The sequence below is a fragment of the Rhodococcus sp. NPDC060176 genome, assembly GCF_042728675.1.
Lineage (GTDB): Bacteria > Actinomycetota > Actinomycetes > Mycobacteriales > Mycobacteriaceae > Rhodococcus_F.
On the sequence record NZ_JBHWYS010000006.1, the window covers coordinates 26,966 to 142,308 of the forward strand.

94 protein-coding genes and 7 tRNA genes (1 of these 101 cut by a window edge) are annotated in these 115,343 nt (G+C 62.3%); 52 read left to right on the forward strand and 49 right to left on the reverse strand.

What is annotated here, in order from left to right; genetic code table 11:
- Positions 1–237 precede the first annotated feature (237 nt).
- On the forward strand, positions 238–957 hold the full coding sequence (locus ACFWEM_RS24645) for an aspartate/glutamate racemase family protein (protein WP_378537866.1): 720 nt from the start codon (positions 238–240) through the stop codon (positions 955–957).
- A gap of 47 nt (positions 958–1,004) precedes the next feature.
- Here ACFWEM_RS24645 and ACFWEM_RS24650 read toward each other — a convergent pair.
- Both ACFWEM_RS24650 and ACFWEM_RS24655 read right to left on the reverse strand, forming a co-directional pair.
- A tRNA-Leu gene (locus ACFWEM_RS24650) sits at positions 1,005–1,086 on the reverse strand.
- A gap of 73 nt (positions 1,087–1,159) precedes the next feature.
- Positions 1,160–1,876: a hypothetical protein gene (locus tag ACFWEM_RS24655; protein ID WP_378537868.1), complete on the reverse strand. Its 717-nt coding sequence runs from the start codon at positions 1,874–1,876 to the stop codon at positions 1,160–1,162.
- Positions 1,877–2,295: 419 nt separating this feature from the next.
- Here ACFWEM_RS24655 and ACFWEM_RS24660 point away from each other — a divergent pair, with 419 nt between their 5' ends.
- Positions 2,296–11,604, forward strand: coding sequence for a fatty acid synthase subunit beta domain-containing protein (locus tag ACFWEM_RS24660; RefSeq protein ID WP_378537871.1), 9,309 nt, complete (start codon positions 2,296–2,298; stop codon positions 11,602–11,604).
- 10 nt (positions 11,605–11,614) lie between these two features.
- The gene (locus ACFWEM_RS24665; RefSeq protein ID WP_378537874.1) at positions 11,615–12,013 is read left to right on the forward strand and encodes a holo-ACP synthase; all 399 of its coding nucleotides are present in this window, start codon (positions 11,615–11,617) and stop codon (positions 12,011–12,013) included.
- Between the two features lie 58 nt (positions 12,014–12,071).
- Here the strand turns inward: ACFWEM_RS24665 and ACFWEM_RS24670 are convergent, their stop codons facing one another.
- A complete protein-coding gene (locus ACFWEM_RS24670; protein ID WP_378537876.1) occupies positions 12,072–12,773 on the reverse strand; it encodes a TetR/AcrR family transcriptional regulator in 702 nt (233 codons plus the stop codon).
- A gap of 290 nt (positions 12,774–13,063) precedes the next feature.
- Between ACFWEM_RS24670 and ACFWEM_RS24675 the strand changes: the two genes are divergently transcribed.
- A complete protein-coding gene (locus ACFWEM_RS24675) occupies positions 13,064–14,413 on the forward strand; it encodes a dipeptidase (protein WP_378537879.1) in 1,350 nt (449 codons plus the stop codon).
- Here the strand turns inward: ACFWEM_RS24675 and bcp are convergent.
- Entirely contained in the window at positions 14,410–14,883 is a 474-nt protein-coding gene (bcp, locus tag ACFWEM_RS24680) for a thioredoxin-dependent thiol peroxidase (RefSeq protein WP_007733290.1), read from the reverse strand. The genes ACFWEM_RS24675 and bcp overlap by 4 nt on opposite strands.
- A 145-nt stretch (positions 14,884–15,028) precedes the next feature.
- Between bcp and ACFWEM_RS24685 the strand changes: the two genes are divergently transcribed.
- Positions 15,029–15,250 (forward strand): DUF3618 domain-containing protein, encoded by a 222-nt coding sequence (locus ACFWEM_RS24685; protein WP_003945299.1) that lies wholly within the window; start codon positions 15,029–15,031, stop codon positions 15,248–15,250.
- Positions 15,251–15,316: 66 nt separating this feature from the next.
- Here the strand turns inward: ACFWEM_RS24685 and ACFWEM_RS24690 are convergent.
- The 3 genes from ACFWEM_RS24690 to ACFWEM_RS24700 form a co-directional block, all read right to left on the reverse strand.
- A tRNA-Lys gene (locus ACFWEM_RS24690) sits at positions 15,317–15,389 on the reverse strand.
- Between the two features lie 93 nt (positions 15,390–15,482).
- On the reverse strand, positions 15,483–16,913 hold the full coding sequence (locus tag ACFWEM_RS24695; protein WP_378537881.1) for an amidase: 1,431 nt from the start codon (positions 16,911–16,913) through the stop codon (positions 15,483–15,485).
- 111 nt (positions 16,914–17,024) lie between these two features.
- Positions 17,025–17,097: transfer RNA gene (locus ACFWEM_RS24700), tRNA-Lys, on the reverse strand.
- A 368-nt stretch (positions 17,098–17,465) separates the two neighbouring features.
- On the opposite strand from ACFWEM_RS24700, the gene ACFWEM_RS24705 reads away from it, so the two are divergent.
- Positions 17,466–18,635, forward strand: coding sequence for an Ig-like domain-containing protein (locus ACFWEM_RS24705; RefSeq protein ID WP_125052658.1), 1,170 nt, complete (start codon positions 17,466–17,468; stop codon positions 18,633–18,635).
- Positions 18,636–18,972: 337 nt separating this feature from the next.
- Here the strand turns inward: ACFWEM_RS24705 and ACFWEM_RS24710 are convergent.
- Positions 18,973–19,045 (reverse strand) — tRNA-His (locus ACFWEM_RS24710).
- Between the two features lie 84 nt (positions 19,046–19,129).
- On the reverse strand, positions 19,130–19,729 hold the full coding sequence (gene orn / locus ACFWEM_RS24715) for an oligoribonuclease (RefSeq protein WP_024487359.1): 600 nt from the start codon (positions 19,727–19,729) through the stop codon (positions 19,130–19,132).
- Positions 19,730–19,849: 120 nt separating this feature from the next.
- On the opposite strand from orn, the gene ACFWEM_RS24720 reads away from it, so the two are divergent.
- Positions 19,850–21,598, forward strand: coding sequence for a helicase HerA-like domain-containing protein (locus ACFWEM_RS24720; RefSeq protein ID WP_378538531.1), 1,749 nt, complete (start codon positions 19,850–19,852; stop codon positions 21,596–21,598).
- Positions 21,599–21,617: 19 nt separating this feature from the next.
- On the opposite strand, the gene lysA is transcribed toward ACFWEM_RS24720, so the two are convergent.
- The 5 genes from lysA to ACFWEM_RS24745 all read right to left on the reverse strand — a co-directional run bounded on the left by lysA (position 21,618) and on the right by ACFWEM_RS24745 (position 27,183).
- Entirely contained in the window at positions 21,618–22,961 is a 1,344-nt protein-coding gene (lysA, locus tag ACFWEM_RS24725; RefSeq protein ID WP_378537884.1) for a diaminopimelate decarboxylase, read from the reverse strand.
- Between the two features lie 150 nt (positions 22,962–23,111).
- Complete coding sequence (locus ACFWEM_RS24730; RefSeq protein WP_378537886.1) at positions 23,112–23,546, reverse strand: hypothetical protein; 435 nt, start codon at positions 23,544–23,546, stop codon at positions 23,112–23,114.
- 172 nt (positions 23,547–23,718) lie between these two features.
- Complete coding sequence (cmrA, locus tag ACFWEM_RS24735) at positions 23,719–24,522, reverse strand: mycolate reductase (protein ID WP_019749133.1); 804 nt, start codon at positions 24,520–24,522, stop codon at positions 23,719–23,721.
- A gap of 19 nt (positions 24,523–24,541) precedes the next feature.
- The gene (locus tag ACFWEM_RS24740) at positions 24,542–26,572 is read right to left on the reverse strand and encodes an FAD-dependent oxidoreductase (RefSeq protein ID WP_378537889.1); all 2,031 of its coding nucleotides are present in this window, start codon (positions 26,570–26,572) and stop codon (positions 24,542–24,544) included.
- Positions 26,569–27,183, reverse strand: coding sequence for a PadR family transcriptional regulator (locus ACFWEM_RS24745; protein ID WP_378537892.1), 615 nt, complete (start codon positions 27,181–27,183; stop codon positions 26,569–26,571). The genes ACFWEM_RS24740 and ACFWEM_RS24745 overlap by 4 nt, the downstream gene beginning before the upstream one ends.
- 128 nt (positions 27,184–27,311) lie before the next feature.
- Between ACFWEM_RS24745 and ACFWEM_RS24750 the strand changes: the two genes are divergently transcribed.
- On the forward strand, positions 27,312–28,673 hold the full coding sequence (locus tag ACFWEM_RS24750) for an MFS transporter (RefSeq protein ID WP_378537894.1): 1,362 nt from the start codon (positions 27,312–27,314) through the stop codon (positions 28,671–28,673).
- On the opposite strand, the gene ACFWEM_RS24755 is transcribed toward ACFWEM_RS24750, so the two are convergent.
- The 3 genes from ACFWEM_RS24755 to ACFWEM_RS24765 form a co-directional block, all read right to left on the reverse strand.
- Positions 28,663–29,484 carry an acyl-CoA thioesterase gene (locus ACFWEM_RS24755; RefSeq protein ID WP_378537896.1) on the reverse strand — a complete coding sequence of 274 codons (822 nt, stop codon included), beginning with the start codon at positions 29,482–29,484 and terminating at the stop codon, positions 28,663–28,665. The two genes, ACFWEM_RS24750 and ACFWEM_RS24755, sit on opposite strands and share 11 nt — an antisense overlap.
- Before the next feature lie 75 nt (positions 29,485–29,559).
- Positions 29,560–30,399: an alpha/beta fold hydrolase gene (locus ACFWEM_RS24760; RefSeq protein ID WP_378537898.1), complete on the reverse strand. Its 840-nt coding sequence runs from the start codon at positions 30,397–30,399 to the stop codon at positions 29,560–29,562.
- A gap of 35 nt (positions 30,400–30,434) precedes the next feature.
- Entirely contained in the window at positions 30,435–31,130 is a 696-nt protein-coding gene (locus ACFWEM_RS24765) for a TetR family transcriptional regulator (protein ID WP_378449690.1), read from the reverse strand.
- 168 nt (positions 31,131–31,298) lie between these two features.
- Between ACFWEM_RS24765 and ACFWEM_RS24770 the strand changes: the two genes are divergently transcribed.
- From ACFWEM_RS24770 to ACFWEM_RS24780, 3 genes are read left to right on the forward strand one after another with little or no spacing between them, the layout of a single operon-like run.
- Positions 31,299–32,432, forward strand: a complete 1,134-nt coding sequence (locus ACFWEM_RS24770) for a ferredoxin reductase (protein ID WP_378537900.1) — start codon at positions 31,299–31,301, stop codon at positions 32,430–32,432.
- 35 nt (positions 32,433–32,467) lie between these two features.
- Entirely contained in the window at positions 32,468–33,640 is a 1,173-nt protein-coding gene (locus tag ACFWEM_RS24775) for a fatty acid desaturase family protein (protein WP_378537902.1), read from the forward strand.
- A gap of 13 nt (positions 33,641–33,653) precedes the next feature.
- The gene (locus ACFWEM_RS24780) at positions 33,654–33,899 is read left to right on the forward strand and encodes a hypothetical protein (protein ID WP_283304040.1); all 246 of its coding nucleotides are present in this window, start codon (positions 33,654–33,656) and stop codon (positions 33,897–33,899) included.
- A 132-nt stretch (positions 33,900–34,031) separates the two neighbouring features.
- On the opposite strand, the gene ACFWEM_RS24785 is transcribed toward ACFWEM_RS24780, so the two are convergent.
- The 4 genes from ACFWEM_RS24785 to gdhA all read right to left on the reverse strand — a co-directional run bounded on the left by ACFWEM_RS24785 (position 34,032) and on the right by gdhA (position 38,042).
- Complete coding sequence (locus ACFWEM_RS24785; protein WP_003945367.1) at positions 34,032–34,199, reverse strand: hypothetical protein; 168 nt, start codon at positions 34,197–34,199, stop codon at positions 34,032–34,034.
- 243 nt (positions 34,200–34,442) lie between these two features.
- Positions 34,443–34,586 (reverse strand): hypothetical protein, encoded by a 144-nt coding sequence (locus ACFWEM_RS24790; RefSeq protein ID WP_003945326.1) that lies wholly within the window; start codon positions 34,584–34,586, stop codon positions 34,443–34,445.
- 362 nt (positions 34,587–34,948) lie between these two features.
- The gene (locus ACFWEM_RS24795) at positions 34,949–36,208 is read right to left on the reverse strand and encodes a PucR family transcriptional regulator (protein WP_378449693.1); all 1,260 of its coding nucleotides are present in this window, start codon (positions 36,206–36,208) and stop codon (positions 34,949–34,951) included.
- A 490-nt stretch (positions 36,209–36,698) separates the two neighbouring features.
- Complete coding sequence (gene gdhA, locus ACFWEM_RS24800; protein WP_317556274.1) at positions 36,699–38,042, reverse strand: NADP-specific glutamate dehydrogenase; 1,344 nt, start codon at positions 38,040–38,042, stop codon at positions 36,699–36,701.
- 266 nt (positions 38,043–38,308) lie between these two features.
- Here gdhA and ACFWEM_RS24805 point away from each other — a divergent pair, with 266 nt between their 5' ends.
- On the forward strand, positions 38,309–39,643 hold the full coding sequence (locus tag ACFWEM_RS24805; RefSeq protein ID WP_378538534.1) for a DUF4185 domain-containing protein: 1,335 nt from the start codon (positions 38,309–38,311) through the stop codon (positions 39,641–39,643).
- Between the two features lie 85 nt (positions 39,644–39,728).
- Here ACFWEM_RS24805 and ACFWEM_RS24810 read toward each other — a convergent pair whose 3' ends face one another.
- Positions 39,729–41,906: a glutamine synthetase III gene (locus tag ACFWEM_RS24810; protein WP_378537904.1), complete on the reverse strand. Its 2,178-nt coding sequence runs from the start codon at positions 41,904–41,906 to the stop codon at positions 39,729–39,731.
- 210 nt (positions 41,907–42,116) lie between these two features.
- Here ACFWEM_RS24810 and ACFWEM_RS24815 point away from each other — a divergent pair, with 210 nt between their 5' ends.
- Entirely contained in the window at positions 42,117–42,401 is a 285-nt protein-coding gene (locus tag ACFWEM_RS24815) for a putative quinol monooxygenase (RefSeq protein ID WP_378537907.1), read from the forward strand.
- A 15-nt stretch (positions 42,402–42,416) separates the two neighbouring features.
- Here the strand turns inward: ACFWEM_RS24815 and ACFWEM_RS24820 are convergent, their stop codons facing one another.
- Entirely contained in the window at positions 42,417–42,575 is a 159-nt protein-coding gene (locus ACFWEM_RS24820) for a hypothetical protein (RefSeq protein ID WP_378537909.1), read from the reverse strand.
- A 115-nt stretch (positions 42,576–42,690) separates the two neighbouring features.
- Here ACFWEM_RS24820 and ACFWEM_RS24825 point away from each other — a divergent pair, with 115 nt between their 5' ends.
- Positions 42,691–43,227 carry a hypothetical protein gene (locus tag ACFWEM_RS24825; protein WP_378537911.1) on the forward strand — a complete coding sequence of 179 codons (537 nt, stop codon included), beginning with the start codon at positions 42,691–42,693 and terminating at the stop codon, positions 43,225–43,227.
- A 517-nt stretch (positions 43,228–43,744) separates the two neighbouring features.
- Here ACFWEM_RS24825 and ACFWEM_RS24830 read toward each other — a convergent pair.
- The 7 genes from ACFWEM_RS24830 to ACFWEM_RS24860 form a co-directional block, all read right to left on the reverse strand.
- On the reverse strand, positions 43,745–46,180 hold the full coding sequence (locus ACFWEM_RS24830) for an AAA family ATPase (protein WP_378537913.1): 2,436 nt from the start codon (positions 46,178–46,180) through the stop codon (positions 43,745–43,747).
- 174 nt (positions 46,181–46,354) lie between these two features.
- On the reverse strand, positions 46,355–46,570 hold the full coding sequence (locus ACFWEM_RS24835) for a helix-turn-helix domain-containing protein (protein WP_378537916.1): 216 nt from the start codon (positions 46,568–46,570) through the stop codon (positions 46,355–46,357).
- A 174-nt stretch (positions 46,571–46,744) separates the two neighbouring features.
- On the reverse strand, positions 46,745–47,203 hold the full coding sequence (locus tag ACFWEM_RS24840) for a hypothetical protein (protein ID WP_378537918.1): 459 nt from the start codon (positions 47,201–47,203) through the stop codon (positions 46,745–46,747).
- Positions 47,204–47,410: 207 nt separating this feature from the next.
- On the reverse strand, positions 47,411–47,935 hold the full coding sequence (locus ACFWEM_RS24845) for a hypothetical protein (protein ID WP_378537923.1): 525 nt from the start codon (positions 47,933–47,935) through the stop codon (positions 47,411–47,413).
- Positions 47,936–47,977: 42 nt separating this feature from the next.
- Positions 47,978–48,661, reverse strand: a complete 684-nt coding sequence (gene pgeF, locus ACFWEM_RS24850; RefSeq protein ID WP_378537926.1) for a peptidoglycan editing factor PgeF — start codon at positions 48,659–48,661, stop codon at positions 47,978–47,980.
- Between the two features lie 45 nt (positions 48,662–48,706).
- Positions 48,707–49,657 carry a hypothetical protein gene (locus ACFWEM_RS24855; protein ID WP_378537940.1) on the reverse strand — a complete coding sequence of 317 codons (951 nt, stop codon included), beginning with the start codon at positions 49,655–49,657 and terminating at the stop codon, positions 48,707–48,709.
- Between the two features lie 72 nt (positions 49,658–49,729).
- Positions 49,730–49,981: a site-specific integrase gene (locus ACFWEM_RS24860; protein ID WP_378538537.1), complete on the reverse strand. Its 252-nt coding sequence runs from the start codon at positions 49,979–49,981 to the stop codon at positions 49,730–49,732.
- 362 nt (positions 49,982–50,343) lie between these two features.
- Between ACFWEM_RS24860 and ACFWEM_RS24865 the strand changes: the two genes are divergently transcribed.
- Positions 50,344–50,529, forward strand: a complete 186-nt coding sequence (locus ACFWEM_RS24865) for a hypothetical protein (RefSeq protein WP_378537943.1) — start codon at positions 50,344–50,346, stop codon at positions 50,527–50,529.
- A gap of 609 nt (positions 50,530–51,138) precedes the next feature.
- Here the strand turns inward: ACFWEM_RS24865 and ACFWEM_RS24870 are convergent.
- Positions 51,139–51,214 (reverse strand) — tRNA-Arg (locus ACFWEM_RS24870).
- A 97-nt stretch (positions 51,215–51,311) separates the two neighbouring features.
- Between ACFWEM_RS24870 and ACFWEM_RS24875 the strand changes: the two genes are divergently transcribed.
- Complete coding sequence (locus ACFWEM_RS24875) at positions 51,312–53,447, forward strand: cytochrome c oxidase assembly protein (protein ID WP_378537949.1); 2,136 nt, start codon at positions 51,312–51,314, stop codon at positions 53,445–53,447.
- A 182-nt stretch (positions 53,448–53,629) separates the two neighbouring features.
- Positions 53,630–54,052: a single-stranded DNA-binding protein gene (gene ssb, locus ACFWEM_RS24880; protein WP_378537952.1), complete on the forward strand. Its 423-nt coding sequence runs from the start codon at positions 53,630–53,632 to the stop codon at positions 54,050–54,052.
- Positions 54,053–54,056: 4 nt separating this feature from the next.
- Here ssb and ACFWEM_RS24885 read toward each other — a convergent pair whose 3' ends face one another.
- On the reverse strand, positions 54,057–54,518 hold the full coding sequence (locus ACFWEM_RS24885; RefSeq protein WP_378537956.1) for a MarR family winged helix-turn-helix transcriptional regulator: 462 nt from the start codon (positions 54,516–54,518) through the stop codon (positions 54,057–54,059).
- Positions 54,519–54,623: 105 nt separating this feature from the next.
- Here ACFWEM_RS24885 and ACFWEM_RS24890 point away from each other — a divergent pair, with 105 nt between their 5' ends.
- The 7 genes from ACFWEM_RS24890 (at position 54,624) to ACFWEM_RS24920 (ending at position 66,026) form a co-directional block, all read left to right on the forward strand.
- Positions 54,624–56,441, forward strand: a complete 1,818-nt coding sequence (locus ACFWEM_RS24890) for an ABC transporter ATP-binding protein (RefSeq protein WP_378538540.1) — start codon at positions 54,624–54,626, stop codon at positions 56,439–56,441.
- Positions 56,442–56,535: 94 nt separating this feature from the next.
- The gene (locus ACFWEM_RS24895) at positions 56,536–57,714 is read left to right on the forward strand and encodes an acyl-CoA dehydrogenase family protein (RefSeq protein WP_378537959.1); all 1,179 of its coding nucleotides are present in this window, start codon (positions 56,536–56,538) and stop codon (positions 57,712–57,714) included.
- A 166-nt stretch (positions 57,715–57,880) separates the two neighbouring features.
- Positions 57,881–59,560 (forward strand): energy-dependent translational throttle protein EttA, encoded by a 1,680-nt coding sequence (gene ettA, locus ACFWEM_RS24900; protein WP_007730925.1) that lies wholly within the window; start codon positions 57,881–57,883, stop codon positions 59,558–59,560.
- A 4-nt stretch (positions 59,561–59,564) separates the two neighbouring features.
- The gene (locus ACFWEM_RS24905) at positions 59,565–59,984 is read left to right on the forward strand and encodes an acyl-CoA thioesterase (protein WP_378537962.1); all 420 of its coding nucleotides are present in this window, start codon (positions 59,565–59,567) and stop codon (positions 59,982–59,984) included.
- A 99-nt stretch (positions 59,985–60,083) separates the two neighbouring features.
- Positions 60,084–64,931, forward strand: a complete 4,848-nt coding sequence (locus tag ACFWEM_RS24910; RefSeq protein ID WP_378537965.1) for an NAD-glutamate dehydrogenase — start codon at positions 60,084–60,086, stop codon at positions 64,929–64,931.
- Complete coding sequence (locus tag ACFWEM_RS24915; protein WP_003944573.1) at positions 64,928–65,347, forward strand: thioesterase family protein; 420 nt, start codon at positions 64,928–64,930, stop codon at positions 65,345–65,347. The genes ACFWEM_RS24910 and ACFWEM_RS24915 overlap by 4 nt, the downstream gene beginning before the upstream one ends.
- Positions 65,340–66,026: a hypothetical protein gene (locus ACFWEM_RS24920; protein ID WP_378537970.1), complete on the forward strand. Its 687-nt coding sequence runs from the start codon at positions 65,340–65,342 to the stop codon at positions 66,024–66,026. The genes ACFWEM_RS24915 and ACFWEM_RS24920 overlap by 8 nt, the downstream gene beginning before the upstream one ends.
- Before the next feature lie 28 nt (positions 66,027–66,054).
- Here ACFWEM_RS24920 and ACFWEM_RS24925 read toward each other — a convergent pair whose 3' ends face one another.
- A complete protein-coding gene (locus ACFWEM_RS24925) occupies positions 66,055–67,653 on the reverse strand; it encodes a glycoside hydrolase family 13 protein (protein ID WP_378537973.1) in 1,599 nt (532 codons plus the stop codon).
- Between the two features lie 163 nt (positions 67,654–67,816).
- On the opposite strand from ACFWEM_RS24925, the gene ACFWEM_RS24930 reads away from it, so the two are divergent.
- A complete protein-coding gene (locus tag ACFWEM_RS24930) occupies positions 67,817–68,251 on the forward strand; it encodes a cupin domain-containing protein (RefSeq protein ID WP_378537975.1) in 435 nt (144 codons plus the stop codon).
- A 4-nt stretch (positions 68,252–68,255) separates the two neighbouring features.
- Here ACFWEM_RS24930 and ACFWEM_RS24935 read toward each other — a convergent pair whose 3' ends face one another.
- Entirely contained in the window at positions 68,256–68,663 is a 408-nt protein-coding gene (locus ACFWEM_RS24935) for a globin (RefSeq protein WP_378537978.1), read from the reverse strand.
- Between the two features lie 182 nt (positions 68,664–68,845).
- Between ACFWEM_RS24935 and ACFWEM_RS24940 the strand changes: the two genes are divergently transcribed.
- The 3 genes from ACFWEM_RS24940 (at position 68,846) to ACFWEM_RS24950 (ending at position 70,391) form a co-directional block, all read left to right on the forward strand.
- Positions 68,846–69,544 (forward strand): HNH endonuclease, encoded by a 699-nt coding sequence (locus tag ACFWEM_RS24940; RefSeq protein WP_020908239.1) that lies wholly within the window; start codon positions 68,846–68,848, stop codon positions 69,542–69,544.
- A 117-nt stretch (positions 69,545–69,661) separates the two neighbouring features.
- Positions 69,662–69,925 (forward strand): hypothetical protein, encoded by a 264-nt coding sequence (locus tag ACFWEM_RS24945; protein ID WP_007730943.1) that lies wholly within the window; start codon positions 69,662–69,664, stop codon positions 69,923–69,925.
- Entirely contained in the window at positions 69,912–70,391 is a 480-nt protein-coding gene (locus ACFWEM_RS24950) for a DUF5130 domain-containing protein (protein WP_019749092.1), read from the forward strand. The genes ACFWEM_RS24945 and ACFWEM_RS24950 overlap by 14 nt, the downstream gene beginning before the upstream one ends.
- A 68-nt stretch (positions 70,392–70,459) precedes the next feature.
- On the opposite strand, the gene pepN is transcribed toward ACFWEM_RS24950, so the two are convergent.
- Entirely contained in the window at positions 70,460–73,039 is a 2,580-nt protein-coding gene (pepN, locus tag ACFWEM_RS24955) for an aminopeptidase N (RefSeq protein WP_378537984.1), read from the reverse strand.
- Between the two features lie 65 nt (positions 73,040–73,104).
- Entirely contained in the window at positions 73,105–74,340 is a 1,236-nt protein-coding gene (locus ACFWEM_RS24960) for an NAD(P)/FAD-dependent oxidoreductase (RefSeq protein WP_378537988.1), read from the reverse strand.
- A 166-nt stretch (positions 74,341–74,506) separates the two neighbouring features.
- On the opposite strand from ACFWEM_RS24960, the gene ACFWEM_RS24965 reads away from it, so the two are divergent.
- On the forward strand, positions 74,507–75,130 hold the full coding sequence (locus tag ACFWEM_RS24965) for a DsbA family protein (protein ID WP_378537991.1): 624 nt from the start codon (positions 74,507–74,509) through the stop codon (positions 75,128–75,130).
- Here the strand turns inward: ACFWEM_RS24965 and ACFWEM_RS24970 are convergent.
- Positions 75,118–75,996: a M48 family metallopeptidase gene (locus tag ACFWEM_RS24970; protein ID WP_283304110.1), complete on the reverse strand. Its 879-nt coding sequence runs from the start codon at positions 75,994–75,996 to the stop codon at positions 75,118–75,120. The two genes, ACFWEM_RS24965 and ACFWEM_RS24970, sit on opposite strands and share 13 nt — an antisense overlap.
- 100 nt (positions 75,997–76,096) lie before the next feature.
- On the opposite strand from ACFWEM_RS24970, the gene ACFWEM_RS24975 reads away from it, so the two are divergent.
- The gene (locus tag ACFWEM_RS24975; protein ID WP_003944571.1) at positions 76,097–76,570 is read left to right on the forward strand and encodes a ribose-5-phosphate isomerase; all 474 of its coding nucleotides are present in this window, start codon (positions 76,097–76,099) and stop codon (positions 76,568–76,570) included.
- Between the two features lie 15 nt (positions 76,571–76,585).
- Positions 76,586–77,383, forward strand: coding sequence for an Fpg/Nei family DNA glycosylase (locus ACFWEM_RS24980; protein WP_378537996.1), 798 nt, complete (start codon positions 76,586–76,588; stop codon positions 77,381–77,383).
- On the opposite strand, the gene ACFWEM_RS24985 is transcribed toward ACFWEM_RS24980, so the two are convergent.
- Positions 77,380–78,150, reverse strand: coding sequence for a DUF1542 domain-containing protein (locus ACFWEM_RS24985; protein WP_378448038.1), 771 nt, complete (start codon positions 78,148–78,150; stop codon positions 77,380–77,382). The genes ACFWEM_RS24980 and ACFWEM_RS24985 overlap by 4 nt on opposite strands.
- Positions 78,151–78,345: 195 nt before the next feature.
- Positions 78,346–78,419, reverse strand: a tRNA-Gly gene (locus tag ACFWEM_RS24990).
- Between the two features lie 426 nt (positions 78,420–78,845).
- Between ACFWEM_RS24990 and ACFWEM_RS24995 the strand changes: the two genes are divergently transcribed.
- The 5 genes from ACFWEM_RS24995 (at position 78,846) to clpX (ending at position 83,578) form a co-directional block, all read left to right on the forward strand.
- Positions 78,846–78,919 (forward strand) — tRNA-Pro (locus ACFWEM_RS24995).
- A 132-nt stretch (positions 78,920–79,051) separates the two neighbouring features.
- Complete coding sequence (gene tig / locus ACFWEM_RS25000; RefSeq protein ID WP_378538002.1) at positions 79,052–80,425, forward strand: trigger factor; 1,374 nt, start codon at positions 79,052–79,054, stop codon at positions 80,423–80,425.
- A gap of 216 nt (positions 80,426–80,641) precedes the next feature.
- The gene (locus ACFWEM_RS25005) at positions 80,642–81,229 is read left to right on the forward strand and encodes an ATP-dependent Clp protease proteolytic subunit (RefSeq protein ID WP_007730960.1); all 588 of its coding nucleotides are present in this window, start codon (positions 80,642–80,644) and stop codon (positions 81,227–81,229) included.
- A 48-nt stretch (positions 81,230–81,277) separates the two neighbouring features.
- On the forward strand, positions 81,278–81,940 hold the full coding sequence (locus tag ACFWEM_RS25010) for an ATP-dependent Clp protease proteolytic subunit (RefSeq protein ID WP_003944539.1): 663 nt from the start codon (positions 81,278–81,280) through the stop codon (positions 81,938–81,940).
- Positions 81,941–82,297: 357 nt separating this feature from the next.
- Positions 82,298–83,578, forward strand: a complete 1,281-nt coding sequence (gene clpX, locus ACFWEM_RS25015; protein ID WP_003944582.1) for an ATP-dependent Clp protease ATP-binding subunit ClpX — start codon at positions 82,298–82,300, stop codon at positions 83,576–83,578.
- A gap of 84 nt (positions 83,579–83,662) precedes the next feature.
- On the opposite strand, the gene ACFWEM_RS25020 is transcribed toward clpX, so the two are convergent.
- The 3 genes from ACFWEM_RS25020 to ACFWEM_RS25030 all read right to left on the reverse strand — a co-directional run bounded on the left by ACFWEM_RS25020 (position 83,663) and on the right by ACFWEM_RS25030 (position 88,171).
- Positions 83,663–85,000 carry an MFS transporter gene (locus ACFWEM_RS25020; protein WP_230814005.1) on the reverse strand — a complete coding sequence of 446 codons (1,338 nt, stop codon included), beginning with the start codon at positions 84,998–85,000 and terminating at the stop codon, positions 83,663–83,665.
- Positions 85,001–85,202: 202 nt separating this feature from the next.
- Positions 85,203–87,425, reverse strand: coding sequence for a glycoside hydrolase family 3 C-terminal domain-containing protein (locus ACFWEM_RS25025; RefSeq protein ID WP_378538013.1), 2,223 nt, complete (start codon positions 87,423–87,425; stop codon positions 85,203–85,205).
- A gap of 71 nt (positions 87,426–87,496) precedes the next feature.
- Positions 87,497–88,171 (reverse strand): TetR/AcrR family transcriptional regulator, encoded by a 675-nt coding sequence (locus ACFWEM_RS25030; protein WP_378538017.1) that lies wholly within the window; start codon positions 88,169–88,171, stop codon positions 87,497–87,499.
- 126 nt (positions 88,172–88,297) lie between these two features.
- Between ACFWEM_RS25030 and aroQ the strand changes: the two genes are divergently transcribed.
- From aroQ to ACFWEM_RS25045, 3 genes are read left to right on the forward strand one after another with little or no spacing between them, the layout of a single operon-like run.
- Positions 88,298–88,747, forward strand: a complete 450-nt coding sequence (gene aroQ, locus ACFWEM_RS25035) for a type II 3-dehydroquinate dehydratase (RefSeq protein ID WP_378538019.1) — start codon at positions 88,298–88,300, stop codon at positions 88,745–88,747.
- Positions 88,747–89,625, forward strand: a complete 879-nt coding sequence (locus ACFWEM_RS25040; RefSeq protein ID WP_378538022.1) for a shikimate dehydrogenase — start codon at positions 88,747–88,749, stop codon at positions 89,623–89,625. Before aroQ ends, ACFWEM_RS25040 begins: the two co-directional genes overlap by 1 nt.
- Positions 89,622–91,535 carry a TIM barrel protein gene (locus ACFWEM_RS25045; RefSeq protein WP_378538025.1) on the forward strand — a complete coding sequence of 638 codons (1,914 nt, stop codon included), beginning with the start codon at positions 89,622–89,624 and terminating at the stop codon, positions 91,533–91,535. The genes ACFWEM_RS25040 and ACFWEM_RS25045 overlap by 4 nt, the downstream gene beginning before the upstream one ends.
- On the opposite strand, the gene fdhD is transcribed toward ACFWEM_RS25045, so the two are convergent.
- Together fdhD and ACFWEM_RS25055 are read right to left on the reverse strand one after the other, a co-directional pair.
- Entirely contained in the window at positions 91,486–92,355 is an 870-nt protein-coding gene (gene fdhD, locus ACFWEM_RS25050; RefSeq protein ID WP_378538028.1) for a formate dehydrogenase accessory sulfurtransferase FdhD, read from the reverse strand. The genes ACFWEM_RS25045 and fdhD overlap by 50 nt on opposite strands.
- 1 nt (position 92,356) lies before the next feature.
- Entirely contained in the window at positions 92,357–94,666 is a 2,310-nt protein-coding gene (locus ACFWEM_RS25055; protein WP_378538032.1) for an FdhF/YdeP family oxidoreductase, read from the reverse strand.
- 120 nt (positions 94,667–94,786) lie between these two features.
- On the opposite strand from ACFWEM_RS25055, the gene ACFWEM_RS25060 reads away from it, so the two are divergent.
- The 3 genes from ACFWEM_RS25060 (at position 94,787) to ACFWEM_RS25070 (ending at position 98,518) form a co-directional block, all read left to right on the forward strand.
- Positions 94,787–95,794: an iron-siderophore ABC transporter substrate-binding protein gene (locus ACFWEM_RS25060; RefSeq protein ID WP_378538036.1), complete on the forward strand. Its 1,008-nt coding sequence runs from the start codon at positions 94,787–94,789 to the stop codon at positions 95,792–95,794.
- Positions 95,795–95,857: 63 nt separating this feature from the next.
- Positions 95,858–96,472, forward strand: a complete 615-nt coding sequence (locus ACFWEM_RS25065; protein ID WP_378447853.1) for a GNAT family N-acetyltransferase — start codon at positions 95,858–95,860, stop codon at positions 96,470–96,472.
- Positions 96,473–96,484: 12 nt separating this feature from the next.
- Positions 96,485–98,518, forward strand: a complete 2,034-nt coding sequence (locus ACFWEM_RS25070) for a prolyl oligopeptidase family serine peptidase (RefSeq protein WP_378538041.1) — start codon at positions 96,485–96,487, stop codon at positions 98,516–98,518.
- Between the two features lie 73 nt (positions 98,519–98,591).
- Here the strand turns inward: ACFWEM_RS25070 and ACFWEM_RS25075 are convergent, their stop codons facing one another.
- Positions 98,592–99,293 carry a hypothetical protein gene (locus tag ACFWEM_RS25075; RefSeq protein WP_378538044.1) on the reverse strand — a complete coding sequence of 234 codons (702 nt, stop codon included), beginning with the start codon at positions 99,291–99,293 and terminating at the stop codon, positions 98,592–98,594.
- A 174-nt stretch (positions 99,294–99,467) separates the two neighbouring features.
- On the opposite strand from ACFWEM_RS25075, the gene ACFWEM_RS25080 reads away from it, so the two are divergent.
- From ACFWEM_RS25080 to proB, 9 genes are all read left to right on the forward strand, one after another.
- Entirely contained in the window at positions 99,468–102,149 is a 2,682-nt protein-coding gene (locus ACFWEM_RS25080) for a valine--tRNA ligase (protein ID WP_378538051.1), read from the forward strand.
- Entirely contained in the window at positions 102,146–103,585 is a 1,440-nt protein-coding gene (locus ACFWEM_RS25085; RefSeq protein WP_378538054.1) for a bifunctional folylpolyglutamate synthase/dihydrofolate synthase, read from the forward strand. The genes ACFWEM_RS25080 and ACFWEM_RS25085 overlap by 4 nt, the downstream gene beginning before the upstream one ends.
- Complete coding sequence (locus ACFWEM_RS25090) at positions 103,582–104,007, forward strand: DUF4233 domain-containing protein (RefSeq protein ID WP_378538057.1); 426 nt, start codon at positions 103,582–103,584, stop codon at positions 104,005–104,007. Before ACFWEM_RS25085 ends, ACFWEM_RS25090 begins: the two co-directional genes overlap by 4 nt.
- 18 nt (positions 104,008–104,025) lie before the next feature.
- On the forward strand, positions 104,026–104,445 hold the full coding sequence (gene ndk, locus ACFWEM_RS25095) for a nucleoside-diphosphate kinase (protein WP_019749070.1): 420 nt from the start codon (positions 104,026–104,028) through the stop codon (positions 104,443–104,445).
- Positions 104,446–104,873: 428 nt separating this feature from the next.
- Positions 104,874–108,146: a translation initiation factor IF-2 N-terminal domain-containing protein gene (locus tag ACFWEM_RS25100; RefSeq protein ID WP_378538061.1), complete on the forward strand. Its 3,273-nt coding sequence runs from the start codon at positions 104,874–104,876 to the stop codon at positions 108,144–108,146.
- A gap of 319 nt (positions 108,147–108,465) precedes the next feature.
- Complete coding sequence (gene rplU, locus ACFWEM_RS25105) at positions 108,466–108,777, forward strand: 50S ribosomal protein L21 (protein WP_003944533.1); 312 nt, start codon at positions 108,466–108,468, stop codon at positions 108,775–108,777.
- A 42-nt stretch (positions 108,778–108,819) separates the two neighbouring features.
- Positions 108,820–109,089, forward strand: a complete 270-nt coding sequence (gene rpmA, locus ACFWEM_RS25110; RefSeq protein ID WP_003944532.1) for a 50S ribosomal protein L27 — start codon at positions 108,820–108,822, stop codon at positions 109,087–109,089.
- Between the two features lie 231 nt (positions 109,090–109,320).
- Positions 109,321–110,772 (forward strand): GTPase ObgE, encoded by a 1,452-nt coding sequence (gene obgE, locus ACFWEM_RS25115; protein ID WP_003944579.1) that lies wholly within the window; start codon positions 109,321–109,323, stop codon positions 110,770–110,772.
- A 45-nt stretch (positions 110,773–110,817) separates the two neighbouring features.
- Positions 110,818–111,921, forward strand: a complete 1,104-nt coding sequence (gene proB, locus ACFWEM_RS25120) for a glutamate 5-kinase (RefSeq protein ID WP_378538064.1) — start codon at positions 110,818–110,820, stop codon at positions 111,919–111,921.
- Here the strand turns inward: proB and ACFWEM_RS25125 are convergent.
- Positions 111,894–112,751 carry an NAD-dependent protein deacetylase gene (locus ACFWEM_RS25125; RefSeq protein WP_378538067.1) on the reverse strand — a complete coding sequence of 286 codons (858 nt, stop codon included), beginning with the start codon at positions 112,749–112,751 and terminating at the stop codon, positions 111,894–111,896. The genes proB and ACFWEM_RS25125 overlap by 28 nt on opposite strands.
- Before the next feature lie 50 nt (positions 112,752–112,801).
- Between ACFWEM_RS25125 and ACFWEM_RS25130 the strand changes: the two genes are divergently transcribed.
- On the forward strand, positions 112,802–113,323 hold the full coding sequence (locus ACFWEM_RS25130) for a VOC family protein (protein WP_378538070.1): 522 nt from the start codon (positions 112,802–112,804) through the stop codon (positions 113,321–113,323).
- A 44-nt stretch (positions 113,324–113,367) separates the two neighbouring features.
- Here the strand turns inward: ACFWEM_RS25130 and ACFWEM_RS25135 are convergent, their stop codons facing one another.
- The 3 genes in view from ACFWEM_RS25135 to ectB are tightly spaced (at most 15 nt apart) and all read right to left on the reverse strand, a layout consistent with a single transcriptional unit that may run on beyond the window.
- Positions 113,368–114,300: a D-isomer specific 2-hydroxyacid dehydrogenase family protein gene (locus ACFWEM_RS25135; RefSeq protein WP_214881327.1), complete on the reverse strand. Its 933-nt coding sequence runs from the start codon at positions 114,298–114,300 to the stop codon at positions 113,368–113,370.
- A 9-nt stretch (positions 114,301–114,309) separates the two neighbouring features.
- Positions 114,310–114,708: an ectoine synthase gene (locus ACFWEM_RS25140; RefSeq protein WP_378538074.1), complete on the reverse strand. Its 399-nt coding sequence runs from the start codon at positions 114,706–114,708 to the stop codon at positions 114,310–114,312.
- A 15-nt stretch (positions 114,709–114,723) separates the two neighbouring features.
- Positions 114,724–115,343, reverse strand: partial view of a diaminobutyrate--2-oxoglutarate transaminase gene (gene ectB / locus ACFWEM_RS25145; RefSeq protein WP_378538076.1) — the end only. 643 nt of this gene lie beyond the right edge of the window; the window shows 620 of its 1,263 coding nt (coding positions 644–1,263); its start codon lies off the right edge, out of view; its stop codon occupies positions 114,724–114,726.

Consider the following 115,343-nt stretch of genomic DNA (forward strand, 5'->3'; position numbering starts at 1 on the left):
CGTAGAGGCCGTGCCACGGCGTGTCGTAGAGGCCGTGCCACGGCGTGTCGTAGAGGCCGTGCCACGGCGTGTCGTAGAGGCCGTGCCACGGCGTGTCGTAGAGGCCGTGCCACGGCGTGTCGCGGAAGCAGCATGTGCGCTATGCCCATCCTCACCCGCAACGCCAGGCACTGACCACATTCTCCCGGCGGTGATGCATCGATAACCTCGGGCATATCCGACAACAGGGGAGTGTTCATGCACATCAGAGTGATTCGTCCGGTCATCGACACCACACTCACGCCTGCTGTGGCAGCCGAGGTGGAGCACTGGGCAGCGCCCGGTACGACGGTCGACGTCGTTTCGCTGCGCTCGGGTACGGCGAGCATCGAGAGTGAGTACGACGTGGCCCTTGCCGGTCCCGGGATCGTGCAGAGGGTCGAAGAAGCGGCAGTCGACGGCGTGGACGGTGTGTTCATCACATGTTTCGCCGATCCCGGAGTGCATGCCGCCCGCGAGATCATCGACGCACCGGTGGTCGGCGGCTTCGAGCCGTCATTTCTGACAGCGATGAGTCTGGGCGATCGGGTCGGTGTCGTGACCATCTTGCCGAACGTCGTGCCGATGCTCCGATCGCTCACTCGGCGGTACGGGTTGGACAATCGGCTGGGCAGTATTCGAGTCGTGGACCTGCCGGTGCTCGGACTAACCGATCGCGAGGTGCTGATCGATCGACTGGCCGATCAGGCGTCTGCAGCAGTGGAGAACGGCGAGGCCGACTCCGTCGTTCTAGGTTGCACCGGCATGCTCGGTGTTACCGGCGCGGTCCGAGACAGGCTGCATGGCAAAGGGATTCATGTTCCGGTGGTGGATCCGACGGCAGCGGCGATCACGTGGTTGGAGAGCTCGGTCCGTCTGGGGCTGACGCCTAGTCGGACGACGTACATGACTCCACCGGACAAGGATCGAAAGCGCTGAGAACTGGAAGGGCCCCGCCGGATCAGATCCGGCGGGGCCCTTCGTTGTGCGCGAGGGGGGACTTGAACCCCCACGTCCTGAGACACTGGAACCTAAATCCAGCGCGTCTGCCAATTCCGCCACTCGCGCGCGGAATTCAAAGGATACGCGAGTGGAATCGCTCGCGGGAACACCACCCTGGTCGGGATGAGCCCGCCTGCTCTCAGGCCGATTCGCCGAGTGGATCCGCTGCCGCCGGGGTGGTGGTTTTCTTCGACCGGCGCGGTTGCTCAGCCGTCCGTTGATACCGCCACGCAGCGTGGGTGAGTGTCCGAACATCGACGTCGAGGTGTTCCGACACCGCAACAAGCAATTCAGCCGCGTCGGTGCTCGACAACAATTCCTCGCTGCTGCTCGCCTCGGTGGCGAACCGTGCAAGCAGATCTATCGAGGTTGCGGTCAACTTCCCGGACAGGAACACCAGCGTCTCGAAGGTCCTCGGGCCGAGGCCCGGAACGGAGACGACTGCCGAGCGGAGGATTTCGGTGTCCTCGACGTCGGCACTGGACCGGCAACCGGCTTCGACGAGCGCCTTGGCTGCGCGAGCTACACCTTCGGCCTTGGTGGAGTAGTTGCCCGGCACGCGCTGGCGATTGCCGAGAACCGTTGCGAGTTCGTCGCCACGGTCGGTGAAGGCGGCGAGAGCGGACAAGTTGTCGAGATGTTCGCCGGCCTCCACCGACCGGTGCGTGCGCCAACGGTCGACGACAGCGCGGACTCCGGTCCTCGGCGTTCCGTACGCGGCGCGTGACGAGAAGATCGCGTCGAGAAGGGCCGCTTCGGACTCGAGCGGCCAGCCTTGATTCCAGTGCGGCCACGCCTCGCGCGGAAGTTCGGCGCCGATGAATTCGACGGCTCTGACTATGTCTGTGTCTTCCACGATTTCTCCCCCCGAGAAGTTGTCCTGTGTGGACGCGCTGAACGTAGCGAGGGGGTCCGACAGATTGTGGCCGCAAACGCACGGGATCGACCGTCCGTCAAGGAGGTCACGAATTGGTAACAATAAATATGAGGGGTTCCTCAGGTTTCTGAAAATCCCGGTAACAGTCCCAGGCAGGGCGTTCGCGACCTACTCGCGAGTCACTTTCTCGAACTCTCGTGAGGAAGATCACGGCCCTGAAAGTCCAGATTTCGAGGGCGTCGACAAACGTGAGGAAATCCTCATGATTCTGTGTAAACCTTGTCTTGCACGAACGCCCTGACTCCGTCGATTCTCTCGACGAATTCGCGAGCACTTCAGCCGGGCGGCACACCGCAAATCCCACCTCGCCGCAGAGGTGACCAGGAGAGGACGTACGCGTGACGATCGATGACACGACACCTACAGGAAACGGACGCGACTCGAAGGGTGGACGCCGTTTCGGCGTCGATGGGGGACAGTCCCGCACGACCAGCAAAGGTGCCCTCGTCGATTCGCTGAACAACGGCGTTTCCTACGCAATCGCTTTCGGTGGACAGGGCGCTCCCTGGCTCACCTCGCTCGAGGAGCTCAGCCGTGACAACGGCCTGGAACCCGTTCTGACCGATCTGGTCAATGATGCAGCCGCACGCCTTGCACCCGTCGCACAGGATCTCCTCGTGGTTCGCCCGGTCGGATTCGATCCGATCGCGTGGATGCTCGAAGCCGAGATCGTCGACGAAGAAGAAGGTGAGAAGTCGGCGGGACCTTCCGCTGCAGCGCTCACCGCAGCTCCGGTGTCGCTCCCCGGTGTCTTCCTCACGCAGCTTGCGGCGTTGCGTGCCCTCTCCGCTCAGGGTCTGGATGTGGCCGGCAACCCGCCTGCTGCTGTCATCGGCCACTCGCAGGGCCTTCTTGCCACGGCTGCCGTAGCCGCCCAGGGCAACGACGACGGTGAGCTCCTCGCTGTCGCACAACTCGTCGGTGCTGCTGCCAGCTTGGTCGGCCGTCGCCGCGGCGTCATCGCCGGCGCCTCCGCGAAGCCGATGGTCGCGGTCTCGGGCGTCGATCCCGAGCGCCTTGCTGCCATCGTCGCCGAGCTTGCCGAGGGTGTCGCTCCCGAGCGTGCAGCTGTCCTTGCCATCCGCAACGGCCGTCGCCGTGTCGTCCTTGCCGGGCCGCCCGCTCAGTTGGCACGCGTGCAAGAGCGCTGCGAGCAGATCGAAGCCGAAGAAGCCCGCGAGCGTGAGGGCAAGAAGCGCGGCGGTTCCGTCTTCGCTCCGTCCTTCGATCCTCTCGACACCGAAATCGGCTTCCATCACCCCGCGTTGGCCGAGGCCGTCGAACTGGTCGGCAGCTGGGCAACCCGTTGCGGTCTCGACGCGGACCGTGCGCGCGAACTCGCGCAGGGTGTCCTCGTCGATCCGGTCGACTGGGTCGAGGCTGTCGACGGTGCAATTTCCGCCGGCGCCAAGTGGATTCTCGATCTCGGACCCAGCGATCAGCTGACCCGCATGACGTCCTCCTCGCTTCGTGGACAGGGCGTCGGCATCATCGCCGCAGCCACCCGCGGTGGACACCGCAATCTGCTCACTCCCGGTGCTGCGCCTGAGGTCTCACGTTCGTGGTCCGAATTCGCGCCGAAGCCCGTTGCGCTCCCCGGCGGCCGCATCGGCGTCGAGACCGCGTTCACGAAGCTCACCGGTCGTTCGCCGATCCTGCTCGCAGGCATGACGCCGACGACGGTCGACGCCAAGATCGTTGCCGCGGCAGCCAATGCCGGTCACTGGGCCGAGCTCGCCGGTGGCGGACAGGTCACCGAAGAGATCTTCGAAGACCGTGTCGCAGAACTGAAGATGCTGCTCGAGCCGGGCCGCGCGGTCCAGTTCAACTCCCTGTTCCTCGACCCGTACCTGTGGAAGCTGCAGCTCGGTGGCAAGCGCCTCGTGCAGCGTGCCCGTACTGCCGGTGCTCCCATCGACGGCGTCATCGTCACCGCCGGTATCCCGGAACTCGAAGAGGCTGTTGCCCTCATCGACGAGCTGTCCGAGATCGGCATCACCAACATCGCGTTCAAGCCCGGCACCGTGGCGCAGATCCGCTCCGTGATCCGCATTGCCAACGAGGTTCCGAACTTCCCGGTCATCGTCCACATCGAAGGCGGCCGCGCCGGCGGACACCACTCGTGGGAAGACCTCGACGACCTGCTCCTCGACACGTACGCCGAACTGCGCACGCGTCCGAACCTGGTCATCTGCGTCGGCGGCGGCATCGGAACACCCGAGCGCGCAGCCGATTACCTGACCGGACGCTGGTCTGCCGCAGCCGGTTTCCCGGCCATGCCCGTCGACGGCATCCTGGTCGGCACTGCAGCCATGGCGACTCTCGAGGCCACCACCTCTCCCGAGGTCAAGCAGCTTCTCGTCGACACACCCGGTACGCCGGACTGGGTCGGTGCCGGTACTGCCGAAGGCGGAATGGCCTCTGGCCGTAGCCAGCTCGGTGCCGACATCCACGAGATCGACAACGCGGCTTCGCGTACCGGACGCCTCCTCGACGAGGTTGCCGGCGATTCCGAGGCAGTGGCCGAGCGCCGCGACGAGATCATCGCCGCCCTCGACGTCACCGCCAAGCCATACTTCGGCGACGTCGAGACCATGACGTACGCCCAGTGGCTGCGTCGTTACCTCGAGCTGACCGTCGGGATCGACGCCGCCAAGGAATTCGACTGCGGCGCAGATATTCAGGACGCCATCGTCGAGGCGACCTCGAGCCCGTGGCTCGACATCACCTGGCGTGCTCGCTTCGGCGAGATGCTCCAGCGCGCCGAGGCGCGACTGCACCCGGTCGACCGCGGTCCCATCCCCACACTGTTCGGCGATGCCGAGACCCTCGAGCGTCCCGAGGCTGCGATCTGCGCACTGCAGGCGTCGTACCCGGACTACTCGACGACCGTTCTGCATCCCGCAGACGTCTCGTTCTTCATCTCGCTCTGCAAGACACCGGGCAAGCCGGTCAACTTCGTTCCCGTTGTCGACGGTGACGTGCGTCGCTGGTGGCGCAGCGACTCCCTGTGGCAGGCACACGATCCCCGCTACACCGCCGATCAGGTTTGCGTCATCCCCGGCACCGTTGCCGTCGCCGGCATCACCCGTGTCGACGAGCCGGTCGGCGACCTGCTCGATCGTTTCGAGAAGGCCACCTACGACGAATTGGTTGCTGCCGGAACCACTCCGGTTGCACTTGCGAGCCGTCGCCACCAGGATTCCGCACCCGGACTTCTCGACGCCGTCCTCTCGGCTCCTGACCTCCAGTGGGCCGGCCGCCTGACCCAGAACCCCGTCCGTCGTCTCGGCGACCTCGAGGAGTGGAGTGCGGAGTCTGCCGACAAGGCAGTACACGGCACCACCGGGTCCAGCCTGACCGTCGTCGATTCCTCGCACGTGCTGCTCTCGGTTCCGTTGGTGGCGGACAAGTCCGTCGACATCACGATCACCATCCCCGAGTCCGTGATCGACGGCGGCGCTCCGGTTGTCACCGAGGCAGACGCCGAAGGTGCGATGTCCGCGCTGCTGGCAGTTGCTGCCGGACAAGAACTTCCGACAGTCAAGAACGGCAAGGCCCGACTCAACGTCGCGTGGGTTCCCGATCGCATCGCCGATCACGCCGGTGTCACCGGTTCCGGCCTGCCCGCCACGCTCAGTGTCAGCGGCAAGGCTGTTCCGGACGTCGTCGTCGGAGCATGCTGGCCCGCGGTCTTCGCCGTCCTCGGCGCAGCCAAGCTCGACAGTCTTTCCGTCATCGAAGGCATGCTCGACCTGGTCCACCTCGACCACACCGTCGACTTCGTCGGTGAGCTTCCCTCCGAGACAAGCATTCTCGTCGTCAACGCCGAGGTCGCCTCGGTTCTCGACACCGACCTCGGTCGCGTCGTCGAGGTCAAGGTCGAGGTCGGTGCCATGCTCGGCGAGGGCCTCGACGCCCCCGCAGTCGTCACCATGACCGAGCGTTTCGCGATCCGCGGCCGCACCGGTGCCGGAGAACTCGCCGACCCGGCTCGCGCCGGTGGATCGATCAGCGATGCGGCTGTCGACACCTCACGTCGTCGTCGCCGTGACGCGAAGATCCTCGCGCCGGTCAGTATGGGCGCCTTCGCTCAGGTTTCCGGTGACCACAACCCGATTCACACCTCCGACAACGCCGCTCTGCTGGCCGGACTCGGAACCCCGATCGTGCACGGCATGTGGCTCTCCGCCGCAGCGCAGCAGGTTGTCACCGCAGTCGACCCGGCCGAGACCCGCGTTCCGCCGCGCCGCCTGACCGCCTGGACCGCCCGCTTCCTCGGGATGGTTCGCCCCGGTGCCGAGATCGACGTCCGCGTCGACCGTGTCGGTATCGACCAGGGCGCTGAAATCGTCGAGGTAGGCTGCCGCATCGACGGCGAACTGGTCATGGTCGCCACCGGTCGCACCGCCGCACCCAAGACCGTCTACGCCTTCCCCGGCCAGGGCATCCAGCGCCCGGGCATGGGCCTCGACGCCCGCGCCCGCTCCAAGGCCGCGCGCGACGTCTGGGAGCGTGCCGACAAGCACACCCGCAAGGCACTCGGATTCTCGATCCTCGCTGTCGTGCGCGACAACCCGGTGACCGTCAAGGCGCGCGGTGTCGAGCACAAGCATCCCGACGGCGTCCTTCACCTGACGCAGTTCACCCAGGTGGCCATGGCCGTTCTCGGTGTTGCTCAGGTTGCCGAGCTGCGCGAGTCCGGAACCTTCATCGAGGATTCGCTTCTGGCCGGTCACTCGGTCGGTGAGTACAACGCACTCGCCGCTGTTGCCGAGGTCTTCCCGCTCGAAGCACTTCTCGAGGTCGTCTTCCAGCGTGGCTCTGCGATGCACCAGCTCGTTCCCCGTGACGAAGCCGGACGCTCCGACTACCGCATGGCCGCTATTCGCCCGTCGCAGATCGGTGTTTCCGACGACGACGTGCAGGGCTTCGTTGCCGGTGTCGCCGAGGCTTCCGGTGAGTTCCTCGAAATCGTCAACCTGAACCTGCGTGGCAGCCAGTACGCCATCGCCGGTTCGGTAGCCGGTCTCGACGCACTCGAGATCGAAATCGACCGTCGCCGCGCAGAATTCGGTGGCAAGCGGGCATACATCCAGGTCCCCGGCATCGACGTTCCGTTCCACTCCACCGTGCTTCGCGGCGGCGTCGCGGACTTCCGCGTATGCCTGCAGGACTTGCTCCCGCACGACATCGACCCGGACATCCTGATCGGCCGCTACATCCCGAACCTGGTGCCGAAGCCGTTCTCGCTGCGTCGTGACTTCGTTCAGGAAATTGCCGACTTGGTGCCGTCCGAGCCGCTGCAGGAAGTCCTCGCAGACTTCGAGCGCTACGCAACGCGCACTCACGAGTTGTCCCGCATCATCCTGATCGAGTTGCTGGCGTGGCAGTTCGCCAGCCCGGTTCGCTGGATCGAGACGCAGGACCTGCTGTTCGGCGACGAGTCCGAAGGTGGACTCGGGGTCGAGCGCTTCGTCGAGATCGGTCTCGGCGCTGCCCCGACCGTCGCGAACCTGGCGTCGCAGACCCTCAAGCTGCCGGGCCGCTTCGGCTACCCGGTCGAGGTTCTCAACGTCGAGCGTGAAGCTGCGATCGTCTACGGCACCGACGTCGATCCGGCGGTCGATGACGACGACGAGATCGAAGCCCCCGCCGCGCAGGCGGCTCCGGTCGCCGCAGCTGCCGCTCCGGTCGCTGCTGCTCCCGCTGCTCCTTCGGGCGGACCGCGTCCGGACGACCTCACCTTCAAGGCGCCCGATGCCACGAAGGTCCTGATCAGCCTGTGGACCAAGCTCCGTCCCGATCAGGTCGGCCCCGCCGACACGATCGAGGCACTGTGCGACGGCGTCTCCTCGCGTCGTAACCAGCTCTTGGTCGACCTCGGCTCCGAGCTGTCTCTCGGCGCCATCGACGGTGCCGCAGACGCCGACATGGGTTCCTTGGGAGCAACCGTCGACAAGCTCGCCCGTACGTACAAGCCGTTCGGACCGGTGCTCTCCGATTCGATCAACGATCACCTGCGCAAGGTCTTCGGCCCCTCGGGCAAGCGCCCCGGCTACATCGCCGACCGCGTCAAGAAGGTTTGGGAACTGGGCGACGGCTGGGCACACCACGTCACCGCAGCAGTGGCTCTCGGTACCCGTGACGGCGCCAGCATCCGCGGCGGCGACCTCGGTGGCCTGAGCTCCGGCGCACTGGCCGACGCGGCAGCAGTGGACGCAGTCATCGACAGCGCAGTTGCCTCGGTCGGGTCTGCTCGCGGAGTCAGCGTCTCGTTGCCGGCTACCGGCGGCGGAAGCGGCGGAACCGTCGACGCAGCCGCTCTGGGTGAGTTCACCGAGAACATCACCGGTCGCAACGGCGTTCTGGCCTCGGCCGCACGCCTGGTGCTCGAGCAGCTCGGACTGAACGAAGAAACAGCAGTCGCGACGGTCGAGGACACCGAACTGGTCGACCTGGTCTCGGCTGAACTCGGCTCCGACTGGCCGCGTTTGGTTGCTCCGGCATTCGACGCGCAGAAGGCAGTGCTGCTCGACGACCGCTGGGCAAGTGCGCGTGAGGATCTTGCGCGTATCTGGCTGGGCAGTGAGACCCTCTCGGTCGAGAACTTCATCGGAGCCGGTAACACCGTTGCCGCCCAGGCGAAGTGGTGGGCCACCCGTGCAACCGACGAAGGCCGCACGGCGCTCGCCGAGGTCTACACCCGCATCGCTGATGCGGCTACGGCGGCAGAATCCGACGCACCCGAATGGGCAGGCGAGGTCGCAGTCGTGACCGGCGCCAGCAAGGGCTCCATCGCGGCAGCGGTCACAGGCAAGCTCCTTGCCGGTGGCGCAACGGTATTCGTGACCACTTCGCGACTGGACGGTCAGCGTCTCGGCTTCTACCGCGACCTGTACCGCGAGAACGCTCGCGCCGGTGCCGCCCTCTGGGTGGTTCCCGCGAACATGGCGTCGTACACCGACGTCGACGCACTGATCGACTGGATCGGCAACGAGGCCACCGAGAACGCAGGCGGCGCAAAGAAGCTCATCAAGCCCGCCATGACGCCGACGATGCTCTTCCCGTTCGCAGCTCCCCGTGTCGGCGGTGAACTTTCCGACGCCGGCGCTCGCGCCGAAATGGAAATGCGCGTGTTGCTCTGGTCGGTGGAGCGCCTCATCGGCGGTCTGTCGAAGATCGGTTACGACAGCGACGTCGACACGCACCTGCACGTGGTGCTGCCCGGTTCGCCGAACCGCGGAACGTTCGGTGGCGACGGTGCTTACGGTGAGGCCAAGGCTTCGTTGATCGCCGTGGTGAACCGTTGGAAGGCCGAGCGCAACTGGGCCGAGCGGGTCACGTTGGCACACGCCGTCATCGGTTGGGTTCGCGGAACCGGACTCATGGGTCACAACGATCCGATCGTCGACGCGGTCGAAGCAGCGGGCGTCCGCACCTGGTCCACCCAGGAGATGGCGACCCAGCTACTGAAGACGGCAACGCGTGAGTCGCGTCGCGCTGCTGCAGAGGCTCCGCTCGAGGTCGACCTGACCGGCGGACTGTCCGAGGCCAACCTGGATCTGGGTGCTTTGGCCAAGGAAGCTGCCGAGGTTGCCGAGATCGCCGAAGCTGTCGACGAGGCTGTCGACGAGTCCAGCATCCTGGCACTGCCCGCGCCGGCTCGCATCGACGACTCGGTCAAGGCTCCGAGCTGGCCCGAACTGGACGTCACCCCCGCGGACCTCGTGGTCATCGTGGGCGCCGGAGAGCTCGGACCCTACGGTTCCTCGCGTACCCGCTTCGAGATGGAGGTCGACGAGCAGCTCTCTGCCGCAGGCGTTCTCGAATTGGCGTGGAACACCGGACTCATCGTCTGGGAGAACGACCCCAAGCCGGGTTGGTACGACGTCGAATCCGGTGACCTGGTACCCGAGGCGGAAATCGCCGACAAGTACCACGACGCGGTCGTCGAGCGTTGCGGCATCCGTCGCTACGTCGACGAGGGCGCGATGATCGACAACACCGCTCCGCTGCTCACCTCCGTGTTCCTGGACAAGGATCTGAGCTTCGTGGTCGGCAGTGAGGCCGAAGCTCAGGCCTTCGTCGAATCCGATCCGGAGAACACGACGGCGACGGTTTCCGCCGAGTCCGGAGACTGGACGGTCACCCGCCGCGCAGGCACCGAGATCCGCGTCCCGCGCAAGATGAAGCTGACTCGTAGCGTCGGCGGCCAGATCCCGACCAACTTCGACGTCACCAAGTGGGGCATCCCCGCGGACATGGCAGATTCGGTCGACCGCGTCGGTCTCTGGAACATCGTCGCAACGGTGGACGCCTTCCTTACAGGCGGCTTCACCCCGAGCGAACTGCTCCGCTGGGTACACCCGAGCCTGGTTGCCAACACGCAGGGCACCGGCATGGGTGGCATGACCTCCATGAGGAGCCTGTACATCGACACGCTGCTCGGCGAGAACCGCCCGAACGACATCCTGCAGGAAGCGCTGCCGAACGTCATTGCCGCGCACGTCGTTCAGTCGTACGTCGGCGGCTACGGTGCGATGGTCCACCCCGTCGCCGCCTGCGCCACGGCAGCGGTATCCGTCGAAGAAGGCGTCGACAAGATCCGACTCGGCAAGGCACAGTTGGTTGTTGCCGGCGGGTTCGACGATCTGAGCACGGAAGGCATCATCGGCTTCGGCGACATGTCGGCCACTGCGAAGACCGAGGACATGCACGCCAAGGGCATCGAAGATCGCCGCTTCTCGCGTGCAAACGATCGTCGCCGCGGCGGATTCGTCGAGTCGGCCGGTGGCGGAACGATTCTGCTCGCTCGCGGTGACCTGGCACTCGAGATGGGTCTGCCCGTCCTCGGTGTGGTCGCCTGGGCCGGATCGTTCGCCGACGGTGTCCACACCTCGATCCCGGCACCGGGACTCGGAGCACTGGGCGCCGGACGTGGGGGAGCGGATTCACAGCTCGCACTCTCGCTCAACGCTCTCGGAGTGAGCGCCGACGACATCGCCGTGATCTCCAAGCACGACACCTCCACTGCCGCCAACGATCCCAACGAGGCAGAGCTGCACGAGCGCCTCGCCGGGGCATTGGGACGCAGTGAAGGCGCGCCGATGTTCGTGGTCTCGCAGAAGAGCCTGACCGGTCACGCGAAGGGTGGTGCCGCAGCCTTCCAGCTGATCGGACTCTGCCAGGTACTGAGCCAGGGCATCGTCCCGCCGAACCGCAGCCTCGACTGCGTCGACGACAAGATGGCCGAGTTCGAGCACCTCGTGTGGGCACGTCAGCCGCTCAAGTTCGGTGAGCAGCTTCCGCTGCGCGCCGGACTGCTGACCAGCCTCGGCTTCGGTCACGTTTCCGGACTGATCGCAGTCGTGCACCCGCAGGCATTCGTCGAGTCGGTTCCGGCCGACAAGCGCGCGGACTATGTTGCGGCGGCGCAGCAGCGGACGATCGACGGTCAGCGTCGTCTCACCAAGGCGATGTGCGGCGGCGACAGCCTCTACGAGCGTCCGGCGGATCGTCGCCTCGGCGCCGACGGAACGCCGGCCAAGGCCTCGCGTCAGCTCGAAGCGGACATGCTGCTCAGCGAGGACGCACGACTCGGCGCAGATCAGGTGTACCGCTCGAATCTGCCCGGCTGCAAGTAATAATCACGGTATGGGAGTTCTGGGTATCGGCTTCGACCTCGTGACGGTGTCGGAGTTCGCCGAGCAATTGAACAGGCCGGGAACGGCAATGCTCGACAACTTTACACCGGGCGAGCGTCGAGACGCCGCTACCCGGAGCTCCGAACCGGCACGACACTTCGCGGCGCGTTGGGCAGCGAAGGAAGCAGTGATCAAGGCTTGGTCGACGGCTCTCTTCGCCAGCCCGCCGGTGCTGGGGGAGATGATCCACAATCAGATCGAAGTCGTCTCGGACGCCTGGGGTCGCCCCGGCATCCGGCTTCGCGGTGACGTGGCAAAACACCTCACCGGAGTGACGATCCACATCTCACTCACTCACGACGGGGACATGGCCGGCGCTTTCGCGGTCATCGAATCCGAACCGGAGTAACACCACCGGACACGAAAGAGCCGGTCTCCCAAAGGGAGACCGGCTCTTTGCCGTTCGACTAGTCCTTCGTGCGCGATTCCTTCTCGGCAACGAGGAGATACGCGATCATCAGCCTCTTCAGTTCGGCGACAGCGTCGGCATGTGACTGACCGTCCTGAACCGAGAAATTGAGCATCGAATACACTACGTGGACAAGGACTTCCGCCATCATCAGGCGACGATCTCGCCGCGTACGCGGCGTCAACGGTCCCAGCATTTTCGCGACAGTCTCGGCGAACTGCTTCTCGTGAATGACGCCGGTGGCCCGCGTGGACGGTGTCGACTGCATCGCCAGCCAGACCTCGCGGCGCGACGGATCAGACGTCCACAGCCCGGCCATGTGATCGACGAAACTGTTCAGGAACCGCAGCCAGTCGAGCGAGGGCACTTCGCCGCCGAACTGGGCAAGCTCGTGCTGGACTCCGACGAGGTCCTGGCGGTTCAATTCACAGACGATGACGTACTTGTTCGCGAAGAACTGGTAGAGCGTCCCGATCGGGACGTCAGCACGTGCCGCGACTTCTTCACAGGTGAACGATTCGAATCCGACATCGGTGAGGAGTTCACGTGACGCCGCCAGGAGGGCGTCGAATTTACGCTGGCTGCGTTCTTGCGTCGGACGCTTGCGCGGCAGCAGTTCCTGCGGTTCTTCGAGGCTCTGGGGATTTTCCAGTGCAGGGTCGACTCGCCGCCGCGCGCGCTGACGAGTCGTGGGCTGCACATCTTCCAGGCTATCGGTGTTTTCTGTCGAATTTGGGACTTGTGCGTTATCCGGTGTCATCGGCCACCTACTTCGGCGGTCGTGATCGGTCGAAACGCACCGCGCAGGTGCGCGCACACGAGTCCCGATGCTGTAGCCACAACTCGATACTAGGTGACCACCTGTCCAGTAGCCGAAGAGGTTGCTGCGCGGTGTGGCGCACCGGCGATCCTGCCGACTCCTTTCATCTGATTCGGGCAGACTGAGATTCTTCGGGCACACCGAGATTCGACGCCGAGGAGAGGGAGACGATGACGGAAGAACTGCGAACCGCGGTACGTGGACTCATGCCGCGTGCCCGTGAAGATCTGAAAGCACTTGTGGCGATGAAGTCCGTCGCCGATGCACGGCAGTACCCGCCGGAAGAATGCGCAGCCGCGGCACATTGGGTGCTGGAGGCATTCCGTGATCAGGGTTTCGCCGATATCGAGGCGATCGAGACCTCCGACGGTTCGGCCGCGGTCGTCGGGCGTAGACCAGGCCCGGCCGGCGCCCCGACCGTTCTGCTGTACTGCCACTACGACGTTCAGCCGCCCGGAAACGAAGAGCTTTGGGGCTCGCCGCCTTTCACCCTCACCGAGCGCGACGGACGGTGGTACGGACGCGGCGCTTCCGACTGCAAGGGCAACGTCGTCATGCATTTGACGGCGCTGCGAGCGCTTGCCGCTGCCGGTGTGGATCCGAGCGCGCATCTGACGATCGTCGCCGAAGGTTCGGAGGAGATGGGCACCGGCGGTCTCGAGGATCTGGTGCGCGAGCGGCCGGAACTCTTCGCGGCAGACATGATCCTGATCGCCGATACCGGCAACACGGAGGTCGGGGAGCCGACGATCACGACGTCACTACGCGGGATCGCCAACGTGGTGGTCCACGTGTCGACGCTCGAGGGTGAGATTCACTCCGGTGTCTTCGGTGGGCCGGCGCCCGATGCGATCACCGCGCTGGTGCACATTCTGTCGACGTTGCACGACAGCGCCGGAAACACCACCGTCGAAGGCTTGACCAACGACCAAGAATGGGCCGGGGTCGGCTACGACGACGATCAGTTCCGCTCCGATGCTGGAGTACTCGACGGTGTGCAGCTGACGGGTTCCGGTTCGGTCGCCGAGCAGGTGTGGGCTCGTCCGGCATTGACCATTCTGGGTATCGACTGCCCGCCGGTCGTGGGCTCGGCGGCGGCGATCACGCCACGCGCGTCCGCACGCCTGAATCTTCGCGTCCCGCCCGGCACGGATCCGGCGCAGGCACAGGAGTTGTTGACCGACCACCTCCTGGCAGCGGCGCCGTGGGGCGTCCACATCGAGGTCGTACCGGAATCGACGGGATCGCCGTTCTCGTCCTCGACGGAGGGGTCAGGTTTCGCGCAGCTGAAGTCCGCGCTCACCGATGCCTACGGCCGCGAAGTGGGATTTGCCGGACAAGGGGGATCGATACCGCTGTGCAGTGCACTGGCCGAGCAGTTCCCCGACGCGGAGATCGCGTTGATCGGCGTCGAGGAACCGCAGTGCCGCATTCATGCACCTGACGAAAGCGTCGACCCGTCGGAGATCGAGAATCTCGCTTTCGCGGAAGCGCTGTTCTTGGCCAGGTACGGGAGTTAGACCGACAGATCGCGTCGTAGCTTGGCGACGTGGCCGGTGGCTCGGACGTTGTACTGGGCCACCTCGATCTTGCCTTCCTCGTCGACGAGGAACGTCGAGCGGATGACGCCCTGGACGGTCTTGCCGTACATCTTCTTTTCACCGAACGCGCCCCAGGCTTCGAGCGTCGCCTTCTCGGGATCGGAGAGAAGCGGGAAGGTCAGCTCTTCGGTATCGCGGAACTTCGCGAGTTTGGCGGGCTTGTCCGGTGAGATTCCGATGACTTCGAGGCCGGCGCCGTTGAGTTCGGCGAGGCTGTCACGGAAGTCGCAGGCCTGCTTGGTACACCCCGGGGTGCTGGCCGCGGGGTAGAAGTACACGATGACCTTGCGGCCGCGGTAATCGTGGAGCGAAACCTCGTTGCCGTCGGCGTCGGGGAGCGTGAAATCCGGCGCGACGTCGCCGGCGGACAATCTACTGTTCTCGGTCACGGGAATCGAGGTTAGTCGACAAATTGCGCGGCAGGTGGGCGCGAGGGCATTCTGCTCCTCTACGGTAGAGCGAAGTGTCGGCGCGCTGCGTCCGCACAGCAGACCCGCACACAGAGCAGCAGAACACAGACAAGTTGGAGGACACGTGCCCAGGGACACCGAGAGCATCGAGCGCGAGATCGAGAAGGCGCGTAACCAGCTCGCGAGCACACTCGACGAACTGACGGTCCGCACCAACCCGAAGCGGCTGGTCGAGAACACCAAGAAGACGGTGCTCGCCAAGCTCAACGAGCCGGCAGTGAAGTACGCGCTGATCGCAGTCGGTTCAGTGGTGGGACTACTCGTGGTCCGGAAGATCATTCGCTGACCCGAGTTGTCGAAGACAGCACATGAAGAAGGCCCCCACCTGGTGAGGTGGGGGCCTTCTTGCAAGTGCGCCCACAGGGACTCGAACCCCGGACCCAGTGATTAAGAGTCACTTGCTCTACCAACTGAGCTATAGGCGCTCGCTCTTGCGAGACAGAACATTAGCCGACAGGCTCAGGAGTTTGCAAAACGCGTGTTCATCGTGGTGACGATGGTTACATCGCTTCCGGAATTCACGAGTGTGGAGGGTGCGAATCCGGCCAGCGGACGGTGCTTTCCAACTGCTGTGCGACGGCGAGAATCGTCGGTTCACCACCGCTGCGCCCGACCAGTTGGACGCTCAGGGGGAGTCCGCGTTCGGAGAACCCGGCGGGCACAGCGGCCGCCGGGTTGCCGCAGACATTCCAGATCGAACAGTAGGCGGCGATCGGCAACGCCTTACGGACTGCGGACAGAAGGCCTGTTCCTTCGAGCTGTCCGATCGGGCGCGGCAAGGCGGGCGTCGTCGGCATCAGGACCAGGTCGAAGGTGTCGAAGACCTGGTTGACCGTCGCTGCGATTCGCTCACCTTTGCGGTAAGCGAATTTCCCGACGCGCGCGGGAGCGGCTATCCGGCCGATCGACGCGAGTGCTCGTGTGCGCTTCTCGAGTAACGCTGGATGATCGACGCGCAGTGCTTCGTCGCGGACGCCGCCGAGTACCTGCGGGAGAAACGCTGCAGTTGCGTCCGGGTACTCGGGATCGTGCTCTTCGACGTGATGTCCCAACGCGCTCAACATCTCTGCGATCGAATGCGCCGCGGCAACGACCTCCCGGGACGGGCGGACGCCCCGGACCGGACTCCGGGTGGACACTGCAATGCGAAGCGGCCCGGGCGCCGACGCGGCTGACTCGGCAAAGCTGGTGCGGAGCGTTTCGGCTGTGTAGTCGTCGGTCCCGGTGGTACCGGTGATCACGTCGTACACGAGCGCGCTGTCCTCGACGGAACGAGTGAGGGGGCCGAGCGTGCCGAGTCCGCGCCAGAGGTTTCGGTTCGGCGCGGTGCTCACCCGACCGCGCTGCGGTTTGAGTCCGAACAACCCGCAGAACGCCGAAGGCAGTCGGATGGAACCGCCGCCGTCGCCACCGATTGCCGCTGCGACCATGCCTGACGCGACGGCCGACGCAGATCCTCCGCTCGATCCGCCCGTGGATACGCCGGTGTCCCAAGGGTTTCTGGTGTAGCCGTTTGCAGCAGTCTCCGTGAAGGGCCAGATGCCGAACTCGGGCATCGTCGTCTTGCCGACGATCACCGCGCCGGCCTCGCGCAACCGCCGGACGACCTCTGAATCGGCCGATGCGATGCGAGTTGCTGCCGCACCGCCGTACGTCGTCGGCGTTCCGGCGACGTCGTTCTCGTCTTTGATCGCGATCGGAACTCCGTGCAGTGGGCCCAGGCTGTGGCCGTCGGCCTGGCGCTGATCGAGACGTGTCGCTTCGTCGAGCGCTTCGTCTGCGAGAACTCGCACAAAAGCATTGAGCGTCGAATCGAGGCGTTCGATACGGCGAAGTGTGTTCTCGGTGAGCTCGCGGGCCGATATTTCTCCGGACCGGATCAGAGCGGCCTGACCCGCCACACCGGCAAATGCCAGCTCGCTGCCCGGTGTGGTTTCGCGCTCGGTCATCAATCCTCCAGGCCGTGGTTCCGATAACTGTGAAGTCTATTCACCACATCCTGTTCACCACGACACAAAGAAAAATCCCCACCTTCCGAAGAAGGTGGGGACCTTTGCAAGTGCGCCCACAGGGACTCGAACCCCGGACCCAGTGATTAAGAGTCACTTGCTCTACCAACTGAGCTATAGGCGCTCGCTCTTGCGAGACAGAACATTAGCCGAATCGCCGGTTCGGGAGCAAATCGCCAGGTGGAGGCGTCACCGCTGTAGTCCGATCGGAGGAAATCAGCTGAAAGCGGTAACAAAACGGACGGTTCGGAGCGATTGATACTTGAACGTTACTGACGGCGTGGCCTTTCATGACCGTTGGTAACGAGCGCGCCTGGCATCATTGGTGCAGCGCAGTCATACCGCAAGTCCCACTTGCCTTCCGGTAAGTGGGATTCGCATGTGACGCGGAAGTTAGTCGGAGAAATTGTGAAGCGGAGTCGAACGATGAGTCGTCAAAGGTGGGGTCTGTCCGTGCGCGGGGGGAACGGTCGAGCGTCGAAGGGCGCGGCGATGATCGCGGCGTCTCTCGGTGCTCTCGTTCTGATGACCGCGTGCACGTCGGGCGGCAAGGACGTCAGTACCGAAGGGTCGGCGCCGATCGATTCCAATCCGCTCACCGAACTCATCAAGCCGAAGCTCACCTCGACCGCTGCCGACGGCGCTGTCGGCTTCTCGCCGGGCGACCCGGTCAAGATCAACGTCGCTGACGGCGCTCTGTCCGACGTGACGATGGTCAATCAGGACGGCAAGGCAGTTGCCGGCGCGATTGCTGCCGACGGTGCGTCGTGGACCACCACCGAGCCACTCGGCTACAACCGCAAGTACAAAATCGAGGCCCGCGCATTCGGATTGGGTGGCGCAAGTACGACGGTCACGTCCTTCACCACCAGCGCACCCGGCAACGTCACCAAGCCGTATGTCTTGCCCAACGAGGGTGACGTGGTCGGCATCGGTCAGCCCATCGCGGTGCAGTTCGACGAGAACATCCCCGATCGCAAGGCTGCCGAAGCTGCGATCACCGTCACCACGACTCCGGCCGTCGAAGGTGCGTTCTACTGGGTCAACAATCGTGAGGTCCGTTGGCGTCCGGAGAACTACTGGGCACCGGGCACCAAGGTCGACGTGAGCGTCAACGTGTACGGGCGCAATCTCGGCAAGGGAGTCTTCGGGCAGGAAGACGCGAAGAGTTCCTTCACCATCGGTGATGCCGTCATCGCCACGGCGGACGACAACACCAAGCAGGTCACTTTCCAGGTCAACGGTGAGACTGTCATGACCATGCCCACCTCCATGGGCAAGGACAGCACTCCTACCGACAACGGCGTCTACATCATCGGTGACCGCTTCGCGAACATGATCATGGACTCGTCCACGTACGGCGTCCCGGTCACCTCGGCGCAGGGTTACAAGACCCCCGTCGACTGGGCGACCCGAATGTCCTACAGCGGTATCTTCTTCCACTCGGCGCCGTGGTCGGTCGGGCAGCAGGGCTACTCCAACACCAGTCACGGCTGCCTCAACCTGAGCCCGTCCAACGCCAAGTGGGTCTACGACAACACCAAGCGTGGGGACATCGTCGTCGTCAAGAACACCGTCGGCGGCACTCTCTCCGGCACCGACGGCCTCGGTGACTGGAACATCCCCTGGAGCGTCTGGAAGACCGGCAACGCGGACGTCTGAGTTCGTCCCTGAAGCGCTGAACGCCAGAATGCCCCCGACCGTCCGGTTGGGGGCATTCTGCATCTGCACGCCTTTTGCGAGCGAAAGTGCCTCTCGGTCCATCTGAGGCGACCAGAGGTACGTTCGCTCTGCCCGGGCACGGGTTGCTCGGGTGCGCGCGATTTGTCGCGGTCGCCACCCCACCCACTTCGGGTGAACGTATCGCTGCCCCTGTCAGAAAAGGGGAGCGATACGTTCACCCGGCTGTGGAGGGGGAGTTTAGGGATGGGATGGGGTGGGGGCACAAACCAAAAGAACCCCCGAAAATGTCTTTCGACATTCTCGGGGGTTCCGCTTGGGTGAGCGACGGGACTCGAACCCGCGACAGCCAGGATCACAACCTGGTGCTCTACCAACTGAACTACGCCCACCATTGCCTCGGCCACCGGTTTGACCCGGCTGCTTTGACGAAAGAGATACTAGCGCGAAAGTCGGTCAGGATGCCAATCGGCAGGTCAGGCGGGACCCAAGCCCTCTACGACGGCTGCGATCTCCGCGCTCGACGGTCCGGGCGCCGCGACAAATGCAGTGCCGCGGTAGTACTTGAGTTCGCGGATGGATTCCTTGATGTCGGCGAGCGCTCGGTGGGCGAGACCTTTTTCGGGCTGACCGAAGTAGATTCGCGGGTACCAGCGGCGGGAGAGTTCCTTGATGGAGCTGACGTCGATCATCCGGTAGTGCAGGTAGGTGTCCAGCGCCGTCATGTCGCGTGAGATGAACCCGCGGTCGGTGGCGATGGAATTACCTGCCAAGGGCGCCGTACCGGCGACGGGAACGTGTTTGCGGATGTACGCGAGCACTTCTTTCTCCGCCTCGGCGAGGGTGACCGTCGACTTTCGGACCTCTTCGGTCAGTCCCGACTTTGCATGCATCTTCTTCACGACGTCGGGCATGGCAGCCAACGCGTCGTCGTCGGCGTGGATGACGATGTCCACACCTTCGCCCAAGATGTTCAAGTCGCTGTCGGTCACCAGAGCCGCAATCTCGATGAGTTTGTCGGACTCGAGTCGCAGCCCGGTCATTTCACAATCGATCCATACCAATTTGTCCTGCACCAGGAACACAGTAGTGCGCGTGGGCGCGGGATAAGGTCTGCGGTGGAAACTCGGGTGCGTGCAGGACTGCGCTCGGGTGATGACAAGAACTTCGCCGCATTGCAACGAGGAGGGCTTTCGATGACCGTGGATCCGAAGGACGGAGCCGCGCCGCTGACGCCGGCGGAGAAGGCGAAAGCTGCAAAGGCCGCCGCTGCCGAAGCCGCTCGGATTGCCGCTGAAGCTGCGGCAGCTGCTGAGGAAGCGGAGAAGGAAGCTGCTGCCGCTGAGGCCGAAGCATCCGCAGGAGCCACCCCCGACACCCCCGCTGCCGCGACGCCGTCGGGTGCTGCAGCTGAAATCGCGGCGGGCTACTCATCCGAGGGGCGGGCACTCGAGCTCGGCTCGGTGGTGATCGACGGAGTGGCAGATCCCTCCGCGCGGGTGCGGATTCCGTTGGCGACGATCAACCGTCACGGCCTGATCGCCGGTGCGACGGGTACCGGCAAGACCAAGACGCTGCAGGGCATTGCCGAGCAGCTGTCCGCCGCGGGTGTGCCGGTCGTGATGGCCGACGTCAAGGGCGACCTCTCGGGGCTGTCGAAGGCGGGGGAACCAAGCGAAAAGATGAAGGCTCGCGCAGTCGAGACGGGCGACGATTCGTGGACTCCCGCTGGGATGCCGGTCGAGTTCTTGTCGTTGGGTACTGACGGAATCGGTATCCCGGTGCGCGCGACGATCACCAGCTTCGGGCCGATCCTACTCAGTAAAGTGTTGGGCCTCAACGAGACACAGGAATCGACTCTCGGACTGATCTTCCACTGGGCCGACACTCAGGGCCTCGCACTGCTGGACCTCAAGGATCTGCGTTCGGTCATCGCCCACCTGACGAGTACTGAGGGCAAGGCGGATCTGAAGGGTATCGGCGGAGTTTCCTCGGCTACGGCAGGAGTGATTCTGCGCGCGTTGGTCAACCTCGAAGCCGATGGCGGTGACACCTTCTTCGGCGAACCGGAACTCGAAACCGAGGATCTGCTGCGGGTCATCGGCGGTGCCGGTGTGATCACACTGTTCGAACTCGGTGCCCAGGCGGCTCGCCCGGCGATGTTCTCCACCTTCCTGATGTGGGTGCTCGCGGATCTGTTCCAGACGCTGCCGGAAGAGGGAGATCTGGACAAGCCGAAGCTGGTGTTCATCTTCGACGAGGCGCACCTTCTGTTCGCGGACGCGTCGAAGGCCTTCCTGCAGCAGGTCGAACAGACGGTCAAGCTGATTCGCTCGAAGGGCGTCGGCGTGTTCTTCTGCACGCAGCTTCCGACCGATATTCCCAATTCGGTTCTGTCGCAGTTGGGTGCGCGCGTCCAGCACGCTCTGCGTGCGTTCACGCCCGACGACCAGAAGGCACTCAACAAGACTGTCCGCACCTACCCGAAGACCGAGCACTACGACTTGGAGAAGGCGCTGACTTCACTCGGCATCGGTGAAGCCATCGTGACCGTGCTCTCGGAGAAGGGTGCGCCGACGCCGGTGGCCTGGACCAAGATTCGTCCTCCGAGGTCGCTGATGGACACCATCGGCAACGACGCGATCAAGGCGGCTGCGTCGTTGAGTCCCCTCAATCAGAAGTACGGCCAGACGATCGACCGCGAATCGGCGTACGAGAAGTTGACGGCGAAGGTGGCCGGTGCTCCGACGGCGGATCAGTCCCTGGATCTTCCGTCGCTACCCGACCTGCCGCCACCGCCGCCGGCCGAACCGGAGGGCCCCAATATCGCCGAGCAGATCTTGGGCAACTCGGCTGTCAAGAGTTTCCTGCGCTCCGCGGCTTCGGCTGCGGGACGGGAGATTTCGCGAAACATTTTCGGCACCGGTAGTCGCCGCAGGCGCTGAGGCTGAGACGCCCGCGAGGTCAGATACCGACCTCGCGGGCCAGCAGGTCGTTGATCGATTCGCGCCTGATCAACGGCCGCGCAATACCGCCGAGCACAGCGACGACGGGCGGCCGGCCGACGCTGTTGTAGGTGGACGCCATGCTGTGGTGGTAGGCGCCTGTACACGGCACTGCCAGCAGGTCGCCTTCGTGTAGGTCGGCGGGAAGCCTGGCGCCAACGGCGATTTCGTCGCCCGATTCGCAGTGCCGCCCGGCGACCGTGACCTCCTGGAGCGGTGCGCTCGAATGTCGGTTGACCAGTTCGACGTCGTAACGGCTGTCGTACAACGACACCCGCGGATTGTCGCTCATCCCGCCGTCGACGGAAACGAAGGTCCGTCCGCCGCTGATCGACTTGATGTTCTGTACGCGATAGAGCGTGACTCCGGCGCGCGCAGCGATCGCCCGGCCAGGTTCGAGCACGATTTCGGGGCGAGGGAAGCGGTTTCGGGTGCAGGCGTCGTCGAGACTGTCGTCGATGACGTGAGCGAGGCGAGTCAAATCCAGTTGGGCATCTCCCGGTAGGTACGCGATCCCGTGCCCCCCGCCGAGATCGAGTTCGGTGAGGATGATTCGGTGTGTGCGTCGAATGTCGTCCATCTGCGCGATCATCGTCTCGATCGCGGGGCGGAAGTGTTCGGGATCGGTGATCTGGGAGCCGAGATGGCAATGCAGGCCGATGAGTTGCAGGTGCGTCGCGGTGGCGACGACGGACACCGTACGTTCCAGTTCTTCGGAAAATGCTGGTAAACCGAACTTTTGGTCCAAGATGCCAGTGGACACCGCCTTGTGTCCGTGTATGTCGACGCCGGGTGTGACTCTGATCAGCACCTTCTGAGGGCGGGTGCACACCGACGCCAGGCGTACCGCTTCGCTGGGGGAGTCGAGGACAATTCGGCCGACACCGGCGTTGACTGCTGCTCTCAGTTCGGCAACCGATTTGGCGTTGCCGTGCAGGATGATTCGCTTCGGGTCCACGCCCGCGGCCAGAGCAATGGCAAGTTCACCGGCAGAACAGACGTCTACCCCGAGGCCCTCGTCGGAGACCCAGCTGGCCATCGCACGGATCATCAGTGCCTTGCCGGCGTACACGATCTCCGAGTCGGGGAAGATCTCTCGATACGTGCGGCAGCGGTGCCGCACGTCCGCCTCGTCGACAACGTACGTCGGTGTGCCGTACTGGTCCGCGATCTCTTCGAGGGAGACGTCGCCGATGCAGACACGCCCGCTTTGATCGTGGCGAGTGCTGATGGGCCACAACGCAGGATCCATACGAGGTGTCATTGCGCCGCGTAGGGAGGGGAAGATTTCGAGTAGCGTCACGTCGATCTCCTGAAGGTGACCCGCCGTGTTGCGGGCTACTTTCAGATCTACTCCTGACGATCGCCGGTGGGAGGAGTCTTGACGCTTACTTGACGCGCCGTCGAACGAGGTTGACGCGGCTCTGACGGCCTCGGCACTGTGCCCGTGGACTCACTGTGCCCGCCGCTTCCATCCGAGCCAACCGAGCACCACGAGCAAAGCCACCGCGGCGCCTCCGCCGATGACCGTCGATCTGTCGGCGGACACACCAACGGACGGAGTTCCGCCGGCACTCGGGGCGTAACCGGCGCCGTACACGGACTCGACCGCCGCTTGGATGTCGAACCCGGTTTCGGTGGCCGGTCCGCAGCTGTATCCCTCGTGTTCGGCGTCGACGTCGTACGGCGCCGAAACGAACATCAGTTGCTCGGTTCCGAGTACGTAGCTTGTGCCGCAACCGTTCCCGTTCGCGAGTGTCCCCACCGACGTCACCGACGCAAGATCGCCTTTGTAGACGCGGCTGACGTCGAACAGATAGGTGTCCTCGAACCCGTCCGAGGTTTTCTCCGTCGGAGTCCCCAGGAAGACAGTGCTGGAGACGCTCACTGCTTCTTCCGGTGAGGCCGATGACGCGCACGAGCACGCGTTCGCCGTCGCAGGCAGCAGTAAGGGCAACCCTCCGGTCACAAGAAGGATTGCCCCTACCGCCAGTGTTCGTCGCATCGCCATTAACCGACTATATGGTCTGCTATGGCGTGGTCTAAGAAGTTTGCGTGAATCAGCCGCCGAGCTTCTTGTAGAACGTGCCCACGATGGGCGCCACGACGGCGCGGGGGCTGTAGCCGCCGGCGACGGACATCGCCTTGCTCAAGATGCCCGGTACGACGCGCATCTTGTTCTCGGCCAGGCCGTCGAGCGAGACCTTGGCGGTGTACTCGCTCGAGATCCAGAAGAAGTCCGGAACGAGCTTGTCGACGATGGACGCTTCGGCCGGGTCCGGAGTTTCGGTCCGGACAGGGCCCGGGGCGAGGAGGGTCACGTTCACCCCGGTGCCCTTGAGTTCACCACGCAACGATTCCGCGAACGTGTTCACGAACGCCTTCGTGGCGGCGTACGTCGCGTTGTTGGGGATCGGCATGTTGCCGGCCGCGGAACCGACCATCAGGATCGCTCCGGACTTGCGGGCGAGCATGCCGGGCAGCACTGCCAGGGTGAGGTCGTGAACCGCGACGGCGTTGAGCTCGACCTGGTCACGCTCGTACGCCGGGTCCAGCTCGGCGATCGGGCCGAAGGTGGCGATCCCGGCGTTGTTGCACAGGATGCTGATGTCGCGGCCACCGAGCTCCTCGACGAGAACGGCACGCGCCGCGCTGTCGGAGAGGTCCGATGCACGGACTTCCACCTCGACGCCGTGTGCGGCGCGAAGCTTCTCGGCGAGGACCTCCATGACCTCGCCGCGACGGGCGACGAGGATCAGGGAGTGTCCGCGTGATGCCAGATCAGCGGCCAGTGCCTCTCCGATGCCGGAGGAGGCGCCGGTCACGACGGCGCGGGCTGTGGTTGTGGGTGTCGGCAGGCTCACAATCAGTCAGCGTAGCCGGTCAGATCTTCGCGGCCAGTCGTGTGCCCTGTTCGATGGCACGCTTGGCGTCGAGTTCTCCTGCCACATCGGCGCCGCCGATGATGTGGGTCACCACACCCGCGACGGTCAGTTCGTCCACGAGGTCGCGAACCGATTCCTGCCCGGCGCAGATGACGATGGTGTCGACCTCGAGGAGTCGGGGCTTCTCGTGCTTCTCACCGAACGTGATGTGCAGACCGGCGTCATCGATGCGCTCGTAGTTGACGCCCGAGAGTTCGTGCACGCCCTTGTTCTTGAGGGCTGCCCGGTGGACCCAGCCCGTGGTCTTCGCGAGTCCGGCACCGATGCGTCCGGGCTTGCGCTGGAGGAGGTAGACCTCACGTTCGGAGAGTTCCGGTACCGGTGTGGTGAGCGCGCCCGGCGCCATCTCGGGTTCGGTGACGCCCCATTCCTGCTTCCACTCCTTCAGATGAAGGGTGGGGGAGGTCGGATGGGTGAGGAATTCACTGACGTCGACGCCGATGCCGCCGGCACCGATGACGGCGACGGACTTACCGACCGGCTTGCCCTCTCGGACGACCTCGGCGTAAGTCAGCACCTTCGGGTTGTCGATGCCGGGGATCTTGGGAACGCGCGGTGTCACTCCGGTGGCAACCACCACTTCGTCGAAAGAGCCGATGAGATCTGCTGGTGCGACGCGGGTTTCGAGCTTGACGGTCACTCCGGCGACGTCCAGCATGCGCGTGTAGTAGCGAATGGTTTCGGCGAACTCTTCTTTGCCGGGAATGAGTTGTGCGATCCCGAACTGTCCGCCGATCTTGTCCGAAGCCTCGAACAACGTGACCGAATGACCACGCTGAGCAAGATGGAGTGCCGCGGAAAGTCCGGCGGGGCCGGCGCCGACGACGGCGAGGTTCTTGGTCCGCCGAGTGGGGGAGAGGATCAGTGTGGTCTCGCGGCCCGCGCGCGGGTTGAGCAGGCAGGAGACCTGCTTGTGCACAAATGCGTGGTCGAGGCACGCCTGGTTGCAGGCGATGCACGTGTTGATCTCGTCGGAGGCTCCGCGCTCGGCCTTATTCACCCAGTCGGGATCGGCGAGCATCGGCCGGGCCATGGAAATCAATTGTGCGTCACCGCGGTTGAGGATCTCTTCCGCAGTCTCAGGCATGTTGATCCGGTTCGAGGCCGCTACCGGAATGTCGACGTGCTTCTCGAGCTTGCCGGTGATGTCCACGAAGGCTGCTCGGGGAACCGAGGTGACGATGGTGGGCACCCGTGACTCGTGCCACCCGATGTCGGTGTTGATGATCGTGGCGCCGGCAGCTTCGACTTCCTTTGCCAGTGAGACGATTTCATCCCAGGTCTGACCACCCTCGACCAAGTCTGCCATGGACAACCGGAACACGATGATGAAGTTCGGGCCGACAGCCTTGCGTGTGCGTCGCACGATCTCGACAGCAAGGCGTCGACGGTTCTCGGAACTACCGCCCCACTGGTCGGTGCGCTTGTTCGTGCGCCCGCAGAGGAACTGGTTGATGAAGTAGCCCTCACCGCCCATGATTTCGACGCCGTCGTAACCCGCGGACTTGGCCAGGCGCGCGCAGCGAATGTAGTTGCGAATCTGCCAACGCACCCCGCGGCCGGTCAGCTTGCGCGGACGGAACGGGTTGATGGGCGCCTTGATCGACGACGCGGACACACTGAACGGCTGATAGCTGTATCGGCCCGCGTGCAGGATCTGCATAGCGATCTTCCCGCCCGCGTCGTGAACCGCCTTGGTGATCCGGCGGTGACGGCGCGCTTCGACGTGGTTGGTCAGCTTGGCGCCGAACGGCAACAGCCAACCGGTGCGGTTCGGTGCGTACCCGCCGGTGATGATCAGACCCACACCGCCACGTGCGCGTTCGGCGAAGTACTCGGCCAAGCGGTCGGTGTCCTTCGCGCGATCCTCGAGGCCGGTGTGGATTGATCCCATGACGACGCGGTTCTTCAGCGTCGTGAATCCGAGGTCGAGCGGTTCGAGCAGGCGGGGGAACTGTGTATCCGTCATGGCTGGGAAATTCCTTCCGTGGCGTTCTCGCCAGTGGCTACGGAGGCGGGCTCGCCAGCGGCTTCGGTGGCGGGCTCGCCAGTGGGCAATGCGTCCAGAACTTCTTGGCACCAGTCGGTGAAGCCTTCTTCGACGCGGATGCCGCCGCGAAGTACGAGGTACTGATGCAGCGAAGAGCCGGAAAGTGCTGCTGGATTGGGGAAGTCACGCTTCTCGATGAGTCGGTAGACGTCGAGGCGGGCGGCGTGGCCGTCGCGGTGGCGAGCGACTTCGCGTCGTAGAGCGGGAAGATCGGCGTGCGCTGCGGCCCTGATCTTGATGGCCAACTCGTTGCGCAGGTGGTTCGGTTCGGACGGCTCGGCGATCCATCGGGTCAGTTCGGCGCGGCCGGCGTCGCTGACGCGGTACATCTTCTTGTCCGGGCGGCCGTCTTGCGCAATGGCCTCCACCTCCACCCAGCCGGCCTCGTCCATTCGCTTGAGGACTCGGTAGATCTGCTGGTGCGTCGCGCTGTGGAAGAAACCGATCGACTTGTCGAACCGGCGTGTGAGGTCGTATCCCGACGCATCCTGTTCGGAAAGGGAGACGAGCAACGCATGTTCGAGTGCCATGTAAAAAGTATCTATGCACTCAGGTGCGTATGCAACTAAGTGCGTACTAACTCGGGTGCATAGAACGCCCTGTATGTCGACCTCGGAGAGAGGCGCCGAGTCGCCTGCGCACAGTTAGGCTTCGCCGTATGAGCGCCGAGTCCACAAGCACGCAGGCCGAGCCACCCGCAGGCATCGGTGGTGCGGCCACGAAGAGTCAAGTGTTCGCGTGGGGGCTGTGGGATTGGGGATCGGCCGCATTCAACGCCGTGATCCTCACGTTCGTCTTCTCGGTCTATCTCACCGACGCGGTCGGCGACGACCTGCCCGGCACGATTTCGGCAACTACATGGCTCAGTTGGGCTCTCGGAATTGCCGGCTTCTTCATCGCCATACTCGCTCCGATCACCGGACAGCGTTTCGATGCGTCGGGCAAACGCAAACTCTCGCTCGCGATACTTACCGGCATCACCGTGCTCTCGATGGCGGGCCTCTACTTCGTCGAAGACAACTACCGTTACCTATGGCTCGGATTGGTACTGCTCGCAATCGGTTCGGTGATCTTCGAGCTTGCCGGCGTGCCGTACAACGCCATGATGCGGCAGGTGTCGACACCGGAGAATCTGGGTAGAGTCTCCGGCTTCGGCTGGGCTATGGGATATTTCGGCGGAATCGTGCTGCTGTTGCTGTGTTACTTCGGGTTCATCGTCGGCGACGGCGACACTCGGGGATTCCTGGGATTGACCACCGACGGCGGTATGAACATCCGGATGGTGGCACTGCTGGCCGCAGTATGGTTCGCGATTTTTGCGATCCCGGTATTCTTCAAGGTTCCCGAGTTGCCCAGCCCCGCGGTCGATCCGGGCGCGTCGAAGGCCGGATTCCTCGACTCCTATCGGGTGTTGTGGCGGGATCTGCGTGAACTCTGGAACGTCGACAGGCGCACGATCTGGTACCTGATCGCGAGCGCACTCTTCCGCGACGGACTCGCGGGTGTGTTCACCTTCGGAGCCGTGCTGGCCGTCAACGTCTACGGAATCAGCGCAGCAGATGTCCTGCTGTTCGGTGTTGCCGCCAACGTGATTTCCGCGATCGGCGCCTTGGTGGCCGGACGCTTCGACGATCGGATCGGACCCAAGCAGGTCATCACCGTCTCGCTCGCGTCGATGATCGTGGTCGGCGCGATATTGATCGCGGTGTCAGGGCCTGTGATGTTCTGGATCTTCGGACTCGCGCTCTGCCTGTTCGTCGGACCTGCTCAGTCGTCGGCTCGAACATTCTTGGCGCGCATCACCCCGCCCGGGCGTGAAGGTCAGATGTTCGGCCTGTATGCGACAACAGGCCGAGCAGTGTCGTTCCTCGCGCCGACACTGTTCGGCCTGTTCGCCTGGCTCTTCGGCGCCGACCGCGCCGGCATCATCGGACTGCTGGTAGTGCTCGGTGTCGGCCTCGCCGCCCTGTCGATGGTCAAGGCGCCGGAAGGGGACAGTGCGGTGGTTGTCAGTCCTTGAAGTAGACCAACTGGTGTGTCGTAGCGAGCAATGCGCCGTCACTGCCCCAGATTTCGGCCGACTGATCGAAGTACCCGTTGCCGAACCGCTGAGTCCGCGCGGTGCCCAGGACTGAATTGTCCGCCTGTTCGGTCAGTGCCTGAGTGTCGGCGTGGAAGTAGATGGTCATCGAGACCGTTCCGGCCGGTGCCATCTTGCCTCGGCGCAGGAAAACTCGCGGGAAGAAGACGTCGCACAGTGCGGTCAACGACGTGTAGTCGAGAGCGCGTGTCGGCTGATCGCGCACCCAGAGCGTCGTAGTCGAGTCGGGGTGCTCGCCCGACTCCAGGTCGGGGATCGCACCTTCGACAAACCGCATCTCGTAGTTCTGCGCCCAGGCGATGAACTCGGGGAACGGCAGCAGTGCAACGTCTTCGGCCGACGGAACCTCCGGCATCGTGATCTCGGTCGACGACCACGTCTCACGCCTCGTGCCGAACACTGCCGTCGCGGTGGTGGCGACGGTGCCGTCCTGAGACAGTTCGATCGACCAGTGCTGCGTCGAGCGGTTCGTGCGCACCGGGCGGGCGGAGATCTCGAAAGCGCCCTCGGTGATCGGACCGGCAAAGTTGACGGTCAACGACAGCGGATCGCCCAGTCGCTCGGGGTGCTTCAATACCGATTCGAGCAACGTGGCAGCAGTGACGCCGCCGAAAGGTCCGACCATGTTGTTGTACGCCGCATTGGTTTCGCCGGTCGACAAACCGGCGGTGAGCGACGTCAATCCGACAGCAGCGTCAAAAGGATGGGGTGGTGCAACGGTCTCGGTCATCGCAGAACTCCTGGTGGTGGAATCAATTCGGCTCTATGTATGACAACATACATAGAGCCGAATTCGTCGCTACGATCAGGATCCTGCACGCGCGAGGATCGCCTCGGCCAACTCTTCGGCCCGCTCTTCCGGAATCCAGTGACTTCCGCCGTCGAGGATGACGAACTCGTAGGGAGCGTCGACGAATTCACCACAGCGTTCTGCGCCTGCGCGGCCGAGCGCCGAGTCGCCGGTGCTCCAGACGTACGTGGTCGGCACCGTGGTGCGATCGATGTCGCCGAAGTCGCGGGTCATCGCGCGGTACCAGTTCAAGGCGCCGGTCAGCGCGCCCTCCCCGCTCAGGACACGAATGTGCTCGTCGGCGAATTCAGGATCGATCTGTCCGTCGAACATAGCGCGTAGTCGGCGGAAGTTGTCCTCCGACAACACTTCCTCGGCCTTGCCCTCCTGCCGGAGAAGGCCGATGTACGACGAGCGTTGCTTCTGGTCCTCGTCCTCGCGTAATGCCCAGCCGAAAGCTGTGGGGTGGGGGACCGAGATCGCGGTAAGGCTGCGGATCCGGTTCGGATGGCGGCCGGCGACCTGCCAGGCCACCGCCGAACCCCAGTCGTGGCCGACAAGATGTGCGTCTGGCAGACCGAGTGCGTCGAGCAATCCGACGACGTCGGCTACCAGGTGCTCAATGCGGTAGGCGTCCACACCTTCCGGGCGTGCGCCGGCGGAGTATCCGCGCTGATTCGGTGCGATCACGCGGTATCCCGCAGCGGTCAGTAGCGGCGTGACCTTGCCCCAGGATGCGGCGCTCTCCGGGAAGCCGTGCAGCGCTACCAGCGGAATACCGTCGTCCGGGCCCGAGATCAGTACGTCGAAGGTGAGGTCGCCAACGGGGATTTCGAATGTACTCGTGGAAGACATGGCTCTCACCGTACGTCGAAAAGGTGAACCCGAGGTCAGTTTCGAGGTGGATTCCAGGTGGCCATTCCGAGCATGATGATCCGCAGCTGCTTCTCTGCTCGTGTGATGACGGCGGCTTCGTCGCGATATCCGGCAGTCCCGGCGTCCAGGAGTTCGACGACGGCACCGAACATCGTCGAGACGATCAGATCGGCGGCCATTTCCAGATCGTCCGACGACCAGCTTTCGAGTCCGGGAATTCTGGACAGATCGAGGGTCAATTCGCTGACGAACAACCGCATTTCGGTGGCTATCGCGCGTCGCACCTCGCTGACGCCGCTGTAGCGTTCACGGCAGAGGAATCGAAACTGTCGTTCGTGTGTATGCACCTGTCGCACAAGGATACCCAGTGACGTAGTGGCGTCCTTCGTACTGGGGTTGCGCCTGGCGTCGCGCAGCATCTGACGCAACATGCGCATGCTTTCCTCGACGAGGACAACGCCGAGATCTTCCAGTGAAGCGAAGTGGCGATAGAACGCAGTCGGAACGATCCCGGCTTCCCTGGCGACCTCTCGCAAGCTGATTCCGGCGAAGCCTCGGTCGGCCGAGAGGTCCATTGCCGTGTCCAAGAGGGATTGGCGCGTGCGCTCCTTTTTGGCGGCACGGCTTTCCGGTTCCCTGTTGTCGGGTTCCCTGTTCTCTGGGTTCACCGGTCCGGCCTTCGTCACGACGTCGAGTGTAGGTACAGGCATCCCGGCTCCTTTCGGCAACTCGTGTAACTCGGGTCACATTCTTGTTGACATGTACTTGTGTGCACCTGTCACACTATCTTCGGTGAACATTTGTACACTGAATTCACGCAGTCGGGGGAAGCCAGCCCGGCAAACGATTTACCCGGCAATCGAAACACGAGGAGGGTCATGACAATCGCATCTGCTCCTGAGAACACGACACCGAAGCCCGCATCTCGGCGCGGACTGTCCTTGGTGGGACTGATCGAAGCCATGGCCGCCCCACATCAGATCGATCGCTACCTCGAGCTGATCAACCCGATGGCGACCGTTCGTGACATTCGCGCACAGGTTGTTTCCGTCGACCACCCGACCGCAGACTCCGTCACGCTGACGCTGCGTCCGACTCGCCAGTGGCGTGGATTTCAGGCGGGCCAGTTCGTGCAGTTGGGCGTGGTGATCGACGGTATTCGTCACACTCGGTGCTACTCGCCGGCCGGGGGCGCGTCTACGCGCAACGGGCTGATCGAGCTGACCGTGAAGGCTCATCCGGGTGGATTGGTGTCGCAGTATCTGTACGCCAACGCTGCGCCGGGACTTGTAGTCAGTCTTTCGCAGGCAGACGGGGTGTTTTCCCTCCCGGTCGACCGCCCGCGTCGGGTGTTGCTGATCAGTGGTGGCAGTGGAATCACCCCGGTGATGTCGATGCTGCGGACGCTCGTGGACGAGGAGCATTCGGGCGAGATCGTGTTCGTGCACTACGCGAACACCGATGCCGACGTGGCATACACGCGCGCCCTGAAAACCATCGCCGAGCAGAACTCGAACGTGAAACTGGTACTCGTGTACACCGAAAGCGGTGGAGGTGATCTCGAAGGTTTCTTCGACCGTGGGCACCTCGACGCGGTGGCCCCGTGGATCGCTGATCCGGAAACGGTCGACGCCCAGGCTTATCTCTGTGGGCCTCCCGGACTGATGCGGGGAGTGCGCGAGGTGTTCCGTGAGGTCGACGTCGAGCACTTGCTCCATACCGAGGAGTTCGCACCCGCGGTGGCCGAGCCGGGTGAGGCCGGCGGCGAGGTGTCATTCACCAAAAGTGGAGTGGCAGCCGAGAACTCCGGCGAAACACTGCTCGAACAAGCAGAAGCTGCGGGCCTCAATCCCGAATACGGATGCCGGATGGGAATCTGCTTCTCCTGCACCTCCGTCAAGAAGGCGGGTCGTACCCGCAACGTGCGCACCGGTGAGACCGACGACGAGCCGGACAAGAAGATCCAGCTGTGCGTCAGCGCTCCCGTCGGCGACGTCACCGTCGACATCTGAAGTCCCATTTTTCTCTCGACTGTCTGGAGACCGACATGTTTGGACTTTCACTTCCCACCCTCCCTTTCCTCGGCAACGGTTCCGATGCGAAGAACGACGCTCCTGTTGTCCTGACGTACGAGCAGGTCGAGGAGATCGGCCGCGAGTTGGACGCACTGCGTGATCGCACCGTCGCCTCACTCGGTGCTGAGGATCGGGAGTACATCTACAAGATCATCAAGGCGCAGCGTGGTTTCGAGGTCGCGGGTCGCGGCTTGATGTACCTCGGCTTCCTCCCCCCGGTATGGCTCGCGGCCGTCGGTGCATTGAGTGTGTCGAAGATTCTCGACAACATGGAGATCGGCCACAACGTCATGCACGGTCAATACGACTGGATGCGTGAACCCGGGCTCAATTCCGAAGTCTTCGAATGGGATACGGTGTGCCCGGCCGACCAGTGGCGCCACTCGCACAACTACATGCACCACACGTACACCAACATTCTCGGCAAAGACCGCGACATCGGATACGGCATCCTGCGTATTGACGACGCGCAGAAGTGGAACCCCTATTACCTCGGTAATCCGGTCTGGGCTTTTGCCTTGATGGTGCTCTTCGAGTGGGGCGTGATGATGCACGACCTCGAGATCGAGAACGTCATCCAAGGTAAACGCAAGTGGCACGACGTCAAGCCGTTACTCAAGGGTTGGTGGAACAAGGCAGGCAAGCAGGTCCTCAAGGACTACGTCATCTTCCCGGTTCTCACGGGACCGCTGTTCGTGACCACTCTGGCGGGCAACGTCACCGCCAACCTGGTGCGAAACGTGTGGACCTTCTCGATCATCTTCTGTGGCCATTTCCCCACCGGCGTCCAGAGCTTCACCGAGGACGAGACGGCTGACGAGACTCGCGGTCAGTGGTATGTCCGGCAGATGCTCGGCAGTGCCAACATCGAGGGAAGCCCGCTCTTCCACATCATGTCCGGCAACCTCTCGCACCAGATCGAGCATCACCTGTTCCCGGACTTGCCTGCGCATCGTTATCCGGAACTGGCTCCCGAGGTGAAAGAATTGTGTGTGAAGTACGGTTTGCCGTACAACACCGGTGGGTTCTTCAAGCAGATCGGTTCGGTGTGGGGCAAGATCTTCAAGCTCGCTCTGCCGCCCGGTGTGGTCAAGTCGAAGACCCCTCCCGGTGTTATCGTCGAGCGCCAGCGAACAGCAGCCTGAGAGGCACACTTTGATGGTCGGGAAATTCGAACGCCGCAAGGACACCGTCCAGGAGTTGACGGAAAGTGCAGCCAACCACGTCGGCTCCATCGCGATGATCATCGCCGGGGCAGTTCGAGACGTGACGCGCGAGATCGGTGACTGGGTGTCCGACGGTATCGAGATGCGAGAAGCGGCGAAAAAAGCTGCGGCTGACGATCGTTCGGAATCCGTGACTATCGAACACGACGACACCGATCCGCCTGAAGACTGGCGTTGATCCGATTGCGCCGTATCCGTTCGGCGTGACCGACGACGTTGCCCTCCGTCCTTTGTGGCGGAGGGCAACGTCGGTTTCATGGACTGCATACCGATCAATGGCGGTGAATCAGCCACTCATCAGTGGGAGATGCTAAGCAGCGCTCCCGAGACTCGCCGAGTCGAAGCTGCCGAGCCCGGTGCTACCGAGCCCGCTGCTGCCGACCCCGCCCAAAGCGAGCGCGTTGCTGCTGCCCGCGCTCAGTAGCTGGACGATGATATTGATGACGATGGGGTCGCCGGTGAGCGGGATTGTAGGCACAGGGAGACCTGCTTTCTGTTTCGAAATGTGGTGAGAATGTGAGCGGCGACGGGATCGTCGACGTAGTCAGGACGGCTTTTTCAGGCACTTCCGGTGCTGCCGAGCGACACGATCGAGCCGTTGCCGAAGCCGAGTGCCCTGGAGAGCGAGCCGAAGTCGATAACCAGGCTGCCCTGGGTGTGCGGGTTTATCACGGTGATTCCTGTCTGCGCCGCGACGTTGTGGTGCGAGCGGGTAAGTCGATCAGGGAGCAGGCGTCGTGGGAGTTTCGCCGCCGCCGCCGATCGGAGAGTTGTCGGTGTAGAGGAAGCTGCTGCCCGCGTTGAACATCTGAAGGACGGTGTTCAAGACGACGGCCAAAGCGCCTGTGGTTGGTGCGGCGATCATGTGCTGGCTCCTGGTTTCAGCGATGGCGACATGGTGGTCACCGTGGTCACCGCCCTCACAGTGTCAGGCGGCTTGGAGCGGGCCCCGTGCGAGAGAATCTCGCACGGGGCCCGCGATTCGTCCTAGGAGACGCCGCCGCCATCCGTCGAGCCCGTGCCGGTGCTGCCCGCGTTGAAGAGCTGCAGGATGGTGTCGAAGAAGGCACCGAGGAGAGCGTTGTCCTGGCCGTTGATCATGTGGTTCCCCTTAATTGTTACTGGTTTGCGCGGTGATTCGCACCACACTTTTATAGCCCGGCTCGGTGCGGAAAAGTGGGGTCGAGGCCACCATTCGTGGAGAGCTAATAGTGAGGGTGTGAGTGTTCACACTTTCGCTGGACGGTTGTCCACATCAGTGCTGGCGAAAGAAAGCGAGATCATCGCAGCGCGCAGTTTGAGCAGCTCAGAGGGTAGAGCCGGATCCAATCCGGTCAGGGCGGCGATGCGCTTGATCCGGTTGTCGACGGTGTTCGTGTGCAGGCCCAGTGCCGAGGCGGTGCGCTGGCGGTGCTGGCCGTTCGCGAGATGTATGGACAGTGTCTGCAACAGTTCCGGATTGCCGTGGAGTGGCTTGAGTAGGTTGATCAAGCTGTCGCGGCCCGCGCCGCTTCGCGTCAGTTGGTACTCGAGCGCGAGGTCCTCCATCCGGTATGACCGCGCCGGCAGTCTCAGGCGCCGCACGAGTTGCGCCAATTCATGTGTTGTTGCCTGGGCGGCGGCGATGTCTCCGACGGCGGCACTCTCGCCGATGGCCGTGATCTCCACCCCGACCGTTGCACGTGCACTTTGGATGATCTCGCACACCGATTTCCAGTCGGGAGTGCCCTCGATCAGGACCAGACCACGTTGCGGTGCAGGCGCTTCGAGCAGTGCCGAGCCGAAATGAGCCGCGATCTTTGCCTGAACCACCGTGAGATCGCGATAGGCCTGTATGCGCTGGTGCGTGCCGTTGCGGGCTCCTGTTCGCGTGGGTGGCAGGTTCACCATCAGTCGTAGGACGAGATAGCGGGGTGCGAGTTCAATGCCCATCTGGAGCGCGAGTTGGGTGGGATCGTCGCCGTCCAGCATCGCTTTCACGAGGGCGCCGGCGGAGTATTCGCCGAGTTGGGAACCGGCCGGAAGAGCCGCGAGATAGCTGATCGAGATGAACGAGTGAAGCCGCTGCGCCAGTGCAAACAAGAACTCGTTGAGATCGCCGAGATTGGCGGAGTCCCCGGCGTCGGCTCGACTGAGGATGAGGGTGCGAAAAGTGCTGATGCCCTCGTTCGTCAGGCTGAGAATTGCGCTGAGTGGCACGCCTTTCAGTGCTTGTTGGACGGTCATGGTGTGAATGCCGTCCAGGTCTTGGTCGGTGGGGAGTTTGCGGTGATCCAATAGCTGGATCCCTACTTGAAGCCCCTGCACGATTACCGCGATCAACTCCCGACGTACTGCCTCCGTTTGGAGGGAAGTCAACGTCGGGTTGGCGCGGGACAAGTGATCTACGAGATCGCTTGCCAGTGGGATGACGTCATTGACCGCTGTGGAGGCGGGCTTGCCTCCCAGCATGAGCGGTCCCGGGTTGTTCAGCAGCGCTGGGGACATGGGTGGCCTCCTCTAGACAGATGCGTCGCGCGGCACAGGCACCCGGAGGCTCGGCGCGTTACGAAGCGGGGTACACGCTGAGGCCTTGTTCGGGGGCATACTCGCCGCTGAAATCTGCGGATCGAATTGCACCAGGCGTTGTGATTTCTACCACATGAACGAATGTCCAACTGTGAAATGGACAAATGTGAAGATAAGTCCATATGCCCCACGCGTCGCCGAACTAAACAATCGTCCATTTACGATGTTTTTCGACGTCAGAGCGGAAACGGATTCGGCGGACACCACGAGTTCCGTCTGGGATCATTGCCGTCGCCTACGGGTTCGTCGCGGGCGATTTGCTCGGATCATGGTCGAGGGCCCTGAGTCCGACGCTGTCGCGGACCCAGGGCCCTCGAGGCCTAGGTGTTGATTCGACCAGTCCGACGTAGGGGGACCGGTTCAGGGAGGAGGCACCCTTTTCTGTGCTGCCGTCTGTGTTGCGAAATCTCTAGATGACGCCCAGCGAAATCATGGCGTCGGCGACCTTCACGAAGCCGGCGATATTGGCGCCGTGAACGTAGTCGCCCGGCTTGCCGTACTCGGCAGCGGTGTTGATGGTGCGCTTGTGGATACCGCGCATGATTCCGGCAAGGCGCTCGTCGGTGTACTCGAAGCTCCAGGAATCACGCGAAGCGTTCTGCTGCATTTCGAGAGCAGAGGTTGCAACGCCACCGGCGTTGGCTGCCTTGCCGGGGGCGAAGGCCACGTTCGCGTCACGGAAGAGCTGGATGCCGCCGGGGGTGGTGGGCATGTTCGCGCCTTCGGCAACGGCCTGAACGCCGTTGGCAATCAAGGTCTTTGCGGCATCTTCGTCGAGTTCGTTCTGAGTCGCGCAGGGGAGTGCGACGTCGCACGGCACGTCCCAGATGGACCCGTCGGCGATGAACTCGGCGTGCGGAACGGCGTCTGCGTACTCGCTGATGCGGCCGCGGCGAACTTCCTTGATCTCCTTGAGGAGGTCGAGATCAATGCCCTTCTTGTCCACGATGTATCCCGAGGAATCCGAGCATGCGATTGCGACGCCGCCGAGCTGGTGGATCTTCTGGATGGCGTAGATGGCGACATTGCCGGATCCGGAGATCACGACGTTCTTGCCTTCGAGGCCTTCACCCTTCGCCTTGAGCATTTCGGCGACGAAGTACGCGACGCCGTAGCCGGTGGCCTCGGTGCGAACCTGCGATCCGCCCCAGGTGATGCCCTTGCCGGTGAGGACGCCCGACTCGTACGTGTTGGTCAGCCGCTTGTACTGGCCGAACAGGTAGCCGATTTCGCGACCGCCGACTCCGATGTCGCCGGCCGGGACGTCGGTGTATTCACCGATGTGCCGCTGCAGTTCGGTCATGAAGGACTGACAGAAGCGCATGACCTCTGCGTCCGAGCAGCCCTTGGGATCGAAGTCGGAGCCACCCTTGCCGCCGCCGATAGGCAGGCCGGTGAGGGAGTTCTTGAAGATCTGCTCGAAGCCGAGGAACTTCACGATGCCCAGGTTGACGCTGGGGTGGAAACGCAGGCCGCCCTTGTAGGGGCCGAGTGCACTGTTGTACTGCACGCGGAAGCCACGGTTGACGTGAACGTTGCCCTGGTCGTCGGTCCACGGCACGCGGAAGATGATCTGGCGTTCCGGCTCGCAGAGCCGCTCGATGAGTCCGGCGTCGGCGTAGCGGGGGTGGCGTTCGAGCACTACGTGAAGAGACTCGAAGACCTCTGCGGCGGCCTGATGGAACTCGGGCTCTCCTGCATTGCGAACCAAAACCTGATCGTAAATCTGCGCTACGCGGTCACGTACGGACACCGCTCACCTACCTCGTTGTGAGAACTCTTTTACATTTCCGTTACATACTAGGCGCCTTTATTGCTGTATCGGACAACTGTCCTGTGAAGGTGAAATCGGACACAGCTGTCACTTGTGTCAGTTGAACGGGCGTTTTATAACAATTTGCTCAGCTTTCACTCTCTTAACACAGTCCAAATGGTTTGCTTCTGCAGTCGGGGGATCACTGTGCCCTGTGGTCCGAGCGTGAACGATCAGAGAGGCTGCATGTGCGTACGAAACACTCCATGTCGGCGATGTTGTCGATAGGCGTTGTCACGATTGCCGCGACGATTGCCGGGGCGCCGTCTGCTTCGGCGATCGGTGGACCGTGTGGTTCGGGAGGAAGCGGTTCCGCCGGATCGATGACAGGTTCGCTCGGCTCGCTGACCGGATCACTCGACAATGGTTCAGCTGGTACGGGATCCCTCGCCAACGCGTTGCCCTGGATCACCGGCGCCCCCAACGGCGCTCTACCGGTGCTGACCGGCCGGACCAAGGCGATAGAAATGGTCACTGGCCCAGGCAGTCCCAACAACACCATCGAGCGGTTCAACGTGTCGGGAACCGACCTCGGAATCATGTGGGACAACGGCCTTTCGGGGCCGGATCACGACGTGTTGATGGCCTTCGGCGATACAGTGGGCGACTGCGACATCCCGGGTGACGACTGGCGCAGCAACGTGTTGTTCCGCAGCAACGACACCGCCATCGCCGACGGTATGAAGATCGACAGTTCTCCGCTGGACGGCCCCAATCATTCCAAGGAGATCATTCCGGGATTCGGCATTCCGGGTGAGTTCACCACCATCCCGACCGCTGGAATCTCTTACGGTGGTGTGCAGTACATCAGATTCATGTCCGTTCGGTCGTGGGACGAACCCGGAGCTTGGACCACCAACTACTCGGCTCTGGCTTCCTCCACGGACAACGGTGAGAATTGGGAACTCGATCCGGCGACAGTTCGCGCCAATACCGAAGGACTCGGCATTCCGGGGATTCCGGCAGTATCGCCGATCAATTCCAACTTCCAGCAGAGCGCCTTCCTCGACGGACGCGACGGCTACATTTACGAATACGGAACTCCCTCAGGTCGTTTCGGTAAGGCGATCCTGGCGCGAGTTTCCGGCGCCGACATCAGAAACCTCGGCGCCTACGAGTACTGGGACGGCTCCGGTTGGAGTCCGCGCGATACCGATGCCGTTCAGGTCATCAAGGCACCGGTCAGTGAACTCGCAGTGCAGTGGAACGACTACCTGAACAAGTACGTTGCCATGTACACCAGTGCCGAGGGTAATCTGGTGATCCGTCAGGCCGACCAACCGCAAGGCCCGTGGAGCGGTACGCAGACCCTGTTGAGCGGAATCACGTTGCCCGCGTTGTACGGCGGATTCATGCACCCCTGGGCGAGCGGACAGTTCCTCGAATTCGTCGCCACCACGTGGGACCGTTACAACGTCATCTACATGCGGACCGATTTGAACGGACTCCAGATGGCGTCGTCGGATTCGCGCGATCGACCGGACCCCGCAACCACCGGTGAGGCTCGCGTCCTCGAAGTCACCATGCCGGAAGACCGCTAGCCCGAACAACGTTCGACAACTATGGCCTGCAACTCGATCGAGTTGCAGGCCATAGTTTCTGTGGGCACTGATATTTGGGTGATGATCAGAGAATGAAGAGCATTTCCTGATACGTCGGGAGTGGCCAGTGATCGTCGGCGACGATGGTTTCGAGGAAGTCGGCAGCGACGCGAACCTCGGCCATTGCGGGCAGGAGTGAGTCCTGTGCGTGCTTGGCCTGGTCGAATGGTGACTCGCCGGCGTCGGCGTCGATGGCGGCGCGCAGGGCAGCGAGCGCAGTTCGCAGGGCCGCAACTGGCGCCGACACTTCTTCGAGTGGAGCAGAATCCGGTTCGAGGCCGGCGGACTTCAGAGCGACGAAGTTTTGAGCAACTTCCGTCTGGTGGCGCACTGCCGCCGGAAGGATAAGCGTCGTACCGATTTCGGCGGCCAGGCGTGCCTCGACGCCGATGCTCAGTGCGTACTGTTCGAGTCCGACCTCGTAGCGGCTGTGCATCTCTCGGTGGTTGAAAACCTTGTACTTCTCGAAGAGTTCCATCGAGGACTCGGTGATCAGTTCTGGCAGAGCGTCCAGCGTCGTGCGAAGATTCGGCAGGCCGCGAGACTCGGCCTCGATCTGCCAGTTCTCGGAGTAGCCGTCGCCGTTGAAGACAACCGCACCGTGGTTGGTGATGATTTCGGTGAGCAGATTCTGGACGGCGGTGTCGAAATCGGCGCCGTCGGCGACTGCCGCCTCCAGTTCGGTGGCCATGTAGTCGAGAGCCTCGGCCATGATCGTGTTGATGGTGACCATCGGACCGTTGACTGTTTGCATCGATCCCGGCGCGCGGAACTCGAAACGGTTGCCGGTGAAGGCAAATGGGCTGGTGCGGTTGCGGTCGCCCGGATCGGTCGGCAGGACAGGAAGGGTGTCGGCGCCGATCATCATGGTGCCCTTGTCCTTCGACGACGTCGCCGCACCCTTGGCAATCTGCTCGAAGACGTCGGCAAGCTGATCGCCGAGGAAGATCGAGATGATCGCCGGGGGAGCCTCGTTGGCGCCGAGACGGTGATCGTTGGTGGCCGATGCGACCGAAGCGCGGAGGAGTCCCGCGTACTTGTGGACGGCCCGGATGACAGCGGCGCAGAAGACCAGGAACTGGGCATTGTCATGCGGATTGTCGCCAGGGACAAGCAAACTGCCGAGTTCGGAGTTGCCCAGCGAGAAGTTCACGTGCTTGCCGGAGCCGTTGACACCTTCGAACGGCTTCTCGTGGAAGAGACACTCCATGCCGTGCTTCTTGGCGATGGTTTTGAAGGTGGTCATCAGCAACTGCTGGTGGTCGGCGGCAATGTTCCCGCGCTCGAACATCGGGGCGATCTCGAACTGACCGGGCGCAACCTCGTTGTGCCGCGTCTTGGCAGGTATACCAAGTTTGAACAGTTCACGCTCGGTATCCATCATGAATCCGAGCACACGTTCCGGAATCGCCCCGAAGTAGTGGTCGTCGAACTCCTGGCCCTTGGGCGGCTTTGCGCCGAAGAGTGTTCGGCCGGCGTTGAGGAGGTCAGGGCGGGCGAGGAAGAAGTGGCGATCGATCAGGAAGTACTCCTGCTCGGGACCACAGAACGACACGATGTGCTCGGGGTCGGTGTGGCCGAACAACTTCAGGATTCGTTCGGCGTGGTAGCCCATTGCCTGCTGGGAACGCAGCAGGGGAGTCTTGTGGTCGAGCGCCTCGCCGGTCATCGAGACGAACACGGTCGGGATACACAGTGTGTTGCCGTTAGGGTTTTCGAGAACGTAGGCCGGGCTGGTGACATCCCAGCCGGTGTATCCGCGAGCCTCGAACGTGTTGCGCAGTCCGCCGTTCGGGAAACTCGAAGCGTCTGGTTCACCTTGGATCAAGGTCTTGCCGGCGAACTCCGCCAACGCGCTGCCGTCACCGACCGGTTCGAGGAAGCTGTCGTGCTTCTCGGCCGTCAAACCCGTCAGCGGATAGAAGACGTGGGCGTAGTGGGTCGCGCCCTTCTCCAGTGCCCAGTCCTTCATCGCGGACGCGACTGCGTCGGCGACCATGGGATCGAGCGGCTTGCCTTGTTCGATGGTCGCCATTACCGACTTGTAGACGAGCTTGGGCAGTCGCTTCTGCATGACCACCTTGTTGAAGACGTTGGCGCCGAACACTTGACCGGGCGTTTCCTCGGTCGTGAAACTGACCACCGGAGGTGTGTAGGCCTCGACGTCCTTGATCGCTTGCAAGCGAACTGCATTTCCACTCATGTGCTTACCCCTCGCCCGGGCCCAGGGCTGCGCTGCTGATTGCGAGCCCGACTTCGGCAAACCCTACGAACCTCCGGTATCGGGGGTGTTTCGTAGATATTGCGCCTGTCCGCAAACTTCGAGTCACAACGGAAATGTCGATCTGTCGGAGGTCTACGGCAGACTTCGAGCGGAGGGGTCAACGCGGGACAGTCGAATCGGAGAATCTTTGTGATCAGGGTTTTGGTGCCAACCACGGTGGAGCAGGGCGATCTCGCGGAAGTGCTTCGGTTGTACGACGAACTTGTCACCGAGACCCGAAAAGAACTCGGCTGCATCAACTACGAGTTATTGCAGCGCACCGACAATCCGTGTGAACTAGTCCTTGCAGAGGAGTGGGAATCGCAAGAGCACCTCGACGCCCACACCCATACCGAGCACTTCGTCAGGTTGGTCGCGGCGCTGGACCAGCTAGAGACAGCAGCGCCGGCCCAGATCTTCACGAAGGTTCTGTAACGGCGGAGTCAGCAACTAGAGCGATTGGTCGGGCCCAGTCAACGACGCGGGACCGGTACTCGGCTGGTGTGCGCCGGTGAACCGCTCGATGGCGGATACAACGACGACCGCGAGTGCCAGGATTCCAACGGTCCGGACGAGTGACGTCAGGGTCTTCAGAAGTGCCTTCTTCATGCGAGGCAGATTACTGCGGGCGGCACGCAATTTGTGGGCTAGGTTTCGGTCCGCTGTGGAACCCGCATCGATATCATCTGCATTGTTGCTCGACTCATATCTGTCAAAGTGAGCTATGGCATCGAAGAAGAAACCACCACCAAACAAGCGTGCCCGCAAAGTGATGAACCGGCAACGCCGCCTCGCAGAGCAGGAGGCGGCAAGGGAGCGTCACACTCGCCTGGTCGTCGAGAGGTCGGGTGATCCACGGTTCATACAGCAAACGGCGACGTCCACGGGGCGAAAGTTGTCATGGACTGATCAAACCGTCGGTGCTGAAGAACTTCAACAGGCTTTTCGCGAGCAGCGCGAGGCCTTCATCGAGAAGTTTGGCCGGGAGCCCGGTCCAGATGACCCGCTACTCTTTGATCCGAACAGCGGCACACCGCAGGAACTGACCCAAGCCACGATCGACGCTGACATAGACCAGATGATCGAGAACATCAGCGGCACTGACATAAACCCGGCCTATCTGATGGCCTTCAAAGAACTCGGATACCTGGTGACCGAAGTGAACCAGCATCTGTTCTCGGCCGCAGATCTAGAGCTTTGGAATGAAACTGTCGATTTCTACTGGGTCGACGATGAGGAGGCGGCCGCCGGGAGTTCCTGAATTCTTCCGGTCAGACCAGAATTCGGCGAGGGCATCCTCAGGGTAGTTGGAGCTTCACCACGACACCTCAAGTCAGCGAGCATCTGAATTGGATCAAGGATTGCACCGATCAGTGCATATGATTCGGGGCGTGGGTTCGAGGATTGACGGCCTCTGTAAATCTCAATATTCAGACCAAGCTCGATCCCTCTAATGCAAATTCCGCGTAGGTAGAAGTGATTAAATTCGCCTTCTGCCAGTGTAGTTGGCGCGTTGGTCGGCAGTTTCCTTCGGTAGGGTACTCCGTTCCGAATCCCCCGTTCGAAATCAATCCACTTACTAGGATGAGAAATATCGATTTCAAGGGTGCGATCTGTACCGGCAGTGAGGGCTTGTTTGAGTAAAAGTGGCCAGACAGCCTTGCCCTCAACGCTTAGGCGATCGCTCAGATAGAGCGAGCCGATATTCATATCGGTCTCCAGCTCGCTCAGCATGTGCTTCCGCGATTCGTCATCGAGACTGTCGTACCTGAGGGCCATCAGATGTTCTCCCCATTGGTAGGCTTGATGAATTCTGCCGCAGGATCCCGCAAGGTATCGTCCTGATATGCAAGGCGCCTGTGCGATTGGAGCGAAATTATTGCATCTCTGAAATTCTCGAAATTAGGGACATTCGGATTTGATATATCAGCTAATTCGAACTCGCGCGATATTCTTCCAATTCGAATAGACATCGTCTCGCCGTACTCGGTTGATTCCAGGGCGGAATTGATATCCTTCAGAAGTTTGACGGCCTCGAATTTTCTCATACCATTTTTGTGATCGGATTTGAAGATTTCAATAGCCCTCGTCAATCTGTCTTCGTCAAGATCGCGAGCCTCCTCGGAGGCGGCGGTGTCTAGAACAGAGCTTAAGTAGCTAAGAAGTGATGTGAAATTCGTAGCTAGCTCATTGAGGCCGCCGACAGAATCGGAGTTCGATAGTAGTGAGACAACTTCCCTGGCGAATCCCGCCTTTTCGATATGTTCATCGGGAAAGCAATCGATATAGTCAGACTTCAAAGCCTCCCACACATTTCCATCCGATTCGATAAGGCGGGACTCAATAGAGAGAGGTGTAAATTGGGAAACATCCAAAGTCGATAGATCGGAAAACCTTGCTAAATAATTCAATGCAGCATGGTGCGCCACTTGGATTGGAATTAGATCTTCAATTTCCATCACGTTAATCTGGTTACCTAATGCTAGATCCGATTCCCTTCCCCAAGTATCTAGGCGTATAATATATTCATCTTTCAGTATGCGCTTCTTCCGTGCCTCACCTTTCTTTAATACCTTCTCGGCATTTCGGCCCGAAGAATCTCCGTCTAGAAGTGCAACGCAGGGTGGCTTAACTGAATCGCGTCCACGTGCAAGGTAAACCATGTAAGGAACAGAATCTGCACCTCCCGACGCCACGATCGTGACTTTATTGAGGTCGAGCGCTCCAACTGTCGTGCCATTTTTACGGACGAGCCACGAAGATATTCCTGCAAGCAGGATCTGATCAGCCTGGCCTTCGACGAATAAGTTCTGCCCTCCGATAAATGCAGTCTCTGCTACGTAAGAACCTAAGGAAGACCGAAGCGGTTCGTAGCGGTTGTTAGCTGCATCGCGCACCACTCGTGTGCCTTCGCGATCTGACCCTTTATCTAGCACTCGAATTCGATGTGGAGCATTCTTGTCCACAAGAAATGGAGAGTGTGTCACGTATATCACCTGACTTCGTGGCCCACCGTCTTCGGGTAATGCGTAGTCATGTAGGATTCTCAATAAGTCTGATTGGCCGGTGCTTGAAAGAAATGCATCGGGCTCGTCGAGAAGAAGTATATCAGGTTTGGTATTGTTAATTCTGTGGGCGGTTAATTGGACAAAGTAGCTTAAGAAGAATCTCAGACCTTGACTACGTTCGTCGAAAGAATATCTTGCGGCCGTACGATCTCGAATTGTGAAGGCGAGCTCGTATTCACGGGCTTCAACCATGAGATCGAAGTCGCGATCTTGCGACCACCAGCGCTGTATGTTGAGATTCTGTCGAATTGCGTCGTTCATACCGCCAACTAGGGCTTCGACTTCACCTTCACGTCCGGAGTCGATCGCGTCCCGTAGCTCTCGAAATATCCTGGGATCAATTCGGGCCGTATCCACCAGCAGCTGACGAGCAAGCTCGAATTCAGCGCGACGCTGTCGTTCAGCCTCCTCATTCGTAGCGCCACTTCCAACAACTAGCGAGGGCAACACTGCCGAACCCGCAGCCTCCGGTGTTGCTTCTGCGCCGAGCCCTATCAGACGTGCTATCAGCCCGGTGCGCGCTGCTCGATCGTGCAGCGGCATGCGAGGTTCGCCAATCAGTTCAGCGATAGAAACGCTGGCAGGTATCGCAAGGTTAGTTTTGAGGCGATGGATCTTTGGAAGCATTGATGTAAGGTCCGCGACCTGGGATTGATCCAGATCAATCCGTTCGGAATTCTGAACGATGAAAGGCGGGTAGTCACCGGGTCTATACAAACTGAATTCTCGGGTTCGATCAACATCCGGAATGAAAGACAGATCATCTGATTCGTCCGGAACGATCGTCGCTCCGAATTCGGGAGAACGAACACTTCCCGACATGACTGAGTACACGTCACTGTAACGACAGAGGTCAGCTCGTCTGATAGGACTCCCCGTCAGTGCGGCTTCGATGGCGTCGAGAAGCTGTGTCTTTCCCGCCTCGTTCGCACCTACGATCGCGGTGATTTCTGGATCGAGGTCGACACGAACGAATGGATACCACGCAGGGTTTCCATCTTCCCAACTCCGAGGCTGGGAATTCTCTTTCGCCCTCAGTTCGTAGTCGTAGTTGAACGATCTGAAGAACCGTGTGTGAACGCGCGACAGGCGCATCTTCAATCCCTTCGAGAGCAGAAAAGAACCAGTTTCGTTGGAAATGCACATTCAACCTCTGCGATGACGAAACTGTAACCCACTCTACCGACAGACTCAGATTGAGTGTCATAGAATGAGATGCGCTGTGAATCAGGATCTACGATTGGTGTGCACCGCGCCGAAGCTCGTCGAAGGCGGGTCACATAGTGCGTAGCTCAGAACAAGCAGTTTTCGTCTGACGGGTTAGCCCTCAGTAAGTAGGCTCAGTGGCTCAACGTTGAGGATATCTGCCATTCTCTCCAGTGTCTGCAGCGTCAGGTTTCGCTCACCGCGCTCGACGCCGCCCATGTAGGTCCGATGGACACCCATTACCTCGGCAAACGCTTCTTGGCTATAGCCGCGCTCTTGCCGGTACCGGCGCAAATTGCGCCCCACGACCTTCGGCAGCTCACCTTCCATAACAACCCGTAACGCTTCCGGGTTGCTACTTGAAGGTCTACACACTTATAAGTTGCATTCGGAGTCACTGGAGTGTCCGGTGCACTGAGGAGAGGGAATGCTATGAGCGGTGGATCCTGGGGCTACGAGTCCAACCAACGGGGCCTTAAGCAGCGGGGTTGGCGCGCGTACGGGTCAATTCAGGGCGCGCAGTTGCTCTTCGGAGTCGAGTGTCCAAACGAAAGTGAACCCAACGCCGGCTTGAACCCATCCCGGCACCTCAATTGTCAGCTCCCTCCCGGTACCGGCGGGGAGCTGACTCACGTACGGACGGCGTCGACTCGGAACGAGGTCGGAAACGCTCATGCGCGCAATATCAGTGTTCGAGTAGTCGACTTCCAGCGAGACGTTTCGGGCGGGTTGTGCGATAGCGAGGAACAGCCGATGGTTCGCGGGATCGACGATCGCGCGGTAAGCGTGGCGAATGCGAACAGGACGGGCATCGCGAACGACGTCATCACCGATAGCGGCCGAGTAGATCTGGCCGCTCCTACGTCCGCTTCGTCGGATTTTGCGAGCTTTGCCGCCGATGCTGAAGGCAACCAACTCGAATGCGTCCCGAGATGAAGCATCGAATCCTGGACGAGGAGTCATGAACCAGGTAGACGTGGCAGGTGCGTCCTCGATAAGTTCGTGGAATTCATCGAGATCTGAGACACACGCAAATCGTGCTGTCGGATGACTTGGGGTGGTGGTGTACTCCCATTCGATCAGGGCGTCGAGAAGAGGACGGCCTTCGGCCGTCCTCTCTAATGCAATAGAGAGTCGTACGTTTCTAATGCAATAGAGAGTCGTACGTTTCTAATGCAATAGAGAGTCGTACGTTTCTAATGCAATAGAGAGTCGTACGTTCACCTTGACGTCGTGCCAGCGCTCTGGTGTTCGAATAGCCTGGTCACGGATGTCTTCGTAGATCTCCCGTGCGAACTCATCATCGCCGAGCCGAAGCGATAAGACGTTGGTCGCAATCTCATCCAGAAGTTCGGGAGTCGCAACCCGCTGTAGTTCCTTCTTGTTAACCCTAAAGCCGTCTATCACGGCATCGACGAAGTCGGGCGTCAGATCTTTGAGTACGCGTCTGGTTCGCTCAGTGTCAGCGGCATCCTTGTCTCGTCCCGTGAAGAAGTCGATCGCAATGCCGATCGCACCAGTGACTAGGAGAACGTCCGAGAGCCCACGAACTAGAGCAACCAGTGCATTGGCCATATTTTGTGACGCGAGCCAATCGCTAAGAGCAGAAGCGAACAAACCCATAGCAACAAAAGCGATCCCAGTGAGGATAAGTTTGAGGCGATAGATCCGATCTAGTAGGTGTTCTTTTCTCATGCGATATCACTATTATCGCACATAGGACGGTCAATTGAAATGCTATCTGTCAATCCACGCGATCGTCGCCATCCGACCGGCACTACGCCCGTCTCTACGAGTAGAGTGGAAGGAGGGGTTGGAGAATGTCGAGACATTCTCAATCAAAACTCTTGACTCTACAACCCCAGCTTCGACCAGCTGTTGCCTCGCAACCCCCTTAAGGTCTGCCAGATAGTGCCCGTTTCTAGTCTCTTCAAAGAATGAACTGAACTTGTCGCCATTTTCAATTATGGAATCAAAAACTTCCTGACCGACTTCGTAGTCATGCTTCGAAATCGAGGGCCCTATCCATACATGCAGTCTATGTGGATTCATATCGAATTCGCTCACAAAGTTTTGTATAACTCCATTTGCTAACCCTCGCCAACCTGAATGAGCAATGCCGATGCAGGTTTGATCCTCATCGACACAGACCACTGGCATGCAGTCAGCCGAGGTCAAGATGCATGCCACGCCAAGCTTTTTAGATATCGCTGCATCAGCCATCTCTTCATGAGGCATAGGAGGAATCTTTACCACCGATGACCCATGGCATGTTTTTAACCAATATGACGTTACGCCGCGACGTTGCAATGATTCTTCTAATATCTTTCGCGACTTTTCGGCAGCGGTGCCACCACCCTCGTAAGTTTGAACCCCAGAGGTGCCGGTAGCTAAAGTAGAGTAAACGTGAACATTTTGCATCCACTCCCAGTCGGGCTGCAGGGTCTCTATTTCATCTAGTTTAATTTATGCCTCCAACTGATGGACTGTGCCGGATGAAACCATCGTCATTCTCATTAATTTGCATTGATTTTCGAACGAAAGGCTTGGGGCGCTACTTTTGTTATAGAAATCGACATAGTATCTATGCAACGCATTATACATTGGACGGCGAGTTCCGTCACGCCCACCTGCAATTATTTGAGGCAAGCTGCGCCCGTGATCGATTCGGCCATAGACCGCAATTGAGGTAATGCATTCCTTGTTGTCAACAAACATAGATCGAAATATTGGCAATTCTCCTACAGATTGAGATTCATACAGGCGAATCTCAATCTGCGTACTCAGCTGTTCTCTTAGATTGAGGAGTACGCCAAGGGAAAACCGGGCTTGGTCTCTGTACAAGTCTTCGCGGCAACTACGCAATCGGGCCGCTTCCCTTAAGGCAATAGAATCGGGATGGGCCATCACTATCTGAATCTTTCCAGAGCATTCTCTGACTCGCCGCACCATCTCTGCAAATTCCGGCAGTGATGCAAAATTGTATGCATTTGTTCCGATTATAAGGAACTCGCTAGTTGTTTTTCGAAGCGCAGTTCGGTAGGTATCTTTCGGGATCTTAGACTGTACGTGAGTAAATCCGGCTTTCCAGAAACTATTGAGTTCAACCGAAATAAGAACTAAAACTATCAATAGAGTACAAATGGTCAACCCTGCCAATATTTGCGGGACGCGAAATGCCGGAAAAAGAGCGACCGCGATCAGGATTGGTAGAATGATCGAAAATACTGAGGTTACAATGAAATTCCTCCGATTAAGGAGGAACTTGCTCGGACCTCGACCCTTTAAGTGATCCGACAGGAATCGCCACAAAAAGCTGATGATAAGAATCAATAAGGTTTGAGTAAATCCTGCCGAGATATTTATCCAAAAATCCTGTGATACAGACGCGAACTCAAAAGCAATAACGGTTTGCACTTGACAATATAGCTCCTGACGTAAGCGGGCTTGTATCGCTGCGGCTATCGCTTGGTGAATATACCTGAGACTTCAGGAGTCGCGTGCCGGAATAATGACACTCGCAGCCGCGCTAATCTGTCTTGTGGCGACTGCGTAGAGCTTCCGGAGCGCCGTGATTCGCCTTCGGATAGTGTTCTCGTTGTACCTCCGTCGTCGCAGCAGCGCGACGTATTGCCGGATCTCCTTTTCGGTCAGGTCCAGTGGGTCCTTATTGCGTTCAAGTGCCCAGATACAGATGCTGTCGAGGTCGCTCCAGTAGGCACGTGCGGTGTTATCCGTAATCGAGTAGTACCTGCTCCCGGAGCTCGGAGAAGCGGCGGTATCGAACCTCCAGCTGGGACGCCATCGGCATCAGGTTCTCGGGGTAAAACTCGTCGCTCATTGCTCCACTCTATTGGTTGCATGATCCGGCTAGTGCTATCACGCTCATGCTTTTCTTCCTCTGATCTGCGCGGATACGGTCATTCCTGTCACATCCATGGTTCGCAACCGCGATCCGTTTCGACAGAAAGAGCAGTCCATGTCTCAGATTTCTTCCCGTAGCAACCGGTCGCTTTCGGCCAGTCAGATCCCCGAGACTTTCACACGCGCCGAGGGTAAAGCGCTTTCGAGATCGCAGAACCGCGAGGGTTGCCCGCGGCCTCGTGGCCGGCACCCGCGTCCAGGCGGCCGGGATGGTCGCGGCTCTTGGTATGCAGACGACCGCCATGCTCAGCCGTGAGGCCGCATTTCAGGCCGACGGTGATCCCACCGCAACGAACCGTTTGAATCGCATTGTCGACGCATATGCCATGTTCGTGTGGCGTGAAGTGAATGGTTTCCGGACGTGAGCACCGCTGTGCCTTTCGGAATGGCTGATAAGGGTCAGACCGCGCAATGGCAGACATCGAGCGTCGCACCCTGGGCACTCAGAAGGAACGATTGCAAAGTGAGCGGATGCGGCTCCTCCAGGCTCACTATGCTGGCTATACCGGTCGAGCTCCTTAAGGAGGAGCAGGACCGGATAGCGCGCAGCCTGGCGGGGATCGAACAACGACTTGAAATATCCGGGACGCAGTTCGATGCCTTCGAGACATCACTACGACAGGCCCTCAACTACGCAGTCAACTGCGCGTCGGGCTACCGGCATGCTGGTAGCTCACCGGAAGGCCAGCAGGTGCGGCGCCTGTTCAATCAAGCCTTCTTCACCAAAATCTATATCAATCAAGCCTTCTTCACCAAAATCTATATCGACGAAGATACTGTCCGCGTTGATCTTGCCGATCCGTTCAAGACGCTCGTTGGTGGTGAGCTGCCGGACGCTGCCCGCAGTCGCGCCAAGACCTTGGCGACCAGCGCGAACGCCACCGGTGCCCTGCCCGAAACGCCCTTGACCGAAGTGCCGAAACGAACAAACAAAAAACTTGCGACTCGTGTCGTAGGTTTGAAATTGGCTACCTTGGTGCCCCCGGCAGGATTCGAACCTGCGACCAAGAGATTAGAAGGCTCTTGCTCTATCCCCTGAGCTACGGAGGCGCGTGGAACATCATACTCGAGCGTTCGGGATGTGACGCGCGCCGCCCAACTCCGACGCGTTGTCGTAGTCGGTTCGCGAAGGTCCTACCCTTGAGGTATGGCTACACCCGACCTCGCGCCGACAGATTCCCCACCGGAGTCCACTCCGCACAGCGGTGCACCCGCTTCTTCGACCGCCATATTCGTGGTCAGTGGACTCATCGCAGGGCTCACCGCAGCCATTGTGGTGGGATTCTCCGCGTCGCAGGCACTGACTCTTCTGGGCATCCCGGATCCAGGCCCGATCACCACGTACGGCCTGCCCGCGATGCGGGCACTGGGGGAGATCGCCGCGGTCATCGCGATCGGGTCACTGCTGCTGGCCGCGTTCTTCGTGCCGCCGCAGAAGTCGGGCGTCCTCGACGTCGACGGTTATCGAGCAGTCCGAACCGCGTCGCACGCCGCGATCGTGTGGGCGATCTGTTCGTTCATGATGGTGCCTCTGACGCTCTCTGACACGTCGGGTCAGCCGTTTGCCGAAGCGATCAAACCGGCGAACCTCTGGTCGGGACTCGATCAGGTCGAGATCGCCGGCGCCTGGCGCTGGACGGCGATCATCGCGGTTGTTCTGGCGATCCTGGCCCGACTGACACTGCGCTGGTGGTGGACCCCGCTGCTGCTGCTGGTCGGTCTCCTCGGACTGATGCCGCTTGCTCTCACCGGTCACTCGTCTTCGGGCGGCTCGCATGACATCGCTACCAACAGCCTGATCCTGCACCTCGTGGCGGCTTCGCTCTGGGCCGGCGGGTTGTTCGCGCTACTGGCACACGCGCGCCGCGGCGGCGATTACACCGACGTAGCAGCCCGACGCTTTTCGACGGTCGCATCCATCTGCTTCGTCGTCATGGGATTCAGCGGCGTCATCAACGCGATTGTCCGTCTGCCTCTCGACGACGTGTTCACCACGACGTATGGGCGATTGATCGTCGCGAAAACGGTTGCACTGATCATCCTCGGGTTCTTCGGTTGGGCTCAGCGGAGTCGGGCGCTACCGGCGCTGGCGGAGAATCCGAAGAGTCGCTCTGCCCTGATTCGATTTGCCGGCGCTGAAGGCATCGTGATGGCGGCGACCATCGGTCTCGCGATCGGCCTCGGTCGTACCCCGCCGCCCCCGCCGCTGTCGATTCCCTCGATTCCCGAGGTCGAACTCGGTTACAACCTTCCGGACCCGCCGTCGTTCATGGCCTTCGTGACGGACTGGCGATTCGACCTCATGTTCGGCACCGCCGCGATCGCCGCGGCGATTCTGTACGGAATCGGCCTGCGCAAGCTGGCCAAGCGTGGGGATTCCTGGCCTGTCGGCCGAACCATCGCCTGGATGAGCGGTTGTGCGGTGCTCCTGATCGCCACGTCTTCGGGCGTCGGCAAGTACGCGCCGGCAGTCTTCAGTGTTCACATGGGTGCGCACATGGCGCTGTCGATGTTGGGCCCAGTCCTGCTGGTTCTGGGTGCGCCGATCACGTTGGCTCTGCGGGCCCTGGATCCGGCAGGCAAGGACGGCGTGCCCGGCATTCGCGAGTGGATTCTGACCGCGCTGCACAGCCCGTTCTCGCGATTCATCACCCACCCGATCGTGGCGGCAGTTCTCTTTGTCGGCGGCTTCTACGCGCTCTACCTCGGCGGAATCTACGGCGCTACCGTCGACTCGCACAGTGCTCACCTGCTGATGAATCTGCACTTCATCCTCAGCGGCTATCTCTTCTACTGGGTGGCGATCGGAATCGACCCGTCACCGCGTCAATTGCAGCCGGTGACCAAGCTGGCGATGGTCTTCGGTTCACTTCCGTTCCACGCGTTCTTCGGTGTGGCATTGATGAGCACCACCGCTGTGATGGGCGGTGCGTACTTCCGTTCGCTCGGCCTGGGCTGGAACGACGACCTGATCGGCGATCAGCAGTTGGGCGGCAGTATCGCCTGGGCGACCGGCGAGATCCCGCTCATGGTTGTCATGCTCGCGCTTCTGGTTCAGTGGTCGCGCAGTGACGGCAGGACGGCGCGCCGAACCGACCGCGCGGCTGAACGCGACCACGACGCCGACCTCGCCGCACACAACGCGATGTTCGCCGAATTGGCCAGGCGAGACCGCGAAGGGTGGAAACCCCGTGAGGCTGCTGATGCGGAGACTGCCGGCGAGGACACTGCCGACGGGGCGCCCAGCGAGAAGGAATCCGACGAATCCTCCACTAGCACTTAGCTCCGACACTGCCCGGGCCATTCGGTCCGGGCAGTGCTGTTTCTCCACAGTTGTCCCGCCTGTACACAGGTCGAAATCGATCTCTCGCTCTACGGCCTTTGCCGTTCCACAATCGAAGCTGCCGACGCAATGATCGGCCCCGTGGCAGTTGGCGGGTTCTGGAGTTCGAAGGGGGATCGGACATGTACGAAACGCATGCAACCGTTGTCGGAACCGTCATCACCAATCCGGTGAAGCGGCAGACCACCAATGGTGAAGAGGTGCTGAGCTTTCGGATGGCGAGCAACACACGTCGCAAAGACGCTGTGACGGGGGAGTGGACGGACGGAGCGACCCTGTATCTCACGGTCAGCTGCTGGCGACGGTTGGTCACCGGCGTCGGCGCTTCGATCATGAAGGGTGATCCGGTAATGGTGGCGGGGGAGTTGCGCACCAACGAGTACACGACCAAGGAGGGTGTGCCTCGTTCCGATCTCGAGCTGCGGGCGACGGCAGTAGGCGCCGACCTTGCTCGTTGCATCTCGAAGATCGAGCGTCAGAGCAAGCCGACGTCGGCGGAGAACACGGAGAACACGGAGGATGCGGTCGACACTGTCGCTGCGTGAGGACTCAGACCGAGGGTTTCGGGCAGTCGCGGGGCCGAGAGCAATCGTGCCCCGCGTCCACTCGCTCGAGGAGTTCTGTGAGAGTTGCTCGCTCCGACTCGTCGAGGTCGTCGAACACATCCGAGGACTCGCGTCGCTGAGCTTTCGCGACGTCCGCAGCCAGGGCAGCGCCGGCGTCGGTCAACTCGAGCAGCACTGCTCGCCGATCGTTCGGGTCGGGAGTGCGGCGCACCCATCCGGCATCTTGGAGGGAATCCACGACGTCGGTCGCCGACCGCGGAACTATGCGCAATCGCTCGGCAAGAAAACCGAGTCGAACCGGTTCGCCCACTCGGGTCAGCACTCGCAGCGCTCGGCTTTGTGACGGCGAGAGGCCGAATGGTTCCAGCGCTGCCACCTGGCGTCGGCGGATGAGCCGTGCCACGGACATCACGACATCGGTGAGTTCGCGCTCTCGGGAATGCATGGCGCCAGTCTAGCGTTGTTGGTGTCAGCCTCATAGTGAGGTAACCTCATCAATATGAAACTAGGGTGAGAAAGCCTCCAGGAGGTAAACGTGAAACCAGATCACATGCGAAACATCGAACGAACCGCTGTCGAGATCACTCCGGCGGAATCTGTACCGGCAAAGCGCGTACTCGGACTGTTCGCGCCGTATCGAACTCAGATCGCCATCGTCACCGCGGTCATCACACTCAGCGCGATCGTCGCGTTGGGTAGTCCGCTGCTCCTACGCGAAATGCTCGACAAGGCGATTCCGGACAAGAACCTCGGACTTGTCAGCATTCTTGCCATCGGCATGATCGCCATTGCCGTGATCACGAGCTGTCTCGGCGTGGCGCAAACCTGGATGTCCAACAGCATCGGCCAGAAACTGATGCACCAACTCCGCGTGCGGGTCTACTCGCACCTGCAGAATCAGTCCCTCGGGTTCTTCGCTCGAACCCGAACCGGAGAAGTTCAGTCGCGCATTGCCAACGACATCGGCGGTATGCAGTCGGTGGTCACCAATACGGCAACGTCCATCGCGCAGAACGCAACGACAGTGGCGGCCACGATTGTTGCTCTGTTCCTTCTGGATTGGCGACTCGCCATCTTCTCGCTGGCGATCTTGCCGGTGTTCATCCGTATCGCACGCAAGATCGGTGACGAGCGTCGAAAGATCTCAGGCAAGCGGCAGAAGCTGCTCAGTGATCTGTCGGTCCAGGTAGAGGAATCACTTTCCGTCAGTGGCATTCTCCTCGGCAAGACGACCGGCGCGAAGTCGGCTCTGACGGATCGATTCACCGAGCGGTCAGCGGAAGTCGCAGACGTCGAACTCCGGGCCATGATGGCCGGCAAGTGGCGCATGGCGACCATGTCGATCACCTTCGCGGCCATGCCCGCACTGGTCTACTGGTTTGCCGGTTTCACTCTCGATCACGGCAACACCATCACCGTCGGCACCCTCGTTGCCTTCACCACGCTGCAAACCCAATTGTTCCGCCCCACCATGATGCTGCTCAACACGGGCGTCGAGGTGCAGAGTTCGATGGCACTGTTCAGCCGCGTGTTCGAGTACCTGGATCTGCCGATCGACATCGCGGATCCGGAGGAGTCGAAGAGTTTCGACCGCGCGAAGATGTCCGGTGAACTTCGGTTCGACCACGTCGACTTCTCGTACCCGGGAACCGACAGCAAGACTCTCGACAACATCGACCTCACGGTCCCGGCGGGCGGAACCTTGGCGCTGGTCGGTTCTACCGGCTCGGGAAAGACCACTCTCGGATATTTGGCCGCACGTCTGTACGACCCGACGGCGGGATCGGTGAGGATCGACGACGTCGATCTGCGGGACCTCGATCTGGCGACGGTCTCCGACCTGGTGGGTGTGGTGTCGCAGGAGACGTACCTCTTCCACACGACGATTCGTGAGAACCTCCGGTTCGCGAAACCCGACGCCACCGACGCCGAGATCGAGCAGGCAGCACGCATCGCGCAGATCCACGAGTTCATCTCCGGTCTCGACGATGGTTACGACACCATGGTCGGCGAGCGCGGCTACCGATTCTCCGGTGGTGAGAAACAGCGCATCGCGATCGCGCGCACAGTTCTGCGGAATCCGCCGATCCTCGTCCTCGACGAGGCGACGAGCGCCTTGGACAATCGCACCGAACGTGCGCTGCAGGACGCCCTCGACGAGCTGATGGTCGGACGCACCACTCTTGTTGTAGCGCACCGACTCTCCACGGTTCGAGATGCGGATCTCATTGCCGTCCTCGACCAGGGCGTGGTTGTGGAAAAGGGAACTCACGACGAACTGGTCCAACAAGGCGGGCGGTACGCGCAGCTTCTTGCGGCCTCGGGTAGCGACGCAGTCGAACTCCCGTCGGAACTGCAAACCGTCTGAGTGCAAGAAATGTCGAGCATTCACTTCCGCAAATTTCTAGAACGTGTTCTACTTTAGTAGTCGTTGGTCGGCTATCAGTGGAGGCGGAAAGATCATGGGTCAGGTTCTGGACAACATCTCTCAGTTTGCCGACGAGATCCGCGCCGACGGAGTCGAGGGCGACAAGCTGATGCGCTTGACGGACGGCAGCGCGAAGCGACTGCGCGCCTCCGGTGTCATTCGGATGTTGCAGCCGAAGGAGTTCGGTGGGCTCGAGGCGCATCCGCGTGAATTTGCCGAGACGGCAATGGCTATCGGTGCGATGGACGGTGCTACCGGCTGGGTCAGCGGCATTGTCGGTGTTCATCCGTGGGAGCTTGCGTTCTTCGACCGCAAGGCTCAGGAAGAGGTGTGGGGAACCGATCCCGATACGTGGATGGCGTCGCCGTATGCGCCGATGGGTGTTGCGAGGCCGGTCGAGGGGGGCTACATCCTCAACGGTCGTTGGTCGTTCTCGTCCGGTACCGATCATTGTGACTGGATCATGATCGGTGCGATGGTCGGTGACGAGTCCGGTAAGCCGCTGATGCCGCCGAAGATTCTGCACGTGCTGTTGCCGCGCTCCGATTACGGCATCGACCAGGACAGCTGGAATGTCGTCGGGCTGCGCGGAACCGGTTCGAAGGATCTGATCGTCAAGGACGCGTTCCTGCCGACCTACCGCACTCTTGATGCGGGAAAGGTTTTCGATGGGACGGCGTGGAAGGAAGCGGGTCGTACGGAGACGTTGTACAAGTTCCCGTTCTCGTGCATTTTCCCGTTGGGGATCACCTCGTCGTTGATCGGTATCGCGGAGGGTGCGTTGGCGTGCAACATGGCGGCGCAGCGTGAGCGGGTGACGGTCAGTGGTGTTCCGATCAAGGAAGATCCGTATGTGCTGTTCGCGATCGGTGAGGCGGCGGCCGAGATCGCTGCTTCTCGGGCTGCGATTTTGGAGACGGTGGATCGTTTCTGGGACATGACGGAGATGGGGCAGGAGGTTTCGTTCGAGCTTCGTGCGATCGGTCGGCGTACGCAGACTGCTGCTGCGTGGCGTGCGGTGCGGGCGGTGGATGAGATCTTTGCTCGTTCCGGTGGTGGGGCTTTGCAGTTGAGCACGCCGATGCAGCGGTTCTGGCGTGATGCTCATGCCGGTCTGGCGCATGCGATTCATGTGCCCGGTTCCATTTTCCATGCGTCGACGCTCTCGCAGCTCGGTGGCGAGCCGAAGGGCATCCACCGGGCAATGATCTGAGCCGTCCTGGGGACGCCCGGAGGTGTCCCCATCGCGGTTTTCGTGGGGGTCGATGAGCATGTCGGTGAATCTGGTCGATGACCTCGGACTGTCCGCAGAACCCGCATCGGTGTGAGCGCCAACGCGCAATGTGGGTTATAGGACAAACACCGATAGGCTGGCGGTCATGGCTGAGTTCATTTACACGATGAAGAAGGTGCGCAAGGCGCACGGTGACAAGGTCATCCTCGATGACGTCACGATGAGCTTTTACCCCGGCGCGAAGATCGGTGTCGTCGGACCGAACGGCGCTGGTAAATCCAGCATCCTCAAGATCATGGCCGGACTGGACCAGCCGGGCAACGGCGAGGCCTTCCTGGCTCCGGGCGCGACCGTCGGCATCCTCATGCAGGAGCCGGAGCTCGACGAGACCAAGACCGTTCGCGAGAACGTCGAGGACGGCCTCGGTGAGACGATGGTCCAGCTCAAGCGGTACAACGAGATCGCCGAGCTGATGGCCACGGATTACTCCGACGAGCTCATGGAAGAGATGGGCGAACTGCAGGAGAAGCTCGATCACGCAGACGCGTGGGAGATCGACTCGCAGCTCGAGCAGGCTATGGACGCTCTGCGCTGCCCCCCGCCGGAAGAGATGGTCACCCACCTCTCCGGTGGTGAGAAGCGACGCGTTGCACTCTGCAAGCTGCTGCTGAGCAAGCCCGATCTCCTGCTCCTCGATGAGCCCACCAACCACCTCGACGCAGAATCGGTCCTGTGGCTCGAGCAGCACCTCGCTGCTTACCCCGGCGCAATCCTCGCCGTGACCCACGATCGTTACTTCCTCGATCACGTCGCACAGTGGATCTGTGAAGTCGACCGCGGACGCCTGTACCCGTACGAGGGCAACTACTCCACCTACCTGGAGCAGAAGGCTGCACGCCTCGAAGTTGCCGGCAAGAAGGATCAGAAGCTGCAGAAGCGCCTCAAGGACGAACTCGCCTGGGTTCGTTCCGGCGCCAAGGCCCGTCAGGCCAAGAACAAGGCTCGTCTCGATCGCTATGAAGAAATGGCGAACGAAGCCGAGAAGACCCGCAAGCTCGACTTCGACGAGATCCAGATCCCGGCACCGCCGCGTCTGGGTGACGTGGTCGTGGAGGTCTCGAACCTCGACAAGGGCTTCGACGGTCGCGTTCTGATCAAGGACCTCTCGTTCACGTTGCCGCGCAACGGAATTGTCGGCGTCATCGGCCCCAACGGTGTGGGTAAGACGACGCTGTTCAAGACCATCGTCGGTCTCGAAGAGCCTGATGCCGGTGAGGTCAAGATCGGTCAGACGGTCAAGCTGAGCTACGTCGACCAGAACCGTTCCGGCATCGACCCCAAGAAGACGGTCTGGGAAACAGTCTCCGACGGGCTCGATTTCATCGTCGTCGGCCAGACCGAGTTCCCGTCGCGCGCGTACATCAGCTCGTTCGGTTTCAAGGGCCACGATCAGCAGAAGCCGGCCGGCGTCCTCTCCGGTGGTGAGCGCAACCGCCTGAACCTGGCGATGACGCTCAAGCAGGGCGGCAACCTGATCCTGCTCGATGAGCCCACCAACGACCTCGACGTCGAAACCCTCGGCTCGCTGGAGAACGCTCTCGAAGAGTTCCCCGGCTGCGCCGTCGTGATTTCGCACGATCGCTGGTTCCTGGACCGCACCTGTACCCACATCCTCGCGTGGGAAGGTGGCTTCGGCGACAACGAGGCAGCCTGGTACTGGTACGAGGGCAACTTCGAGGGCTACGAGGCGAACAAGGTCGAGCGACTCGGCCCCGACGCCGCGCGCCCGCACCGCGTCACTCACCGCAAGCTCACCAGGGACTGATCCCGTGTCCGACGTATACACAGCGCAGATCCAGGTCCGGTGGGGCGATTCCGACCGGTTGGGTCACGTCAACAACACGCGTTACGTCGAGTACATGCAGGAAGCTCGCATCCAGTTCCTGGAAGCGAAACTGGCGCCGCTCGGCGGCCGGCCGGGATACCTCGTGGTTCGAAAGATGACCATCGAGTTCCTCAGGCCGGTCACCGATCGGTCCGGTCCCTTGAACGTGGAGATCTTCACGACTCACGTCGGGACTTCCTCGTTCACGGTTCGTCACATCATCCGTGACAAAGCGGGTGTCGAATGCGCATTCGGCGACGCGTTGATGGTCGGATTCGACACGGTGTCCGAAAAGTCCAGACCGCTGGCGGACAGCGAACGCGCGGTGCTCGAAGCATCGCTTGTTCAGATGACGACATCGTAGATTTCGTTTCTCAGTTCACCCTAGGTGTTGGTTGCCGCGGCTAGTCTCGAGTCAGAGATTGGTCGCGGCGATCAGAACCCACAAGGATGTGAGCCAGGAATGACAGACCGTGTACGGCAGCAGGGCACAGGCCTCGACGAAGCGACGTTGTTGACGCGTCTTCGCGAGGCCTTTTTCACGCATATCGACGAGGGTGACAGCGACGACGTCATCAACGGTCGATCGGATCGAGTCCTGCTCGCGCATCTTGCGCTCGGGCGGCAACGGACACCGGGCACGGCCGTATGGCGTGTGTACCGCCCGTCAGGATCCGAGGGGCTCGGCGCTGCTGTTCAGATCGTCACCGACGACATGTCGTTGCTCGTCGAGTCCGTCACGGCGATGCTCAACCGACAAGGTGTGGGAATCAGTCAATTCGCCCACCCGATCCTGACCGTCGAACGCGACGACTCGGGCAATCTGATGTCCTTGGGCGACAGCGGTATCCAAGAATCCTGGATGCACGTCCAGTTGGATTCCGAAGTCGAGGATTCCGCGCTCGACGCGATCGAAGCGCACCTCGGCAAAGTACTCGCAGACGTCCGTCAGGTGGTTGGCGACACCCCGGACATGAAGGCATTGCAACTGCGCGTTGCCGACGAGTTGGCGAGCGCCGCCGAAACCGCCTCCGGCAGGATCACCCCCGAAGAGTTCTCCGACACCGCTCGACTGCTGCGGTGGATGGCCGACGGAAATTACGCCGTTCTCGGGTACCGGCGATTCGAGGGCACGAAGGACGGTTCACGTACGGTCGCGGGTAGTGGACTCGGTGTGCTGCGCTCCGACGCGGTCACCGAGGGCCCGATGAGCTTGCCTCCCGTCGCAGATCTCCCGGATCGACCGCTTCTGGTCCTGACTCAGGGATCGTTCCCCGCCACGGTGCACCGCGCTGTCTACCCGTACTTCGTGGGCGTCTCGATCCTCGACGACAACGGAAACATTGTGGGGGAGCACAGGTTCCTGGGAGTGTTCACCGTTGTCGCCCTCCACGAGAACGTCCTCGCGATTCCCCTGATCGAGCGCCGCGTCCGCGAAGTAATCGCGCGTGCCGGTGTCGACCTGCATTCGTACTCCGGTCAGGCGATGCTCGAGGTCATCCAGTCCTTCCCGCGCACCGAGTTGTTCTCGAGCGATGCCGAGACCTTGTTCGAGACCGTGCACGCCGTGCACAGCATCGGATTGCGTCGGCAGGTGCGACTCTTTGTCCGCGAGGACACGTTCGGCCGCTTCGTATCCTGCCTGGTGTATCTACCTCGTGACCGGTACACGACGCGGGTGCGACTGGCGATGCAAAGCCTGTTGTGGCGCGAATTCGGACCAGGCACAGTCGATTACACCGCCCGGGTTACCGAGAACGATCTTGCGTTGTTGCACGTGACGATCCGGCGCGATCCGGCCAGCGAGCCGGTTCATCTCGATGTCTCCGAGGCCAACCGCGAGCGAGTTCAGGCGCTGTTGACCGAAGTCAGTCGTAGCTGGGACGACCGCATCAACGACCTTGTTCGCGAAAGTCCGGGCGTGGATCCGGAACTGGTGCAGCGGTATTCGCGGGTACTTCCCGATGGGTACAAGGAGGACTTCGAGCCGTCGCGGGCGCTCGCCGACATCGCCAGGCTCGAGGCGTTGGCACCGGGCGCGATCGACGTGCTGCTCTATCGCGCCGTCGACTCCGCGCCCGGCGCCTGGCGCTTCACTCTCTTCGTCGGAGGCGACGGTATCTCGTTGAGCCAGGTCCTGCCGGTGCTGCAGTCACTCGGCGTCGAAGTTCTCGACGAGCGGCCGCACGTCGTACAGCGCCTCGACGGCGTTCAGTGCTGGATCTACGATTTCGGACTGTCGGTACCGGCGGATCTTCGGGCGTCGGTCGAGATCGACCTCGATGCGCAGGTGCCACTCGAGACCAGTACCGCCCCGCTGACCGAGGTCCAGAAGCGGTTCACGGCCGCGTTCGGTGCAGTCTGGTTCGGCCGGGCAGAAGCTGACCGATTCAACGAGTTGGTGCTGCGCGCCGGTATGTCCTGGCGTCAAGCCGTGGTGCTGCGCGCATACGCAAAGTATCTGCGGCAGGCCACATTTCCGTACAGTCAGTTCCACATCGAAGGAATCGCACTCACGCATCCGCAGACCGCGTTTGCATTGGTCCAGTTGTTCGAGGCGATGTTCGACCCCGAGAAACAGGACGACATCCGCGTCGCGGAATTGGACGAGCAGTTGCGTGCATCCATCGACGAGGTTCTCAGCTTGGATGCCGATCGCATTCTGCGTGGAATGTTCTCGTTGGTGAAGGCGTCCTTGCGTACCAATTTCTACGTCGTCGACGCCGATGGTCGTTCTCGTGACTATCTGTCGGTCAAACTGGATCCCTCACGGATCAGCGAGTTGCCCAAGCCGCGGCCGGCTTTCGAAATCTACGTGTACTCGCCCGAGGTCGAAGGCGTGCACCTGCGATTCGGCGCCGTCGCGCGCGGCGGGCTCCGCTGGTCCGACCGGCGCGAGGATTTCCGGACCGAGGTGCTGGGCTTGGTGAAGGCGCAGGCCGTCAAGAACGCGGTGATCGTCCCGGTCGGCGCCAAAGGCGGCTTCGTCGTGAAGAATCCGCCTCTGCCGACGGGCGATCCGGCCGCTGATCGAACAGCGACGCTGGAAACCGGCAAGGCCTGCTACACCACGTTCATTTCCGGATTGCTCGACATCACGGACAACGTGCACGCCGCCACCGGCGAAGTTGTGACGCCGGATCGAGTGGTACGCAAGGACGATCAGGACCGCTACCTCGTCGTCGCCGCAGACAAGGGCACGGCGACGTTTTCCGATCTCGCGAATTCGGTTGCCGCCAAGTACGACTTCTGGCTCGGCGACGCGTTCGCTTCCGGCGGTTCCGTGGGATACGACCACAAGGGCATGGGTATCACCGCCCGGGGCGCCTGGGAAAGCGTCAAGCGGCACTTCCGCGAACTCGGTGTCGACACGCAGACCGAGGATTTCACGACGGTAGGCGTCGGCGACATGAGCGGTGACGTGTTCGGCAACGGAATGCTGCTCAGTCGCCACATCCGACTGGTGGGCGCGTTCGACCACCGACACATCTTCCTCGATCCGAACCCTGACGCAGCGAGTTCGTTCGTGGAGCGTCAACGGCTCTTCGAGTTACCTCGGTCGTCGTGGGCCGACTACGACACCAGCCTGATCAGTGAAGGCGGCGGGGTCTGGGATCGCACGGTCAAGTCGGTCCCGATCGCCGAAAGCGTTCGGGGCGCACTGGGGTTGGCCGAGGGAGTCACGAAGCTCTCTCCGCCGGAGTTGATGCAAGCGATCCTGTCCGCACCCGTGGACCTACTCTGGAACGGCGGAATCGGTACGTACGTCAAAGCGTCGACCGAGACCAATGCGCAGGTCGGCGACAAGAGTAACGACGCCGTGCGTGTCGACGGTCAAGATCTGCGGGTCAAGGTGATCGGCGAAGGTGGCAACCTCGGCGTGACAGCTCTGGGACGAATCGAGTTCAGCGCCAACGGCGGTCACATCAACACCGACGCCATCGACAACTCGGCCGGCGTCGACTGCTCCGATCACGAAGTGAACATCAAGATTCTTCTCGATTCGCTCGTGCGCTCGCAGTTGCTGCCGTCACCGGAACGCAATCCGCTGCTGGCGTCGATGACCGATGACGTGGCCGCATTGGTGTTGGCGGACAACATCGCTCAGAACGCGCTGCTCGGAATCTCACGGGTGACCGCGCCGCAGATGCTCGGTGTTCACCGGCGTCAGTTGACGGACTTGAGCAAGGCACGTGGCCTGGACCGCAAGCTGGAGGCGTTGCCGACCGACAAGGAGATCGAGCGTCGACTCGAGGCCGGTGTGGGTCTGACGTCGCCGGAACTGGCGACGCTGACGGCGCACGTCAAGCTTTCACTCAAGGACGATTTACTCGCAACCGAGTTGCCGGACAACGATTTCTTCGCCCAGCAGATCCCGCAGTACTTCCCGACCGCTGTTCGCGATCGGTTCGAAACGGAGATCAAGGCCCACCCGTTGCGTCGGCAGATCGTCGCGACGATGCTCGTCAACGAAGTGATCGACAACGGCGGAATCACCTACGCCTACCGCTTGGCCGAGGAGACCGGAGCGAGCAGTACAGACTCGATTCGTGCCTACGCCGCTGTGCGGGAGGTCTTTGCACTCGACGAGGTGTGGTCGCGAATCCGTTCGGCGGGCGTCAGTGCAGAGATCGAAAACGAGTTGATCGTGGAATCATGCCGACTGCTCGACCGGGCGTCGCGATGGTTCCTGGCCAATCGGCCCCAGCCGATCGCTGTCGGCGCCGAGGTTGCGCGTTACTCGGCAGCGTATCGGGCGACGGCCCCGCTGGTTCCCGGACTGCTCGCCGGCCATCAGCTCGACGATCTGCTGGTGCGCGCGCAGTCGGTGATCGACCGTGGGGCTCCGGAAGCGTTGGCGCTGGACGTGTTCCGGCTGCTCGACGTCTACTGCCTGCTCGACATCGCGGATATCGCCGACATCGCAGATCACGACATCACCGAAGTCGCGGAGCTGTACTACGCCTTGGACGCGCACCTGGGAATCGACTGGTTGCTGAGCGCGGTCTCGGGACTCGAGCGCGGCGATCGTTGGCACTCGCTCGCGCGGCTCGCGTTGCGAGACGACCTCTACAGTTCGCTTCGGCAGCTGACGATGGAGGTTCTGGCGGGCGGCGAGCCGGGGGAGTCGCCGCAGGAAAAGATCGACGAATGGGAATCGACCAACGCCTCGCGCCTGAGCCGGGCGAGGGCAGCTCTCGTCGAGATCTTCGAGTCTGGGACGCTTGACCTCGCGACGCTCTCGGTGGCGGCGCGTCAGGTTCGTAGCATGGTGCGCAGCATGGGCACCCGATCGGAGGTAGGACGTTGAGCGAAGGATTCCACGCCGAAGTAGTGGTTCGGTGGTCCGACATGGATGCCTTCCAGCACATCAACCACGCACGGATGGTGACGTTGCTCGAAGAGGCGCGGATTCCTTGGTTGTTCGAAGACTCACGCCCGACGGTCACCCTGCGTGACGGGGCCGTGATTGCCGATCTCCATGTGCGGTACCGCGGCCAACTGCGGCACGACGATTCACCGCTCGACGTCTTCATGTGGGTGGAAAAGGTTCGCGCGGTGGACTTCACCATCGCGTACGAAGTTCGCCCGCGCGGCGCCGATCTCAGCGTCCCGCCGTCCATCGTGGCGTCGACTCAGATCGCGGCCTTCGACATCGACACACAGCGTCTGCGCCGTCTCAGCGGCCCCGAGCGCGAGTACCTGGAGAGCTGGCAACGTGCATGAACGTGTACTGACCGTGCCCGAGGAGTCCGAGCGAAAGAACTTGGCCGGCTTCATCGGTCATGCACTGCGCTTGGACGAGTCCACGGTCATCCGGATGCGTCGACGCGGAGATGCCCACCTGAGTGTCTGGGCACCAACGGGTTTCGACGCTCTGGCAACGCGAACCGTGGCGGGCACCATCAACCCCGACGACACCTCGGCTGCCGGGGATCAGTTGCTCGCGGCCGTGGAGCAGGCAACGGGTGAGCTGATCGATCCGGGGTTCGCCATGGATTCGGCGTGGCGTGGGGCGTTGCCGCCCACGGAGGGCTTCGAGCACCTGGACGACGTGCCCGCCCGGGTGCTGATCGAACTGGCCCAGCGGGGCAACGCCTTGGCCCAGGAGCATGGCAGCAGTCACGGGCCGCCGGCGTCGTTGCTCGATCAGGACGTACTCGAGGTCAGTGGTCCGTCCGGCACGGTCGGGATCTCGATGCGAGTTATCTTTGCCTTGACCGCAATGGGATTCGTTCCGCACGCCGGATCCGAAGCGATGACCGCCGACATCGACCTCGAGCAGATCGACGCGTCGGAGTTGGTTCGGGTGCGGGCAAGCAAATCCTGGGTGCGCCTCGATGCACGATTCGGCTCGATCTACCGTCACCGCGGAGGTTCGATACCCCTGATGGTGGCACGGTAGGAGTTCAGGCGGCGGGTGCGGTGGTCTCTCAGATCAGCCACGCCGCCGCATTGACGGGCAGTTGACCGTCGACCAGAGGCGCACTGCTCAGTAGAAGCTGCCCGCTCGGCAGCGCGATGGGCACCTCCGTCGTGTTGAGGGCACAGATCAGACCACCACGCCGACGGAAAGCGAGGCAGCCGGGAGGACTGCCGTACCAATCGATGTCGGTTCCGGAGAACTCCGGCCTGGCGCTTCGAAGTTCGAGGGCGGCGCGATAGAGCGAGAGCATCGAGTCCACGTCCTCGATCTGCGCCTCCACGGTGAGCGTCGACCACTCGGGTGGCATCGGCAACCAGGTGCTCGCACCGGTGGTGAAACCGAAGGGTGGTTCGGTTCCTTCCCACGGAAGGGGCACGCGGCAACCGTCACGTCCGCGCTCGGTATGTCCGGATCGTTCCCAGACCGGGTCCTGCAGTGCGCCGTCGGGAAGGTCGACATTCGGCAGACCGAGTTCGGCTCCGTTGTAGATGAAGCTCGCGCCCGGGAGCGCCAGCTCGACGAGGATCATTGCCCGGGCGCGGTGCGTCCCGATCTCGCCCCCGCCGTAGCGCGTGACTTCACGTTCGACGTCGTGGTTCGACAGTGTCCACGTGGGCACACCTCCGACCTCGGCGACAGCTGCGAGGGAGTTTTCGACGGCCTCGCGGACGGACTCGGCCGAGAACCCGGTTTCTGCGAGTCGGAAGTTGAATCCGAGGTGCAGTTCGTCAGGCCGGATGTATTCGCCGAACTTCTGGTTGTCCTTCACCCAGATCTCGCCGACGGTCATGGTCTCCGGGAACTCGTCCATGACCTTGCGGATTCCGCGGTGGATTTCGTGAACGGCCGGGTTGTTGAACCGCGGGTCGTCGTCGGAATTTCGCATGAGCTCGTTGAGCTCCCAGTCGTGGTCCGGCAAACCGTCAGGCTTGGCCATTCCGTGCGCCACGTCGATACGGAATCCGTCGATTCCGCGTTCGAGCCAGAAGCGCAGAGTCTTGGCGAGGTCGTCGAAGACCTCGGGGTTGTCCCAGTTCAGGTCCGGCTGCTCCTTGGCGAAGATGTGCAGGTACCACTGACCGGGTTTTCCGTCGGCTTCGGTGACGCGGGTCCATGCCGGGCCGCCGAAGATGCTCGGCCAGTTGTTCGGCGGTTCGCTGCCGTTCTCACCCTTACCGTCTCGGAAGATGTAGCGGGATCTCTCCGCAGAGCCGGGCGCCGACGCCAGAGCCGCCTTGAACCAAGCGTGCTGATCACTGGTGTGGTTCGGGACCAGATCCATGGTGACCTTGATTCCACGTTCGTGAGCCGACGCGATCAGCGAATCCATCGTCGCCAGATCGCCGAACAAGGGATCGATGTCGCGAGGATCCGAGACGTCGTAGCCGTGGTCGGCCATCGGTGACTTCATGACCGGGCTCAACCAGATCGCGTCGATACCGAGAAGCTCGAGGTATCCGAGTTTCTCCTCGACTCCGCCGAGGTCGCCGATACCGTCACTGCCCGAATCGGCAAAGGAACGCGGGTAGATCTGATAGAAAACCGCCTCGTTCCACCACGGTGCTTCGGGCCGGCTTACAGAGGACGAATCCGCGGGGGTGCTCACAGCAGTTCATAGTGCCAAACGTCCGGCACTCGCACGACTTGGACACGGCAAAAGCGTGACTCTTTACCTAGCCTTGGTGTACTTTGCATTGACGCGGTCACGCCATGTGGCAACTGTGGTGTTACCGCCGGGGGTGATGTATCGAAAATTCAACCAAGGGGGCTTGGCCATGACTTTGTCGGCAATCGAAGCGGTCAGTTTGGATCACGTGCTGCTCGATCATGATCCGATCAACCGGGACTGGATAATCTCCGGCACACCAGCTGCGCGGTCGGCGCAATGGTCGGTGAGTAAAGACGGCACCACGACCACGCACGTCTGGGATTGCACGAAGGGACGGTTTCGCTGGTACTTCCAGGCGGACGAAATCGTACACATCATCGAGGGCTCGGTCACTGTTCAGGCCGACGGAATCGCAAAGCGGACCCTGGGCGTCGGTGATGCCGCACTCTTCCGTGCGGGCAGCTGGTCGGAATGGGAGGTCGACGAGTACGTGCGTAAGCATGCAATCTTGAGTTCGCCGCTTCATCCCACAGTGTCGTTCGGGGTACGAGCGGCCCGCCGGGTTGCGCGTCTGTTCAGACCGAAGGCGAAGTAAACGCTCAGATGGCGGAGTTCACCATGGACGCAGCTGCCATCTCCATGTAGTCGATCAACTGCTTGCGATGCACCGGGCTCAGAGTCTTCTCGTCGATGGACGCGATGGCGACGTGCATGCACCGCAACCAAGCATCACGCTCGATCGGGCCGATCACGAAGGGATTGTGGCGCATCCGCAGACGCGGGTGCCCACGCTCCTCCGAGTACGTGTGCGGCCCGCCCCAGTACTGCTCGAGGAACATCCGCATTCTCCGCTCGGCCGGGCCGAGATCGGCCTCGGGGTAGAGCGGGCGCACAACCTCGTCCTTCGCGACTTCTTCGTAGAATCGCGCGGTGAGCTTGTGAAACGTCGCGGCTCCGCCGACGGCGTCGTAGAAGGTCTGCTGCACGTCGTGCTGTACGTCATTCATGGCAACTTCCATTGTGCCTGACGGCCGTAGTGGTCGGTTTCCGGGTCGACGACGGTCACGTCGGGTCGGAGTGCGTACCCATTCACCGGAAATTCACCGGCCGTCCTGGCAATTTTGTTCGAAATGGGAGTGCGTAACGCGATCATCCGTGGTCAACTTGGGGGCAGTCTCCCGGAGGTCGTATGAAGAATCGACATGCTGCACGCAATCACCGACAACTCCAGCCCACTAGCGCGCGGAACGACCACGCGTTAGGGGCTGTTCTGGAAGTTGTTCCTGACGGGTTCGCTCACACTGCTGACCCACTCTTTTCCGAAGAACATTCTCACCTCGAGATGTTCCCTCCCGATCGCGTCGTCCCCGAGTGGGTAAAACGTCGGGTGCTTCTGCTCAACGTCACCTACGAACCGCTGACCGCTCTTCCCGCACGGCGCGCGGTCGTACTCATGGCCTGCGGCAAGGCCGATACCGTCCACGAGGACGAACAAGGCCCGGTAGTCCATTCTGCGGACTGGTCGGTGCAGGTTCCCTCTGTCATTCGATTGCGCACCTACGTGCGTGTTCCTTATCGCGCCCGCATTCCGATGACCCGCGCCGCGCTGATGCATCGTGACCATTTCCGATGTGCCTACTGCGGAGCCAAAGCCGAAACCATCGACCACGTTGTTCCTCGCAGCAGAGGTGGCGGGCATTCGTGGGAAAACTGCGTCGCGTGCTGTGCCCCCTGCAATCACCGCAAGGCCGACAAGATGCTCAGCGAACTCGGGTGGACCCTCCGCGCGGAATTGGTTCCGCCGTCCGGCCCGCACTGGCGTCTGCTCGCGGCAACCAAGGAATTGCATCCGGCGTGGATGCCGTATCTCGGCGTGGGCGCAGCCTGAGCTTTGTTTCGGCGTGGGCGCGGCCTGAGTCGTGTTCCAGCGCCGCCGAAACGAAATTGGCCGAGAATTTGTGGCCCTGACGCTTTCCTTCCTGGCGTTCTGGGCTACCTTACTGGTGTGAGCATTCTCGAGGTAGTACTGATATACGTTGGGATTCCGGCCTTGATCACCGCGTTCTTCGCGGCTGCGTCCTTCCTCGGGAAGAAGACGCCGGGACCGGTTCCGCCGGCGTTCCATCTCGGTGAGTCGTGGGATCACGCTCCCGTGCTGTGGAGTGCTGTCGACGAGGTCACCGTTCGCGGTGGCCATCACGGCAGTGCACACGCAATCGAAGCCGGTTCGGCTGATCTGATCGGAGGGTCCGCAAGTGGCAAGTGGTGATCATTCGACCGCGCTCGCAGTAGCGCCCGAGGACCTGCCGGTCGGCAGCGTCGTCACGTCCAGCGGACGTGTTTCCGGTGTGCATCGCATCGGTGAGCCGTTCACCGACGACCTTCCGTTCGAGACCATGGATCTGGTCGCGCTCGACGTCGCGATGACCGAAGCGACTCGGGCCACCAAGGTGCGATTCAACGCGTACATCGGTGATCTCGGTTCGGATCCGGCAGCGGGTGCCGACGCATTGTTCCCGACGACGCCCGAAGCCGAGCGTTCCGTCCTGATCGCAGTCTCGCCGAACCAGCGCACCGTCGAGGTACGCAGTGGGCGGGCAATCGCCGATCGGGTCACCGATCGCGTTACGCAGCTCGGAGCAACGGCAGCTGTTGCATCCTTCAGTGAAGGCAACCTGATCGACGGACTGATCAGCGCCATTCGTGTTATGGCAGCCGCAATTTCGGCGCCCTGACTTGTAAGACACAGGCCGGTGCCCGCTTCGATTCGTGAGAATCGAAGCGGGCACCGGCCTTTCGCATGTCAGCTCGCGTCGAACTTTCGTGCTGCGAGTGAACGAACCACACCGGCCTGGCCTTCGACGACCAGACGGCGCAATGCGGGAGGGATGTCGCCTTCGAGGAATCGGTCTGCTGCCGCGACGGATTCTTCGGAGATCGACCACGCCGGGTACAGCCCGATGACAACCGTTTGTGCGACCTCGCTCGAGCGTCGTTCCCACACCGCCGCGATGTCGGCGAAGTAGCGGGAGACGAAGGGTTCGAGCAGTTCGTCCTGGCCCTCGCGAGCGAACCCGCCGATGATCGATCGCGCGGTGATGTTCGGCACCGAGTCGTCGCCGACGACCTTCGCCCAGACCTCTTCCTTGACAGCAGCCTGCGGACGTCCGGCCGCGGCGGCCGCGGCTTGACGAGCGCCCGCAGCGGTCGGGTCACGCTGGGCTTCGGCGTCGATGAACGGCGTTGCGATTCCTTCGGCGTCGATCTCGCCGGCAGCTGCGAGCGCCCCGACGATGCGCCAGCGCAGGTCGGTGTCGACGATCAGGCCGTCGAGCCCGACGGTGGAGGGATCGGCATCGAGCAATTCGCGCAGTACCTCGGTGTGCCACGGCGAGAGCGCAGCACCGGTGAGTGCGTTGACGAATGCCAGCTGGTGGTCGGACCCGGCCTCTGCCTCACGTGCGAGTTCGAGCAACCGATTGGCGAAGCTAGTCCAGCCTTCGGCCTCGGCCCAGTCGGGATCGGCATAGGAACCGATGGCGGTTTGGGCTTGGAGCAAGAGGCGTTGCACCACACCGACTTCGGTCTCCGAACTGATTCCGCGTCCGACCAGTGCGACGAAGTCGCGGGCCTTCAGTTCGGCTTGGCGGGTCATTTCCCACGCCGCCGACCAGACCAGGGTGCGGGGGAGTGAGTCGGTGATGTCGCCGACCCGCTCGATCGCCGTCGCCAACGATTCGGGATCGAGTCGCACGGAGCCGTACGTCAGATCGTCGTCGTTGACCAACACGAGCGCACCGCGGGCAACGCCGACAAGTTCGGGAACAACCGTGCTTTCCGCAGCATCGAGGTCGAGTTCGACGCGATGGGTGCGCACCAACTTGCCGTCGACGTCGTCGTAGATTCCGATGGCGATCCGGTGGATTCGACGCTCACCGGCGCCGGGGGCAGCACCGTCCTGCAGGACGGCGAAGCGGGTGAACTTTCCGTCCGCGTCGACGTCGAAGTCGGGTCGCAGGATGTTCAGGCCGGTGGTCTTGAGCCACTGACGACCCCAGTCGGAAAGGTCACGGCCCGAGGACTTTTCGAGTGAACCCAGTAGATCGTCGAAGGTTGCGTTCCCGAAGGCGTGCTCACGGAAGTATTCACGCAGTCCGGCGAGGAACGGCTCGAGTCCGACGTAGGCGACCAACTGCTTGAGGACGCTGGCGCCCTTGGCGTAGGTGATGCCGTCGAAGTTGACCTCGACGGCGGCCAGGTCCGGAATGTCCGCGGCAATCGGGTGCGTCGACGGCAACTGGTCCTGGCGATAGGCCCACGACTTCTCGACGTTGGCGAACGTCGTCCACGCGTTCGTGTACTCCGTGGCCTCGGTCTGGCACAGGACCGAAGCGAAGGTCGCGAACGACTCGTTGAGCCACAGGTCGTCCCACCACGCCATCGTGACGAGATCGCCGAACCACATGTGCGCCATTTCGTGCAGCACGGTTTCGGCGCGACGCTCGTACGAGTAGCGGGTCACCTTGGAGCGGAAGACGTAGTCCTCGAGGAAGGTCACGGCGCCGGCATTCTCCATCGCGCCCGCATTGAATTCGGGGACGAAGAGCTGGTCGTACTTGCCGAAGGCATAGGGAACACCGAAGTTGCGGTGGTAGAAGTCGAATCCCTGCTTGGTCTCGGTGAAGAGCCGCTCTTCGTCCATGAACTCGGCCAGCGAAGCGCGGCAGAAGATTCCGAGTGGAATGTCGCCGTGATCGTCGGAGTAGTTGTCGGTCCAGTGGGCGTAGGGACCGGCGATGAGCGCCACCAGGTACGTGCTCATCTTTGGGGTGGTCCGGAAGACGTGCTTGCCGGGATCGGCGGCGAGGGTCTCGACGACCGAGCCATTGGAGATGACTTTCCACGACGTGGGAGCGGTGACGCGGACGTCGAACGTCGCCTTCAGATCAGGCTGATCGAAGCACGCGAACATGCGCTTGGCGTCAGCCGTCTCGAACTGTGAATAGAGGTAGACGGCGTCATCGGTCGGGTCGACGAATCGGTGCAGTCCCTCGCCGGTGTGGGAGTAGATGCAGTCGGCCTCGATGACCAACTCGTTGTCGGCGGCGAGGTCTGGCAGGCTGATGCCCGTCGACTCGTCGTAACCGGAGACGTCGAGTGCCGTTCCGTTGAGGACTGCGGAATGGACTCGGGCAGCGACGATGTCGATGAAGCTGCTTGCCCCGGCCGTAGCCGTGAACGTGACGGTGGTCTTCGAAGAGAACGTCACTTCGCCGGGTGCGTCGTTGCCGTCGGTGAGATCGAGTTCGATCAGGTAGTTCTCGACGGTCAGGATTGCTGACCGTTGCGCTGCGGTTTCGCGTGTCAGGTTCGGTGCGACCACAAAGATCTCCTCGTTGATGGTGCGGATCTATTACGTCCATCCCATCACGAAGAGAACGGCTTTACTCAAGCGGACACTTCTGCCAGCGGAATCTGCGGATCGGCCAACCGATCCGGATCGACGGGGCGCGAAGATGCGACCAGTTCCTTGATGGCGTCACCGGCATCCCAAATGTTCACGTTCATGCCGGCGAGTACCTTGTTCGCGGAATCGAGCCAGAACGCCAGGAACTCGCGCTTGTCGATGTCACCGCGAGTAACGACACGGGAATACGCGCCATGCGGTGCGTGACCCACGTATTCCATACCGAGGTCGTACTGATCGGTGAAGAAATACGGCATGCGCACGTACTCGGCGGGCCGCCCCAACATGGTGTCTGCGGCCGTCTCGGGTTGGTTGAGCGCGTTTGCCCAGTGCTCCACCCGAATTCGTGCATTCAGAATCGGATGTTGTGCGGCAGCGATGTCTCCCACCGCGACGACGTCGGCGTCGCTGCTCTGCAGACCGGCGTCGACGAGAACTCCGTTGTCGACGTCGATACCCGCCTCCGACGCCAACTCGGTGTTGGGCAATGCCCCGACAGCGATCAACACGGCGTCGGCGGGAATCACGGTTCCATCGTTCAAGGTGACACCCGAGGCTCGATGGCCGTCGACGGAGATTGCGCTGACGTCCGTGCCGGTGCGCAAGTCGACGCCGTTCTGGCGGTGCAACGCGGCGAAGACCTCACCCATTTCCGGGCCGAGCGTCGATTCGAGCGGGAGGCCGGCATGTTCGAGCACGGTGACGTCGACGTCGAAACCGCGAGCCGACGCGGCAATTTCGAGACCGATCCAGCCGGCACCGATCACGACGAGTTTCTTGTCGGCGGCCAGGGTGCGCAGCAGCGCAGCGGCTTGATCGACTGTTCGCACGTAGTGAACGCCCTCGGCGTCGGACCCCGGGATGTCGAGGCGCCGCGAACGTGAGCCGGTGGCCAAGGCGAGCTTGTCGTAGCTGATCGTGGAACCGTCCGGAAGTGAGACGGTGTGCGCAGCGGTGTCGATCGCCGTTGCCGTGGTTCCCGGTCGAAGATCGACGCGGTGGTCGCGGAACCACTCGCCGTCGTGGACGGTGAATTCGGGGAGTGTTTTCTTTCCCGCGAAGAACTCTTTCGACAGCGGCGGCCGCTCGTACGGAAGGTGGTCTTCTTCGCTCAAGACGGTGATTTCACCGTCGAAATCTCGCTCACGCAGGGCTTCTGCGATCTTTGCGCCCGCGAGCCCGCCGCCGACGATCACGAATCTCCGGTTGGTGCTCATTGCTGAACCACTCCTTCGCACTCGTTTCTTTTCGACACTACTGCGATCGGAAGGTGGTTCGGGGGAAAGCGCGGGAAGGATTGCGGGTTCATGATTGTTGGCAGGACGGGAGTATGTCCCCGAACTGATATGACCTGACCGACATGAACTGATAGGGAGTTTCTTCGTGAGCGCAACCTCGAGCAAGACCACGGACACTGCTGACTTCTGGTTCGACCCGCTCTGCCCGTGGTGCTGGATCACCTCACGCTGGATTCTCGAGGCCCAGCAGGTCCGCGACATCGAGGCCAAGTTCCACGTGATGAGCCTTGCGGTTCTCAACGAGGGCCGCGACCTGCCAGACGAGTACCGCGAGATGATGACCAAGGCCTGGGGACCGGTCCGCGTCGCTATCGCTGCAGCGCAGCTGAAGGGCGACGAGATCCTTCTGCCGCTGTACACGGCGATGGGGACGAAGATTCACAACGAGGGAAACAAGGACTTCGCCGACGTCATCAAGTCGTCCCTCGCCGAGGTCGGCCTGCCACCTGAACTGGCCGAGGCCGCCGACACCGACAAGTACGACGAGGCTCTGCGCGAGAGCCACCACAAGGGCATGGACGCCGTCGGACCCGACGTCGGAACCCCGACGATTCATGTCAACGGTGTGGCGTTCTTCGGCCCCGTGCTTTCGCGCATCCCGCGCGGCGAGGACGCGGGCAAGGTGTGGGACGGCGCAGTCGCGCTGGCCGGCTACCCTCACTTCTTCGAGCTCAAGCGGACCCGCACGGAGGATCCTCAGTTCGACTGAGCAGCAGTGAGCGCCGGATTTCGGTAGAGCTGACCGGGCCGGAAGAACAGATGACCTGAGTGCGTGCGGTTGCGAAGCGCGGCCGCACGCCAGGTCAGCACCGGGTGCGACGACAAGATGTTGACGAACCACGGAAAGAACCCGGATTCGAGTGTCGCGCGATCGGCGAGTTCGTCGAACCCGACCAGGCCGACCAGATACTTGCCCGCGCCGAGGACGCCCATCGCGCCCGGAGCGCCCTGTGGGCGCATGTGAAAACCGAAATTGTCCGCCGTGTACTCCATGGAACGCGACAGCGAAGACCCGATCACCGGAATGTAGTTCGACGCGAACTGCCCCCACTGACGCCAGTACGACGCATGTCCGGCAGCGATGTGACCGACCTCGTGGCCGATGATGAACGCGAGCGCGTCGGGCTGGCGTGCCTGCCCACCGACTTCGAACAGGTCGCTGTAGACGACGACAAACCGGCGAAATCCGTGCCCCGACGCAAATGCGTTGATCCGTCCGTTCCCCAGCACGACGTAGGCATCCGGCGGAGTTTTCATACCGAACCGTGCGGCAGCCTCCGCAACCAGCTGATACCCCTCCGGAAATTGCGAAGGCGTCATCTTGATTCCGTTGACCTGCTGCGACCCGTACAGCTGACCTCGCGCGAGGAACAGCAAGATCGGAGCCGCGAGCACCACGAGGATCCACGTCGACAGATCACCCGCAGCGATCAGAACGATCGCCACCACATAGGTGACGACCGTCGTCAGAACCGCGAGCACGAGTAGCGGGATTTCCCACGGGTGGCGAACCGCGTCACTGCCCGGTGACACGCGAACGGCGGGTGCAGCGGCCTGAGCGTTGGCGGGGTACATGGGCACCACGATAGGTGCGCTCGCACGGCGATGCGCGCTCCTGAAAGTGTGACGTCGACCCGGGTGCGCCCGGCTGGTCGGGCCTGAGAGAATTGTCGCCATGCGCGTATACCTGGGTGCCGACCATGCCGGATTCGAACGTAAGAACGAGATCATCGAACACCTGAAAGCGAACGGCCACGAGGCCATCGACTGTGGTGCTCACGAGTACGACGCCGTGGACGACTACCCGGCCTTCTGCATCGAAGCCGCAAAGCGCGTCGTCGCCGACGAGGGCAGCCTGGGAATCGTCCTGGGTGGCAGTGGCAACGGGGAGCAGATCGCAGCGAACAAGGTTCCCGGCGCACGGTGCGCCCTCGCCTGGAGCGTCGAAACGGCGAAGCTGGCCCGCGAGCACAACAACGCTCAGTTGATCGGCATCGGCGGACGTATGCATTCCCTCGAGGAGTCGCTTGCCATCGTCGACGCTTTCCTCGCCACCGCATGGTCGGGTGAAGAGCGCCACCAGCGTCGTATCGACATCCTGTCCGAGTACGAGAAGACCGGCGTCGCACCGGCTCTGCCGCAAGCCTGATCCGAAAGTTGTTCCGTGCCTGAAGGTCATACCCTGCACCGGCTGGCACGGTTGCATGCCCGCAAGTTCGTCGGTTCACCGGTCCGCGTCCTCAGTCCGCAAGGCAGGTTCGCCGATGACGCGCGCCTGGTGGACGGACACGTACTCACGTCATCGGATGCCTGGGGAAAGCACCTCTGGCACACGTACGACAACGGTTTGACAGTTCACGTACACCTCGGGTTGTACGGAAAGTTCACCGACGCCACCCTGCCTATGGAAGAACCGGTAGGCCAGGTCCGGATGCGAATGGTCGGTGCCGATTTCGGCACCGACCTTCGTGGTCCCACCGCCTGCGAAGTCCTGCTACCTCCTCAGGTCGCCGCGATAGAAGCCCGGCTCGGGCCGGACCCACTGCGCCGCGACGCGGATCCGCAGAAGGCCTGGATGCGAATCTCCAAGTCCAAGACGGCAATCGGCGCGCTGCTGATGGACCAGGCGGTCCTCGCAGGTGTCGGCAACGTTTATCGCGCCGAGCTTCTCTTTCGCCACGGAATCAACCCCGAACGAGAAGGAAATCTCGTCTCTCACGACGAGTGGACTGCCATGTGGGCAGACCTTGTCGAATTGATGAAAGTCGGTGTCAGACGCGGGAAGATGCACGTCGTTCGCGCCGAGCACGACAACGGAGATCCGGCGTACGCAAAAGATCGTCCGCGGACCTACGTCTACAGAAGAGCAGGATCGCCGTGCCGCGTGTGCGGCACACCGATCCTGCATTCCGTCATGAAGGCACGAAACCTGTTCTGGTGCCCGGTGTGTCAGTCGGCTTAGAAGTCGAAGCCGCCGAAGTCTCCACCACCACCGAAGTCCCCGAAGTCGCTGCCCCCACCGTCGTAGCCGCCGTCTGCGGTGTAATCCGTGTTGTCCATACTTCCTTGGTCCGCACCGGAATCACCGGCGTCCATGCCCTGATCGCCGGAGTCGCCGGCTCCCGTATCGGCGCCGGGATCGCCACCCTGGGCGAACGCTTCTGCGCCGTAAGGAACCCCGGCCATTCCGGAGAACATGGTCGAGAACAGCATCATCGAACCCAGACCCCAGGCGCCGGCGACGAGGGCAGGCTTCCACCAAGGCTCGGAGTACCAGCCGGCCGGGACCGGGCGACCTGCGACTCGTCCACCGGGGTAGTAGTTGGGTGTGTGCGAAGACGGATTGGGTGATGCGGCGACCTTGCGGCCCTCGAATTCGACCTCACGGTCTTCGGTGACAGAACCCGCAGCCTTCTGTCCGTCGATGGATGGGACTTCCGGCCCCGGATCCATGCCCATCGCCACCCGTGCCGCGCGGATGTAGTAAAGCCCTTCCAGGGCAGTCTGTTTCGCGAGACGAGCCTGAACCGGCGTTGCGGCCTGGTCGATCTGCGAGCCTGCGGCGTTGTACCGTTCGCCTGCGTCGGCGAGGGCTTGGCGCGAGGCGTCGTCACTGCCGGTCAGGTTGTAGACCTGACCGCCGAGGCGTTCGATCGCCTGCCGGGCATCGGCTTTCGCGTCGTCGAGTTGTGTTGCGCTGTGGCCGGAACCGCGTTGCTGGCTTTTCATGACCAGAAATACGACTACGGCCAGAACGACGAGTATGAGAAGAATCGTGGTCACGAGTGGCCTCCCGAGCAGAATCGATCCGGACAACTCCAGGATACGGACCCCGGGGGAGTGGTCTGGGTGCACAGAGTTCGAACGCAAAAAAAATCCGCACCGGCCAGGCCGATGCGGATATTTGTGGAGTTTCCCTCCTGATGGAGGGGATGACGGGAATCGAACCCGCGTGATCAGTTTGGAAGACTGAGGCTCTACCATTGAGCTACATCCCCGTGCATACGACAACTCGGGATCGCCGTGTTCGTCGTCTGCGATACGAAACTGTACCCAATGCTCCACCGGATTTCATAATCGGGGGGTCGGGGAAGTTCGATACCGTCGTTCACCTGGGGAATTGCCGAATTGCTCGGCAAGTCGGGGCTTCTTACAGGCGGCGCCGCTTCCAGTCCGGGTGTCGTGATCGGTCAGTCAAGGACTGTCAGGCAACGGCATCAGCGGGGCCGCGGGTCGGCTGCCATACTGACGGGGTCGGACAGGCGGGCCGTGTACAAATGACGGTCGGGTTCGTGAGAGAGTAGTGAGCGCGATAGGGTTGTGCGCGGTCACCGATGGTGGCTGCCTTTGTGGCCTGCTGTCTTTGTGGCCTCAGATGGCCGTATCGTGTGTTTCATGTGTTCGGTGTTTCATGTGATCGGAAACGGGATGTAGCGCAGCTTGGTAGCGCATCCGCTTTGGGAGCGGAGGGTCGCAGGTTCAAATCCTGTCATCCCGACAAGTACGTACATGGCACTTCACCTCCAGCTTCTACGGGAATGAAGTGCCGCGCCAGACAGCACTACCGAAAACCCAGCAGTACCGATTCAACACAAGTTGTGAGCAAGACCAGACGAAGGAGCGAAGTTTCGTGAAGAGCACCGTCGAGCAGCTCAGCCCGACGCGAGTCCGTATCAACGTTGAGGTGCCCTTCGCGGAACTCAAGTCTGATTTCGACAAGGCCTACAAGGCCCTCGCGCAGCAGATTCGTCTCCCCGGCTTCCGTCCCGGCAAGGCTCCGGCCCGCCTCCTCGAAGCACGTGTCGGTCGCGGCGCTGTGCTCGAGCAGGTCGTCAACGACGCTCTGCCGTCGCGTTACTCCGAGGCTGTCACCAGCGCCGGCGTGAAGGCCATCGGCCAGCCCGAGATCGAGGTCACCAAGATCGAAGACGGCGAGCTCCTCGAGTTCACCGCCGAGGTCGACGTGCGCCCCGAGATCGAGCTCCCTGACTTCAGCTCCATCAACGTCGAGGTCGATCCGATCGAGATCACCGACGAAGCCATCGAAGAGCAGTTGCTTTCGCTGCGTCAGCGTTTCGGCACCCTCACCGGCGTCGACCGCGCAGTCGAGGATGGCGACTTCGTCTCCATCGATCTGTCGGCCACCGTCGACGGAGAGAACGTTGCCGAGGCAACCGCGAGCGGACTGTCGCACGAGGTCGGATCGGGCCAGCTCATCGAGGGCCTCGACGAAGCCATCATCGGCCTCAAGGCCGGCGAGTCCAAGGACTTCACGTCGACGCTGGTCGCCGGCGAGTACGCAGGCAAGGAAGCTGTTGTCACCGTGACCGTGCAGACGGTCAAGGAGCGCGAGCTTCCGGCTGAGGACGACGAGTTCGCTCAGCTCGCCAGCGAGTTCGACACCCTGGAAGAACTGAAGGCAGACCTCCGTGAGCGCGTCGCACGCGTCCGCAAGGTCGAGCAGGCCGGTCAGATCCGCGACAAGGTTCTCGAGCAGCTGCTCGAGACCGTCGAGGTTCCGTTGCCGGAGGCCGTCGTCAAGGCCGAGGTCGACGCTGCACTGCACGACGCCGTTCACGGTCTCGATCACGACGAAGAGGCACTGAACAAGCTCCTCGAAGAGCAGGGCAGCAGCCGCGAAGAGTTCGACAAGGATGCCCAGGAAGCCGCTGAGCGCTCCGTCAAGACGCAGCTCCTGCTCGACTCGATCGCCGATGCGGGCAACGTCACCGTCGGTCAGGACGAGCTCACCGAGCGCATCCTGTTCCAGGCGCAGCGTTACGGCATGGCTCCGGAGCAGTTCATCCAGCAGATCCAGCAGGCCAACCAGCTCGGCGCCGTCTTCGCAGACGTCCGTCGCGGCAAGGCGCTCGCGTCCGTCGTCGAGTCGGCCGGTGTCAAGGACACCTCCGGTGCCGTTGTCGACACCGCAGAGCTTTTCGGCAGAAGCGAAGACGAAATCGAAGCGGATGCCTCTGATTCCGCCGAGAGCGAAGACAAGTAAAAACGCAGGCGGACGGGTGTTTTCACCACGATCGACTGCACTGAGTTTTCCGCTTTGAGCGAAGTAGGGCGGCACCGGGACTCCGGTGCCGCCCTACTTCGTTACTGTCTGTGTCAGTAGAAGTGTTTCGCATAGACGATCCACCGCACAAGTAGATCCACATAGAAGGCAGGTACCGTGACTTCCAATCACCTGGAGACTTTGCAGAGTCCCGCCATGACTTCAGCGACCGCTGGGTTGAACCTCAGCGACTCGGTGTACGAGCGCTTGCTGCGAGAGCGCATCATTTTCCTCGGTACCCAGGTCGACGACGACATCGCCAACAAGCTGTGCGCACAGATCCTGCTGCTCTCGGCCGAGGACCCGACGCGAGACATCTCGCTCTACATCAACTCGCCCGGTGGATCCGTGACCGCCGGTATGGCGATCTTCGACACCATGCAGTTCGCCGAGTGCGACATCGCCACCTTCGGCATGGGCCTTGCGGCGTCGATGGGTCAGTTCCTCCTCTCGGCCGGCACCAAGGGCAAGCGTTACGCACTGCCTCACGCCCGCATCATGATGCACCAGCCGTCCGCCGGTATCGGTGGTTCCGCCAGCGACATCGCGATCATGGCTGAGCAGTTCAAGCACACCAAGCGCGAAATGGCCGAGCTGATCGCTCAGCACACCGGTCAGACGGTCGAGCAGATCACCGCGGACTCCGACCGTGACCGTTGGTTCACGGCGAAGGAAGCTCTCGAGTACGGCTTCGTCGACCACGTCGTCTCCCGTGCGAATCAGGCCGGCGGCACCGGCAACTGAGCCGGTTCGTCCATCCTTTCGCTGCCCAATTCATACTTTGGAGAACTGATGACCAATCTTTTCGGAGCTAACTCGCTGGGCGGCCAGGCGCCGTCAGGCCCCCAATCGCGCTACATCCTGCCCCAGTTCACGGAGCAGACCAGCTACGGCGTCAAGACGTCCGACCCGTACAACAAGCTGTTCGAGGAGCGCATCATCTTCCTCGGCTCGCAGGTCGACGACGTCTCCGCCAATGACCTCATGGCGCAGTTGCTGGTTCTCGAATCGCAGGATCCGGACCGCGACATCACCATGTACATCAACTCGCCCGGTGGTTCGTTCACCGCGCTGATGGCGATCTACGACACGATGCAGTACGTCCGTGCCGACATTTCCACCGTCTGCCTCGGTCAGGCTGCTTCGGCAGCTGCCGTGCTTCTCGCCGGTGGTACGCCGGGCAAGCGCTTCGCGCTCCCCAACTCGCGCATTCTGATCCACCAGCCGGCCACGGGCGGCATCCAGGGTCAGGTTTCCGATCTGGAGATCCAGGCTGCGGAGATCGAGCGTATGCGTCGACTCATGGAGAGCACGCTGTCGCTGCACACGGGCAAGGATCCGGAGACCATCCGCGTCGACACCGATCGCGACAAGATCCTCACGGCCGAGCAGGCCAAGGAGTACGGCATCATCGACGACGTGCTCGCTTACCGGAAGCTCAGCGCACAGAAGTAGTCGATTTCCGCCTCGTGTCGAGATCCGTATCCCGATTCCCGACACGAGGCGGACACGTCGAGAAGTGCCAGGTGGAAGGCTTGCCAGGCCGAAATCTCGGCACTTTTCTTTTTTATCCGCAGGCGAAACGCCGAGAACAGGTCGACCCCGTTCGGGATCTGCGGGTACCGTCACTTCACGGGCTGGTTCTCGACCGGCGTTCTGCGATTGTTCGACCAGATTTGTTCGATCAGTTTGTTGATCAGTTTGTCTGATCTGACAACTCTGATCTGACAACTACCGACGTACTGCGGAGCATCTCGACCGATCGAGTGGCGGCGAGCGCACGTACATGAAGGAAAGTAGGGACCTCACGAGATGGCACGCATCGGCGACGGCGGGGATCTGCTCAAGTGCTCTTTCTGCGGTAAGAGTCAGAAGCAGGTCAAGAAGCTCATTGCAGGACCCGGGGTGTACATCTGCGACGAGTGCATCGACCTCTGCAACGAGATCATCGAAGAGGAATTGGCCGAGTCGAGCGAGGTCAAGCTCGACGAGCTTCCCAAGCCTGCGGAGATCCGAGAATTCCTCGAGAACTACGTCATCGGTCAGGACTCCGCCAAGCGGACACTGGCCGTGGCCGTCTACAACCACTACAAGCGCATCCAGGCCGGCGACAAGGGCCGTGATGCGCGGGGTGAGACGGTTGAGCTCGCAAAATCCAACATTTTGATGCTCGGCCCCACCGGCTGCGGCAAGACGTACCTCGCTCAGACTCTCGCAAAGATGCTCAACGTCCCGTTCGCCATCGCCGACGCGACGGCGTTGACCGAGGCCGGCTATGTCGGTGAGGACGTCGAGAACATTCTGCTCAAGCTGATTCAGGCCGCGGACTACGACGTCAAGCGCGCCGAGACCGGAATCATCTACATCGACGAGGTCGACAAGATCGCGCGCAAGAGTGAGAACCCGTCGATCACGCGTGACGTGTCCGGTGAAGGTGTTCAGCAGGCGCTGCTGAAGATCCTCGAAGGTACGCAGGCGAGTGTCCCGCCGCAGGGTGGCCGTAAGCACCCGCACCAGGAATTCATCCAGATCGACACCACGAACGTGCTGTTCATCGTCGCGGGAGCTTTCGCAGGCCTCGAGCGGATCGTCTCCGATCGTGTCGGCAAGCGCGGTATCGGTTTCGGCGCCGAGGTTCGGTCGAAGGCAGAACTGGATACGGTCGATCGTTTTGCCGAGGTCATGCCGGAGGATTTGATCAAGTTCGGTCTGATCCCCGAGTTCATCGGCCGACTGCCGATGATCGCGTCGGTGACCAACCTCGACAAGGAATCCCTCGTTCAGATCTTGTCGGAGCCGAAGAATGCTCTCGTCAAGCAGTACCGTCGACTCTTCGACATGGACGGCGTCGAACTCGAGTTCACCGAAGAGGCGCTCGACGCGATCGCCGATCAGGCGATCTTGCGTGGAACCGGTGCTCGTGGCCTGCGCGCCATCATGGAAGAAGTTCTTCTTCCGGTCATGTACGACATCCCCAGCCGTGACGACGTCGAAAAGGTGGTTGTCACCGCGGAGACCGTCAACGACAACGTACTTCCGACCATCGTTCCGCGTAAGCCGGAACGTGGCGAGCGTCGCGACAAGACGGCGTAGAAACTCTGAAACGACTGTGGCCCGGCATCTCTCGCGAGATGCCGGGCCACAGTCGTTCGTGCAGGATGTCTGTCGGGTATTCGGCTAGATCGGGTTGCCGAGTTCCTTGAGAGGAGTGCGGAACGTCTCCTTGGCGGTGAACGCCGAGATCGCGCAGATGACGCACGCCACCGAGGTCAGAATGGCGACGGGCATCCAGTGTGTCTTGTCGCCGCCCATGAGGGCGTTGCCGATGGCGGGGGCAAAGCCTGCGAGGGCGAAGCCGACCTGGGTTCCGATTGCGATGCCCGAGTAGCGGACCTTGGTGTTGAACATCTCGGAGTAGAACGACGGCCAGATGGCGTTCGGGGCCGCGTAGAAGACGGACATCAAACCGATTGCGGCGAGGAAGATCAGGGGAACGTTGCCGCTGGCGATTGCGCCGAAGTACACGTAGATGAACACGGCGCTACCGAGGGCGCCGCCGATGAACAGTGGCCTGCGACCGATTCGGTCGGAGAGCATCGCCCAGGCGGGCTGACTGAGCAATGCCACGGCATTGGCTGCGATGGCAACCCAGAGCATGGTCGACTTCGGAATCCCCACTTCTTCGGTGGTGGCGAAGGCGAGTCCGAAGACGGAGAAGATGGTCGAGACGACGGCGATGAAAGCGCAGCAGATCACGCGAATCAGATTTGCGCTGTGGGTGCGAAGAAGATCGGCGACAGGCAATTTGGCGACGGTCTTGGATTCCTGCTGCTCGGTGAACTCTTCGGGCTCTTCGAGCTTGAGACGCATTATGTATGCCGCCACCAGAACGATCAGGCTGCCCCAGAACGGGATTCGCCAGCCCCACGTGTAGAGAATGTCGTCGGGGAGTGCGGCGATGGGCAGGAATACGAGGCTGGCGAGGATGAAGCCGGCCTGGGTGCCGTTGAGGGTCCAACTGCAGAAGAACGCGCGTCGACCTTCGGGAGCATGCTCGAGGGTCAGCGAGCTGGCACCGCTCTGTTCGCCCGCGGCGGAGATTCCTTGAGCGATTCTCATCAGGACCAGAAGTATCGGTGCAAAAACTCCGATCGAATCGGCGCTGGGAATACATCCGATGAGGAAGGTGGCTGCACCCATCAGAATGAGCGTGAGCAGCATGATCTTCTTGCGGCCGACGCGGTCACCGAAATGACCGAGGACCACTGCGCCGAGGGGGCGCGCGACGTACGCGACACCGAATGTGGCGAGCGAAAGCAGTGCCGCATGTCCGCTGTCCGGGAAGAACACCGTGGGGAAGATGAGCGCGGCGGCGGAGGCGTAGATGTAGAAGTCGTAGTACTCGAGCATGCTGCCGAGAAACGACGACGTTGCGGCGCGCTTGACCTTGGTCGTGTCCGGCCTGGCCAAGGATCCCGCCTCGGGGCCGGACGGTGTAACCGTGCTAGCTGACATGCTCATCTCCTGGGTGGAAGCGTCGTGGAGGCTCTACATCCGCTGATTGTGTTCGTAACGGTGTTCGTATTGAGAACGTCTGTGCGGAGAGCGATACAAGGAATGTAACCGACGCCACAGCAACTACACAAGATTATTAACCAAATAGTTCATAAAAATCTACCGGCGGACACATCACACGTCGAAACTGCAGTTCAGGGGGTCAGGAGGCCGGCTGCGCTGCGGCCGCCACCAACTGCTCCACCTGTTCCTCGGTGATCCCGAGGCCGAAGGTGGCGAGCTTTCCGAGCGGCATCGAACCGGCGAGCGCCATCATTTCGGGGCTGACCGACTGCGCACCTTCGCCTGCCGCGGCAGACATGGCGGCGCCGAGAACGCCACTGCCGACGGGATGGGCGAGCCATTCACCGATCGTCGACATGGCGTCGAGCGTGCCGACGCCGACATTTCCGGCCAGAGTGATCGTGTCGGTGGTCGCGATGTCCCGAGACGAGAAGCCGACGCGGATCTCGTAGTCGCCGGGTTCGATCGCCCAGTCCTGCGCCGATATGGACCAGTAGGCAAACGCCCTGGTATCGAGCGTGATGGTCACAGACGCAGATTCGTCGGGGTCGAGGTGGATCTTGGCAAACCCCTTCAATTCCTGCGCGGGACGGTCGACACCTTCCGAGGCGTCGTGAACGTAGACCTGAACGACGGTGCTGCCCGCTCGATCGCCGCTGTTGCGCACGGTGACGGTCACGTCGGCAGAGTTCTCGCCGGCGTCGACAGCAGTATCGGTGATGTCGAAGGTGGTGTAGCTCAGCCCGAATCCGAACGGGTACGCCACCTCACGCAGAGCGGAGTCGTAGTAGCGGTACCCGACGTACAGTCCTTCGCCGTATCGCACGTGCTGCTGTGATCCGGGGAAATGCAGAAACGACGGATTGTCTTGGAGGCGAAGCGGAATGGTCTCCGTGAGTCGTCCGGACGGATTGGTGATGCCGAACAGCAGATCGGCGATCGCAGAGCCGCCGGCCTGGCCGAGTAGCCAACCCTCGAGGATTGCGGCGGCATGATCCTTCCAAGGCTCGATCGAAATCACGCCGCCGTTGGAGAGCACGACGACGGTGTTCGGGTTCGCACCGTGCACCGCTTCCAACAGGGCAATCTGGTCGGCGGGCAACTCGATGTCGGTTCGGTCGAACCCTTCGGATTCGGTGGCGGACGGTAGTCCGAGGAAGAGCACGGCGACGTCAGCGCGGCGCGCAGCGTCGACAGCTTCGGTGACCATGTCGCTGTCCGGAGTGCCGTCGAAGGTGAAGCCCGGTGCGAAGGTGACGCGGTCGGCGCCTTCGAGGTCGAGGATCGCGTCCAAGGCATTGTCGAGCCGGGTCGGAACCACCTGTGAACTGCCTGCACCTTGATATCGCGGGCTGCACGCGAATTCGCCGATCACCGCGACGGTTTGCCCGCCGGGCGTCAGCGGCAGTAATTCGCCGTCGTTAGCAAGGAGAACAGCGGACTCCGCCGCCGCGGTCCGAGCCAACTCGTGGTGACGTGCGACGTCGTACGTGTGGCCTTCGGTGCGCGCGGCGGCGGTGCGTTTCACCAGCGTCGACAGGCGTTCGGCTGCAGTGTTGAGTACGGATTCGTCCAGGTCTCCGCCGCGCACGGCGTCGACGATCTGAGTATCGGTTCCGGTCGGCGGCATTTCCAGATCGAGGCCGGCGGTGAGTGCCGCCACGCGATCGTTGACCGCTCCCCAGTCCGAAACGACGAGGCCGTCGAAGCCCCACTGCTCGCGGAGCACCTCGGTGAGCAGCCAATGGTTCTGGCTCGAGTACACACCGTTGATCTTGTTGTACGAGCACATGACCGTCGTCGGGGCCGCGGTTTTGACCGCGTACTCGAATCCGGCCAGATAGATCTCGCGCAGCGTCCGTTCGTCGACGTCGGCGCTGACTCTCATCCGGTCGTGCTCTTGGTTGTTGGCAGCGAAGTGCTTGAGCGAGGTTCCGACGCCGCGAGACTGGATGCCGGTGATCAGCGCTGCCGCGACGCGGCCGGAGAGGAATGGGTCCTCGGAGACGTACTCGAAATTCCGGCCGCACAACGGGGATCGTTTGATGTTGATACCGGGACCGAGGAGAACCGAGACCTGTTCGGCTTTGGCCTCGTCGCCCAGAGCCTCACCGACCTGGCGGATGAGGTCGAGGTTCCACGACGAGCCCAACCCGACTGCCGGTGGAAAACACGTCGCGGGAATGCTGTGGCCGAGTCCGAGTGCGTCGCCACCCTCGGGTTGTTTCCGGACTCCGTGCGGACCGTCGGTCAGCAATATCGACTCGATTCCGGCAACGGACTGGCTGTGCCAGAAATCCGAGCCGGACGTCAACGACGCCTTCTCCTCGAGTGAAAGCCCGTCTACGTAGTTCTCGGTCACGTCGTTCCTCCCGGTGGCAGCTGTGAGTTCCACTCACCACCGTAGGGGGATTTTTCGGACTTCGGGGTGGGTCAGGACGGCGTCGGTGAGGTCAGGAACGCAACAACCATGTCGCCGAGCATCGTTCGGAGATGTTCGCGATGAGTCGAGTCGGTCAGATCACGGTCGAAGAGCGCTTTGAACGTGTACCGGTTGGCGATGCGGAAGACGCAGTAACTGCTGATCAACATGTGAATATCGAGAGCATCGACGTCGGATCGGAATACCCCTGCGTGCTGCCCGTCGTGGAGGATCTGCGAGACCAGGTCGGCGGCGGGTGCGCCGAGGCCGCTGAGTAGTTCGGATTTCTCGATGTGCTCGCCGCGGAGCATGTTCTCGTTTGCCACCAGCCGAATGAAGTTCGGGTGCTGTTCGTGGTGGTCGAAGGTCAGTTCGGCCAAGGCGCGCACTGCTGCGGTGGGGTTCAATCCCTCGAGGTCGAGTTCACGCTCCTGCGCACGAATCACGCTGTACGCGTGTTCGAGGACTGATTTGTACAGTCCTTCCTTGTCGGTGAAGTAGTAGTAGATCATCCGCTTGGTGGTGTGCGTCTTGGTTGCGATCTCGTCCACCCGGGCGCCGGCGAAGCCCTTGTCGGCAAACGCCTCGGTGGCGACGGCGATGATGTTCACCCTGGTCAGATCACTGTTTCGGCGTCGCTTCTCCGGCTTCGACGCCACGGAGTTCACTGACTGCTCGGAAACCATGTGCTCACTCTATCTGTCAGGAGTTTGTCGACTTTGCTTGTCGAGTTCGCGTCGGGGGAGTAACGTCCAGTGAACTAACTCACTAGTTCGTACATTAGCTTCGAACGTCGACACCGAGGTGCCCTGATGACTCCATCTCTGCCGGTTCTGGTCCTCAACGGACCCAACTTGAATTTGTTGGGCCGGCGGCAACCGGAGTTCTACGGGACGGACACCCTGGACGACGTCGTTTCCCGCTGCGAAGTTGCGGCCCAGAAGTTCGGAGCGGTGGTCGAAGCAAAGCAGTCGAACCACGAGGGTCAACTGATCGATTGGATCCACGAGGCCAGAGGCAGAGTCGCGGGCATCGTCATCAATCCCGGTGGGTATTCGCATACCTCCGTTGCGTTGCGAGACGCACTGGTCACACTCGACGCCCCCGTGGTGGAGGTGCACATCAGCAACATCCACGGCCGCGAAGAATTCCGTCACCACTCCTACGTGTCCGGGATCGCCGACGCGGTCATCTGCGGGTTGGGGATCGACGGTTACAGCGCCGCAGTCGAATTCGTCTGCATTCGGGAAGGGAAGAACTGATGAGTGATTCGATCCTCTGCGGTCTGATCGGCACCGGCATCGGAGCCTCCTTGACTCCGATCATGCACGAGGAAGAAGGGCACAGACAGGGCCTGCCGTACGTGTACCGCATCCTCGATCTCGACGCGATGGGGATGGCGCCGTCGGACATCGGTGAACTTCTCACCTATGCACGACGTTTCGGGTTCCGCGGCCTCAACATCACTCACCCGTGCAAGCAGTTGGTGATCGAGCACCTCGACGAGCTCTCGCCGGACGCAGACAAACTCGGCGCAGTGAACACGGTCCTCTTCGACTCCGGCAAGGCGATCGGACACAACACCGATTGGTCGGGCTTCGGACGGAATTTCGACGAGGGGCTACCCGGTGCGCAGCTCGATCGCGTCGTGCAGCTCGGTGCGGGCGGAGCAGGTGCGGCGGTTGCCTATGCCGCGCTCACCCGCGGTGTCGGGACGCTGACGTTGGTCGATTCGAGCCTGGCTCGCGCGGAAGAACTCGCGGATGCCTTCTCGCGGCAGTTCCCGGCGCAGGTAGTCCAGGCGCGGCACACGAGCGACCTCGCCGAAGCGCTCGGCAACGCACACGGATTGATCCACGCGACACCGATGGGGATGGCGGCCCATCCCGGAATGGCCTTCTCCCCGGATCTGCTCCGCCCTGATCTGTGGGTGGCGGAAATCGTCTACCGCCCGCTCGAAACGGAACTGTTGCGTCAGGCCAGGTTGATCGGCGCGCCGACGCTCAGCGGAGGCGGGATGACTGTCTTCCAGGCCGTCGACGCATTCCGGATCTTCACGGGCATCGAGCCTGACAGCAAGCGGATGCTCGCTCACATGACCGAACTGGTGCACGGCGAACAGACTGCGGCAGCGCTGTGAGTGCCCCCGTTCGGACGTCGATCGCGACGGTATCGCTGAGCGGCACTCTCGAGGAGAAGCTCGACGCCATCGCGGCCGCCGGCTTCGACGGCTTCGAGGTGTTCGAGCCGGATTTTGTTGCTTCGCCGTGGTCCCCGAAGGAATTGCGAACGAGGGCAGCGGATCTGGGGCTCACCCTCGATCTGTATCAGCCGTTCCGTGACTTCGACACGGTGGACGAACGTCAATTTGCTCGGAATCTTGTTCGAGTGCAACGCAAATTCGAGCTGATGGATCAGCTGGGATGCGAGACGCTCCTGGTGTGCTCCTCGCCCCTACCGACCGCGAGTCACGACGACGGTCAGTTGACGGAGCAGTTCGGAGCTCTCGCCGAATTGGCGTCCGAGCACGGCAAGAAAGTTGCGTACGAGGCGCTCGCGTGGGGAGCCCACGTCAACACCTACGGCCACGCATGGAAGATCGTCGAAGGGATCGACCATCCTTCACTCGGAACCTGTCTGGACAGCTTCCACATCCTCTCGCGCGGTGACGATCCCGCCGGAATTCGCGAGATTCCGGGCGAGAAGATCTTCTTCCTCCAGTTGGCGGACGCACCGTTTTTGGCGATGGACATCCTGCAGTGGAGCCGGCACCACCGAAACTTCCCGGGGCAGGGCAGTTTCGATCTGAGTGCTTTCGCTCAGCACGTCTACGCCACGGGCTACGACGGACCGTGGTCCCTCGAGATCTTCAACGATGTATTCCGTCGCGCCGACACCCAGCGAACGGCAATCGACGCTCATCGGTCGCTGCTCCACCTCGAAGAACAGGTCGCTGCCGCGAACCCGGCCGCCGGTGGACCCACGCTGTTCACCGCACCGGAGCGCACGCCGCTCGAAGGAATCGTGTCTCTGCGAATCGCGGCGGGACCAGCTAAGCAGGACCAGGTGCACACGATGCTCTCCCGTCTAGGTTTTCACCTGCTCGGGCGGCACCACGACCACGATTTGCAGTTGTGGCGGCACGGATCGCTCACCGTTGCCGTGGACGCGACTGCGGGCACGGTGTGGACGGCGCCCGGGCTGCCTGCGGATCTACCGGTTCTGACTCAGATCGGCATCCGGGCAACCGAACCCGAAGTGTGGGGTGAGCGAGCGCTGGCTCTCGAAGTACCGGCGACGCGAGTGCAGTTGCCGGGATCGAGTGACGAGAACTCCGAGGTACCGGACGTCGTACGTCTGAAGGTCACCGACGCGACGTCGATCGACCTTCGTGGCCCTGGCAGTGCTGCAGCGTGGGAATCGGCATTCGAGATCTATCCGCTGCCCGCCGAGCGCAATCGTGAACAGGGCGCAGTGTTCACCGGGATCGACCATGTGGCGCTTGCAGTTCCGGCCGAGAGCTGGGACGGTATCATGCTGCTCCTGCGGTCCGTGTTCGAGATGCACCCGCACGAGGGGCAGGACGTCACCGATTCCGTCGGCCTCATGCGGAGCCAGGCGCTCACGCTCGTTCAAGACGGCGACGGACAGGCCCTGCGCATCTCGCTGAACATGGTGGAGGGCAGTCGAAGCGGGCTGCCGACCGTCCGCCGCGGCGGCGTCAGTCACGTCGCCTTCGCGTGTGAGAACATCTTCGGTGCTGCAGCGTCGATGCAGGACTGGGGCTTTGTGCCGCTACCCATTTCCCCGAACTACTACGACGATCTCGACGCGCGTTTCGGACTGAATGCCGAACTGCTCGACCGTATGCGTAGCGCCGGAATCCTTTACGACGCGGACGCTCACGGCGAGTTCTTCCACCTGTTCACCCCGACCGTCGGGGGAGACCTGTTCTTCGAGGTCGTGCAGCGAGTGGGTGGGTACGAGGGCTACGGGGAGGTCAACTCCGCTGTGCGACTGTCGGCTCAATTGCGTGCGAGTTCGACGTGACCTCGACTCGGTGCGGGTGCGAGTAGACGTTCATCGAATCGCCGCGGATGAAACCGGCGAGAGTCAGCCCGGACTCCTGCGCTAGTTCCACCGCTAGTGAGGACGGCGCGGAGACGGCTCCGAGGATCGGAATGCCGGCCATGACGGCCTTCTGGACGAGTTCGAACGACGCCCGACCGCTGACGATCAAGATCGTGTCGTAGAGGGGCACTCGGCCGCCGGTGATTGCCCACCCGATCACCTTGTCGACCGCGTTGTGACGGCCGACGTCCTCGCGCAGTGCCAGGAGTTCGCCGGTGGCGGTGAACAATCCGGCCGCGTGCAGGCCGCCGGTGCGTTCGAAGATCCGTTGGCTCTCCCGCAGCGTGACCGGCATGGCCGACAGGGTGGTGGAGGTGACGGAAGTGGTGTCACCGACCAACGGATGACGCGTCGTGGTCCGGACGGCGTCGAGTGAGGTCTTGCCGCACACTCCGCACGCGGAACTGACCACGGTGTTGCGGTCGGTGGTGTGATCGGGCAACGGCACTCCGGGAGCGAGAGCGATGTCGAGGACGTTGTACGTGTTCGCACCGGTGTCGTCGACGCCGTCGCAGTAGCGGACGACGCTCACGTCGTCGCGGGTGGCGATGACGCCTTCGCTGAGGAGGAATCCGTGTACGAGGTCGACGTCGTTGCCAGGTGTTCGCATCGTCACGGCCAGCACCTGGCCGCCGACCCTCATTTCGAGTGGTTCCTCGACGGCCAGCGTGTCGGGGCGCGTGACGACCCGATCGCCCGAGATTCGAACGACCGGTGTTCGTGTGGTGACTCGTCCCATCTCAGGCGCCTGATGCTTCGAGTCGAACGGTGACTGCCTTCGAAACCGGTGTGTTCGACTTGGCTGCAACGTGTTCGAGGGGAACGAGGGGATTCGTCTCGGGGTAGTACGCCGCCGCATTACCGCGGGGGGTGTCGTAGGAGACGATGCGGAACTCCGTGACCCGACGCTCTTCGAGAGTGCCGTCTGGGGTTGTCCACTCGGACACGATGTCGACCAGATCGCCGTCGCGGAATCCGAGTGCGGTGATGTCTTCGGCATTGACGAGGATGACTTTGCGTCCACCCTTGATGCCGCGGTATCTGTCGTCGAGACCGTAGATCGTGGTGTTGTACTGGTCGTGGCTTCGCATGGTCTGCAGAATCAGACGGCCACGAGGGGTGGGTATCCAGTGCAGGTCGTTCACGCCGAAGTTGGCTTTGCCGGTGTGCGTGCGGAATTCGCGCGAGTCACGTGGTGGGTGGGGGAGCTGGAATCCGTCGGGCTCACGGACGCGGGTGTTGTAGTTCTCGCAGCCTGGCACCACCCGCGAGATGGAATCGCGAATCAGGTCGTAGTTGCCCTCGAACGCCGACCAGCGGACGGAGTGATCGCTGCCGAGTAGTTCGCGGGCGAGTTGGCAGATGATGGCGACTTCACTGCGCAGGTAGGGGCTGACCGGTGTGAGGCGTCCGCGGGACAGGTGCACCATGGACATCGAATCCTCCACGGAGACAAGCTGCTTTCCGCCGGCTTGGACGTCGAGGTCGGTGCGTCCGAGGGTGGGGAGGATGATCGCGGTCTGCCCGTGGACCACGTGACTGCGATTCAGCTTGGTGGAAACCTGCACGGTGAGTTCGCACTGGCGCAATGCCGTTTCGGTGGCCGCAGTGTCCGGGCTGGCCTGGATGAAGTTGCCGCCCATCGCCATGAAGAAGCTTGCCTTGCCGGCGTTCATGGCGCGGATCGCGTCGACGGTGTCCCAACCGTGCTTGCGTGGGCTCGAGATCGAGAACTCGGTGTCGAGCGCGGCCAGGAACTCTTCCGGCATCTTCTCCCAGATGCCCATCGTGCGGTCACCCTGGACGTTGGAGTGTCCTCGCACGGGGCAGACGCCTGCACCTGGTTTGCCCATCATCCCGCGCATGAGCAACAGGTTGACCGCTTCCTCGATGGTGGCGACTCCGTGTGTGTGCTGAGTGATGCCCATGGCCCAGCAGGTGACTGTTCGTTCGGATCGGACCAGGGCGGCGGCTGTTTCCTCGAGTTGCGTCATCGACAGGCCCGTCGCTTCGATCACGGTGTCGAGATCGACTGCGCGGATGTGCTTCTCGTACTCGTCCCAACCGGCGCAGTACCGGTCGACGAATGCGCGATCGACGACGGTGCCGGGAGCGCGATCTTCCTGTTCGAGCAGCAGCTTCCCCAGGCCCTGGAACAGCGCCATGTCTCCGCCCAGCCGGATCTGCAGGAACTCGTCCGCGATCTCGACTCCGTGCCCGATCACGCCGGACACCTTCTGTGGATCCTTGAACCGTCGCAATCCCGCTTCGGGCAGGGGATTGATGGCAATGATCTTGGCGCCGTTGCCCTTTGCCTTCTCCAGCGTCGAGAGCATTCGAGGGTGGTTGGTGCCGGGATTCTGCCCGGCGATGAGGATGAGATCGGCGTTCTCGAGGTCGGGGACGGTCACCGAACCTTTGCCGATGCCGATGGATTCGGTCAGTGCGCTCCCGGACGATTCGTGACACATGTTGGAACAGTCGGGCATGTTGTTGGTGCCGTAGCTCCGAATCATCAACTGGTAGAGAAAAGCTGCTTCGTTGGAAGTGCGACCGGAGGTGTAGAACACCGCCTCGTCCGGCGACGCGAGGCCGTTCAGATGTTCGGCGATCAGTGCGTACGCGCCGTCCCAGTCGATCGGCTGATAGTGGGTTGCGCCCGGCGTCAGAACCATCGGGTGCGTCAGTCGGCCCTGCTGCCCGAGCCAGTAATCGGTCTTGCCTTCGAGGTCGGAGATCGAGTGCTCCGCGAAGAACTCGGGTGTGACGGTGCGAAGCGTTGCTTCCTCGGCAACAGCCTTCGCGCCGTTCTCGCAGAACTCGGCGGGCTTGCGATGTCCGGGAGTCTCCGGCCATGCGCACCCCGGGCAGTCGAAGCCGTGACGCTGGTTGAGCCTGGTGAGCGTTCGGGCGGTCCGTAAGGCCCCCATCTGCTCGATTCCGCGTTGCAGCGACACCAGGACGGCCGGTACTCCGGCGGCGTAGTCCTTGGGATGCGTGACTTCGAGATCCGATTCGTCGATGTCTTTCGAGGGGCCCTGGCGCGTCATGTCTCCATAGTGGCCCGAACGAGCCGGTACTGCCATCGAATGGCCCGGTCGAACTCGCCGGAATGCGACATTCATCGGCTAGCCTTACCTACCGAACCAGCGGACTTAAGGGGTAAGAACATGGATCGAACGGACGCAGGTCGGCTGACCCGGCGCGGATTTCTGATCGGCACGTCGGGAGCGTTGCTGGCATTCGCCGCAGCCTGCTCCAGTTCGAACGACGAGGACACACCCCCCAGCGGTGACTCTGCGGGATCGATCACTCACAAGTTCGGTACCACCGAACTGCCGAAGGATCCGCAGCGGATCGTCAGTGTCGGATACAACGATCAGGATGCGATTCTCGCGCTCGGCGGGACCTTGGTCGGAACCTTCGACTGGTACGGCGACTACCCCTCGGGTGTGTGGCCGTGGGCGCAACCTCTGCTGAACGGGTCGAGTCCGGAGATCATCGGAACCGCGGGCACCACCATTCAGATCGAGAAGGTCGCCTCCGTGACACCCGACCTCATTGTGGGCACCTACTCCGGGCTCACTCAGGCGCAGTACGACAAGCTCAGTGCCATCGCGCCGACAGTGGCACAGCCGAAGGAGTTCGCGGATTACGGAATCCCCTGGCAGGACCAGACGACCGTCATCGGCGAGGCATTGGGGCAGCAGGGAAAGGCCACCGAACTGATCGCCGGCGTCGAGGAGAAGTTCGCCGACGTGAAGACGGCCAATCCGGCGTTTGCGGGCAAGACTGTTCTGGTTGGCGCGTTGAAGGGGCCGGGGCAGTTCGGGGTCTACGGACCGGAAGACCCCAAGGTGCGGTTCTTCACCGAACTCGGATTCGTGAATCCGCCTGTCACCGATCAGATCACGGGTAACTTCGCCGAGATCAGCACCGAGCAACTCTCTCTTGCCGACGTCGACGTACTCGTCTGGTACGCCGGTGGTGGTTACGGCGACAAGCTTCGCGCGGAATTGGACAAGACCCCGATCTACCAGGAACTCGACGTCGTGAAGGACGGCCGCGCGATCATCCTGGAAGACGCTGCTGCCGAAGCCATGACGTGGAGCACCGTACTGAGCCTGCCGTACGCGCTCGAACAGATTCCGCCGCGGATTGCGGGCTTGCTCGTCTGATCGGTTCACGGACAGCTCGGTTCAAGCACCGGGGATCCGGACAGTCGGCGGTACTCTCGCCTCATGGGTGTACACGTGCGGCCGGCTGTCCGATCCGATGTTCCGGCACTGTCGGCGGTGTTGGCCGAGGCGTTCGAGGACGATCCCTTGATGGCGTGGATGTTGCCGAACGAAGCCACCAGGGCTGATCGTCTGACGAAACTGTTTGCCGCAGAAGCTCGTTACCACCACCTCGCCGGTGGCGGTGTCGAGGTGGCCACCGATGACAACGGCGTGATCGGCGGGGCAACTCTGTGGGATCCGCCGGGGCGATGGAAGCAGTCGTGGATCTCCGGGCTCATGAGCTTGCCCGCAATGGTGCGTGTCTTCGGCAGCGGATTGCGACATGCGGCCGAGGTCAGCTCCGTTCTCGAAGGAGCACATCCGAATTCGCCGCACTGGTATCTCGCGACTGTCGGGACCGGCAGTGCAGCTCGAGGTGGGGGATACGGCAAAGCGCTGCTGAACTCCCGGTTGGAGCGTTGCGACCGTGAACATGTCGACGCTTACCTCGAGAGCAGCAAGGAATCGAACATCCCGTACTACAACCGCTTCGGTTTCGAAGTGACCCGCGACATCGTCATGCCGGGCGGCGGGCCGACGATCTACGCAATGATGCGTCAACCGCGGGGCGCGTGATACCAACTAGTGGTGACCCAGATTCCCGAGCTCCACGCAGGCACACCGTTCGACGAACTCGACGACTACATCGCTCTGGCCAGGTTGTCCGGCCTGGTGTTGTCACCAGACGGCTCGCTGCTCATCTGCGCGCGCGCAGTTCTCGACGACAAGAGCGCCGAATACGTGTCCTCGTTGTGGGAGATCGACCCGGAAGGTCGACGTCCTGCGCGTCGGTTGACCTGGGGTTCGACCAGCGAGTCCGGTGCTGCCTTCGCGTTCGACGGCGACGTGCTCTTCACCGCCACGCGAGCGGTGCCGGGCGAGAGTGATCCGCAACCCGCACTGTGGCGCCTACCTGCGGCCGGCGGAGAAGCTCAGCTGCTGATCTCACGTCCCGGTGGCGTCTCGTCGGTATCAGCGGCCAAGGCGGCGCCGACGTTCGTGGCCCAGACGTCGGTCATGGCTTCGGCGATCAGTCTCGACCAGGACGATCAGGTGCGATCGGCGCGCAAGGACAAGAAGGTCACGGCGATGCTGCACACCGGTTATCCGGTGCGGCACTGGGACCACGACCTGGGCCCCGATCATCCGCATCTGGTTGTGGCTGAGACGGATTCGAAGGAATCCGTCGAATTGCGGGACATCACGCCAACTGCAGGCGCGGCGCTGCGAGAGACGTCGACCACGATCTCCGACGACGGTCTCTTCGTGGTGACGACGTGGACTGTCGGCGATCCGAGTGCCGCCCGCCGATCCACCTTGGTTCGGATCGACACGGTGACCGGCGACCGAACCACCCTCGTCGACGAGGCCGACGCGGACGTCTACAACCCGGTGCTCTCGCCGGACGGAACCAAGCTCGCGTTCATCCGGGAGACTCTCACCACGCCGGAGTCCGCGCCGCGAATGACTCTGCAGCTCTACGACTTCGGATCCGGTGCCGTGACCGGCGTTGCCGACGGCTGGGATCGCTGGCCCACCTCCCTGGCCTGGCTACCCGACGGATCCGGGCTGGTGGTCACCGCTGACGACGGCGGCCGCGGTCCGATCTTCACGATCGACCTGTGGGGCCAACCGGTTCGCCTGACAGCCGACGACGCGGCGTACACCGACGTTCGAGTGGCGCCGGACGGCGAGTCGATTTACGCGCTGCGGGCTTCGTACGAAGCGCCCCCGCACGTGGTACGCGTGGATCTTCGATCAGGTGAGATCACCGCACTTCGTGGACCCGACCCGTTGCCGGAGCTGCCGGGAACGCTGACCGAGATCACCGCGCGCGCCGAGGACGGTTCGACGGTGCGTAGCTGGTTGGCGCTGCCGACCGGCGCCGCGCCGCATGCACCGGTGCCATTGCTTCTCTGGGTCCACGGCGGGCCCCTCGGTTCGTGGAACACCTGGTCCTGGCGGTGGAATCCGTGGCTGCTCGTCGCCAAGGGCTATGCAGTACTGCTGCCCGATCCCGCGCTCTCGACCGGATACGGCCAGGATTTCGTTCAGCGCGGGTGGGGTCAGTGGGGCAAGGCGCCTTTCACCGATCTGATGGCGATCACCGATGCTGCCGTCGCGCAGCCCGAGATCGACCCCAAGCGGACAGGCGCGATGGGAGGTTCGTTCGGCGGTTACATGGCCAACTGGATCGCCGGCCATACCAACCGTTTCGACGCGATCGTCACCCACGCGAGTCTCTGGGCACTGGACCAATTCGGCCCTACCACGGACGCTGCCTGGTACTGGCAGCGCGAGATGTCGCCCGAGATGGCCGTCGAGAACTCGCCGCATCTGTACGTCGCAGACATCACGACGCCGATGCTGGTGATCCACGGCGACAAGGACTATCGCGTTCCGATCGGTGAGGGCTTGCGGCTCTGGTACGAACTGCTTGCAGAGTCAGGTCTGCCGGCCGACGACCACGGGAAAACGGACCACCGCTTCCTGTACTTCCCGGACGAGAATCACTGGGTGCTCAAGCCGCAGCACACCAAGATCTGGTACGAAGTGGTCACCGCGTTCCTCTCAGAGCACATTCTCGGGGAAGATGTCGCGCTTCCGGAAATTCTGGGCTGAACTGCGCGTGCCTCGTTCGGCCGCAACGGCCGAACGAGGCACGATCTTCTTCGCGCGCGGATCCGGACCGGAATCAGGCGCCGGGGCAGCGAACGGTGTACGACCAGATTGTCTGGTCGGGGCCCGTGACGCGGACCAGGACCGACGAGGCCCCGCCGGCGGGCACGTTGACGACCGTCGAGCCGGATCCCTCGTTGATGTTGTCGCCGACATAACCGGTGCTGTGTATCAACCGTCCTTCGTAGTACACCTCGATCAGGTCCGGGATGTTCTCGGTCTCGTAGCCGAGGACGAACGACGTCGGGCCGCCGCGGCCGAGCTCGTGCTTCGTGCTGGTGATTCCTGCGCCGCCGGAGACCGTCGAGGCGTCACACCGCTGCGTGGGTGCAAACGATCCACCACCGCCGCTGCCGCTGGCCAGCCCACTGAGAATGTCTCTGACATTGCCACTGGCCAGACCGTTGGCGATGTCCTTGGCGCTCGTAGATCCGGCGGCCAGACCGCCGAGAATGTCGTTCACGTTCCCGGTGGCGATTCCGCCGACGATGTCGCCCACGCTGCCGCTGGCGATGCCGTTCGCGATGTCGTTCCCCAGGTCGCCCACGCTTCCGTTGATCGTGGCGCTGCCACTGTCGACGCTTCCCTGCACGCTTCCTTCGATGCCGGGCGCAGCGGATGCAGTCGCCGGAAGCACCAGGGCAACCGCCGCTCCGATCGTCGCGGCAGCCGCCAAGGTTCGAACGCCGGGACGGCGAGAACTCCAGTTGTTCAACATATTTGCTCCACAGGTCGTTGGTCGGTCGTCCTTCAGAGCGATCCTGTCAGCGGAGCGGATCGGTGAATATCGTGTGTTCGGCTGACCCCCGGACTGCGGGGACCGTCGTTCGTGGCCACCGCGACGCCTGACGGGCGAATTCGTTCACGACGGGGGAGTCATTAGGATCAAGTGGTGACCAGTGCAGCTCCAGAGAACCCCCAGACCCCCGCCGACGCCCTACCCAAGAGCTGGGACCCCAGCGCGGTAGAGGCCGATCTGTATCGAGGCTGGGTAGACGCCGGGTACTTCCAGGCCGACGCGACCAGCGACAAGCCCGGCTACTCCATCGTGCTGCCGCCCCCGAACGTCACCGGCAGCCTGCACATGGGTCATGCCCTCGATCACACACTCATGGACGTGCTCAGCCGCCGCAAGCGGATGCAGGGCTACGAGGTTCTGTGGCTGCCGGGCATGGACCACGCCGGAATCGCCACGCAGTCCGTCGTCGAGAAGCAACTCGCTGCCGACGGCAAGACCAAGGAAGATTTCGGCCGCGAGCTGTTCATCGACAAGGTCTGGGACTGGAAGCGCGAATCCGGCGGAACCATCGGTGGCCAGATGCGGCGCATCGGTGACGGCGTCGACTGGAGCCGCGATCGTTTCACGATGGACGAGGGCCTCTCGCGCGCCGTCCAGACCGTCTTCAAGCGCATGTTCGACGAAGGTCTGATCTACCGCGCCGAGCGTCTCGTGAACTGGTCGCCGGTGTTGCAGACCGCGATCTCCGACATCGAGGTGAAGTTCGAGGACGTCGAGGGTGAACTGGTCTCCCTTCGCTACGGCTCGCTCGACGACAACGAGCCGCACGTCATCGTCGCGACCACCCGTGTCGAGACGATGCTCGGTGATACCGCAGTGGCTGTCCATCCCGAAGACGAGCGCTACAAGCATCTCATCGGCACAACTCTCGATCATCCGTTCACCGGGCGTCAGATCCCGATCATCGCGGACGACTACGTCGATCCCGAGTTCGGAACCGGCGCAGTGAAGATCACGCCGGCTCACGATCCCAACGACTTCGAGATGGGCCTGCGGCACAACCTGCCGATGCCCACCATCATGGACAAGACCGGCAAGATTGCCGACACGGGAACCGAATTCGACGGTATGGACCGCTTCGAGGCTCGCGTCAAGGTTCGCGAAGCCCTCGCCGAGCAGGGACGTGTCGTCGCCGAGAAGCGTCCGTACCTGCACAGCGTCGGACACTCCGAGCGCAGTGGTGAAGCTATCGAGCCGCGCCTGTCTCTGCAATGGTGGGTCAAGGTCGAAACCCTGGCCAAGGCCGCCGGCGACGCGGTTCGCAACGGCGACACCGTCATTCACCCGGCAAGCCAGGAACCACGCTGGTTCGACTGGGTCGACAACATGCACGACTGGTGCATTTCCCGCCAGCTCTGGTGGGGACACCGCATCCCGGTCTGGTACGGCCCCGAGGGCGAAGTTGCGTGCTTCGGTCCCGACGAAACGGCACCGGACGGCTGGGTCCAGGATCCCGACGTCCTCGACACCTGGTTCTCCTCCGGACTGTGGCCCTTCTCGACGATGGGTTGGCCCGACAAGACACCCGAACTCGAAAAGTTCTATCCCACCAGCGTTCTCGTCACCGGCTACGACATCCTGTTCTTCTGGGTCGCCCGCATGATGATGTTCGGCACGTATGTGTCCGAGGACGAGTCGATCACCGCCGGTCCGGGTAAGTCCGGCGCGCAGATGCCGTTCAAGGACGTGTTCCTGCACGGACTGGTTCGCGATCAGTTCGGCAAGAAGATGTCGAAGTCTCGCGGCAACGGTATCGACCCACTCGACTGGGTGGATCGTTTCGGCGCCGACGCCCTGCGATTCACACTCGCACGCGGGGCCAACCCGGGCAGTGACCTGTCCGTCGGTGAGGATTCGGCGCAGTCCTCACGCAACTTCGCGACCAAGTTGTTCAACGCGACCAAGTTCGCGCTGATGAACGGCGCCGCTCCGGCGCCGCTGCCCGCTCGAAGCGAACTGACCGACGCCGACCGCTGGATCCTCGACCGTCTCGACACGGTCCAGGCCGAGGCGGATGCCGCTTTCGATCGCTACGAGTTCAGCAAGGCATGCGAAGGCCTGTTCCACTTCGCGTGGGACGAGGTCTGTGACTGGTACCTCGAACTCGCCAAGGTGCAGTTCGCCGACGACGAGACCGTCGCCGCGAACACCCGCGCAGTGCTCGGCAACGTTCTCGATGCACTGCTCCGCCTCCTGCACCCGGTCATCCCGTTCGTGACCGAAACCCTCTGGAAGGTGCTCACCGGAGGCGAATCCGTCGTCGTCGCCGACTGGCCGACGCTGTCCGGCGTCGCAGTCGACGCTGCGGCCGCCACCCGGATCGAAGACACCCAGAAACTGATCACCGAGGTGCGACGTTTCCGAAACGATCAGGGGCTCAAGCCTTCCCAGAAGGTCCCGGCGCGTGCGTCCGGGCTTTCGGAGGCCGGCATGGACGGCCAGTTCGCCTACGTGGCAGCGCTGGCCAAGCTGACCGAACCCGAAGAGGGATTCACCGCATCGATCTCCGTCGAGGTGCGTCTGAGCCAGGGCACCGTCACGGTCGACATCGACACCTCGGGCACCATCGACCTCGGTGCCGAGAAGAAGCGGCTCGAAAAGGACCTCGCGGCAGCGCAGAAGGAACTCGTCACCGCCGACAACAAGCTTGCGAACGAGGCCTTCTTGGCGAAGGCGCCCGACGCCGTCGTCGACAAGATCAAGAACCGTCGCCAGATCGCCGTCGAAGAGATCGAGCGCATCACAGGACGTCTGAAGGAGTTGGCCGACAAGTGAGTTCGTACGAGCCGTCCCAGTTCGACGCTCAGAGTTCGGTTCCGACTCCGGTCGACATCGCCGAGCTGGCGCTGGTCGAGGCCGAACTCGACAAGCGTTGGCCCGAGACCAAGATCGAGCCGTCACTGACCCGTATCGAGGCGCTGATGGACGTGCTGGGCTCGCCGCAGCACAACTATCCATCGGTGCACGTGACGGGGACCAACGGCAAGACGTCGGTGACGCGCATGATCGACTCTTTGATGAGCGCTCTGCATCGTCGTACCGGCCGAACCACCAGCCCTCATCTGCAGATCGCGACCGAGCGGATCAGCATCGACGGTCATCCGATCTCACCGCGGCTCTACGTGGACACGTTCCGCGAGATCGAACCGTACGTGCAGATGATCGACGCACAGTCCAAGGAAGCCGGGGGACCGGCGATGAGCAAGTTCGAAGTGCTCACCGCGATGGCCTATGCGGCATTCGCTGAGGCACCGGTCGACGTCGCCGTGGTCGAGGTCGGCCTCGGCGGACGCTGGGACGCCACCAACGTGATCGACGGACAGGTCGCGGTGATCACCCCGATCAGTCTCGATCACGCCGAGTATCTGGGTACCGACCTGGCCGGGATCGCGGAGGAGAAGGCCGGAATCATCAAGAAGGGCCGCGAGGACCTGGTTCCGGTGGACACCGTCGCGATCATCGCCGAGCAGACTCCCGAAGTCATGGAGGTACTGCTGCGGCGAGCAGTCGAGGTCGAAGCTGCGGTCGCTCGCGAGGGCTCGGAGTTCAAGGTGCTTGCTCGCCAGATCGCGGTGGGCGGACAGCAGCTCGAACTCCAGGGTTTGAGCGGTGTGTACACCGACATCTTCCTCCCGCTGCACGGCGAGCATCAGGCACGCAATGCGGCTCTCGCGCTCGCGGCTGTCGAAGCGTTCTTCGGTGCCGGTCCGGATCGACAACTCGATCAGGATGCAATCCGCAACGGTTTCGCCTCGATCGTCAATCCTGGTCGCCTCGAACGTGTTCGGAGTGCGCCGACCGTATTTCTCGACGCCGCCCACAATCCCGACGGTGCCCGCGCCCTCGCGGCCGCACTGGCCGCGGAGTTCGACTTCCGCAAGCTCGTGGGAGTGGTCAGCGTCATGGCGGACAAGGACGTCGACGCAATCTTGACCGCATTCGAATCCGTCTTCGACGAGATCGTCGTCACCCACAACGGATCACCCCGGGCGATGGACGTCGAGGAACTGGCCAACATTGCCGTCGCAAAGTTCGGCGACGAGCGCGTCGTCGTCGCACCGGTGCTTGCCGACGCCTTGGAAGTCGCGATCGAAATCGCCGAGCAGGTCGCCGAACCCGGTGAAGCCGTATCGGGGGCAGGTGTCGTGGTGACGGGATCCGTCGTGACCGCAGGCGCCGCCCGCACGCTGTTCGGAAAGGACCCCGCGTGAGCACCCCGTCAGAATCCAATCCCGAGTCCGGCGAAACTGCCGGTGAGTTCGGGCCTCCGACCAAGGACCCGTGGAAGAGTTTCCGCGGAGTGATGGCCGGAACTCTGATCCTCGAGGCGATAGTCGTGCTGCTGGCATTGCCGGTCGTTGCGGTCGTCGGCGGTGGCCTCACCGCGCTCTCGGCCGGATTCATCATCGGCTTGGCGGTACTGATGATTCTGGGAGCCGGAGTCCAGGGAAAGCCGTGGGCGATGGGGTTCAACGTCGCACTGCAGGTGATTCTTCTGTTCGGTTTCTTCGTCCACCCGTCGATCGTGGGTGTGGCCATCACCTTCGGGATCGTCTGGGGATACCTCGTCTACCTGCAGAGAGACATCAAGCGCCGGATGGACAAGGGCCTGCTTCCCGGCCAGCGGGACTGACCATTTAGGCTGTCCGCTGTGACTGAGCGCACCCTCGTACTGATCAAGCCCGACGCCGTTGCCCGTGGATACGTAGGAGAAATCCTCAGCCGTATCGAGCGCAAAGGCCTGACAATTGCAGCACTCGAGCTCCGCGTAGCTTCCGAAGAGGTGGCTGGTAGCCACTACGCAGAGCACGCCGAGCGCCCGTTCTACCCGAGCTTGTTGGAGTTCATCACCTCCGGTCCGCTGGTGGCCGCAGTGCTCGAAGGCCCCCGCGCCATCGCTGCTTTCCGTCAGTTGGCCGGCGGAACCGACCCGGTCGACAAGGCTCTTCCGGGCACGATCCGCGGCGACTTCGGACTCGAAGCGCAGCAGAACCTCGTTCACGGCAGTGACTCCGTGGAGTCGGCAGAGCGTGAAATCGCTCTGTGGTTCCCCGCGCTGTCGTCCATCTGAATCTTCTATCCGGGCCTTCGGCCCACATCTCCACAGCGAATTCTCGGCACGTATCCCACATCGGTGCGCCCTTTGCAGTTGCAGGCGCGTTGGTGTGGGATACTGCTTTCAGTTGAACCGCAATTTGTTTTACGCACGTTCAACCGGATGACACCTAGGTTCGATGCCCTTTCATCGCTGCTCCAGGTCAACAGGAAATCCCTGGACCTCTGCACGCTGGATGATCAGGCGCTCGCGCACAGGACAACGGCCATCCAGCCAGGCACTTCATGTGCTCGCAGTGAATAACGGGCACTGCGGACCATGCGGAGCGAGACCTTACAATCTCGTACTCACTTCTGGGTGCGAGTACACACAGCACGCTCCCGCGTGGCCGCGTGACAACTCGACTTCTGGGTTGGACGCGCCCGGGGGCTGAGGAGACTTACGTGGCCGATCAATCCCCAACCGAATCAGATTCCAGCACCACCCCGGAATTCCCCGACAAGATGCGCGTACACGCGCTGGCGAAGCTGCTCGGTGTCACCAGCAAGCAGGTCCTTGCCGAAGCTGCAGCGCTCGGTACCGAATTGCGCAGTGCGCAGTCGAGTCTCCAACGTGACATCGCTCAGCGGATTCACGCTTCGTTGACCTCCGCGGCCGAGGCCATCGAGCCGGTCGTCGCCGAGCTCGACACCCTCATCGACCCGGTTGTCGAAGCGCCTGCTGCGGAAACTCCGGCCGAGCAGCCTGCTGCGGAGATTCCAGCCGAGAAGCCGGTGAGGGCTCGTCGAACCCGTAAAAAGGCAGTAGTTGTCGAAGAACCGGCAGCCGAAGAAGCGGTGGATCCGGCTGTCGCCGAGATCAGCGCTGGACTCGACGCCGCTGCTGCGCTGCAGAGCAAGGAAGCCGAGCAGTCCGATCTGTTCACCTCGTTCGAGGCGCCGCAGACCCATCAGCCCGAGGTGGCTCCCGCCGCGCCGCAGGTTCCGCTGTTCCTGCAGCCGGACCTCGAGGCAGCCGAGGTGGCCCCGCGTCGCCGTCGCGCCCGCCGTGAGCCTGCTGCACCAGCAGTCGTCGAAGAGAAGCAGGCAACTGCGGAAACCGAAACAGTCGCACCCGAGGTCTCGCCGGTTGTAGTTCCAGCCGTCGAAGAGCCGGCTGTGACCGCCCCGCAAACCGAGGGTGAGATCGCCGAGTCCGAGGACGAGGACGACGATCAGCCGCGTCGCCGTCGTCGTGGACGCCGTGGACGTGGCCGTGGCCGCGGAGAACAGGGTGGCGAACAGGGCGGCGAGCAGGGTAGCGATCAAGGCTCGGACGAAGAGTCGGAGACGACCACCGAAGTGGAGCAGGAAACTGCCCCCGAGTCGGTCGAAAAGCAAACCGAAGATGCTTCCGGCGGAGAATCCGGAAACAAGACCGAGTCCGACGCGGATGCGGAATCCGAGAACGCCGACGATTCCGACCTCGATGCTGACGGATCGAGCCGTCGCCGCCGTCGCCGTCGCCGTCGTAAGACTGGCACCGATGCCGCCACCGACGCGAATGCGACGTCCGAGGACGATCCGCCGAACACCGTCGTTCACGAGCGCGAACCGCGCAACAAGACCCGCGTCAAGGACGAGGTCCAGGGCATCAGTGGCTCGACGCGTCTGGAAGCGAAGCGTCAGCGTCGCCGCGACGGTCGTGACGCCGGCCGTCGTCGCCCGCCGATTCTGACCGAGTCGGAATTCCTTGCCCGTCGTGAAGCCGTCGACCGCGTCATGGTTGTGCGCGATCGAGCGGACAGCGGTCAGCCGCACGCGACTACACAGGTAGCAGTCCTCGAAGACGGCGTCCTGGTCGAGCACTTCGTCACCAACTCGGCTTCCGCGTCGATGGTCGGCAACGTCTACCTCGGACGCGTCCAGAACGTGCTCCCCAGCATGGAAGCTGCGTTCATCGACATCGGGCGTGGCCGCAACGGCGTGCTCTACGCCGGTGAGGTCAACTGGGAGGCAGCCGGTCTCGGTGGTAACTCGCGCAAGATCGAGCAAGCTCTCAAGCCTGGCGATCAGGTGCTCGTTCAGGTCAGCAAGGATCCGGTTGGGCACAAGGGTGCGCGACTGACCACACAGATTTCGCTTGCCGGTCGTTTCCTCGTCTACGTGCCCGGCGGCACGTCCACGGGTATCAGCCGCAAGCTCCCGGACACCGAGCGCAAGCGTCTCAAGGAAATCCTGCGCGACATCGTTCCTGCCGACGCCGGCGTGATCATTCGCACGGCGTCAGAGGGTGTCAGCGAAGAAGAGTTGGCGCGCGACGTGACTCGTCTGCAGGCGCAGTGGGCCGGCATCGAGGAGCAGGCCGCCGCTGCGGACGCCGGCAAGTCGGGCAACCCGCAGGCGCTGTACGAAGAGCCGGACATGCTGGTCAAGGTCATTCGTGATCTATTCAACGAGGACTTCTCCAAGCTGGTCATCGAGGGCGAGAAGGCGCACACGACGGTCGAGAACTACATCAACTCCGTCGCTCCCGACCTGCTTCCTCGGCTCGAGAAGTACACGCCGAACAACGGAATCGACGTCTTCGCGGCTCGCCGTATCGACGAGCAGTTGGCAAAGGCACTCGATCGCAAGGTGTGGCTGCCGTCCGGCGGCACCCTGGTGATCGACCGCACCGAGGCCATGACCGTCGTCGACGTCAACACCGGCAAGTTCACCGGAGCCGGCGGAAACCTCGAAGAGACCGTCACCCGCAACAACCTCGAAGCTGCCGAGGAGATCGTTCGCCAGATGCGCCTGCGGGACATCGGCGGAATGATCGTCGTCGACTTCATCGACATGGTCCTCGAATCGAACCGGGACCTGGTCCTGCGTCGACTCACCGAATGCCTGGGTCGCGATCGCACGCGCCATCAGGTGTCGGAGGTCACGTCACTCGGACTCGTGCAGATGACGCGCAAGAAGTTGGGCACCGGATTGGTCGAGGCCTTCTCGACTACCTGTGAGCACTGCCACGGCCGCGGCATCATCGTGCACTCAGAGCCCGTCGAGGTGAAGTCCTCGGACGACGGCGGATCGCGTTCGGGCTCGCAGCGCAGTGATTCCGGTACCTCGCGCAAGAACAAGCGTGGCCGCGGAGACAAGTCGGCTTCGGCCGAGTCCAACGGACAGGAAGCACCGGCGCCGGAGGTTCCGGCCGTCGACGCAACGGTCAAGCGGGCTCATCCGGTGGCATTGGCGATGGCCTCGCATCACCACGACGACGACGAGACCGTCGCGGCCGACTCGACCGAGTCTGATTCCGCCGGTGTGTCTTCGGGGGGCGATGCATCCAAAAGTGCCGATCGGCAACAGGATCGGCCGATCGATACTCCTGCTGCTGCTGAGCACCATGACGTTCCTGTTGTGGACTCTGCTGCGGAAGAAGTATCCGCAGTGGGTAACGAGCGGGAAGCAGCACCCGCAGTGGGTAACGAGCAGGAAGCAGCTCCGCGAGGTCGTCGGCGTAGTCGCCGGGCGTCGCGGGCAGCGTCGGCACCGGTTGCCGAAGCAGCTCCCGAGGTGGGCACGGTCTTCGTGATTCCGACTCCGGAACCCGTGGCGGAAGAGGTCGTGGAAAACGTTCCGGCTCCGGCTACCGAAGTTCCGGCTGAGGAAGAAGTTGTCGTCGTCAAGAGACCCCGTCGCAGGCGTGCAGCAGCACGTCCCGCAGGGCCTCCGGTAGACGGGGAGTAAGAACTACTGGCTTTCGGTCGGTTGGATGTCCTTGCCATGAGCGAGGCCATCCGACCGTTATCCGAAGTTTCAGCTGGTAGAAGCAGTACAGAGTAGTGAGCACCACCCCTCGGCGGGGCGGTTTGACCCTGACGGTTGCTTTCCCGTAACCTTGGAGGGTCGCCACCCGGCGGTAGAGATTCCGTGTGCCTAGAGTGCGCGTGAATGTCCCGGTACGTCAGTACCGAGCCGAGGTGACATAAACCAGACCAGTCGCGATGCATTTGAAGCCTCAGGCAGCAGCGCGAGCAAGTTCGAAGAAGCAAGGGGTAGCCCTCCGATGGCAACGTACGCGATCGTCAAGACCGGCGGAAAGCAGTACAAGGTCGCTGTTGGTGACCTCGTCAAGGTCGAGAAGATCGAGGGTGAGCCCGGCACTGCTGTCTCGCTTGCTCCCGTTCTCGTGGTCGACGGATCCGACCTGACCACCGACGCGGCCAAGCTGGCCAAGGTCGCAGTCACCAGTGAGATCGTCGAGCACACCAAGGGCCCGAAGATCCGCATCCACAAGTTCAAGAACAAGACCGGTTACCACAAGCGTCAGGGCCACAGGCAGCCGATCACGGTGCTCAAGGTCACGGGCATCAAGTAACCAGTTCTTTCTAGCTAATTTCACCCGAGGAGGGTCAATAGCATGGCACATAAGAAGGGTGCATCCAGCTCCCGTAACGGTCGCGATTCAAACGCCCAGCGCCTCGGCGTGAAGCGCTTCGGCGGCCAGTCGGTCAGCGCAGGCGAAATCCTGGTTCGCCAGCGCGGCACGCACTTCCACCCCGGCGTCAACGTCGGCCGTGGCGGCGACGACACCCTGTTCGCTCTCGCTGCCGGTGCAGTCGAGTTCGGCCAGAAGCGTGGACGCAAGACCGTGAACATCGTTCCGGCCGTCGTTGCGGCTGAGGTCTAGTCTTTCTCGCTAGTTGTGCGTCATCGGTTCTACTTCGGTAAGCCGGTTCTGCTTTCGGTAAGAGAGTGACGCGTTCCAAGCTCCCGATAGGGGCGGACCAGGGTTGAAATAACCCGGTCCGCCCCTATCGTTTGTTTAAGCAGTACCCGTTTTGCCCCGAGCAACCCTGCTCACCAGAAGTTCAGCTCATCGCGTGAGACCCGCAATTGACTGAGGAAGGATCCGGCAGTCATGTCCCGATTCATTGACCGTGTTGTGCTGCACGTCAGCGCTGGAAAAGGCGGCAATGGTTGCGCCTCCGTACACCGCGAGAAGTTCAAACCGCTCGGCGGTCCGGACGGTGCCAACGGAGGTCGCGGTGGCGACGTCATCCTCGTGGTCGACGAGAACATCCACACCCTCCTCGACTTTCACTTCCATCCCAACGCGAAGGCGACCAACGGCAAGCAGGGCGCCGGCAGTAACCGCGAGGGTGCAAACGGTGAAGACCTCATCCTCAAGGTTCCGGATGGAACTGTGGTTCTCGATACCGACGGCAACGTGCTTGCCGACCTCGTGGGAGTCGGTTCACGCTTCGACGCGGCTCAGGGCGGCCGCGGCGGACTCGGCAACGCAGCGTTGGCGTCGAAGGCCCGCAAAGCTCCCGGTTTCGCACTCCTCGGTGAGGACGGTGTCGAGCGTGACCTGGTTCTCGAACTCAAGTCGGTAGCCGACGTCGGTCTGCTCGGATTCCCCTCCGCCGGTAAGTCTTCGCTTGTGTCCGTTCTCTCTGCGGCCAAGCCGAAGATCGCCGACTACCCCTTCACCACTCTGGTCCCCAACCTCGGCGTCGTCTCGAGCGGTGACACCACCTTCACCGTCGCCGACGTGCCCGGGCTGATCCCCGGTGCCAGCGAAGGCCGCGGATTGGGCCTGGACTTCCTGCGCCACATCGAACGCTGCGCCGTGTTGGCGCACGTGATCGACTGCGCCACCCTCGATCCGGGACGTGACCCGATCTCCGACATCGACGCCTTGGAAGCAGAGCTGGCTGCATACACGCCTGCGCTCTCCGGCGACTCGGGACTCGGTGACCTCGACAAGCGTCCGCGGGTCGTCATCCTCAACAAGACCGACGTGCCCGAGGCAGCCGAGTTGGCCGAAATGGTCACACCTGAGATCGAAGCCCGCGGATGGCCGGTCTTCACCATCTCGGCAGTGAGCCGAGAAGGCCTGCGACCGTTGACATTCGCGCTGGCGAAGATGGTCCGTGACTACCGCGAAGCTCATCCGAAGCCCGAGCCGAAGCGCCAGGTCATTCGCCCGGTCAAGGTCAAGGATTCCAGCTTCACCATCGAGAAGGATCCCGATATTCCCGGTGGGTTCGTCGTCCGTGGCACCCGCCCGGAGCGGTGGATTCGTCAGACCGCCTTCGACAACGACGAAGCGGTGGGCTACCTCGCCGACCGTCTTGCTCGATTGGGTGTCGAGGACGCATTGGTCAAGAAGGGCGCTCAGCCAGGAGCTTCCGTCACCATCGGTGACGTGAGCTTCGAGTGGGAGCCGATGACGCCGGCCGGTATCGATCTGACCCGCACGGGCCGTGGAACCGATCCGCGTCTCGATCAGGTGGAGCGCATCGGCGCCGACGAGCGCAAGCACGCGCGTCGTGTCCGCCGCGGCTTGCTCGACGAAGACGCCTGACCCCACGCGATTTCAGGACGAAAACCGAAGAGAGGGAACGGGACTGTGCTCGGGTCCACCAGGGAGTCGATAGCGTCGGCTCACAGTATCGTCGTGAAGATCGGGTCGTCTGCGCTCACCAGTTTGGTGGCGGGACTCGATACTCACCGACTCGATCTGTTGGCCGATGCCATCGAGGCTCGCATGCGTGCGGGTTCCGATGTCGTCGTCGTCTCGTCCGGTGCCGTCGGCGCCGGACTGGCGCCGCTGGGACTGACCAAGCGGCCTCGGGATCTCGCGACCAAGCAGGCTGCGGCCAGCGTCGGTCAGTTGGCTCTGGCTCACGCCTGGGGTACGTCGTTCGCCCGTTACGGGCGTACCGTCGGGCAGGTTCTACTCACGGCGGACGACATCGCTCGACGGACGCAGCACCGCAACGCCCAACGGACACTCGATCGTCTACGGGCATTGCACGCGGTGGCGATCGTGAACGAGAACGACACTGTCGCCACCACCGAACTTCGATTCGGTGACAACGATCGGCTGGCTGCACTGGTTGCGCATCTGGTCGGTGCCGACGCGTTGATCCTGTTGTCGGATGTGGACGGACTGTACGACGGCGATCCCCGAAAGGGCGATGCCACACTGATTCCCGAGGTCAACAGTCCCGAGGATCTCGACGGTGTGGTTGCCGGTTCGGGTGGCGCTCTCGGTACCGGAGGCATGGCGTCGAAGCTCTCAGCAGCACGCCTGGCCGCTGATTCCGGAGTGCCGGTTCTGCTGGCCGCAGCCTCGGACGCCGCTCGAGCACTCAGTGGTGCCGATGTCGGAACCGCTTTTGCTCCGCGGCCGACGCGATTGTCGGCTCGCCGATTCTGGGTCCGTCACGCCGCCGACACACAGGGTGACCTTCACCTCGACGAAGGCGCCGTTCGCGCGGTCGTGTCCAAGCGTCGAAGCCTGCTGTCCGCGGGCATTGTCGGTGTATCCGGTGACTTCCACGCCGGCGACGTCGTGTCCCTGATGGGGCCGGGGGAGAAGCCCGTCGCCCGGGGTGTCGTCGCATTCGACGCTACGGAGATCGAGGAGATCCTGGGGCGCTCCACCACCGATCTACCGGCCGACATGCAGCGTCCCGTGGTTCACGCGGACGACTTGGTGGCGCTGTAACTGTCGTGCTCGACCAGAGCGGAAAGTGCTTCAGCACAACCGGCTTCGAGCTTGAGGTCGGCGAATTCGTCTCCGCGAGTCGTGCCACGATTGACGATGGCGATCGGCTTCCCGGTCTTGGCGGCATGCCGGACGAAACGTAGGCCGGACATCACGGTCAACGACGACCCGGCTACCAACAGTGCGTCGGCTTGGTCGACAAGGCTGTACGCCCGGGCCACGCGTTCCTTGGGGACGGATTCGCCGAAGTAGACGATGTCTGGTTTGAGCAGCCCACCGCACACGGCGCAATCCACGACGCGAAAGTGTGCGGTGGATTCGATCACGGCATCTGCGTCGGGTGCGATCTCGACTCCTGTTGCAGCAGCGACCGTTTCGGCGAATCCGGGATTGGCTTCTTCCAGTCTCTCCGCGAGAGTGGTGCGGGAGATCAGCCGCTGGCAGCTCAGGCATCGAACCTGCGCGTAGGTGCCGTGGAGGTCGATGACGTTTCGCGCGCCGGCCTTGGTGTGCAGGAGGTCGACGTTCTGGGTGATCACGCCGACGGCTCGCCCAGTTCGCTCGAGTGCTGCGACGGCCCGGTGGCCCTGGTTGGGGCGGGAGCTGTCCATGTATCGCCAGCCGATGTGGTTGCGCGCCCAGTAGTGCCGCCGAAACGCCGGATCGCCGATGAACTGCTGGAACGTCATCGGATTGCGCGGGGGTGAATCGGGTCCGCGGTAGTCCGGGATTCCGGAGTCGGTGGAGATGCCGGCGCCCGTGAGAACTGCCAGGCGACGGCCGGACAGGAGCTCGGAAAGGGCGTCGAGGCGGCTGTTGTCGGTAGGCACCGTTCCAGGATAGGCGCGTGTGCGAGACGAAGGCGCGGAGGAAGTCCGAAATGTTCAATAGAACACGTGTGCGATCGCCAATACTCGTACACATGAACACAGTGAACCCAATCCCCGCCGGTTACCGCACGATCACTCCCTACCTTGCGGTGCCGGACGGCCATGCCGCACTCGACTACTACAAGCGAGGACTTGGAGCTGAGATAGTCGATGCGATGAACGCACCTGACGGCTCACTCATGCATGCGGAGATCCGGATCGGCGATTCGATGCTGCAGCTTTCGCAGGAGATGCCGGACTTCGGTCTCAAATCACCGCAGGACGGCTGGGTGCATTCGTCGATCGTCGTCTACACCGAGGACACGGACGAGTTTGTCGCTCGGGCCGTCGCCGAGGGAGGCACGCTGGTCACGGCTGTGGCCGATACGTTTTCGGGCGACCGGCATGGGGTGTTTCTCGATCCGTTCGGCCACAGGTGGGCAGTATGCACGAAGGTCGAGGACGTACCTGCTGAGGAAGTCGCTCGCCGGGCGCGGGCACTTTTCTTCCCGGATAGGGAGTCGACACAGTAACTTCCGACAGCTTTCGCCGGATCATTCGGGCTTCGGCGGCGTGCTCAGTATCCGGCAACCGGGTCCACGAGGGCGGCCAGCGCCTCGCCCTTCGCGAAGCGGGTCACGTTCTTGGAGACGTGATCCGCGAACGCGGCGGGGCGAACGCCTGGCGGATTGGAATCGTGGGGTGTGATGATCGCATTCGTCAGATCCCACAGAGGGTGACCGTCCGGGAGAGGTTCAGGATCGGTGACGTCGAGACCGGCGCCGCCGATCTGTTCGGACTCGATCGCCTCGACCAACGCATCGGTGTCGACCAGTGATCCGCGCGCGACATTGATCACCCAGGAATGGGGTTGCATCGCCGCCAACTGCGCACGGCCCACGAGGTGACGGGTGGCCGGGGTGGCGGGCGCAGCAATCACGAAGTGATCTGCGCGAGAATATATTTCATCCATTCTGGATGCGGGGTACGTCGAGATCGCCCCGGGGACCGGGCTACCGGAACGATTGACTGCGAGGCTGTCCGCCCCCTGCGCGGCCAGCATCGGAATCAGCGCGCGGCCGATACCGCCTGCGCCGATGATCGCAACCGTCGAACCACGAAGGGTGCCGATCTTGGGAAAGAACTCGAACTGACGCCACGTTCGAGCTTCGATGTGTGCAGGCAAGTGACGAACTCCGGCCAAGAGAAGCATGAGCGCATGCTCGGCCACCGACGCCGAAAATGCACCGGCCGCCGAGGTCCACGTAATATCTGTGTCCTTCGGAATCACACCGGAGTCGAACCAATCCTCGATTCCCGCCGACGGAAGCTGCACCCACCTGACCGACGCCGGTAACTCCGACGGAAATGTTTCGGGTGAGCCCGCCCAGATCAGGGCGTCGGCAGTGTCGATCGGACTGATCAGACCACCGCCCCGAAGCACCGCGCTGTCGAGCAGTGCATCGGGGACGGGGCCGATCGCTACGCGTGGAGAGGTGTCAGTCGCCATGACTAGACGCTACGCGGGGACCTCCACCAGTGGGTAGACACCGTTCTCGTCGTGTACCTCACGCCCGGTGACCGGCGGATTGAACACGCACAGCATGCGCATCTGCGTGTCGGGCTCGACGCGATGACGCTCATGGCCGTTGAGCAGGTACATCGACCCCGGTGCGAGATCGTATTCCTTGTCGTTGTCGAGGTCGATCAGCTTGCCGGTGCCCTCGACGAGCCAGACAGCCTCGACGTGGTTGGCGTAATGGAACTCGTTGACCGAACCCGCCTTGATGGTGGTCTCGTGGAACGAGAACCCGACGCGGTCGCCGCCGAGGACGATGCGCTTGCTGCGCCAGTTGCCGTCCTCGCTCGTGATGTCGCGGTCGGTGTCGGTGATCTCGGTGGTGGTGCGAACGATCATGGGAGAGTCCTTCCTCTAGCTGCAGACCTTGAGTGTCGCCTCGGCCAGGATGGAGAGGCCGTGCTCGAGCTCGTCGTCGGTAATCGTCAGTGCGGGAAGCAGTTTCACAACCTGGTCGGAGGGTCCGGAGGTCTCGGCGAGCAATCCCTCGTCGAATGCCAGCTGGCAGACCTTTCCGGCGCGCTCCGGCTGGTCGAAGACCAGGCCCTGGACCAGGCCGCGTCCGCGGTGAGAGACCTCGCCGGGGAACTGATCGGAGAGATTGGCGAAGCATTCGCTGATGCGTGCGCCCTTCTTCAGCGTTGTCTTGGTCAGTGCGTCGTCGGACCAGTAGTGGTCGAGTGCCACCTTGGAGGTGACGAACGCCGGGTTGTTGCCACGGAAGGTGCCGTTGTGCTCGCCCGGTCCCCAGACGTCGAGTTCACGCTTGAACAGCGTGAGCGCCATGGGCATTCCGTAGCCGCTGATCGACTTGGACAGTGTGACGATGTCGGGAACGATTCCGGCCTCTTCGAAGGAGAAGAACGGGCCGGTACGGCCGCAACCCATCTGCACGTCGTCGACGATCAACAGGATTCCGCGATCCGAGCACAGTGTTGCCAGCGCCCGAAGCCATTCGGGGCGAGCGACATTGA

Bases quoted from the DNA above. Each gene is read 5' to 3' on its own strand.
- ACFWEM_RS24645 (WP_378537866.1), top strand. From the start codon at position 238: ATGCACATCAGAGTGATTCGTCCGGTCATCGACACCACACTCACGCCT.
- ACFWEM_RS24665 (WP_378537874.1), top strand. From the start codon at position 11,615: ATGGGAGTTCTGGGTATCGGCTTCGACCTCGTGACGGTGTCGGAGTTC.
- ACFWEM_RS24675 (WP_378537879.1), top strand. From the start codon at position 13,064: ATGACGGAAGAACTGCGAACCGCGGTACGTGGACTCATGCCGCGTGCC.
- ACFWEM_RS24695 (WP_378537881.1), bottom strand. From the start codon at position 16,913: ATGACCGAGCGCGAAACCACACCGGGCAGCGAGCTGGCATTTGCCGGT.
- ACFWEM_RS24705 (WP_125052658.1), top strand. From the start codon at position 17,466: ATGATCGCGGCGTCTCTCGGTGCTCTCGTTCTGATGACCGCGTGCACG.
- ACFWEM_RS24720 (WP_378538531.1), top strand. From the start codon at position 19,850: ATGACCGTGGATCCGAAGGACGGAGCCGCGCCGCTGACGCCGGCGGAG.
- ACFWEM_RS24740 (WP_378537889.1), bottom strand. From the start codon at position 26,572: ATGACGGATACACAGTTCCCCCGCCTGCTCGAACCGCTCGACCTCGGA.
- ACFWEM_RS24745 (WP_378537892.1), bottom strand. From the start codon at position 27,183: ATGGCACTCGAACATGCGTTGCTCGTCTCCCTTTCCGAACAGGATGCG.
- ACFWEM_RS24750 (WP_378537894.1), top strand. From the start codon at position 27,312: ATGAGCGCCGAGTCCACAAGCACGCAGGCCGAGCCACCCGCAGGCATC.
- ACFWEM_RS24755 (WP_378537896.1), bottom strand. From the start codon at position 29,484: ATGACCGAGACCGTTGCACCACCCCATCCTTTTGACGCTGCTGTCGGA.
- ACFWEM_RS24760 (WP_378537898.1), bottom strand. From the start codon at position 30,399: ATGTCTTCCACGAGTACATTCGAAATCCCCGTTGGCGACCTCACCTTC.
- ACFWEM_RS24765 (WP_378449690.1), bottom strand. From the start codon at position 31,130: ATGCCTGTACCTACACTCGACGTCGTGACGAAGGCCGGACCGGTGAAC.
- ACFWEM_RS24770 (WP_378537900.1), top strand. From the start codon at position 31,299: ATGACAATCGCATCTGCTCCTGAGAACACGACACCGAAGCCCGCATCT.
- ACFWEM_RS24775 (WP_378537902.1), top strand. From the start codon at position 32,468: ATGTTTGGACTTTCACTTCCCACCCTCCCTTTCCTCGGCAACGGTTCC.
- ACFWEM_RS24780 (WP_283304040.1), top strand. From the start codon at position 33,654: ATGGTCGGGAAATTCGAACGCCGCAAGGACACCGTCCAGGAGTTGACG.
- ACFWEM_RS24790 (WP_003945326.1), bottom strand. From the start codon at position 34,586: ATGATCGCCGCACCAACCACAGGCGCTTTGGCCGTCGTCTTGAACACC.
- ACFWEM_RS24795 (WP_378449693.1), bottom strand. From the start codon at position 36,208: ATGTCCCCAGCGCTGCTGAACAACCCGGGACCGCTCATGCTGGGAGGC.
- ACFWEM_RS24805 (WP_378538534.1), top strand. From the start codon at position 38,309: ATGTCGGCGATGTTGTCGATAGGCGTTGTCACGATTGCCGCGACGATT.
- ACFWEM_RS24810 (WP_378537904.1), bottom strand. From the start codon at position 41,906: ATGAGTGGAAATGCAGTTCGCTTGCAAGCGATCAAGGACGTCGAGGCC.
- ACFWEM_RS24820 (WP_378537909.1), bottom strand. From the start codon at position 42,575: ATGAAGAAGGCACTTCTGAAGACCCTGACGTCACTCGTCCGGACCGTT.
- ACFWEM_RS24825 (WP_378537911.1), top strand. From the start codon at position 42,691: ATGGCATCGAAGAAGAAACCACCACCAAACAAGCGTGCCCGCAAAGTG.
- ACFWEM_RS24830 (WP_378537913.1), bottom strand. From the start codon at position 46,180: ATGTGCATTTCCAACGAAACTGGTTCTTTTCTGCTCTCGAAGGGATTG.
- ACFWEM_RS24835 (WP_378537916.1), bottom strand. From the start codon at position 46,570: ATGGAAGGTGAGCTGCCGAAGGTCGTGGGGCGCAATTTGCGCCGGTAC.
- ACFWEM_RS24840 (WP_378537918.1), bottom strand. From the start codon at position 47,203: ATGACTCCTCGTCCAGGATTCGATGCTTCATCTCGGGACGCATTCGAG.
- ACFWEM_RS24845 (WP_378537923.1), bottom strand. From the start codon at position 47,935: ATGAGAAAAGAACACCTACTAGATCGGATCTATCGCCTCAAACTTATC.
- pgeF (WP_378537926.1), bottom strand. From the start codon at position 48,661: ATGCAAAATGTTCACGTTTACTCTACTTTAGCTACCGGCACCTCTGGG.
- ACFWEM_RS24875 (WP_378537949.1), top strand. From the start codon at position 51,312: ATGGCTACACCCGACCTCGCGCCGACAGATTCCCCACCGGAGTCCACT.
- ssb (WP_378537952.1), top strand. From the start codon at position 53,630: ATGTACGAAACGCATGCAACCGTTGTCGGAACCGTCATCACCAATCCG.
- ACFWEM_RS24885 (WP_378537956.1), bottom strand. From the start codon at position 54,518: ATGCATTCCCGAGAGCGCGAACTCACCGATGTCGTGATGTCCGTGGCA.
- ACFWEM_RS24890 (WP_378538540.1), top strand. From the start codon at position 54,624: ATGCGAAACATCGAACGAACCGCTGTCGAGATCACTCCGGCGGAATCT.
- ACFWEM_RS24895 (WP_378537959.1), top strand. From the start codon at position 56,536: ATGGGTCAGGTTCTGGACAACATCTCTCAGTTTGCCGACGAGATCCGC.
- ettA (WP_007730925.1), top strand. From the start codon at position 57,881: ATGGCTGAGTTCATTTACACGATGAAGAAGGTGCGCAAGGCGCACGGT.
- ACFWEM_RS24910 (WP_378537965.1), top strand. From the start codon at position 60,084: ATGACAGACCGTGTACGGCAGCAGGGCACAGGCCTCGACGAAGCGACG.
- ACFWEM_RS24935 (WP_378537978.1), bottom strand. From the start codon at position 68,663: ATGAATGACGTACAGCACGACGTGCAGCAGACCTTCTACGACGCCGTC.
- ACFWEM_RS24940 (WP_020908239.1), top strand. From the start codon at position 68,846: ATGAAGAATCGACATGCTGCACGCAATCACCGACAACTCCAGCCCACT.
- ACFWEM_RS24960 (WP_378537988.1), bottom strand. From the start codon at position 74,340: ATGAGCACCAACCGGAGATTCGTGATCGTCGGCGGCGGGCTCGCGGGC.
- ACFWEM_RS24970 (WP_283304110.1), bottom strand. From the start codon at position 75,996: ATGTACCCCGCCAACGCTCAGGCCGCTGCACCCGCCGTTCGCGTGTCA.
- ACFWEM_RS24975 (WP_003944571.1), top strand. From the start codon at position 76,097: ATGCGCGTATACCTGGGTGCCGACCATGCCGGATTCGAACGTAAGAAC.
- ACFWEM_RS24985 (WP_378448038.1), bottom strand. From the start codon at position 78,150: ATGAAAAGCCAGCAACGCGGTTCCGGCCACAGCGCAACACAACTCGAC.
- ACFWEM_RS25005 (WP_007730960.1), top strand. From the start codon at position 80,642: ATGACTTCAGCGACCGCTGGGTTGAACCTCAGCGACTCGGTGTACGAG.
- ACFWEM_RS25010 (WP_003944539.1), top strand. From the start codon at position 81,278: ATGACCAATCTTTTCGGAGCTAACTCGCTGGGCGGCCAGGCGCCGTCA.
- clpX (WP_003944582.1), top strand. From the start codon at position 82,298: ATGGCACGCATCGGCGACGGCGGGGATCTGCTCAAGTGCTCTTTCTGC.
- ACFWEM_RS25020 (WP_230814005.1), bottom strand. From the start codon at position 85,000: ATGTCAGCTAGCACGGTTACACCGTCCGGCCCCGAGGCGGGATCCTTG.
- ACFWEM_RS25030 (WP_378538017.1), bottom strand. From the start codon at position 88,171: ATGGTTTCCGAGCAGTCAGTGAACTCCGTGGCGTCGAAGCCGGAGAAG.
- aroQ (WP_378538019.1), top strand. From the start codon at position 88,298: ATGACTCCATCTCTGCCGGTTCTGGTCCTCAACGGACCCAACTTGAAT.
- ACFWEM_RS25040 (WP_378538022.1), top strand. From the start codon at position 88,747: ATGAGTGATTCGATCCTCTGCGGTCTGATCGGCACCGGCATCGGAGCC.
- fdhD (WP_378538028.1), bottom strand. From the start codon at position 92,355: ATGGGACGAGTCACCACACGAACACCGGTCGTTCGAATCTCGGGCGAT.
- ACFWEM_RS25055 (WP_378538032.1), bottom strand. From the start codon at position 94,666: ATGACGCGCCAGGGCCCCTCGAAAGACATCGACGAATCGGATCTCGAA.
- ACFWEM_RS25060 (WP_378538036.1), top strand. From the start codon at position 94,787: ATGGATCGAACGGACGCAGGTCGGCTGACCCGGCGCGGATTTCTGATC.
- ACFWEM_RS25065 (WP_378447853.1), top strand. From the start codon at position 95,858: ATGGGTGTACACGTGCGGCCGGCTGTCCGATCCGATGTTCCGGCACTG.
- ACFWEM_RS25075 (WP_378538044.1), bottom strand. From the start codon at position 99,293: ATGTTGAACAACTGGAGTTCTCGCCGTCCCGGCGTTCGAACCTTGGCG.
- rplU (WP_003944533.1), top strand. From the start codon at position 108,466: ATGGCAACGTACGCGATCGTCAAGACCGGCGGAAAGCAGTACAAGGTC.
- rpmA (WP_003944532.1), top strand. From the start codon at position 108,820: ATGGCACATAAGAAGGGTGCATCCAGCTCCCGTAACGGTCGCGATTCA.
- obgE (WP_003944579.1), top strand. From the start codon at position 109,321: ATGTCCCGATTCATTGACCGTGTTGTGCTGCACGTCAGCGCTGGAAAA.
- ACFWEM_RS25130 (WP_378538070.1), top strand. From the start codon at position 112,802: ATGTTCAATAGAACACGTGTGCGATCGCCAATACTCGTACACATGAAC.
- ACFWEM_RS25135 (WP_214881327.1), bottom strand. From the start codon at position 114,300: ATGGCGACTGACACCTCTCCACGCGTAGCGATCGGCCCCGTCCCCGAT.
- ACFWEM_RS25140 (WP_378538074.1), bottom strand. From the start codon at position 114,708: ATGATCGTTCGCACCACCACCGAGATCACCGACACCGACCGCGACATC.